We start from the raw sequence: 110281 nt of genomic DNA, 5'->3' as shown, positions 1-110281 counted from the left end.
GGGCCGACCGCCGGGCCCACCGCCGGGCCCACCGCCAGCAGGCGAGCTGCCCACGCACTGCGCGTCGGCGCCTCACGCACCGGCCGGGTCGTCGGCCGGGGCACCGTGGCGGGGGCCAGGCTGGCTGGTCGGGGCAGCAAGGCCGGTGCCCGCCGGGCGCGGGCCTACACGCACTCGGCCGGTGCTGGCGAAAGCGGCCTCGCACGACTCGTGGAGCTGCACTTCGTCAACCTCATGGGCGACGCCGCGCTCACCGTCTCTCTCGCCGGCACGATCTTCGCCATCCCGACTGACGAGGCACGCGGCCAGGTGGCCCAGTTCCTCGTCCTCACGATGGCTCCCTTCGCCCTGCTCGCGCCCTTCATCGGGCCGCTCCTCGACCGGTTCCGGCACGGCCGCCGATGGGCGATCGGCACCACCCTCGCCCTGCGGGCGTTCCTCTGCTGGGTGCTGGCGGGCGCCGTCGCCAACGACTCGCCGTGGCTGTTCCCTGCGGCCCTGGGATGCCTGGTCGCCTCGAAGGCCTACGGCGTGACGCGGGCCTCGGCGGTGCCGCGACTGCTGCCGCCCGGGTTCAGCCTGGTCAATGCCAACTCCCGCAACGCCCTGGCCGGGGTGGCCGGGATGGCTGTCGGTGGAGCGCTGGCCGGTGCGGCAGCGCGCGTGGGACCCGAGTGGTCCCTGCGGCTGGCCTTCCTCATCTACGTCGCGGGCACCGTGCTGGCCATCCGGCTGCCGTCGCGGGTGGACTCCAGCAGTGGCGAGCAGGACATCGAGGACTCCGGCCCGGTGCCAGTGGGCCGGCGCGACGGCCGCAGGCTCGGGCTGTTCGAGCGGCTGCGGGCACGGGTGGCGGCCCTGCCGGTCCCGGTGCTGACCGCGCTGTGCAGCGCGGTGGGCGCCCGACTCCTCACCGGGTTCCTCACGCTGTTCATGGCCTTCCTCATGCGCGAGCACCCGCTGCCAGGACACAGCGGCACGTTCGTGCTGGCCCTCGTCGTGGGGGCAGCCGGCGCCGGCAACGCCCTGGGCACGGTCATCGGCAACGCCCTGCGCCGGCTGCGACCGGACCTGATCATCGCGGTGGCCCTGATCGCCGACGTGGCAGTCGCCCTGGCCGCGGCACTGTTCTACTCCCTGACCACCCTGCTCGTCCTCGGCCTGGTGGCGGGACTCGGTGCCCAGCTCATCAAGCTGAGCAGCGACGCCGTGGTGCAACGTGACATCGAGGAGTCGGTGCGCACCAGGGTGTTCGCCTGGTCCGAGACCGTGCTGCAGATCGCGTGGGTCATCGGTGGCGGGATCGGCATCGCGCTGCCGCTGATCCCCCGCCTCGGGTTCGGGGTGATCTCCGGTCTCCTGCTGCTCGTCCTCGCCGCCTCGGTGCGGATCAGGATGAGCCGCCACCACCGAGCCCACCCGGCCCCCCTGCCTGATTCGAGGTGAGCGCGCCGCGTCACTCGAGGTAGATGCAGCTGGGCGTCCCCGGCGCGGTTACATCGAGTCCGCGACTGCGGTCCGGCGGAAGAGGTAGGCACCCACCGTCACGCCGGTCACCGCGGTGTTCTCCCCCGAGCCGAAGACGCGCTCGGCGCTGCTCTGACCCGTGACCGCGAAGTAGTAGCTCGCGTGCTCGAGGTGCCACCCGACGGCCTCGACCTCGGCCAGGGTCGAGGCCGAGCTCGTCATGGAGCCCGACGTCTTCACTGCACCGAACGACACTTGACCCTGCTGGTTCCGCACGTGGAGCTGAAGCTCGAAGAACTGCTCGCCGGCATCTCGGGCCGCAGTGGCTGCCCCGACGGGTGAGGCGAGGTAGGCCTGCCGCTGGCGCTCGGCCTCCTCCTCGTGGCGCTGCTGGTCCTGAGCGGCAGCCAGCCGCGCCTGCTCCGCCTCGCGCTGCTGGCGCTCGGCTTCCCTCTCCTCAGCACTCTTGAACACGGTGTCCCCCCTGGGTCGCTGGTCCGTGCGGACACCTTAGGCCAGCAGGGAGGCCCCCCGCCCCGGATCGATGCAAACGCGCAGAGAGCTCAGAGGGTGCGGAGCATCCTGGTGTTGCCCAACGTGTTGGGCTTGACCCGCTCGAGGTCCAGGAACTCCGCGACGCCCTCGTCGTAGGACCGGACCAGCTCCGCATAGACCTCGGGATCGACGGCCTGGCCCTCGATCACCTCGAAGCCGTGCCGGGTGAAGAAGTCGACCTCGAAGGTGAGGCAGAAGAGCCGCTGCACCCCGAGCTCGCGGGCATCGGCCATCAGCGCGTCCAGCAGCATCGAACCCACCCCGCGGCCCTTGGCCTCGGGCCGGACCGCCAGGGTCCGGATCTCGGCGAGGTCCTCCCACATCACGTGCAGGGCGCCACACCCGACGACCACGCCATCGAGCTCGGCGACCCGGAACTGCTGGAGCGCCTCGTAGTAGGTCACCGCGTCCTTCGACACGAGCACCCGCGAGTCGGAGTGCGGTCGCACGATCTCCCGGATCGTCCGGATGTCGCTGGTGCGCGCCGCCCGGACGGTGACCGACGCGGCGTCCCGAACGGGGGGCGCCGGCTCAGGGTCGGCCGACCCAACGGGCCCCGGCTCAGCCGACTCGGGCTCAGCCACCGAGACGGCCGTTCTTCATGTCGGCGAAGATCTTCCTGGCAGGGGAACCCAGCAGGACGACCGACTGGCCTTCCCGGGTGCCGATCGCGCCGGGCACCACCGTGTTGGGGACCTTGGCCGCGTTGGACAGGTAGAGGCTGGCCGACAGGTTGAGCACCTCGGACACGCTCAGGTCGGTGCTCAGGTGGGGACCCATCTTGGACAGGAGCCCCGCCAACGCGCCGGGGCCGGCCTTCTGGGCCATCACCATGCCGGCCCGGATGATCGCGCCCTGGTTGGCGGAGCGGCCGAAGTCGCCGTTGGGCAGGTGCTTGCGCTCCCTGGCGAGGGCGAGTGCGTGCGTGGCGTCGAGCTTGTTGCTCCCGGGCTTGACGATCGCCAGGCCGTCAACGCTCTTCAGCGCCTTGGCCGCCACGAAGACGATTCCGCCCAGGCTCCTGACCATCCCGCGGAAGCCCTTGAACCCGGTGATGACGTAGCCGTCGATCTGCACCCCCGAGGCACGGGAGACCGTCCTGACCTGTCCGTTGACACCACCGAAGACGAGGGCAGCGTTGATCTTGCCGCTGCCACCTCCGGGCAGCGGGACCCAGGAGTCGCGGGGGATGCCGACGATGCCACCGACACCCTTCGTCGCGTTCACCCCGATGATGTGGAGGGCGTCGGCCCGACACTTGGTCACAGGCTGTGGGTTGCGGGCGTCCGACCCGATGGCGAGGACCCGCATGGTGGGGAACGCCGGCCGCGCGACCTTGAGCGAGGGCCACCAGCCACCCACGACGGTCCAGCCGGCCTTGGCCTTGACGAGCAGGGTGACGTCCTTGCCCTGCACGACCGTGGCGATGGGCGCACCGTGCCACGTGCCGGTGGTGCCGGTCACCGCGACCGGGGTGGAGCGCGGCGTCCGCTTCGCGAGGGCGGCCGCGATGGTCGACCCACCGGTGGCCGGCTTGCCGCCGAGATAGAGGGCGGTCATCGTCGCGAGCAGGTCAGCCGGCAGCTTGCCCGTGACCCGCGCTGGGGGCGGCGTCGACGCGGGGGTCGTCGTGGTGCTGGAGGGACCAGCGGCGGGCTTGTCCTTCGAGCAGGCGGCGAGGGTCAGGGGTGCGGCGAGGAGACCGACGAGGACCGAACGGCGAGGCAGGGGGGAATGAGACACGCGCTCCAGAGTAAGCGTTCTGCGCGCAGCTTCGTGAACTCGCCCATGACAAAGCCGAGGTATGCCGCGTGGTGACCACGCGGCATACCTCGGCTTGTGTCTGGGTCTGGCGCCCCTCAGCTGGCGTCGGCGGAGTCTGCCACCGTCTGCACGACCGGCAGCTCGATGCTGCCGGGGTGCGGCGTGCCGACGAAGGTGAAGGTGCCGCTCTTGCCCTCGCCCTCGGCGCCGACGAGCACGAGTTCGCCCGCCTTGAGCTCGCCGTAGAGGATCTTCTCGGACAGGACGTCCTCGATCTCGCGCTGGATCGTGCGACGCAGCGGTCGCGCACCGAGCACGGGGTCGTAGCCCTTCGCGGCCAACACGTTCTTGGCCTCGATGGTGAGCTCGATGCCCATGTCCTTGTCCTTGAGCCGCTTGTCCAGCTTGGCGATCTCGAGGTCGACGATGGCCACGATCTCGTCCCGCGTGAGCTGGGGGAACACGATGATGTCGTCCACGCGGTTCAGGAACTCGGGGCGGAAGTGCTGCTTGAGCTCGTCGGTGACCTTGTTCTTCATCCGGTCGTAGCCACTCTGGGTGTCCGCGCCGGCGGAGAAGCCGAGCGAGCCCTTGGTGATGTCGCGGGTGCCGAGGTTGGTCGTCATGATGATGACGGTGTTCTTGAAGTCGACCATCCGGCCCTGGGAGTCGGTGAGGCGGCCGTCCTCGAGCACCTGCAACAGGGTGTTGAAGATGTCGGGGTGAGCCTTCTCGACCTCGTCGAACAGCACCACGGAGAACGGCTTGCGGCGCACCTTCTCGGTGAGCTGGCCACCCTCTTCGTAGCCGACGTAGCCGGGAGGCGAACCGAAAAGCCTTGAGACAGTGTGCTTCTCGGAGAACTCCGACATGTCGAGCTGGATGAGGCTGTCCTCGTCACCGAACAGGAACTCGGCGAGCGTCTTGGCGAGCTCGGTCTTACCGACACCGGTGGGACCGGCGAAGATGAACGAGCCACCGGGACGACGCGGGTCCTTCAGACCGGCGCGGGTGCGACGGATCGCCTGGGACATCGCCTTGATGGCGTCGTCCATGCCGACGACGCGCTTGTGCAGCTCGTCCTCCATGTGGAGCAGCCGGCTCGACTCCTCCTCGGTGAGCTTGAAGACCGGGATGCCGGTGCTGGCAGCCAGGACCTCGGCGATGAGCTCCTCGTCGACCTCGGCCACGACGTCCATGTCGCCGGACTTCCACTGCGTCTCGCGCTCGGCCTTGGCCTGCAGCAGCTTCTTCTCGTCGTCACGCAGGTGGGCGGCCTTCTCGAAGTCCTGGCCGTCGATGGCCGACTCCTTCTCCAGCCGCACGGCCGCGATCTTCTCGTCGAACTCGCGCAGGTCCGGCGGAGCCGTCATCCGGCGGATGCGCAACCGCGCGCCCGCCTCGTCGATGAGGTCGATCGCCTTGTCCGGGAGGAACCGGTCGTTGATGTAGCGGTCGGCGAGGTTGGCGGCGGACACGAGGGCACCGTCGGTGATGGACACCCGGTGGTGGGCCTCGTAGCGGTCGCGCAGGCCCTTGAGGATCTCGATCGCGTGGCTGAGCGTCGGCTCGGCGACCTGGATCGGCTGGAACCGGCGCTCGAGCGCCGAGTCCTTCTCGATGTGCTTGCGGTACTCGTCGAGCGTGGTGGCCCCGATGGTCTGGAGCTCACCGCGGGCCAGCATCGGCTTGAGGATGCTGGCGGCGTCGATCGCGCCCTCGGCGGCACCCGCACCCACCAGGGTGTGGATCTCGTCGATGAACAGGATGATGTCGCCGCGGGTGCGGATCTCCTTGAGGACCTTCTTCAGCCGCTCCTCGAAGTCACCGCGGTAGCGGCTGCCGGCGACGAGCGCGCCGAGGTCGAGGGTGTAGAGCTGCTTGTCCTTGAGGGTCTCGGGCACCTCGCCCTTGACGATGTCCTGCGCCAGGCCCTCGACGACGGCGGTCTTGCCGACGCCGGGCTCGCCGATGAGGACGGGGTTGTTCTTGGTGCGGCGGGACAGCACCTGCATGACCCGCTCGATCTCCTTCTCACGCCCGATGACCGGGTCGAGCTTGCCCTCGCGGGCAGCCATCGTGAGGTTGCGGCCGAACTGGTCGAGCACGAGCGAACCGGCAGGAGTCCCCTCCTGCTGCACGCTGCCCGAGAGGCCGGCGCCGGAGCCACCTTCCTTGCCCTGGTAGCCGGAGATGAGCTGGATCACCTGCTGGCGCACGCGGTTCAGGTCGGCGCCCAGCTTGACGAGGACCTGGGCGGCGACGCCCTCGCCCTCGCGGATCAGGCCGAGCAGGATGTGCTCGGTGCCGATGTAGTTGTGGCCGAGCTGCAGCGCCTCGCGAAGGCTCAGCTCGAGGACCTTCTTCGCCCGGGGCGTGAAGGGAATGTGGCCGCTCGGGGCCTGCTGCCCCTGGCCGATGATCTCCTGCACCTGCTCGCGGACCGACTCCAGCGAAATGCCGAGGCTCTCCAGAGCCTTGGAGGCGACGCCTTCACCCTCGTGGATGAGACCGAGCAGGATGTGCTCCGTGCCGATGTAGTTGTGGTTGAGCATGCGCGCTTCCTCCTGCGCAAGCACGACCACCCGACGGGCCCGGTCGGTGAACCTTTCAAACATCTTCTGCTCCTGCCTATCGAGATCACCTCGATGCTATCCGTGCTGTGAGGTCCCGGCGTACGCCTTTCGTCCACCGATACCCGATCGGGACGAAACAGTTCCTCTGACACGACTCGTTGGGGGAACGCGGGGCGTTCCTCCGCTGTTCCCCGCCCTGAGCGCCCTCCGCTCATGTTCGCCGTGGGCGGACGCAAACCGCTCGGTATGCCGCGAAGCCTTCTCCCCGGCACACCTCACCTGGGAAGCGCGCTCAGGCGGTGGGGCCCTTCTTGCGCACCTCGTCGACGTGGGCCATCGCCTCGCGCAGCTCGCCGAGCCAGCTGTCGGACTTGTCGGCCACGAGCTTGACGCACCAGGCGAGCGCCTCGGAGCGGCTCTTGGCCACCCCTGCCTCGACGAGGGTGTCGAGCACCTGGCGCTCGGGCTGCCTCAACCGTGTCATGACGGGAGCCGCGAGATGGGTGAACAGCGCCTCGGTCTCGCCCACCCGCACACCCCACGAGACCTTGCGGCCGCTCAGGTGCTCGAGCTCGCGGGCGATCTCGATGCGTCGCTCCCGGGTGTCCTCGCGGAAGGACTTGATCCGGCCCCGCGCGGCGATGGTGCGGTCGGTGTCGTCGACGCCGTCGTCCATGGTGGGTTCTGCGAGGGTGCCGATGATGATGAGCTCGTCGCGGTCGCGGGTGACCTCGACCGGGCCGGTGAACCAGTCGGTCGGGAGGCGGCCGGCCAGCCACGCCTCCGCTGTTGTCTTCGTTGCCATGTAATGATGATTACACGATTACGGGAGGTCGGGAAGGACTGTTCGCCGTCGGCGAACGCCGCCCTCCGACCCTCAGTGCGGGCGCTGGTCGCTGATCCGCTTCGCCTTGCCGAGCGAGCGCTCGAGGGCATGCGGTGCGAGCACGTCGACCCGGATCGTCACGCCGACCCGGTCCTTGACCCGCTTCGTGAGGTCGCGGGCCATCCGGGCACGGTCCTCCCCCGTGGAGGCCTCGGACTCCGCCTCGACCTGCACCGTGAGCTCGTCCATCCGACCGGGCCGGGTCAGCACGCACAGGTAGTGCGGCGTCAGGCCCTCGACGGCGAGCAGGTGCTCCTCGATCTGCGAGGGGAACACGTTGACGCCGCGCACGATCATCATGTCGTCGCTGCGTCCGGTGATCTTGGCCATCCGCCGGAACTGGGGGTAGGCCGTCCCCGGCAGCAAGGTGGTCAGGTCCCTGGTCCGATAGCGCACGACCGGCATCGCCTGCTTCGTCAGCGACGTGAAGACGAGCTCCCCCTCCTGGCCGTCGGGCAGCACCTCGCCGGTCACCGGGTCGACGACCTCGGGATAGAAGTGGTCCTCCCAGATGTGCAGGCCGTCCTGGGTCAGCCCGGACTCCTGCGACACCCCCGGCCCGATGACCTCAGACAGGCCGTAGATGTCGACGGCCCGGATGTTGCTGCGCCGCTGGACCTCGTCGCGCATCTGCTCCGTCCAGGGCTCGGCGCCGAAGATCCCGATCTCGAGCGAGGTCTGCCTGGGGTCGATCCCCTGCGCCTCCATCTCGTCGAGGATGGCGAGGAAGTAGGACGGCGTGACCATGACGATCCGTGGCCTGAAGTCCTGGATGAGCTGAACCTGTCGCTGCGTCATGCCACCACTGACGGGCACCACGGTGCAGCCGAGCCGCTCGGCGCCGTAGTGCGCACCCAGCCCACCGGTGAACAGCCCGTATCCGTAGACGACGTGGAGCAGGTCGCCCGGGCGGCCACCGGCGGCTTCAATCGACCGCGCCATCACCTCGGCCCACATGTCGATGTCGTCGCGCGTGTAGCCCACCACGGTCGGCTTGCCCGTCGTGCCACTCGAGGCGTGGACGCGCACGACCTGCTCGCGCGGCACCGCGAACATCCCGAACGGGTAGTTGTCGCGCAGGTCCGCCTTGGCTGTGAACGGAAACCGCGCCAGGTCGGCCAGGTCGTGCAGGTCGTCGGGGCGCACCCCCGCCGCGTCGAAGGCGGCCCGGTAGTGCGGCACGTTGCCGTAGGCGTGGGCCAGGCTCCAGCGCATCCGGTCCAGCTGGAGCGCGCGCAGTTCCGCCACGGTGGAGACGACGTTGTCCATGTCCGGCAATCTACGGCCGCAACGGCATGCGAGGTATGCCGCCGTCACCAGCCTGCGCCGAGGAGCCCGTGCCGCCAACCTGAGAGTTGGCCGTGAATCCCCGGCTTCCGTATCGCCGAGCCGGGATCGGACGTACGCTGCGAAAGGTGGACCGGGTGGGCTCGCCTCTGGTCGTCGAGCCACCTCGGGAGGTGGTCGACGAAACCCCGTCGCGCGTTCGCAGGCGGCTCCCGCCGCGGCGGTGGCTGGTGGCAGCGATCGTGGTGCTGGCCCTGCTCTCGGTGGCCGTGCTCGCGGCGACGTGGGGCACCGACACCGCGCCGATCACGGGCAGAGACGTGGACAAGGCCGTCCAGGACGGCCTCGCCAAGGCCAAGGAGGATGCCGCCAAGGCGCCTCCTGACGCGGCCGCGGCATACCGGGTGGCGTTGCCGTCACTGGTCACGATCGCCACGCAGCGCAACGGCAGCAGCGGTGCGGAGCGGGGTACCGGCGCGGGGGTCGTCATCAGCGCCGCGGGGGCAGTGCTGACCGCGCTGCACGTGGTCAAGGGGGCGAAGAGCATCGAGGTGACGTTCTCCGACGGCACGGAGTCGAGCGCGAGCGTCAAGGAGCAGGACCCCGCGACCGACATCGCAGTCCTCACGCCGGAGGAGCTCCCCCAGGTCGTGGTCCCCGCCGTCCTGGGTGGCGGTGCGCAGGTCGGCGACCCCGTGTTCGCGCTCGGCCATCCCTTGGGCCTCAAGGGATCCCTGTCTGCCGGTGTGGTGTCTGCGCTCGACCGGACGATCGAGGTCGACTCCGACGAGACGCTCAAGGGGCTCATCCAGTTCGACGCCGCCGTGAACCCCGGCAACTCGGGCGGCCCACTGCTCAACAAGGCTGGTCAGGTCGTCGGCATCGTCACCGGACTGGCCAACCCGTCGCAACAGAACTTCTTCGTCGGCATCGGTTTCGCCGTCCCCATAGCCACCGCCGGGGGTGTCGCCGGCAGCCCGCCGCAGTAGCCCGCTTCACCCCGCCGCACCAGCGCAACGAAAGCAACAGATCGCACCCGAGGAGACCGCATGGATCCCCACCCCGAGCTCGGCCGGCAGCACCCGCTCGAGCAGGCGCTCTACGAGGTCAAGAAGACCATCGTCGGACAGGACGTCCTCCTCGAACGCATGCTCGTCGCGCTGCTTGCCCGCGGCCACCTGCTCGTCGAGGGCGTCCCGGGGCTGGCCAAGACGATGGCGATCAAGACGCTCGCCCAGGCCATCGGCGGCGAGTTCCAGCGGATCCAGTTCACGCCCGACCTCGTGCCCGCCGACGTCATCGGCACCCGCATCTACAACCAGAAGGACGGCGAGTTCCAGGTCTCGCTGGGCCCCGTCTTCGCCAACCTCGTGCTGGCCGACGAGATCAACCGCGCCCCGGCCAAGGTGCAGAGCGCGCTGCTCGAGGTCATGCAGGAGCGCCAGGTGACCATCGGCCGGGAGACGTTCAAGGCGCCCGACCCCTTCCTCGTCATGGCGACCCAGAACCCCATCGAGTCCGAAGGCACCTACGCGCTCCCCGAGGCGCAGGTCGACCGGTTCATGCTCAAGGCGCTCGTCGGATATCCCACTGCCTCAGAGGAGTTCGTCGTGGTCGAGAGGATGACGACGACCTTCGAGGCGGCTCAGCGAGTGCTCGAACCGGGACAGCTGGTGGAGTTCCAGAAGCGGACCGACGCGGTCTACGTCGACCCCGCCGTGATCGAGTATGCCGTGCGGCTGGTCGGCGCGACCCGCTCACCCGGGGTGGTGGGCCTGCCCGACCTGGCGCGCTACCTGTCGTTCGGTGCCAGCCCGCGTGCGTCGATCAACCTGGTGCTCGCGGGCAAGGCACTGGCCTTCCTCCGGGGTCGCGACTTCGCGCGGCCCCAGGACGTGCGCGACCTGGCGCGCGACGTGATGCGCCACCGGCTGGTGCTGTCCTACGAGGCGCTGGCCGAGGGCATTGCGGCTGACGACCTCCTCGGCCCGATCCTGGATGCGGTGACGATGCCCGACGTGCCCCTGCGCGAGCGCCGCCAGCAGACCCAGTCCACCTCCGAGGCGCCATGGGCCGCCGGACCCCGCTGAGCCAAGGGCCCCCGGTTCCCGGGCCGTCCGCCGCGGGGCCGTTGACCGCGGAGCGACTGCTCCGGCGGCTCGAGTGGCGCGTCGTGCGCCGGCTCGACGGGCGGCTCCAGGGTGACTACCGGACCCTCTTCCGGGGGACGGGCGTGGACTTCACCGACCTGCGCGAGTACGAGCCCGGTGACGACCTGCGGCACATCGACTGGAACGTCACCGCCCGGATGGACACCCCGTACGTGCGCGAGTACGTGGAGGACCGGGAGGTCACGGCCTGGCTCCTGCTGGACCGGTCGGCGTCGATGGGCTTCGGGCCGGTGGATCGCCAGAAGTCGCTGGTGCTGGCCGAGATCGCCACGACGCTCGCGCACATCCTGGCCCGCGGTGGCAACCGCATCGGGGCGGCGTTGTTCGACGGGAGCATCGAGACGATTCCTCCGGGGCACGGTCGCAACCAGGTGCTCCGCATCAGCCAGGCCCTGTTGCGCCCGCCGCCGGGCACCGGGTCGAAGGACACCACCGACCTGTCCCGCCTGCTGCGCGCGGCACTCGGGCTGGCTCGCCGGCGCTCGCTGCTGGTCATCGTCTCCGACTTCATCACCCAACCGGGCTGGGAACAGCCGCTGTCGCTGCTGGCGCGACGCCACGACGTGGTGGCCATCCAGGTGGTTGACCCGAGGGAGTCCGAGCTCCCGGCGGTCGGGATGGTCTACGTCGAGGACGCCGAGACGGGCGAACAGATCTTCGTCGACACCAACGACCCGGTGTTCCGCGGGCGGCKGGCCGCGGCGGCCAGGGAGAGGCAGGACGCCCTGGTTGCGGCAGCACGACGGTCCGGCACCGAGATCTACCCCGTCGCCACGGACGACGACCTGGTCAGGGCGCTGGCCCGCATCTCCGAGCTCCGCAGGCGGAGGCGGAGATGACCTTCGAGTGGCCGATGCTCCTGCTGTCCCTGCTCGCGGTCCCGGTCCTGGTGATCGCGTACAGGGCCCAGCTGCGCCGTCGCGACGAGCGTCGCGCAGAGCTGGCGGCCGAGGGGCTGGTAGCCGCCAGTCCCGGTGGCCCCGACCGGTGGCGTCACGTCGCGCCCCTGCTGCTGCTCGCCGCCCTGACGCTGCTGCTCGCCTCGCTGGCCCGTCCTTCGGCGACGGTGGCCGAGCCGCGACGCGAGGGCACCGTCATCCTGGCCTTCGACGTGTCGACGAGCATGGCAGCCAAGGATCTCGCACCGACCCGGCTGGACGCGGCCAAGGCCGCGGCCCGCACCTTCGTGGCCAAGCAGCCGTCGTCGATCAGGCTGGGCGTCGTCGCCTTCGGGGACTCGGCCGTCATCTCGCAACAGCCGACCAACGACCGCAAGGAGGTGCTGGCCGCCATCGACCGGCTGGCCCCTCAGGGTGGCACGGCACTCGGGCGCGGCATCGTCTCGGCCATCAGCGCGATAGCGGGCAAGCCGATCAGCGTCGACGAGACGGGCCAGGACGGCACGGCCGGGGGTGACGAGCTCGGCTACTACGGCTCGGCTGCCGTGGTGCTGCTGTCCGACGGCGAGAACACCACCGATCCCGACCCGCTCGTCCTGGCCGAGCTCGCCTCCACCGCAGGCGTGCGGATCTTCCCGATCGGGCTGGGCAGCCCGCAGGGCACGGTGCTCGAGGTCGACGGCTTCCAGATCTCGACGCGACTCGACGAGGCCACCCTCAAGCAGATCGCCGATACCACCGACGGCACCTACTACGCCGCGAGCGACACCGCCGCGCTGAGCAAGGTCTACAGCTCCATCAACCTCACCTGGACCGCCCGGACGGAACGCCGTGAGATCACGTCCTGGTTCGCCGCCGCGGCAGCCGTGCTCCTCCTGCTCGGGGCGGGCGCCTCGGTCGTCCGCTCGGGAAGGGTGGTGTGACCGTGTCCTTCGCGCTCCCCGTCGCCCTGCTCGGGCTCCTCGCCGTCCCACTGCTCGTCGCGGCATACGTGTGGCAGCTGCGGCGACGCCGCCGGGCGGCCGTCCGGTTCTCCAACGTCGCCCTGATCCGGGCGGTCCTGCCCCGCCAGCGGATGTGGCGACAGCACGTGCCGCTCGCCCTGGTGCTGGGCAGCCTCGCCCTCCTCGGCCTTGCCGCGGGACGACCCCAGGTGCGTGCGCAGGTGCCGATCTCGAGCTCTGCCGTCATCCTCGCCGTCGACGTGTCGGGATCGATGTGCGCGACCGATGTCAGCCCGAATCGCCTTGCGGCAGCTCAGGAAGCGGTCCGCGACTTCATCGGCAAGCAGGACAACCGCACCCGGATCGGCCTGGTCGTCTTCTCCGGGTTCGCCCAGGTGGCGGTCGCGCCGACCACCAACCACGACGACCTCCTGCACGCCGTCGACGGACTGACCACCGGACGCGGCACCACCATCGGCGCGGCCATCCTCAAGTCGATCGACGCGATCGCCGAGATCAACCCCGACGTGGCGCCGGTCGACACGGGGGACACCGGCGCCGACGGACCGGACGCCCTGACCCCGACGCCGGACCCCACCGGCCCTCCCGGCGCGACGCCACCCAAGGGGACCAAGACCGTGCCGGAGATAGTCGTCCTGCTGACCGACGGAGCCAACACGCGCGGGGTGACACCGCAGGACGCGGCAGTGCAGGCGGCGGCCCGTGGGGTGCGCGTCTACCCGATCGGCTTCGGCACCACCGAGCCGACCCAGATGGTCTGCACCCGCGACCAGCTCGGAGGAGGGCTGTTCGACGGGCCGCCCGGTGGCTTCGGCGGCGGCCTGGGGCCGGGAGGGCGCAACTTCCTCGTCGTCGACGAGGACGCACTCCAGGCGGTCGCCCGGACCACCGGTGGCGAGTACTTCAAGGCGAGCGACGCCGACCAGCTGCAGGGAGTCCTGAACGACCTGCCCAAGCACGTCGACCTGCAGGAGCGCAACGTCGAGATCAGTGTCGCCTTCGCCGGCCTGGCGGCGCTCCTGCTGCTGCTCGGGCTCTGGCTCGCAGGACGCTGGACCGCCCACCCCCAGTGACGGGTTCGGCGGCGCCGACGTCGGTCGTTCGGCAGTCAGCGACGGCGCTGGCAGCGACCGCACCAGAACAGGTTGCGGCCCGCCACCACCTGGGTGCGGATCCGTGAACCGCAGACCCGGCACGGCTCGCCCTGCCGGCGGTAGACGTAGGACGTCCGCTCGGTCAGCCGGTCGACCTCCCCTGCGGCGAGCTCAGCCCGGATCTGCTCGACCTGCTCGGCCACGGTCACGATCTTGCCGGTGACGACCCCCAGCGGCAGCAGGTCGACGAGGTCGAGCCAGATCGCGTCCCACGTCGTGCGCCGGATCTCCTTGCCCGGCCGAAAGGGGTCGACCCGCTGACGGAACAGCACCTCGCTGCGATAGACGTTGCCGATGCCCGCCAGGACGGACTGGTCCATCAGCAGCTCGCCGATCGCCTTGCCGCTGCGGGAGATCTTGCGCCAGGCGATCTCCGGATCCGGTTCTGGGTGAAGGGGATCCGGGCCGAGGCGGGCCATCACCGCCTCCACCTGGTCGGGGGTTGTCACGGCGCACAGGTTGGGCCCGCGGAGGTCGGCGACGTGCTCGTCGGTCGCCAACCGCAACCGGACCTGGCCCACGATCGGCACCTCCCCGGCATACGGGCGGTCGTCGATGGTGAAGGTGCCGATGAGGCCGAGGTGCACGTGCAGCCAGGCGTCCTCCTCGAACTCGGCGAAGAGGTGCTTGCCCCACGAGGTCGCGTGGACGAAGGTGCGGCCGGACAGCAGCGCGGCGCCGGCCGCGAACCTTCCCTGCGGGCTGCTCAACGTCGGCTGCGTCCCCCTGTATGCCGCGTCGAGGTCGCGTGCGAGCGCGAACAGGGTGTGGCCTTCGGGCATGGGCCCATCATGGCCTGCGCCATGACGTCCCGCTCCGTGATGACCTGACCGTGATGACCTGATCCACTGTGGCCCCGCCTCCTACACTGCACCGCATGGCGGCCACCGAGACCAGACTGCTGCTCCTCGGCGCCGTCATGCTGTTCGAGCCGGTCAACGGGTACCAGCTGCGCCGCGAGCTGCTGTCCTGGCAGGTCGAGGACTGGGCCCACGTCAACCCGGGCTCGATCTACTCGGGCCTGGCCACCTTGGCGCGACAGGGCAACCTCGAGCGTCACGACCTGGTCGACGGCAGTCGCGAGGTGGCCGTCTACACGAGCACTCCCCTGGGCCGACGTGAGTTCGAGAAGCTGTGGCGCGCAGCCGTGGAGCGCCCGGACCTCCTGTCCCCCCTGCCGTTCCACACAGGGATGGCCCTGATGCCGCTGATGAGCCGCACCGCGGTCCGCGAGGCCCTGCAGACCAGGCTGGCCAACCTCGACGCCAACGTCCGCGAACAGCTGGCCCAGGAGCGGCCGGCCGGGGCTGTCCCCCCGCACGTCCTCGCGTTGGCCGACCTCTGGATGGGCATGGGCCAGACCGAGCGTGAGTGGCTGGTCACCCTCATCGCCCGCATCGACCGCGGCGACTTCGCCCTGCGGGGTGAGCCGGTGGACTGGCAGGCCCCCGCGGACGACCCGGGCTGGCAGATGGCCAGCGACCGGCAGCGCTACGTGGAGCTCATCTCCCGCGAGCGATGAATTGCTGTCAGCAGCCGGGTCTACCTTGGTGGCGCGGGCGGTAGATATCGGCTTGACGCCAGAGTATTCAATGTTGAACACTAGCGATATTCAAGTTTGAACAAACGGCGACCCAGCCGCCAAGGGGACGGTCCGTCAGAGGGAGTTGGGGATGATCCACGCACGAGGTCTGGTGCAGACCTTCCAGACGCGCGAGGGCAGGAAGAAGGGCGAGGTACGTGCTGTCGACGGCGTCGACCTCGATGTGGCCGAGGGCGAGGTCGTCGGGTTCCTCGGGCCGAACGGCGCCGGCAAGACCACGACGCTGCGCATGCTGACCACCTTGCTGAGGCCCACGGCGGGCACGGCCACGGTGGCCGGCTTCGACGTCGTCAAGGAGTCCGAGAAGGTCCGACGGTCGATCGGTTACGTCTCGCAGAGCGGGGCCACGGGGCAGTTCGCCCGCGCCGGTGACGAGGTCGTCGACCACGGCATGCTCTACGGCATGTCGGGCGCCGACGCGCGCCGTCGGGGCCAGGAGCTGTTCGGCCAGCTCGACCTCGAGGGACTGTGGGGGCGCCAGCCGAAGACCATGTCGGGTGGCCAGCGCCGCCGCCTCGACATCGTCATGGGGCTGATCCACGAGCCGACGCTCGTCTTCCTCGACGAGCCGACGACAGGTCTCGACCCGCAGGCCCGGGCCAACCTCTGGACCCACATCGCCGACCTGCGCAAGCGACGCGGTGCGACGGTCTTCCTCACCACCCACTACCTCGACGAGGCCGACGCCCTGAGCGACCGGATCATCGTGATCGACCACGGCAAGATCATTGCCGCCGACACCAGCGACAACCTCAAGGCCCAGGTCTCCGGCGACCTCGTCGACCTGGAAGTTGCGGACCCCGACCTGGTGGCCGAGGCGGCCAAGCGACTCGATGCGATCGCCGAGTCCGGCAGCGACGGCCGCGACGCCGTCGAGATCGACGGCAACCACGTGCGCGGCCGCGTGCAGCGCGCCGGCAAGGCGGTACCCGGCCTGCTGGCCGACCTGCGCGGCGCCGACATCGACCTCGAGTCGATCGAGGTCCTTCGCCCCACCCTCGACGACGTGTTCCTCACCCTCACCGGCCGCTCGCTGCGCGACGCAGAGGCCACCACGCCGGCCGACCCGACCTCGAAGGAGAAGTGACATGCAGTTCCTGCGTGAGTCCTTCATCGTCTTCCGCCGCCAGCTCCGGATGAACCTGCGCAACCCTGCCTGGGTGCTCATCGGCCTGATGCAGCCGATCCTCTACCTGTTCCTGTTCGGACCGCTGCTCAAGCCGATGGCCGCTCAGATGGGCTACGCGAACAGCTGGACCTTCTTCGTGCCCGGCATGCTGATCCAGCTCGGCATGTTCGGCGCCTTCTTCGCGGGCTTCGGGCTGATCTCGGAGTGGCGTGACGGCGTCATCGAGGCCGAGCGGGTGACGCCGGCCAGCCGGACGGCCCTGCTCATGGGACGGCTGTGGCGTGACCTGCTCCAGCTGTTCGTCCAGGCACTCGTGCTGGTCGGGCTGGGCTACTGGGTCGGCATGGAGGCGCCCCTGCGAGGGGTCGTCCTCGGCGTCGCGCTCACCCTGCTCGTCGGCGGCGCGTGCGCGGCGGCCTCCAACGCCCTGGCACTGACCACCAAGAGCGAGGACGTCATGGCACCGGTCATCAACGTCGTGATGATGCCGGTCCTGCTCCTGTCGGGCATCCTCCTGCCGATGACGCTCGGACCGGACTGGCTGCAGCGCACCAGCGACTTCATGCCGTTCCGGTGGATCACCGATGCCGTGCGTGGTTCGTTCCTCGGCGACTTCGGGACGAACGCGATGCTCTGGGGTTCCCTCTGGGCGGTGGGCCTGTTCGCCATCGCGCTCTGGTGGGGCACCTCGACCTTCCGCAAGGAGAACGCCTAGCCGTCGGGGCCGGCCAAGGGCCTCAGCTGGCCTTCTTCGCGGCCTTCTTGGTCGCTGTCTTCTTCGCGGCGGTCTTGGTGGCCGGCTTCTTCGTCTCGGAGGTGGACTCCCCACGCGACGCCTTGGCCTTGTCGACGGACTTCTTGAGGGCGGCGAGCAGGTCGACGACCTCGCCCGACTCGTCCTTGGACTCGGGTGCGAACTGCACCTCGCCGCCTTCGACCTTGGCCTTGACGAGCGACTGCAGGGCCGCGGCGTAGTCGTCCTCGTAGTCATCGGGCTGGTAGTCCCCCGCGAGCTGCTCGATCAGCAGGTCGGCCATCGCCAGCTCCTGCTTGGTCGCCTTGGCGTCGTCGTCGAGGGAGGCGAAGTCGGGCTTGCGGATCTCGTCGGGCCACAACATGGTCTGCATCAGGATCACGCCCTCGTGGACGCGCAGCACCGCCATCGTCATCCGGGTGCGGATGGAGACCGTCACGACCGCGACCCGGTTCTCCTTCTCGAGGGCGTCCCGCAGCAGGATGTACGGCTTGGTGGAGGCCTTGTCGGGCTCGAGGTAGTACGACTTGTCGTAGAGCATCGGGTCGATCTGCTCGGCGGGGACGAACTTCTCGACCGAGATCTCCTTGCTGCTCGTGGCCGGCAGATCCTTGAAGTCCTCGTCGGTCAGGACCACCATCTCGCCGTCCTCGGTCTCGTACCCCTTGGCGATGTCGTCGTACGACACGATCTCGCCGTCGATGCTGCAGATGCGCTGGTACTTGATCCGGCCACCGTCCTCGCGGTGCACCTGCCGGAACTGCACGTCGTGGTTCTCGGTGGCGGAGTAGAGACGGATCGGCACGTTCACCAGGCCGAAGGACACCGCGCCCTTCCAGATCGCTCGCATGCTTGTCGTCCTTCCGTCTGCCTGCCCGCGGACAAGCACCCATCCCTGACGAGGCACCTCGGGCCTCGCGCGTGGAAACCAGCCTATGCGTCAGGATGGCCCCATGCGCCCCATGCTGGCCAGTCCCGCCACCAGCATCCCCGACGGGGACGACTGGATCCACGAGGTGAAGTGGGATGGCATGCGCGTGCTCGCGGACGTGCGCGACGGCGTGCTCACCCTGACCTCGCGCATCGGCAACGACGTGACGGCCAGCTACCCGGAGCTGGCCGACCTCGCGGCCTCCTACGACGACATGCTGCTGGACGGCGAGGTCGTCGCCCTCGAGGGGGGTCGCCCCTCGTTCGGGGCGTTGGCCGACCGGATGCACGTGCGCGACCGCCGCAAGGCCGAGCGCCTGGCCGCAGTCCGACCGGTGACGTTCATGATCTTCGACCTGCTGCGGCTCTACGGGTCCGACCTCACCGCCCAGCCGCTGTCGGCCCGGCGCGAGCTGCTGGAACGCCTCGACCTCTCGGGCCGGCACTGGCAGGTCCCACCGGTCTACGAGGACGGTCAGGAGCTCTACGCAGCGACCCTCGAACAGGGTCTGGAAGGCGTGGTGAGCAAGCGCCTCTCTGCACCCTACCTCCCGGGCCGCCGCTCGGCCGACTGGCTCAAGTCACCCCACCGGGCAACCCTGTCCGCCGTCGTGGGCGGCTGGCGAGCGGAGAAGACCAACGACTCCGGGCGGCTCGGGGCGGTCCTGCTCGGGGTCCCCGACGGCAACGGAGGATGGCGGTTCGCCGGGCGGATGGGCAGCGGCATCGCCGGACGCGCGGCCACCCAGCTCGCCGAGGCCCTCGCCCCTCACACCCGCCCGGACTCGCCCTTCAGCGACGAGGTACCCCGCATCGACAGCGTCGGGGCGACGTGGGTCGACCCTGCCGTGGTGGTGGAGGCTCGCACCCTCGAGGTGACGCGCGACGGCAGGCTGCGCCAGCCGGCATACCTCGGCATCCGCACCGACCTCACGCCCGACGACCTGCAGGAGATGGACGATGCCTGAGCGCTACGTCCCCCAGGCAACGCGCGTCGAGGTGGGCGGCCGCAGGCTCAAGCTGACCAGCCTCGACAAGCTGCTCTTTCCCTCGACCGAGACCACCAAGGGGGAGGTGCTCAACTACTACGCGCAGGTCGCCGACGTGATCCTGCCGCATCTGGCCGACCGGGCGCTGACGCGGGTGCGCTGGCCGCACGGGACCGGCGACCAGAGCTTCTTCGAGAAGAACCTGCCGTCGGGGGCCCCGCCATGGCTGCCCCGGGTCACGGTCGACACGGTGACCTACCCGATGGTCGAGGACCTGGCCCAGCTGACCTACCTGGTCAACCTCAACTCCATCGAGCTGCACATCCCCCAGTGGCGGGTCGTCGGCGGCGAGCGGGCGCACCCCGACCGGTTGGTCATCGACCTCGACCCGGGGTCGCCCGCGGGCCTGCGTGAGTGCGCGCGGGTCGCGATCATGGTGCGCGACCGGCTCGGCGCCCTGGGCCTGGACCTCTTTCCGGTCACCAGCGGCAGCAAGGGCATGCAGCTCTATGCCGGGCTGCCGGGCGACCTCACCTCCGACCAGACCCGCGACCTCGCCATGCAGCTGGCCCAGGAGCTCACCAAGAAGCATCCCGAACTGATCGTCTGGAAGATGACCAAGTCGCTGCGGCCCGGCAAGATCTTCCTCGACTGGAGCCAGAACGTCGCAGCCAAGACGACCATCTGCCCCTACTCCCTGCGCGGCAAGGAGACGCCGACGGTCGCGGCGCCCCGGTCGTGGGACGAGGTCGAAGCCGGAGCCGACGGCGCGAAGTTCGAGCAGCTGATGTTCGACGAGGTGCTCGACCGGCTCGAGTCCGACGGGGACCTGCTCGCCGATCTGCTCACCTAGCCGCGCAGCTGACCGCCGGTCTGTCCCCGGCCGGCCGCAGTCGCGAGCCGGGGGCAGCCGGAGCACTCGTGCACGCCGGGCAGCACGTAGATGAAGCAGCACGAGCCGCGCCGCGGAGGTCGCTGGCCGCTGGCTCGCGCCAGGGTCATCGCCCAGACGTCGTCGACCATCGCCCGCCTGGTGTGCTCACCCAGCTTGGCGTCGGACCGATAGCCCAGCGCCAGCTCGAGCCCCGCCACCCGGTAGGCCGCCCGGGCAGCTTCCAGCCGGTCGTCGAGGCCCGCCTCGGTGACCGTGGGGTCACGGAACTGGGCTGCGACGGGGTAGAGCTGCGTCGGTTGCAGGGCGAAACTGAGGCCGGAGTCCTCGGGGTGCAGGACCCCTGAATGGTGCCGGGCGGCATGCACCCCGACTTCCGCGGCCACCTCGAGAGTCCACTGAAGGACAAAAGCCGACGGCATGGAGGCCGGGACGACGGTGGCGTACTGGTGGTTCGTCGAGATCGTCAGCCGCTGACGCCATTCACGTAATGGATCCTCACCCCTGCGCTGACCAGCAAGAATTGCCCGCCAGTCCCAGAAAAGGTCCGGAGTGCCTTCTGGGACGCGGCGGATATCCAGCGTCAGTGCGCCTTGTCGTAGGCGGCCTGGACCTCGGCGGAAATGCGGCCGCGATCGCTGACCTTGTGCCCGTTGGACCGCGCCCACTCGCGCACGTCACCGAGGTCGCGCTTGCCGGTGCCTCGGCCGCCGGCAGCAGGTCGACCCGCGGTGCGGCGGCCCGCCGAGCGCCGTGCATGGCCGACATAGGGCGCCAGCGCATCACGCAGGGCAGCGGCGTTCTTGCCGTTGAGGTCGATCTCGTAGGTGACCCCGTCGAGGGCGAAGGTCACCGTCTCGTCTGCAACCGAACCGTCGATGTCGTCCTCGAGCACAATGCTCACGCGCTGGGCCATGGAGTTTCCTCTCGGCAAAAATGAATGGGGCGGGAGGCCAAAGATAGTGGCCACGCCAGTTCATTCTCAAATGCCCGTCAGAAAGGCCCCTCAGGAAATCTTCTCGCCATTCGCAGAATGCCCTGAATTGTCCTTCGCACTCTCGTCCCCGGCGTGCGCCGCCTCCCATTGGGAATGCGCCAAACGCTCCTTGCGGTCGCCCTCGATCATGTTCTTGATGACCAGCCAGAAGAGGAATCCCACACCGGCCGAGGGAATCAGCGCGGCGATGTAGGGCCAGATGCCGCTCATCGGGAAACCTCCGGCTTGAGGTGCGGGAACAGGATCGTCTCGCGGATGCTGGCGTCGGTGAACAGCATCACGAGGCGGTCCACGCCGAAGCCGAGTCCGCCCATCGGGGGTGCGCCGTACTCCAGGGCCCGAAGGAAGTCCTCGTCGAGCTGCATGGCCTCGGGGTCGCCCCCGGCAGCCTTGACCGACTGGGCCGTGAGCACCTCGCGCTGGACCACCGGATCGACGAGCTCCGAGAAGCCCGTCCCGCGTTCGACCCCAGCGATGATGAGGTCCCAGGCCTCGATCAGCCCCGGCTCGCTGCGGTGCGGGCGGGCCAACGGCTGTGCGATCGCGGGGTATTCGCACAGGAACGTCGGCTGGAGCAGCCCCGGCTCGACGAGCTCACCGAGCAGCTCGAGGAACACCTTGTCCTTGTCCCAGGCCGGGTCGATGGCCACGTCGTGCTTCGCGGCATACCCACGCAGGGTGTCGACGTCGGTGTCGATGGTGACCGTCTCACCCACCGCCTCGGAAACGCCCTCGTAGACAGGCAGCCAGCGCCACTCGCCGTCGAGGTCGACGGTGCCGGCCGCGGTCTCGACCTGGCGCGAGCCGAGCGCGTCGGCGACGCCGAGGAAGACGTCGCGCATGAGGGCGGCGATGCTCGTCTGGTCACCGTAGGCCTGGTAGGCCTCGAGCATCGTGAACTCTGGGCTGTGGGTGGCGTCGACGCCCTCGTTGCGGAAGATGCGGCCCATCTCGTAGACCCGGTCGACTCCCCCGACCACGGCCTTCTTGAGGTTGAGCTCCAGGGCGATGCGCAGGGTCATCTCCTGGTCGAACGCGTTCATGTGGGTGCGGAACGGACGAGCCGCCGCGCCGCCGTGGACGAGCTGGATGATCGGCGTCTCGACCTCGAGGTAGCCCTGGGTGTCGAGGACACCGCGGATCGCGGACAGCGCGCGAGCCTTGGTGCGCACCATGTCGCGGGCCTCCTGCCGGACGATCAGGTCGGCGTAGCGCTGGCGCACGCGCGACTCCTCCGACAGGTCCTTGTGCAGCACCGGCAGCGGACGCAGCGCCTTGGACGCCATCTCCCACCGGGTGGCCATCACCGACAGCTCGCCGCGGCGCGAGGAGATCACCCTGCCCTCGACGAACACGTGGTCGCCGAGGTCGACGGTCGACTTCCAGTCGGCCAGGGCGTCCTCGCCGACCTCCGCCAGGCTGAGCATGACCTGCAGGCGGGTGCCGACGCCCTCCTGGAGCGTCGCGAAGGCGAGCTTGCCGGTGTTGCGGATGAAGATGACGCGCCCGGCGACACCGACGACGTCCTGGGTCTCCTCGCCGGTCTCGAGGTGCCCCCACTGCTCACGGACCTCACCGAGGGTGTGCGTGCGCGGCACCTGCACCGGGAAGGCCTGCTTGCCCTCGGCCAGCAACCGGTCCCGCTTCTCGCGACGCACCTTCATCTGCTCGGGGAGGTCGGCGTCGGGCTGGGTCGCCACGTCAGTGGCGTCGGTCGCGCTGGGGGTCTGGCTCACCCGCAAAGGGTACCGACCGGCACACGGTGCCTCGCAGGGCGGACCGCGGCGGCCTCTGTTGGAAGCGGCGGGCGGGGCGAGGTCAGTCCGCGAGGTCGAGGGCGAGATCGAGGATCGGGGAGGAGTGGGTCAGCCCGCCGACACTGAGGTAGTCGACACCGGTCTCGGCGTACTCGCGCGCCACCTGGAGCGTGAGCCCTCCCGTGGCTTCGAGCTCGACGGCCTCACCGGTCGCACGCACGGCCTGCACCGTTTCGCGCAGCCGCTGTGGAGACATGTTGTCGCACAACAGGAAGCGTGCGCCGACCTCGACCGACTCGAGGGCCTCCTCCGTCGTGGTGACCTCCACCTGGATCGGCACGTCGGGGAACTTCGCCAGCACCGCGGCATACGCCTTGCTGAGCGAGCCGGCGGCGAGCTTGTGGTTGTCCTTGATCATGGCCACGTCGAACAGGCCCATGCGCTTGTTGGTGCCGCCACCCGCGCGGACCGCGTACTTCTCGAGGGCGCGCAGCCCTGGGGTGGTCTTGCGGGTGTCGAGGACCGTGGCACCGGTGCCTTCGAGCCGCTGCGCCCAGGCGTGGGTGTTCGTGGCGATGCCGGAGAGGCGGCACACGAGGTTGAGCATGGTTCGTTCGCCGACCAGGGTCACCTGGGTCGACCCGGCCAGCGTGGCGACCACGTCGCCCTTGCCGACGAGGTCGCCGTCGCGGTGCTTCGTGGTGATGCGCAGCGGCTCGGCGCCCATCCGCCTGGCCACCTCGTCGAAGACCATCGCAATGAGGGGTATGCCGGCCAGCGCGCCGTCCTCGCGCACCACGACGTGCGCCGTGCTCACCTGCTCGACCGGGATGGTGGCCGTCGTCGTGACGTCGACGCCGTCCGGCCCACCGAGGTCCTCGTCGAGGGCGGTGCGGATGACGGCCAGGGCGTCGGCCTCGGGGAACCGCAGGTCTGCGAGGTCGACAGGGTCGGCCGAGGGTGCGCCGGTCATGCGAGGTCCTGTTCGGGAACGGGTTCGAAAGTGGTGGAGAGCGTGCCGTCGGCGCCTCGGAGGACCAGGGTGTGGCCGCGCCAGCGGGGATCGACCTGGTCGGGATGGTCGCTGCGGACGTGACCACCGCGGGTCTCCTCGCGCAAGGAGGCCGCCAGCGTCAGGACCTGGCCGATGTGGAGCAGGTTGGTGGTCTCCCACGACTGCGGACCGGACTCGGTGGACGTGGCGGCCAGCGCGAGGTCGTGGAGGGCGAGCGCGGTGCTCGCGAGCGAGGCGGCCGACCGCACCGCGCCTGACCCGGCCGTCATCGCGGCCTGGACCTGCACCCTGGCCGAGCCGTCGAGCAGCGCGCCCTCACCACTGGGCGCGGCCGGGACGGCCTGGGGGAGCTCCCCCCGCGCCAGCCGTTCGCTGATGTCGTCAGCGATGCGGTGGGCGAAGACCAGACCCTCCAGGAGTGAGTTGGACGCGAGCCGGTTGGCACCGTGGACCCCCGTGCAGGACACCTCGCCGCAGGCGTAGAGGCCGTCGAGGGACGAGCGTCCGACGAGGTCGGTGCGCACGCCGCCGCTGGCGTAGTGCTGCGCCGGGGCGACCGGCAGCAGCTCGGTCGCGGGGTCGAAGCCGAGCTCGCGACAGCGCGCCACGATGGAGGGAAAGCGCTCCTCGAGGAACTCCTTGCCGAGGTGGCGGGCGTCGAGGTAGACGTGGTCCTCCCCCGTCTCCTGCATCCGGTCGACGATGGCCCGCGAGACCACGTCGCGTGGCGCGAGGTCGGCCAGCGGGTGACGTCCCTGCATGAACCGCTCTCCGTCGCGGTCGACGAGGAAGGCCCCCTCACCGCGCACAGCCTCGGAGATGAGCGGCTGCTGACCGCTGGAGCCCGGCCCCAGCCACAGCACCGTGGGGTGGAACTGCACGAACTCGACGTCGGCCATGACGGCACCGGCGCGCAGCGCCGCCGCCATGCCGTCGCCCGTGGCGACCGACGGGTTGGTCGTCGCGGAGTAGACCTGTCCCAGCCCGCCGGTGGCGAGCACCACCGCACGGGACCGGGCTGCTCCGACGCCGTCCATCTGCCCCTCGCCGATGACGTGCAGCGTCACGCCACAGACGCGGGACTCCGTGTCCTGCAACAGGTCCACGACCAGGGCGTGCTCGATGACCTCGATGCCTGGGTCGTCCTTGACGCGGTGCAGGGCGGCGATCAGGGCCCGGGAGATCTCCTTGCCCGTGGCGTCGCCGCCGGCATGGGCGATCCGGTCCTTGTGGTGGCCGCCCTCGCGGGTGAGCTTGAGCCCTCCCGCGTCGTCGAGGTCGAACTCGGCGCCGAGGGCGACCAGCTCGTGGACGCGCGCGGGACCCTCGTGGACCAGGGCCGTCACCGCGGGGACGTCGCAGACCCCGCACCCCGCCACCAGGGTGTCGTGCAGGTGCTCCTCGGGGGAGTCCCCCGGGTCGAGGGCCGCTGCGATGCCGCCCTGGGCCCACTGGGTGGACCCCTCGTTGAGCACCGTCTTGGTGACCAGCAGCACGCGGTCCACGCGCTGCCGCAGCCGCAGGGCGGTCGTGAGGCCGGCGATGCCCGAACCCACCACGATGACGTCCGCCGACGTCGTCCACCCGGGCAGGCCCGCGACCAGCCGGCGCGGGATGGTCGGTCCGGGCTGGTCGGTCGCGGCGCGGCCGGCGACGGGGGCGTCAGTCATGGTGGCGCCGCGTCACGGCCGAGGTCTTCAGTCCGAAGCCCTCGGGCACGTCCCCGCCGTCGTGGCCGATCTCGACGATCTTGTTGTCCTTGTCGACGAAGACGACCTCCGGCTCGAAGGTCCTCGCCTCCTGGTCGTCCATGGCGGCGTACGCGATGATGATGACCGTGTCGCCGGGTGAGATGAGCCGAGCCGCCGCACCGTTGATGCAGACGATGCCGGACCCCCGCTCCCCCTCGATCGCGTAGGTCGTCAGGCGGTTGCCGTTGTCGACGTCGACCACGTCGACCTGCTCCCCCGGCAGCAGGCCGGCGGCATCCATGAGGTCGCGGTCGATCGTGAGCGACCCGACGTAGTGCAGGTCCGCCTGGGTCACCGTGGCCCGGTGGATCTTGGCGTAGAGCATGAAGCGCTGCATGTGCTCGTTCCTCGGTTACTGCGTGGGGTGGTTGCCTTGGGTGTCAGCTGCCGGCGGAGTCGACGTCGGAGAAGACCTCGAGAGCCCCTCCGCCGGGTCCCACCGAGATGGGCAGGTTGTCGATCAGCCTCGTGGTGCCGACGCGGCCGGCGACCGCAAGGAGGGCCTCGCCCCGGTACCACTCCGGCACGTCCTCCAGCGTCGAAGGGTGCACGAGGACGAGGTAGTCGATCAGCGCCAACGGCTCGCGGACCAGCACGGTGCGGGCGGCCCGCCGGATAGCCGACGGTCCCTCGGCCGCCGCCGCCGCACCGGCACGCAGGGCCTGCGACAGGCACAGCGCGGTCTCGCGGTCGGAGTCGGTGAGGTAGGTGTTGCGGCTGCTCATCGCCAGCCCGTCGGACTCACGCACGGTGGGCACCGAGACGACCTTCACCGGGAAGTCGAGGTCGCGCACCATCCGCCGGATCAGCAGGAGCTGCTGGGCGTCCTTCTGCCCGAAGTAGGCGGAGTCCGCGCGGGTCAGGTGCAGCAGCTTGGCGACGACCGTCAGCATGCCGTCGAAGTGGCCGGGGCGGGCCTGCCCCTCGAGCACGTTGCCCAACGGCCCCGCCGAGATGCGCACGGCGGGGTCGCCGTCCTGGTAGATGACGTCCGGCGTCGGGGCGAAGACCAGGTCCACCCCTGCCCGACGGCAGATCTCCATGTCGTCGTCGAAGGTCCGGGGATAGCGCGACAGGTCCTCGCGCGGCCCGAACTGAAGGGGGTTCAGGAAGATCGTGACGACCACGTGGGCGGCAGCCTGCCGAGCCGTCTCGATGAGCGTCGCGTGCCCCTCGTGGAGGGCGCCCATGGTCATGACCACCGCGACGTCGCCGTTGGTGAGGGTGCGCCTGGCCGCGCGCAGCTCGTCGCGGGTCCGCGCCACCACGGGTTCGCCACCCCCGAGAGGCCTCGGGTCGGTGAGTGCCGTGGCCGCGGAGGCGGACGGCATACCGGAGTGTTCGCTCACTTATCGCTCCTGGTCGGTCGCGAGGATGTCCAACAGGGGTTCGGCCACGTGTGGCTTGAGCCGACCGCTGGCCAGGGCTCGTTCGGCGGTGGCCCGCGCGAGGGCCAGGTAGGTGGGTCTGATGTCAGGGCTGAGGCTCTGGAGTTGTCGCAGGTGCTCGGCAACGGTACCCGCATCGCCGCGCGCGACGGGCCCGGTGAGGGCAGCGTCACCCGCGCGCAACGCGTTGTCGAGTGCGGCGGACACCAAGGGGCCGAGCACCCGGGACGGCGTCTCGACGCCTGCTGCCCGCAGCGCCTGCAGTGACTGGGCGATGAGGGTGACGAGGTGGTTGGCCCCGTGCGCCAGGGCTGCGTGGTAGAGCGGCCGGGCCGACTCCTCGATCCAGACGGGTTCGGCGCCGATCTCGAGGACCAGCGCCTCGGCGACCGGGCGGAGCGGCTCGGGAGCGGTCACGCCGAAACAGCACTCCACGAGGCGTTCGAGGTCGAGTCCAGTGCCCGTGAACGTCATGGCCGGGTGCAGCGCCAGCCCGAGGACGTGCTGCTCGAGGGCCGGGGTGTAGACCTCGAGCCCGTGTCGACCCGACGTGTGCGCGACGAGCTGGCCCGCCTGCCACGTCCGGGTCGCGGCCAGCCCGGCGACGAGGTCGGCCAGCGCGTCGTCAGGGACCGCGAGGAGGACGAGCTCGGATCGCCGCACCACGTCCTCCGGGGAGACGACGGGTATGCCGGGCAGGAGCTGGGCGGCGCGGCTGCGGGACTCCTCGCTGACGCCCGAGACCGCGACCACGCGATGGCCGACCCGCTGGAGCGCCGCCCCCAGGACGGCACCGACGCGACCGGTCCCGACGACGCCGACGTCGAGTCGCGCTGGACGCTCGTCGGCCGAAGTCACCTGTCCAACCTATCTCGCGGGTTCTGCACCCGACGCAGCGCTCCTGCGTTGATTGCGCGAGTGCCGACCAACCTGGGTCGGCATAGGTTGGCTGGGTGACCCTCCTCGACTGGCAGGCGGCCTGGCAGGGCGCCCTCTACGGTCCCGATGGCTTCTACCGCGCCGCTCCGGGGCCGGCGGGTCACTTCACGACGGCCACGCACGGCGCCCTGGGGGAGGTCCTCGCCGGCGCCGTGGCACGCCTGGCGCGGGAGAACGGCCTCACCCACGTGGTCGACGTCGGCGCCGGCCGCGGCGAGCTCCTCACCCAGGTGCAGGCCGCGGACCCTGCACTGCGCCTCACCGGGGTCGACGTCGTGGCGAGACCCGAGGCTCTCCCCCCGTCCGTCGAGTGGCAGGTCTCGCCCGGGGGTCCAACACTGCCGGTGGAGCTGCGCGACCTCGACCGCGCGCTCGTCTTCGCCCACGAGTGGCTCGACGTCGTGCCGTGTCCCGTGGCCGAGGTGGACGATGACGGAGTGCTTCGGCTGGTTCAGGTGGACGTCCACAGCGGTGAGGAGACGCTCGGTGCGACGGTTGACGGCGACGACCTCGCATGGGCCGAAACACACTGGGAGGCAACGGAGAGCGGCGACCGGGTCGAAGTCGGGCTCCCCCGCGACCAGGCGTGGGCCGAGCTCGTCAGCCGGGTCGACCGCGGCGTCCTCGTGGCCGTGGACTACGGCCACCGCGGCGGTGACCGTCCCCGGGCGGGCACGCTCGCGGCATACCGGCGCGGTCAGCTGGTCCCGGCCGTCCCCGACGGGACGTGCGACCTGACCGCCCACGTGGCCATGGACACCCTCGACCACGACGAGCTGCTCGACCAGCGCACGGCGCTGCGCGGGCTGGGGGTGGACGGACGGCACCCACCCGTGGAGCTCGCGGGACGCGACCCGCAGGCCTACCTGCAGGGGCTGGCCGCCTCGTCAGCGGCGGCGGCCCTGACCGCGGCCGGTGGCTTCGGCGACTTCCTGTGGGCGGTCAAGCGCGTGGGCTGACGACCAGTCGCTCGAAACCGCGCAGCACGAACGTCGGGCGACGTCGCGCCTCGACGACCACGAGGTCCGGGAAGCGGGCGAGCATGGTGCGCACCGAGATCTCGAGCTCCAGCCGCGCCAGTGGCGCACCGATGCAGAAGTGGATCCCGGCCCCGAACGCCAGGTGCGGGTTGGGGTCACGCGTCGGGTCGAAGCGGTCGGGCTCGGCGAACACCGCGGGATCGCGGTTGGCCGCACCGAGCAGCGCCGCCACCTTGTCACCGGGCTCGAACGCCACCCCTGCCACCTCGGCTGGTTCCTTGGCGGTTCGCTCGAACAGGTGCAGGGGGGAGTCGTGGCGCAGGAACTCCTCGACGAGGCGTGACACGGCCGCATCGTCGGCGACGTCCACTGCAGCATGGTCGGCGGCGGTCAGCCACGAGTGCAGCCCGTTGCCGAACCCGTTGACACTCGCCTCGTGACCCGCGTTGAGCAGCAGCACCGCCGTGGCCACGAGCTCGTGCGCCGACAGCCGGTCCGACCCGTCACGAGCGGTGACGAGGTCGGTGAGCAGGTCGTCGCCCGGCGCCTCGGCGCGGTGCGCCGCAAGCTCCTCGACGTATGCCGCGAACGCACCGCAGGCCTCGCGCGCCGCCTTCTCGTCCGCCGGCGTCCGGCCCACCTCGTACATGCGGACGATGGCCTGGGACCACGGGCGCAGGTGGTGCCGGTCGGCCTCGGGGACGCCGAGGAGCTCGGCGATCACGAGGACGGGCAACGGCTCGGCGTAGTGCTCGATGACGTCGAACTCGCCGTCGGGCAGCTCCGCGAGCAGCCCTTCGGCCAGCTCCTGGATGCGGGGCGCCAGCCGTTGCACGTGCCCTCGCCCGAACGCGCCGGCAACCAGGCGGCGCAGGCGGGTGTGCTTCGGCGGTTCGCTGTCGAGGATCGAGTCGGCGTGCAGCCAGTTGAAGGTGTCCCAGTCGGCGTCCGGCGTGCGCGGCGCGAAGACCCGGCCCAGTCGTCGGTCGCGCAGGACGGCGCCGGCTTCGGCGTGCCCACTCGCGAGCCAGACACCCAGGCCGCTGTGCCAGGCCAGCGGTGCAACGGCACGCAGTGCGGCGAGGTGCGGGTAGGGGTCCGCGACGACTGCGGGGTCGCCCAGATCGAGGAAGTCGGCGGCGTCGACAGGGGGCTGGGCGGGCACAGGAGCAGCCTGCCGCAGGTTGCCCGGTTTTGTCAGGCGCTGCTTCGAGGGCAAACTTGACTGTTGCTGTCACTCGAAAGGACCCCTGTCCCCATGAAGCACCAGCACCACCTGCGCGCGACCACCGCCGCGATCCTGGCCGCCTCCGTGGCTGGTGCTCTGCTGTCCGCGTGTGGGTCCGACTCTCCTCGCACCGGCGGCGACGTCACGGTGACGGTGACGCCGACCGTGACCGCGACGCCTCCGGCTGACAAGACACCGGCCACGCCCAAGGCCCCCAAGTCGGACGTGAAGGGCCGCGCCTTCGACTTCGGCCTCGTGACCAAGGTGAGCTCCGTTGCCGGCACAGCCGTCATCGAGCTGGACCGCGTGACGTGGAACAAGCTGGACGATGCCAAGCTGGCGAAGAACGGCGTCCCCACGGGCCCGTTCAAGGGGGCGGTCCCCTACACGAACCAGAACACCAAGCTGACCTACACGATCCCGGTGGCTGCCGGGGCTCGGATCCTCTACAGCCACTGCATCGCCGCCGACCAGCCGCTGCAGATCAAGTCCGTGCCGCCGTCCGGCCTCACGGGGCTGGCGGACCGCGAGAACACCGTGCTCGTCCAGCTCGACGCCAAGGGCTACGCCACCTCGATGCAGAACATCCCCGGCTGCCCCGGCTGACCTGCGTCACCGCCTGACCTGACGCCCGTGCACCGCGGCGACCACGCGGCATACGGCAGACTGGCGCCGTGACCACGACGGAAGGCCGACGCGAGCTCACCGTCGGCATGGGTGCCGGCGGCCTGGCCACGGCGGACATGGTCCTCAACATCGGCCCGCAGCACCCGGCAACGCACGGCGTGCTGCGGCTGCGCATCGTCGTCGACGGCGAGCGCATCGTGTCGGCGGAACCGATCGTCGGGTACATGCACCGCGGCGCGGAGAAGCTCTTCGAGGTCCGCGACTACCGGCAGATCATCGTCCTGGCCAACCGCCACGACTGGCTGTCGGCCTTCTCCTCCGAGCTCGGCGTGGTGCTGGGCGTCGAGCGGATGCTCGGCATGGAGGTGCCCGAGCGGGCGGTGTGGGCCCGCACCCTGCTGGCCGAGCTCAACCGGGTGCTGAACCACCTGATGTTCCTCGGCTCCTACCCGCTCGAGCTCGGCGCCATCACGCCGATCTTCTACGCCTTCCGCGAGCGCGAGGAGCTCCAGGCGGTCATGGAGGAGGCGTCGGGCGGGCGGATGCACTACATGTTCAACCGGGTGGGTGGGCTCAAGGAGGACCTCCCAGCCGGCTGGCTCGACCGCGTCGCGTATGCCGTGTCAGCAGTTCGTGGGCGACTGCCAGACATCGAGTCGCTCATCGTGGGCAACGAGATCCTGGAGGCCCGCACCCGCGGAGTAGGCGTGGTGTCGCCGGAAGTGATTGCGGCGTATGGGGTCTCGGGTCCCATCGCGCGCGCTGCCGGGGTCGACATGGACCTGCGGCGCGACGAGCCCTACCTCGCCTACGCCGAGCTGTTCGCCGAAGGCGGCCCCGGTCGCGTGGTGACGCGCACGGCCGGCGACTGCCTGGCCCGGCTCGAGGTGCTCCTCGAGCAGGTGCACGTGAGCCTCGACCTCGCGGAGGTGTGTCTGGACCGCCTCAGGTCGCTGCCCCAGGGCCCGGTCAACGTCAAGCTGCCCAAGGTGCTCAAGGTCCCCGAGGGCGACCTGTACACCGCGACCGAGAACCCGCTCGGCTTCAACGGCTACTACCTCGTCTCGCGCGGGGAGAAGACACCGTGGCGGCTGAAGCTCCGTTCGGCGTCGTTCAACAACGTCGCCGTGCTGGCCGAGGTGCTGCCCGGCAACCTGATCGCCGACATGGTGGCGATCCTCGGCTCGATGTTCTTCGTCGTGGGCGACGTCGACAAGTAACCCCTCCCACCCTGCCCACCCTGCCCGCGGCGCCCGCGGCGCCCGCGTCCCCCACAGAACGGCGGTTGCGGGTGGTCAGGTGCGGGAGTCGCGGTCCGCGTCTCCGGGCGGGTCGACCCGGCACATCCGCTGGGTCAGCATCCCGGCGGTCGTGAGCACCAACGACGCCGCGCAGAGCGACAGCAGCCGCCAGAGCAGGTCACGGTAGCCGGGCAGGTCGACGTCCGCCACCGCGTGAGCCGCCTGCGCGGCATACCACCCCAACACGCCTGAACCGGTGAGCGCGGCGGCCTGGGCGAGCACCAGCGTGCGCGCCGCCCTGATCGGGCTGAGCGACTTGCGGGCCTCGCCGCGCAGGAAGCGGCGCACCGGCAGCCCGGCCCCGATGACCAGGACCGCCATGGCGACGAGCATGACGGCGGAGACCCAGGACGCCGGTCCGAGCAGGTGGCCGGCGTTGAGGTAGAGCCGCCAGCCCAGCCACGAGAGCAGCCCGACGACGAGGGCGATCGCGCCGAGCTGCGCCCAGCGCAGGCCGTGGCCCTGGTTCACCACGGCCCCTCCAGCAGGTCGATGTCGGGCCCCGGGCGCACGCCGGACACGTCCATCCCGCTGACGAGGTCGGCCACCCGCCGGACCTGGCCGCCCACGCGCAGCACCGCCTCCGAGTCGGCCTGGAGCCACGGCACGAGCACGAAGCCGCGCTCGTGCGCCCGCGGGTGCGGCAGGGTGAGGGTCGGGCTGTCCATCACGATGTCGGTGTCGAACACCGGGTCGCCGTACTGGACCAGGTCGAGGTCCAGGGTCCTCGGGCCCCAGTGGACCTCGCGGGTGCGGCCGTGCGCGCGCTCGATGTCGTGCAGCCCGGCCAGCAGTGAGGACGGCGCGAGGTGGGTCGTCCCCGTCACCACGGCGTTGAGGTATGCCGGCTGGTCGGGACCACCCACCGGATCGGTCTCGACGACCGGGGACACCTCGATGATGTCGATCAGCCCGTAGAGCGCGATGGCGGCGTCGTGCAGGGTCTCGAGGGAGTCGCCGACGTTGGAGCCCATCGCGATCACGACGTGCGACTGGCGCTCTCGGGTGACCCGCACCTGCACGTCGGTGAACGGGTGTCCCACGGGGGCTTCGGGCTTGTGGACGACGACCTCGACCGCCTCGACGAGGGGCCGTGCGAGGACGCGGTCGGCGATGCGGGACGCGAGGGCCTCGATCAGGTCGAGGGAGTCGCCCTCGATGAGCGCCACGACGTCGCCCGCGACCTCGGCGTAGTTGACCGTGTCGGCCAGGTCGTCGCTCGTGCCCGCGGGCCCGAGGTCGACGTGCAGGGTCACATCCACGACGAAGGTCTGTCCGTCACGCTTCTCGAAGTCGAGGACGCCGTGGTAGCCCTTGGCCGAAATCCCTTTGAGGACAATTTGATCCGTCACTGATGCACCCCTGTTGCTGTTGCCGGCGTCACTGGGCGTCCCGGATGGCGCGGGCGACCCGCATGGCGTCGAGGGTCGAGGGGACGTGGTGGACGCGCACGCCCCACGCCCCCAGCTGCGCGGCGTGCACGGACGTCGCGGCCGTGGCCACGTCGCGATCCAGTGGTGGCCGCGGCTCAGCCCCCGCGGGCACGCCGATCCGGCCCAGGAACGTCTTGCGGGAGGTGCCGACCAGGACCGGGTGGCCGAGCTCGACCAGCCGGTCGAGCCCGCGCAGGAGCGACCAGTTGTGCCCGGTCAGCTTGGCGAACCCGAAGCCGGGATCGAGCACGATCCGGTCGGCCCCGATCCCTGCAGCCGCGAGCTCCGCTGCCCGCTGGGACAGCTCGGCCACCACGTCTGCCACCACGTCGTCGTAGACCGCCCGGGACTGCATGTCGACGCTGTGCCCACGCCAGTGCATCGCGACGAACGGCACCCCTGCCGACGCGACGACGCCGGCCATCTCCGGGTCGGCCATCCCCCCGCTCACGTCGTTGACGATGGCCGCCCCGGCCGCGAGCGCCTCGGCCGCGACCTCCGCGCGCATGGTGTCGACCGACACGACGGCGCCCGCCGCGGCGAGGGCGGCGACGACCGGGAGCACCCGGCGCTTCTCCTCGGCCACCGACGGACGCTCGGCACCCGGTCGCGTCGACTCCCCGCCGACATCGAGGATGTCGGCACCCTGGGAGACCAGCTCACGACCGTGCTCGACGGCCGCGGACGGCTCGAACCACTGGCCGCCGTCGCTGAACGAGTCGGGGGTCACGTTGACCACGCCCATCACGACCGGGAGCCCGTCGGCCCGTCGCAGCGGCCACGAGACGTTCCCAGCCGGAGTGCTCACGCCCCACCGCCGAGCCGGCCGAGCGTCGGCCAGGTGAGGAAGGCCTCGGCCTCCAGAGCAGCCAGACCGACCCGCGGCAGGTCCGATCCCGAGGGGTAGACGAGGAACCGTGGCTGCCACTGCGGCTGGAACTTGGCGTTGAACCGGTAGAGGCTCTCGATCTGCAGCCACCGCGACGCGAACAGCAGCACCCGCCGCCAGGACTTGAGGATCGGCCCGGCACCCAGCTTGCCACCGCGCTCCAGCACGGAGCGGAACGCCGCGAAGTTCAGCGAGACCCGTCGCACGCCCAGACCCGGCGCCGCCCCGAGCGCCTCGGTGATCATCAGCTCGTTGACCCCCGCGTCGGCGCTCGAGTCACGCCGCATGACGTCGAGGGACATCCCGTCGGGACCCCAGGGGACGAACTGCAGGAAGGCTCGCACGACCCCATCCTGCCGTGCGGCCACGAACACGCACTCGGGGTCGCCCTCGTCGAGCAACCTGCCGAGCGCCATCGAGAACCCGCGCTCGGTGGCGCTGGACCGCCATGCGGAGGCGTCCGCCATGGCGCGGTCACGCACGTCGGTGGTGACGTCACGGACGCGGCAGACGTCCACGGCATACCCGGCCCGCGCGACCCGGCCCACCATCTGTCGCACGTTGCGCATCGGGCGGCCCTCGAGGGTGAAGGTCGAGGCGTCGACGACGGCTTCGTCGCCGAGCTCCAGCGCCGTGTAGCCGGTCTCGCGCACCCAGATCGTGCCGGCGTGCTCGGAGCAGCCCAGCACGGCGGGCGTCCACGCATGCGCAGCTGCCTCCGCGAGGAAGGCGTGCATCGCACCGGGCCAGGCCTCGGGGTCGCCCACGGGGTCACCGCTGGCCAGCATCACGCCGGACACCACGCGGTAGGCGATCGCCGCCTTGCCGGACGACGACCAGATCACCGACTTGTCGCGCCGGGTGTTGAAGTAGGCCAGGGAGTCGCCGTGCCGGTCGACGAGGGCACGGAGGCGGGCTTCGTCGTCATCGGTCAGGGACGGCACGGGCTCGGCGGGACGCAGCGCGAGGTAGACCGGCGTCAGCAGCGTCATCAGCCCCAGCCCGAGCAGCAGCGACCCGAAGATGTCGGCGGACCTGTCCTGCGTGAACGTCAGGGGCCCGTTGGCCCCGACCATGCCCAGGCCCAGCTCCTGCACGAGCTCCCCCGGCCCCGGGAAGCCGCCCACGATGTCGCGCCGGTTGAGCCAGATGACCAGGCCGCCGGCCAGCACGGACACGACGAGCAGCACCACGAAGGCGCGAACTGCGCGCCACCGCGTCGTCGGGTCACCGAGGGCGCGGAACTCGGTGCGGTACCGCACGAGCAGCCCGAGACCGACGAGGGAGATGACTGCAGAGGCGGGTTCGGTCTTGATGGCGTGCAGGACCACCGACAGGGCGAGTAGTCCGACCGCCGCCCGCCAGGCGCGCCGCTTGCGACGCTTGAGCGAGTGCCCCAGCACGATGAGGAAGATCCCGGACACCACCGTCGCCGCCGCTGCCGCATCGGAGAGGGCACCGGGCAGCACCTCGGTGAGCCCCTGGAGGTGGACCCGCCAGGAGTGCAGCAGGCCGGTCAGCAGGTCCAGCGTGCCGACGAGGTAGGTGAGGTTGCCGAGCAGTCGGGGCGCCTTGGACGCCGCGAGCATGCGGGGGAGCCGGCTGTTGGGCTTGGCAGGGGTGGTGGGGCGCGCGAGTTCGCGTCCGGTCACCGCTTGCCCCCCAGAAGTAGCGCCATGGCTTCGGCACGGGTGGCCGCGTCGCGCAGCTGGCCCCGCACGGCCGAGGTGATCGTCCGCGACCCCGGCTTGCGGATGCCGCGCATCGACATGCAGAGGTGCTCGCACTCGACGATGACGATGACGCCCTGGGCGCCGAGGTGGGTGACGAGCGAGTCGGCGACCTGAGTCGTCAACCGCTCCTGCACCTGCGGTCGCCGGGCGTACATCTCGACGAGCCGGGCCAGCTTGGACAGTCCGGTCACGCGGCCGTCTTTGGCCGGGATGTAGCCGACGTGGGCCACGCCGTGGAAGGGCACGAGGTGGTGCTCGCACATCGAGTAGACCTCGATGTCGCGCACCAGGATCATCTCGTCGTGCTCGATCTGGAACGTCTTGGCGAGGACCTCCGCGGGGTCGAGAGCCAGCCCGGCGAAGAACTCGCCGTACGCCCGCGCAACCCTCGCCGGGGTCTCGACCAGTCCCTCGCGGTCGGGATCCTCGCCGATGGCGATCAACAGCTCACGCACGGCAGCCTCCGCACGCGGCTGGTCGACCACGTGAGGCTTGGCCTCAGTGGCCATTCGGATCGACCTGGCCACCCTCGGGGACCTCGATCACCTGGGTGGGCGGGTGCTCCTCGTGGGCCTTCACCGCGCCGGCCTCGGCCGCCTTGTCGATCGCCTCGGCGGTCTGGCGGTTGGTGCCCGCGGACTCCAGGGCGGGGGCCGAGCCGTTCTGGGCGGCCTTCTCGGCCGGGGTCAGGACGGGCGGCTGGTCGGAGAGGAACCGGGTCTCGCTGGAGAGCCAGGTCGGGCGCACGGGGCGCTTGCGGATCGGCTCGAAGATGGCCGCGAGCTCCTTGGCGTTCAGCGTCTCGTGCTCGAGCAGGTCCAGGACCAGCCGGTCGAGGATGTCGCGGTTGTCGTTGATGACGTGCCAGGCCTCGTCGTGGGCGGCGTCGATGAGCTTGCGCACCTCTTCGTCGACGATGCTGGCGACCTCTTCGGAGTAGTCCCGCTGGTGACCCATGTCGCGGCCGAGGAAGACCTCGCCCTGCGACTGGCCGAGCTTGATGGCGCCGACGCGCTCGCTCATGCCGTACTCGGTGACCATCTTGCGGGCCATGCCGGTGGCCTTCTCGATGTCGTTCGAGGCACCGGTCGTGGGGTCGTGGAAGACGACCTCCTCGGCCACCCGGCCACCCATCGCATAGGACAGCTGGTCGAGGATCTCGTTGCGCGTCGTGGAGTACTTGTCGTCGGTCGGCATCACCATCGTGTAGCCGAGCGCCCGGCCGCGGGGCAGGATCGTCACCTTGGTCACCGGGTCGAGGTGGTTCATGGCTGCTGCCACGATCGCGTGCCCGCCCTCGTGGTAGGCCGTGATCTTGCGCTCCTTGGCGGACATGATCCGGGTGCGCTTCTGGGGGCCGGCGATGACCCGGTCGATGGCCTCGTCCAGCGCGGCGTCGTCGATGAGCTTGCCGTCGCTGCGAGCCGTCAGCAGGGCCGCCTCGTTGAGCACGTTGGCGAGGTCGGCACCTGTGAAGCCGGGCGTCCGGCGGGCGACCGCGAGCAGGTCGACGCCGGTGGCCATCGGCTTGCCCTGCGAGTGCACCTCGAGGATGCGGTGCCGCCCGATCATGTCGGGAGCCTCGACCGCGATCTGGCGGTCGAAGCGGCCGGGGCGCAGCAGGGCCGGGTCGAGGATGTCGGGGCGGTTGGTCGCCGCGATGAGGATGACGTTGGTCTTGACGTCGAAGCCGTCCATCTCCACCAGCAGCTGGTTGAGGGTCTGCTCACGCTCGTCGTGGCCACCGCCGAGGCCCGCACCACGGTGCCGGCCTACGGCGTCGATCTCGTCGACGAAGACGATCGCCGGGGCGTTGGCCTTGGCCTGCTCGAACAGGTCGCGGACCCGGCTCGCACCGACACCGACGAACATCTCGACGAAGTCCGAACCCGAGATCGAGTAGAACGGCACCCCGGCCTCACCGGCAACGGCCCGGGCGAGCAGGGTCTTGCCCGTGCCGGGAGGGCCGTAGAGCAGGACGCCCTTGGGGATCTTGGCACCCACCGCCAGGAACTTCGCCGGCTCGGCCAGGAACTCCTTGATCTCGTGGAGCTCCTCGACCGCCTCGTCGGCCCCCGCAACGTCCGCGAAGGTGACCTTGGGCGTGTCCTTGCTGGCGAGCTTGGCCTTGGACTTGCCGAACTGCATGACGCGCGAACCGCCACCCTGCATCTGGTTCATGAGGAACCAGAAGAGGCCGAGCAGGATGATGATCGGCAACAGCGAGCCCAGCAGCGACAGCAGCGGGTTGGTGTCCTTGATGACCTGGTTGATCCGCCCGGGAGGGGTGTTGTCCTCGAGGAGCTTGATGAACGACGGACCGGCGGCCTCGACGTACTGCGTGCGGACCTTCGTGGCGTTCTTGACGTTCTTGCCGTCGGAGTAGGTCACACCCTTCTTGAGGTCGAGGTCGACCACCTCGTTGTTCGTGACGACGGCGCGCTCCACCTTCTTCTCGGTGATGAGCTGCTGTGCGGCGGAGGTGTCGATCCGCGTGTAGCCACCGGCGTCGCTGAGGCTGAAGACCATCAACGTGATCGCGATGACGGCAACGACCCAGAACAACGGGGCCCGAAGGATGCGCTTGAAATCCATGTGTGTAGCGGGGCTGGCCGCCCCGTTCCTCCTGCTCGCTGACGCTGGGTGCCGTTGCCCGGCCTGGGCTCGGCTCTACCACGACGGTACTACGCAGTGCTCCGGTGGCTCGTGCTGGACAACGACCCGGATCGGCCCAGTGTTCCGAGTACGCCTCAGGCGTAGACGTGGGGGGCGAGCGTGCCCACCTCGCGCAGGTTGCGGTAGTTCTCGGCGTAGTCGAGGCCGTACCCCACGACGAACTCGTTGGGGATGTCGAAGCCCACCCACTTCACGTCGATCTCGACCTTCGCGGCCTCGGGCTTGCGGAGCAGCGTGCAGATCTCCACCGAGGCCGGCGAGCGGGACTCCAGGTTGGCCTTGATCCACGAGAGCGTCAGCCCGGAGTCGACGATGTCCTCGACGATGAGGACGTGCTTGCCGGTGATGTCGGTGTCGAGGTCCTTGAGGATCCGGACCACACCCGAGGACTTCGTGCCCGAGCCGTAGGACGACACGGCCATCCAGTCGACCGGGGCCGTGCCGGGCAGCGCGCGGGACAGGTCTGCCATCACCATGACGGCGCCCTTGAGGACGCCGACGAGGAGCAGGTCCTTGCCTTCGTACTCGGCCCAGATCTCGGTGGCGAGCTCGTCGAGCCTGGCGTGGATCTCCTCCTCGGTGATGAGGACCTTCTCGAGATCGGCTCCCATATGGGCAGCGTCCACGGCTCAAACTCCCTCAGTTGTCGGCGGGTGCGGGGCTATTCAACCCGAGCAGGTGGGGCGATGGATACCCGACCGCCAGATCGGGTCGCCTGCAGCGGGCCGGGCAGGCTCACCGGACCCTGTCCGTGCCACTGCGTGAGGAGGGCGTCACACGCCTCGGTATGCCGGGTGCTCACCTGCCCGGCCGGCGCACCGGCCGCGACCGCGAGGCGGCGCCAGACCCGCGTGCGCACGGCCCGCGGCAGGGCGGCCAGGTCCCCGGTCGTCCAGGGCCCGGCCCCCAGCGCCACGACCGCCGCGTCGGCGAGGTCGTCGAGGTGGTCGGCGTCCTGCCGCAGGAGGTCCGCAGTGCGTGCGAGGGCGGCTGCGACACCGGGGCCGAGGTCGCGCTCGAGGTCCAGGAGGGCCCGGCGGGCGCGGACCCGGGTGAAGGCCGGGTCGTCGTTCATCGGGTCGTCCCACCGGGTGAGGCCCTCGGCGGCGCACGAGGATCGGGTCTGTGCCCTGGTGACCCCCAGGAGGGGACGCCGGAAGCGGTCGCGAGCCCGCGGCATACCGGCGAGGGACCTGGCGCCCGCACCCCGCGTGAGGCCGAGCAGGACCTGCTCCGCCTGGTCGTCGAGGGTGTGGCCCAGGAGAACGAGGCGCGCGCCGTGCCGCTCGGCGGCTGTGTCGAAGGCGGCGTAGCGGGCGTCGCGAGCGGCGGACTCGAGGCCGTCGGGGCCCTGGACGACCTCGACCACGGCCCTGCTCACCGGCGCCAGCCCGAGGGCCTCGCACTGCTCGGCCGCCCGGCGGGCAACGTCCGCGGACTCGGCCGAGAGCCCGTGGTCGACGACGACCGCGCCGCCCCGGACAGCCAGCTTCGGCGCCTCGAAGGCGACCGCCGCCGCGAGCGCGAGCGAGTCCGCTCCCCCGCTGCACGCGACGAGGACCAGGTCGCCGGGCCGGCACTCGGCCAGGGTCACGCGCACAGCGACGCGGATGGCCGCGCTGGCCGGGTGGGGGCCGGTCACGTCAGACCTCCGGGAGCACAGTGCGAGGGTGTGCGGCCACCGGTCAGCCGTGGACCCGGGACACCCAGGCCGAGGGCGTGGCGATCTCGGCCGGCAGCGGGAGCGTCTCGGGGGACTCCCAGATGCGGTTGAAGCCGTCGGTGCCGACGGCCGCGGTGACCTCGCGGACGAAGATCGCGCCGTCGCGGTACTGCCGCATCTTGGCCTCGAGCCCCAGCAGCCGGCGCAGCACCCGGTCGAAGGCGCCGACGCCCTTGCGGCGCTCGTTGAACTTGCTGCGGATGTGGGCCACGGAGGGGATGATCTGGGGGCCGACCTCGTCCATGACGACGTCGGCGTGCCCCTCGAGCAGCGACATGACCGCCGTGACGCCGGCGAGCTCGGCGCGCTGCTCCGGCGTGGCGATCAGGTCCGTGAGGCCGGCGCCGCCACTCTTGAGTGCGTCGGGCAGCTGCTTGGTGAGGCGCGAGAGCGTCTCCTGCAGCGACTCGGGGTCGGGGACCAGGTCGGACGCCAGGGTGCGGACGCGCTCGACCATGTGGTCGCGCAGCCAGGGCACCGCCGTGAACTGCACGCGGTGGGTCTCCTCGTGCATGCAGACCCAGAGCCGGAAGTCGGCCGGGTCGAGGCCGAGCTCGCGCTCGACCTGGACGAGGTTGGGGGCCACGAGCATCAGCTGTGGCGTGCCACCCGGTGCCAGGTCGTACTGACCGAGGACCTTGCTCGACATGAAGGCAAGCAGCGCCCCGGCCTCGCCGCCGGTGACCTTGCCGCCGATGGCCTGCATGGTCTGGTTCGGGGCCGTCTTCTGGCTGTCGACGAGCTTGCCGAAGACGGGGTCCATGAGCGCCGACATCGAGTCCGCGTTGAGCGAGATCCAGGTGCGGCGGTCGACGACGACGGGCCCGGGGGCGTCCCCGGGGGCGTGCAGCCGAGCAGTCTCGGCGACGGGTTGCTGAGCGCGGTGAGCCGCCGCCCGCACCGACGCGACGACCTCGGCAGCCTCGGCCACCGTCACCTTGGGTCCGGCGGGCACCAGCCGCGTCCCGGTGGTCTTGGCGAACTGCCAGTCGACGTAGCGGGTGGTCTTCGGAGCTGCTGCCTCGGACACGGTCATCCCCTCACGGTAGGTCAGGGACACCCGCAGGTCGCGAGCACCGCCACGAAGCGGTCCAACGCGGCCCGGGCGTTCAGCGTTCCGGGGCCCCCGGGGAGCCCGTCGGCCTGGACGACGAAGGACAGCACCCGCCCGTCGGCGTCGATCACGGTGCCGGCCATGGCGCTCACGCCGGTGAGCGTGCCGGTCTTGGCGCGGGCGAGGCCGGCGACGGCGCGCGTGTTCCTCGCGTGGAACCGGGTCGCCAGGGTGCCCGACAGGCCCGCCACGGGCAGTCGCGCGATGGTGTCCTGCATGGCGGGGACCGAACCGTCGGCTCCGAGCTGAAGCACGTCGGACAGCACCTGCGGAGGGATCGCCTGACCCGAGGTGAGCCCGCTGGTGTCCTTGAGGACCACCCCCGTCAGGTCGACACCCCGGGCCTGCACCGTGGTCGTCACGAACGAGACGGCGGCCGCGAAGGTCGCAGGGTACCCGGCCTTCACGGCTGCCATTCGCGCGAGCCCCTCGGTGAGCGCGTTGTCGCTGTCGTCGAGGGCGAGGGCGAGGAGGTCGCCGATCGGGGCCGACTCCACCCGCCCCAGCTCGGTGGCGCCCTCGGGCACCTTGGTGGACCAGGTGGCCTCCGGGGCGAGGGTCGCCGTGATGCCGACCTTGGCCAGGGCGGCCACGAAGGCGGCGCCCGTGGCGGCCTCGGGGTTGCGTGGTGCCGGCTTGAACGGCACGGCCCGCTGGCCTGCCAGGCCCAGCATCGAGACCCCTCCGGTGTAGCCGGCGTTCACGTCCGCCTGGTTCCAGCCCGGCGCCCAGCGCGGACCCTTGGCGTAGGTCGTGTCCAGCCGGAGGCTGACCTGGGTCTTCCCTGCGGCCTGCAGCGCCGAGGCGACCTGATCCGCCAGGTCCGCCAGCCCGGCGCGACCCTCGACGGCGGTGGGCGTTCCCTTGCCCCTGGCCAGCATCGTGTCGCCGCCCGCGACCAGGACGATCTCGTCGGGCGTGGTGCCCTGCACCACGGTCGTGGGGAGGGTGGACAGGGGGTCGAGCGTCGTGTCGACCGCCAGCGCCGTCAGCAGCTTGGCCGTGGACGCGGGCACCCGGGCCCTCGTCGCGTCCTTGGTCAGCAGGGTCTGGCCCGTGAACGCGTCACGGACCACGATGCCCGGCCCGGGACGCAGAGCCGGGTCGGAGACGACGGTCGAAAGCGCCTTGGCCAGCGCGGTGGGGTCCGGGATCGGAGCACTGGCGGACGCTGGCTGGAGCGGTTGGGCGGCGGCGTCGATGGTCGGGACCGCGGCGGTCGTCGGCGTCGCCGTGCCGGTCGGGGTGGTGGTCGTCGGGGCGACCCGGGGCTGGTCACGCGTCAGGATCCCGGGCACGATGTCGAACACGTCGAGCGCTGCGTAGGCCACCCCCAGCACCACCACGGCCAGCAGGGCGGCGAGGATGCGACGCACTCGACCCCCTCAGGCGCTGGACTTGCGTCATACGGAACACTTAGCCGCGAGCCTAGGTCATAGGCGCGCGCACCAAGTCTCAGGCATGCGCACAACGGAAGGGACATCGTCGTGGAGTTCGACGTCACCATCGAGATCCCGCAGGGGCACCGCAACAAGTACGAGGTCGACCACGAGACGGGCCGGATCCGGCTCGACCGCCTGCTGTTCACCTCCACCCGCTACCCGGCCGACTACGGCTACGTCGAGGACAGCCTCGGCGAGGACAGCGACCCCCTCGACGCCCTCGTGCTCCTCGAGGAGCCGACCTTCCCCGGTTGCCTCGTGCGCGTGCGCCCGATCGGCATGTTCCACATGCGCGACGAGGCGGGCGGCGACGACAAGATCCTCTGTGTGCCCGCGGGCGACCCGCGCCAGGCGCACATCACCGAGCTCGAGCAGGTCAGCAGCTTCGACCGCCTCGAGATCCAGCACTTCTTCGAGACCTACAAGGACCTCGAGCCCGGCAAGTCCGTCGAAGGCGCCCACTGGGCCGGCCGTGAGGAAGCCGAGAAGGTGGTGCGCGAGGCGATCCAGCGCGCCAAGGACGCCGGCATGACGACCGCTCGGTGGCGCATGCCCGACGTGTCCGCCGAGCCGATGTCCGAGGCCAAGCCCCCCACCGGCTGAACCCGCGCGCGGTGGCGCGCACCCGGCATACAGGAGCTAGGGACGGCCGCCGTAGGACACGAGGTCCGACCGGTAGATGGAGGCGTAGCGGACGTCGGCGCCGGTGTAGGGGGCCTCGATCATCTGGCCGTCGCCGACGTAGAGACCCACGTGGTGGCTGGTCGGGCCGGAGCTGCCGAAGAAGACGAGGTCACCGGCGCGCAGGTCGCTGATGGCGACCCGTGAGGTCTCGTCCCACTGCGCACCGGTGTAGTGCGAGAGGCCGACCCCGGCTCGCTGCCAGGCGCGCATCGTGAGACCGGAGCAGTCGAACGTGTTCGGGCCGTCGCCACCCCACTCGTAGGGCTTGCCGATCTGGGCGCGCGCGTACGCGATGACCGCGGAGACCCCGCCGTTGGTGGACGGCGGCGGCGGGGGCGGGTTGTCGGGCTGCTGCCTGGGCTTCGGCTGGCTGTGCTGGGCGGCGTCGCGGGCAGCCTGCTCGGCGGCTTCGGCAGCGGCCTTCTGGCGAGCCGCTTCGGCCGCGGCACGGGCCGCTGCCTGCTGGGCCGCCTTCCGTGCGGCAGCCGTGCGGGCGGCCTTGGCCCGCTCGGCGGCAAGGCGAGCCTGCCTGGCCGCCTCGGCCGCGGCGGCGCGGGCGACGGCTGCCGCGGCCAGACCGTCCTGGCGCTGCTTCTCGAGGGTCACCGAGGTCTTGCGGAGGCTGGCCAGCTGCACGGTGAGCGCCTGCTGCTGGTGCTGGATCTGGGCTGCTGCGGCCTGGGCCTGGTCGGCCTGGGCCTGCGCGGCGTTGCGAGCCGCCTGGGCGGCCGCTGCCGCCTTGGCCTGCGCCGCTTCGGCGCTGGCGGCCTGCTGGCGCATGGTGTCGGCGACGATCGAGGAGGCGGCTGCCCGCTGCAGGGTGCGCGTCCGGGCGTCGCTGACGGCCTCGAGGGCGGTGGCGCGGTCCAGCAGGTCCTGCGGTCCGGTGCTCGACAGGTAGGCGTCGAGCTCACCGAGGTTGCCGCCCTGCTGGTAGACACTGGCCGCGTAGCGACGCACCTGCAGTCCCGCGGCGTCGGCGATCTCCTGGGCCTGGGCTGCGCGCTTCTTGGCTGCCGCTGTCTCGGCCGTGCGCTTGTCGAGCTGGTAGCGGGCTCCGTTGTAGGCCTCGGCCGCTGCCGCCGCGCTCTCCTGCACCTGGCTCAGCCGGGCGCTGGCCGTCGCGTACTGCGCGTCAAGGCTCGAGACCTTGCCGGAGGTGCTGGCGACAGCCGACTTCGCCTTGTCGACCTGGGACTTGGACGGGTAGACCGGGCCCGGGTTGGCGGAGGCGGACAGCCCCGTGCTGACGGCCAGGATCCCCACGATCGACAGGGTCGCGCCGGAGCGCAGCGCGCGACGTGCGGGGCGGGCGTTCGGCACGGGGGATGCCTCTCGAGTCGGGGGACCGGTCTGGTTGTGGCAGCCGCACGAGACTAGAGCCGGGTTTTCACTCGGAACACTCCAGTCACACAAATCCCACGCCTTACGGGCCGGTACGGCGAATGACACCCCTGTAGTTCGGGGAGTTACACGGATGTCTTTCAGCAGGCAGCGACGCTCCTTCGATCACCTGTCCGACAACGGTCACGAATCGGTAACGAAATCCGCATTTTCGCAGGTGAGAGGCCCTGAGCGGCCGATCTCGCCCCGCTCCAGAAGGCGGCGAGATCAGGGCGTGATGGCCTCGCCGGCTCGCAGGGCGGCGTAGGCCTCGGGATCGCCTTCCTTCAGGGCCCGGCGGGTCTTGCGGCGGTAACGGAGGATCTGCACGACACCGGCACCCCAGACGAGGTACTGCACCGACATCGCGGCGCGGAAGGTGTCGACGTCGTAGGTGCTCGGCCCACCGGGCGCCACCCTGTCGAGGATGATGCCGATCAGTGTCACGGTCGACAGCGAGGCGAGGAAGCCGCCGACGTTCACGATCCCCGTGGCACTCCCGAGCCGCGTGGGCGGGTTGAACGTCCTGGCCAGGTCGAAGCCGACCAGCGACCCGGGCCCACCGACCGCCGTGATGACGACGAGCAGCACCAGCAGGGGCAGCGGCGCCCGCCCGGGCCACAGCAGCACGACCGCCCAGACCGTCATGATCGAGAAGACGATCCCGAGGATCAGGGTCGAGCGAGAGAACGGGTACTTCGTGACGAACCCGCCAATGAGTGGACTGGTGACCACTGTCGTCACGGTCATCAGCATGAGCAGGATGCCGGCCGCCTTCGGCGAGAGCCCCTGCCCGGCCACGAGGAACGGATAGCCCCACAGGAGGGCGAACACCGTCGCGCCGAACTGGGCGGAGAAGTGCGACCACAGGCCGAGCCGGGTGCCGGGGGTGCGCCAGGCGGCGCGCACGCTGCGGGCCAGCGCCCGGACCTTGATCTGGTCGAGCTCGTGGTCGGGGTTTGGCGAGTCCCGCACGACCACCAGGACGATCGCCGCCAGGACGACGCCGAAGAGCGCGGCACCCGCGTAGGACGGCGTCCAGCCCCAGGTGTGGAGGGCGTAGACGAGGGGAGTCGCCGCCACGAGGGCCCCCAGCTGGCCGAGGAGCCCGGTGAGCTGGGAGACCATCGGGATGCGCAGCGGCGGGAACCACAGGGCCACCAGGCGCAGCAGGGGGATGAAGATCATCGCGTCGCCGATCCCGACGAACACCCTGGCCGCGATGCCCACCACGAAGGAGTCGGCGAAGGCGAACCCCAGCTGCGCGACGGTCATCATCGTCACGCCCGTGAGCAGCAGCCTCTTGGGCCCGAACCGGTCGAGCAGCGCGCCGACGGGGATCTGCATGGCCGCATAGACGAGCAGCTGCACCATGGTGAACACGGACAGCTGCGTGGCCGCGATGTCGAAGCGCTCACTGGCCAGCAGCCCCGCCACCCCGAGCGAGCTGCGGTGGAAGACGGCCAGCACGTAGACCGACACGGACGCGGCATACACGATCCACGCCCGCCGCCCGCCGAGTGCGAACTGGGTGGCGGGTCTGGTCACGGCCCCAGTGTCCCCCAAGCCCGACTTCACGGGCACCGCGGGTCAAGCCAGGTAGTCCGCCAGCCCGGCTCGCCCCGACCTCATCATCCAGCCGTGGTTGGCGCGCAGCAACGGCCCGGTCACGCGCGCGGTCCGCGCCAGCAGCACGGGGGTGACGACGGCCTCCTGGTCGAAGTCGGCGATCGTGGCGCCGTCGTCACCAGCCCGGACCCGCCACTCGCACCAGCCCTCGAGGTCACCGCTGACCTCGACCCGCAAGTGACCGGTCGACGGGTCCTCGACCTCCCGTCGCAGCACCAGGTGCAGCGTGTAGGGCAGGAAGCTGCGGATGTCGGTGCGCCCGGAGTGGTCGTCGATGCGTTCGGCGGAGCGGACCTGCGGCCACCACAGCGCGTACCGCTCCACGTCCGCGAGTGCGTCGAAGACGCGCCCGGGAGCGGCGGGCAGGCGCCACCGGTGGTGGAAGTGGAAGGTCGGCACACCACTCATCATGCTCGCCCCCGCCGGGCCGCTGCCCACCACGTCCGCCCTCGCCAGGCACCCCGGTAGGTTCGCCCCATGGAGCGTTTCACCCGGGACGGCCTGGTGTTCGACGTCGCGGACAGCGGCGCCGGCGACGAGGTCGTGGTCCTGCTGCACGGCTGGCCCCAGGACCGGCACACGTGGTCGCAGGTGGCCCCGCTGCTCGCCGCCGACGGCCTGCGCGTGGTGACGTTCGACCAGCGGGGCTACTCGCCGGGCGCGCTCCCCCGGGGTCGCGATGCCTATCGCATGAGCGAGCTCGTGTCCGACGTGCTGGCCCTCGTCGACGCGCTCGGCGAGACCCGGGTGCACCTCGTGGGCCACGACTGGGGTGGCTCGGTCGCCTGGGCCTTCGCCGAGCGTCACCCCGAACGGCTGCTGAGCCTCACCGCGGTCTCCACGCCGCACCACCGGGCCATCGCCTGGGCGCTGCGCCACGCGGACCAGGCCCGGCGCAGCTGGTACATGGCCGCCTTCCAGCTCCCCGCCCTGCCCGAGCTGGTCCTGCGTCGTCGCCTGCCTGCCGCCCTGCGCCGTTCCGGCCTGCCCGAGCAGCACGTGCAGAGGTATGCCGCGCGGTTCCGTCGGCCGGGCATGGCCAGTGGCGGGTTGGCGTGGTATCGCGCAATTCCGTTGCGCCGCAGCGCCCCTCACGATGCGACCACCTCACACCGGATCTCGACGCCCACGGCCTACGTCTGGGGCCGGCACGACCCGGCGCTGGGCCGGGCGGCCGCCGAGCGCACCCGGAGCCACGTGGCCGCCGACTATACCTTCACCGAGCTCGACGCCGGGCACTGGCTGCCAGAGACCCATCCGCAGGAGGTCGCCGCGGTCATCCTCGAGCGGCGACGCACGCTCCAGCAGTAGATTCACGCCCAGGAGGTGGGTGCGATGACAGGTGGCACCGGACTGGCACAGGTGGCCCAGCACGCTGAGGACCTCGACCGAGCGGCCGCCTTCTACGAACGGCTGCTCGGGTCGCCACCACTGGCCAGGTTCGACCCGCCCGGACTGCTGTTCTTCGGGCTCGGCGACACCCGGCTCCTCCTCGAGGAGGGTGCGAGCTCGGCCCTGCTGTACCTCGCCGTCGACGACGTCCCCACCCGCATCGAGGAGCTGCGCGCCGACGGGGTCGTGGTCGAGGCCGAGCCGCACGTCATCTTCAGCCACACCGACGACACCCTCGGGCCCGCCGGCAGCGACGAGTGGATGGCCTTCATCCGCGACAGCGAGGGCAACCTCGTCGGGCTGGTCAGCCACGCGCCGAGGGCAGACGGCTGACCACAGCGCCCCCGCTGCCCGACCCTGCGCTGGTCGTGCTCGTCGGCCCGAGCGGTGCGGGCAAGTCGACCTGGGCTGCGCAGCACTACCGGCAGCAGGAGGTCGTGTCGTCGGACGCCCTGCGCGCGGTGGTCGGCAGTGGTGAGCACGACCTCGACGCATCGGCCGACGCGTTCGCGGTCCTGCACCAGGTCGTGGCGGCGCGGGCTCGCCGCGGACTGACCGTCGTCGTCGACACCCTCGGGCTGGACCCGGACCTCCGCGACCGCCTGCGCGAGCAAGGCCGGGCGGCTGGACTTCCTTGCGTCGCAGTGCTTTTCGAGACAACCCCCGCCGTATGCCGCGCGCGCAACTCCCAGCGCGACCGACCCGTTCCCGCGGCCGTACTGGGCCGACAGCTCGCGACGTTCGGGCGCGTCCGCGAGGCCCTCGCCGACGAGGGGTGGGACGTGGTCCGGACCGTCAGCGAGACGTCGTCGGCGGCCGACCGGATGTCGGGGACCACCACAACGCCGGAGGACGCGGCGGCCGCTCGGCCGGCGTCCGCCGGACAGGTGACCGCGGCGTCGACGACCGGGGCGGGTGACCTCGGGCTCGACGTCGTGATCCAGGTGTCACGTTTTCCCTGGGGTGCGGACCCGGCCGGCTGGCTGCGTTCGGTAGCCCTGGCGGCGGACCACTTCGGCTTCAGCGGGATCGCCCTCATGGACCACCTGATCCAGATCCCCCAGGTGGACCGGGCCTGGGAGCCGATCCCCGAGCCGTGTGTGACGCTGGGCATGCTCGCCGGCCTGGACACGAACCTGCGACTCGGCACCCTCGTCTCGCCGGTGACCTTCCGCGCTCCCGGCATCATCGCGAAAACCGTTGCCACGCTTGATGTGCTCTCCGGTGGTCGCGCCTTCGTCGGACTCGGGGCCGGCTGGTGGGAGCGCGAGCACCTCGCGTTCGGGCTGCCCTTTCCCCCGCCGGCAGAACGGCTCGACCAGCTCGAGGCCTCGATCGAGACGATCCGCGCCCTGTGGGGCAAGGGCACCAAGGCACACCAGGGCAGACGGGTCACGTTGCCCGAGACCACGGCATACCCGCGGCCTGTGGGGCAACCACAGATCATCGTGGGCGGCGGCGGCGAGCAGCGGACGCTGCGCATCGCGGCGGAGCTCGCGGACGCCTGCAACCTCCCCAGCAACCTGCCGACGCTGGAACGCAAGCTCGCCGTCCTGCGCAGGCACTGCGACAGGGTCGGGCGCGATGCCGACGAGGTGGCCGTGACCGTGCTGGACCTCCCTGTCGTCGGCCTCGACCGTGAGGACACCTGGCGCCGGGTCGAGCGGCTGCGAGGTCGCACGCCGGCCACGACCTACGCGTCACGTCACCACGCGGGCGAAGCGGCCCTGCACCACGAGCCCCCGGCGTCGCGGTCAGCAGGCCCGTGCGGTGACGGGCCGGGGTCAGGCCGAGGCGGAGACACCCGTGAGCTGGGTCAGCGCGAACTCGGTGATGCGAACGAGGGCCCGCTTGGCGGACTCGCGGTCGCGGGCATCGACCGCGATGACGGGGATGTGCGACGGGATGGCGAGAGCCTCGCGGATCTCGTCGGGACCGAACTCCTGCGAACCGTCGAACTGGTTGAGCGCGACGATGAACGGCAGGCCCTTGGCCTCGAAGTAGTCGACGGCGGCGAAGCTGTCGTCGAGGCGACGGACGTCGACCAGAACGACGGCACCGATGGCGCCCTTGACCAGGTCGTCCCACATGAACCAGAACCGGCGCTGGCCAGGAGTGCCGAACAGGTAGAGAACGAGGTTCTCGGCCAAGGTGATGCGACCGAAGTCCATCGCCACGGTGGTGGTGTGCTTCTGCTGCACCTTGGAGATGTCGTCCTGGCCTTCGGACTCGTTGGTGACAAGAGCCTCGGTGCGCAGGGGATCGATCTCGGAGACGGCACCAACGAAGGTGGTCTTGCCGACGCCGAACCCGCCGGCCACGACAATCTTCGTCGAGGCGCTGTTGCGGCTAGAGGGCGCGTAGTCCACTGAGTGTCCTTTCAATCAGTTCACGTCGTTCGTCGGATGTCGTGTTTTCGGAGATGGTCGTTCGCGTCTTGAGGTGCCCGGCGGTGACCAGGTCACCCAGGAGCACCCGGGCGACGCCGAGTGGGATGTGCAGCTTTGCCGAGACCTCGGCCACCGACTCCTTGGCTGCGCACAGGTCGATGATCCGCCCCGAGAGGTCGCCCTCGGGCCAGGTCGTGGTGCGTCCGGAGGGAAGCACCTCGAACGTGGCCTCGATGGGAAGGTCGACCACGGACTCGGTGCGTCCGGACGTCAGTGCGTACGGCCGGACCAGGCGAGGGCCTGCCGACACTTCGCGTCCGTCTGGCGCCATGGGTCTAGCCCGACATCGGGGTCCGGGCAGACGCGTCGATCATCTTGCCGACGCGGTCGACCAGGACCGCCATCTCGTAGCCGACCTGACCGATGTCAGAGTCGGTGCTGGTGAGTGCTGCCAGGTGCGAGCCGTCCCCGACGCTCATGAGGAGCAGGTAGCCCAGCTCCATCTCGATGACGGACTGCAGGACCGTGCCGCCCTGGAAGAGGCGGGCCGCGCCCGAGGCGAGGCTGGCCATGCCCGAGGCCACGGCTGCCATCTGCTCGGCGCGATCGACGGGCAGCTGCTCGCTGGCGGCCATGGGAAGCCCGTCGGCGGACACCAGGATGGCGTGTGAAACGCCAGGGGTCTCCGTCGTGAACTTGGCCACGAGCCAGTCGTACTCGCCCTTGGGCTGGGCCATGGCGTCAGTGGTGTACATCGGCTTCCTCTCGGTGTGTTCCATCTTGTGCCTCGGTGCGAGCGGAGCTCACGCCGTTCTTGTGGCGGTTGAGGTTGCGGCGGATCGATTCGGGATCGCGTCGCGATGCTGCGCGGGCAGCGGGCTTCTCGTCGGCCTCGTCGACGGCGCCGGGGATCAGGTAGCTGCCCGGGCGTCGCATGGGGAGGCCGGCTGCGGACTCTTCCAGGGGTTGGGTCTCCTCGATCCGTGCGGCGGCTGACCACGCCTGGTCAGCCTCGTTGGTCGACCACGATGCCGATGCGGGCACCGACGAGTCGTCGGTCAGCCAGCGCGACATCATCGCTCGGAAGATGGGGGTGTCGTTGAGGTTCCCGCTGCGAGGCGCGCTCGCCGGCTCCTCGACGTCCTCGGGCGCCACCGCAACCAGCTCGGTGGTCTCCTCGGCTGCCGTCTCGACGCCCTCGTCGACGCGCTGTTCGGGAGCGTCGGCGACTGCCTCGACCACCGGCTCCTGGAACGCGACGACCTCGGTCTCCTGCTCGACGTCGGCGACTGCCTCGACCACCGGCTCCTGGAACGCGACGACCTCGGTCTCCTGCTCGACAACGGCGACCGGCTCGGTCACGGCCTCGGGCACGGACTCGGTGGTCGCGGCCTCCGCGCTGACGACGGTCTCCTCGCGCTCCGGCACCACGGCCGCGTCGCGGGCCCGACGGGCGCCGAAGAAGGACGTGTTGTGCGCCCGCATCGCCGGCCGTGAGCTGGGTGCGCCAGCCGTGGGGTCCTGGGTGGCAAGCGCGGACGTCGCCCCCGGGACGCGGGTCGGCAGCGGCGTGGCACCTTCCGGCCCGGTGACAGGGGCCTGGACGACATCGAGGCTGTCGACCGGCGCCGACACCTCGGCGGAAGCCTCCGCCGGCGCGTCGGCAACGGCCTCGGGTGCGCCGTCAGCAACCAGCTCGCCTCCGGCCTCTCCGACGGGAGCGTCGTCAGAGTCCTGCTCGGAGTGCTGCTCCGGGACCTGGTCGGACCCGGCATCGGCGGCCTCGACAAGGGCGACCTCGGCCACCCACTCCTCGGGCACGTGCATCTCGGTGGTCGAGTCGTGCGAGTCCATCGAGTCGCTGCTGACCGACGAGCCGTTCGACTCAGGTGAGTGGATCGAGTCGATCGAGTCGATCGAGTTGTCCTGGGCGGCGATGTCGGTGTGCGCTGCGGTCTCGCCGTCGGTTGCCGGGTCCTCGGCCCCGAGCTCACGGGCCTTGCCGGCCTCGACGATCTTGGCGCGGTGCTCGAGCCAGGCGGACAGGTTGGAGGGCATCTGACGGGGCTCGTCGACCTCCGCCTCGATCCGGGCGGCTTCGGCGGCCGCCTTCGCGCGGCCGGGAAGCCAGCTGAGCCGGCCCGACTTGGCGGCGGGGGCACTCGACTTGGCACCGGGCTTGGTCGGTGCTTCCTCCTCGGGCGCGGACGGGGCGTCCTCGAACTCGCGGTACTCGGTGATCCCGGTGGCCCGTGGCTTGCGGACCGGAAGTCCGGACGCCGAGAGCTGGGGCCCGGTGGCTGCCTCTGCCGCCGGAGCGTCCTGGCTCTGGGTGGGGGCCTCGGTGACCTCGGGGTCGGAGACCTGGGGGTCGGCGACAGCGGCCGTCGCAGCCTCGGCAGGAACCTGCGTGGCCGGGGTGTCGTCCGTCGGCGCGACGGTCGCGCCGTTGACGGCGGGCTTGTCGGACGAGCCGTTGACACCCTTCTCCGGGGCGGCGTGGCCGTTGGTGGGCGCCTTCTCCTCCACCGCCGCGTCGGCACCGTCGATGACGGGCTTGGCGGGGGTCTGTATGCCGTTCGCGGCCGAGGGGCCGTGGGCCCCCGGCGTGCGGGTGGGCAGCACCTTCTTGGCTGCACCCGGCACCGGGCTCGGCGTGGCGCCGCTGGCGCCGCGCACGCGGGTGGGCAGGCCGGACTTGGTGGTGCCGCCGACAGCCGACGCGGGCGGGGCTCCGAGGGAGGAGGCTGCCGGCGCCTCAGGAACGGCTGGAGCAGCGGCCGGGCGCGCCGGGCGCTCGCCCCGGCTGCTGTCGGCGAGCAGGGCCGCGGGCAGGTGCACGGACACCGTGATGCCCTGCTTGTCGTCGCCGTTGCGGCGCAGCCGCACCGCGATGCCGTGCCGCTTCGCGAGGCTTCCGACCACGAACAGGCCCATGCGACGGGCGGTGTCGGCGGTGATGTCGCCACCGTGCGCGAGCTGGTCGTTGAGGGCAGCAAGCTCCTTGGGCGGCATACCGAGGCCACGGTCGGAGACCTCGATGAGGAGGCCGCCTTCGGGCGTGCGGGCACCACGGATCGCCACACGGGAGGTGGGCGGCGAGTAGGAGAGGGCGTTGTCCACGACCTCGGCGACCAGGTGGATGAGGTCGGAGCCGACCGCACCCAGGACGTGGTCGTTCGAGGTGTCACCGATGTCGATGCGCTCGTAGTTCTCCACCTCGGACACGGCCGCACGGACGGCGTCGGAGACCGAGACCGACCCGGACACGCCACGACGGGTGGACGTGCCGGCGAGCACCAGCAGCGAGTCGCTGTTGCGGCGCATACGGGCGGCGAGGTGGTCGAGGCGGAAGAGGCTCTGCAGCCGCTTGGGGTCTTCCTCGTCGCTCTCGAGGCGCTCGATGAGGCTGAGCTGCTGGTCGATGAGGGACGTGCTCCGGCGCGACAGCGTCTCGAACATGTGGCCGACCTGGACGCGCAGGCGGGCCTGCTCGCCGGCGAGGGTGCGGGCCTGGGTGTGGAGGTCGTCCACCGCGCGAGCGAGCTGACCCATCTCCTCGGTCGTGTGGACCGGGATCGGTTCGAAGGCGGGGAGCTCGGTGCCGTCACGCATGGCGGTGACCGCTTCCGGCAGCCGCTTGTTGGCAACCTCCAGGGCGCCCTGGCGCACGGCGCGGATCGGGAGGAGGAGCGATCGGATGAGGGCCACCACCAGGGCCAGGGCGGCCGTCAGCGCAGCGATCACGATGATGGCGTTGAGGATCGCTGCGGTGCGGTGCTCTGCCGCGCGCTGGCGGAGGTTGGTCTCGAGCGCGGTCAGCTGCCCGTCCATGAGCTTGGTGTAGCCGGCGTTGCTGGACTCGATGACCGTTCCGAGCCCCTGGATCTGGGCCTTGTCGGGCGACGCCTGCTGGAGGGTGTACCCACGGCGGCCGTTCTCGTTGAGGAGCTGGCGGACCTGTCCGACCTGCTCGCCCGTCGAGGCCGACATGAGTCGCGTCAGGGCTGCGGTCTCGGCGCCGACCTGACCGACGGCGCGCAGGTTGGCGGCTGCGTCGTCAGTGTTGGCGAGGTTGACCTGTTCGCCGGTCATGGCGCGCTGGGCGGCGATAGCGTCCTGGAGGGCCACGACGAGCTTGGCGGAGGCCGAGTCGTCGCTGAGGCCGAGGTCGGAGACCGCCGAGGACATCAGGGTGGCGGTGTTGCCCGACTTGTCGATGACGGTGTCGGAGAAGCCGTTCTGCGTCTTGGCCGTACGCACTGCCTGCCCGAGCGACAGCGCCGTCGTGGCGCTCTCCTTCACCGAGTCAGGGACGCCGGGGACCTTGATGGCGATGCGGAGGTTCGCCGCCGCGGACTCGTACTTCGTGATGGCGGCGATGACGCCGCCGCCGCCGACGCTCTCGGCAGCAGCCAGCCGCTGGACCGCGAGGTTGTACTCGACAACGGGGCGGATGACGAGGACGGTGTCCGCGGCCCGCGAGAGCTTGCGAGAGGAGTCGAAGTCGTTCTTGACGCGGAGGCCACCGAAGACGAAGGCCAGCAGCACGGGAAGAACGATGGCGGCTGCCAGTTTGCGACGGAGGGGCCACTGACCGAACGACCAGCGTTGGGGGACACGGCCAGCCGCCGACTGCAGTCTGGACACGGAGCCACCTTCCTCACGACGAAAACTTGGGCGAACGGCAACATACGTGCGCCCACAGGGGGCAGGGATAGGTATCCAACGGCGGTTGGCACGTTTGGCCTGCGTAGTTCTGACCGAACGGACTAGACCACCCCGGAGGGGCGAACCAGCGTGCCTGCCGTGACGCCGGTATACGCGGCCTGGGCATGGGCGAGACTGACGGGATGCCCCTCCCGCGGATCGACCTGGCCGACGGCGCGCCCGCGTGGTGGTCGCTGGCCGCAACCGTCGGTGGCGGCCTGGTGCTGCTCTGGGTCGTCCTGGTGGTGGCACTGTGGTGGGCCCGTCCGGACGACCTGCGGTTGCGGGAGGCGTTGCGGTTGCTGCCCGACCTCCTTCGCCTGCTGCGACGCCTGGCCGTGGACGCCACGGTGCCGCGTGCCGCGCGAGTGCGCCTGTGGCTGCTGCTCGCCTACCTCGCGAGCCCGGTCGACGTCGTGCCGGACTTCCTCCCCGTCATCGGCTATGCCGACGACGCCATCCTCGTGGCCCTGGTACTGCGCTCGGTCACCCGGCGCGCAGGGGCGGAGGCGCTCGAGCGGCACTGGCCGGGCAGCCCCGAAGGCCTCGCCGCGGTCCGCGCCCTGGCTGGGCTTCGGGACTGACGGAGCAGCGCGACTCCGGTGTCCCACCTGCCGGCTCAGCATCTGCGCAGGTCAGCGACCCGTGGCCGAGGCTTTGGGCGCTAGGCTCGTCAAGCTGTGCACCCCCACCGGAGTAGGACACCATGGCCTTCTTGACGCGCTACACCGACGATCGCTCGTCGCCTCCAGTCGGCTCCGCGGTCCGGGACGCGTTCGTCCGCGCCGTCGCCCCGGCAGTTGCCCTCTGGGCTGCCATCGTGGGCATCGGGCTGTTGATCAAGGGACCTCTCGGCGGCCTGCCCTCCGAGGAGGGCATCAGCAAGGACGCCCAGGGCGTGCGCACCCCGCGGTGGGACGACGTGACGCTGGTGTGGTCCCACATCGGCAACACCGAGATCGTCATCGGGGTGTGCGTGATCGCCGTCGGCCTCCTCTGGTGGGGCACGCGGCAGTGGTGGGTGGCCGTCATACCGGCCATCGCGATCTCCCTCCAGGCCACCGTCTTCGTGATCGCCACGGCCGTCGTGGGCCGGCCCCGGCCCCACGTGGCCCACCTCGACCCGGCTCCGCCGACCTCGAGCTACCCGAGCGGTCACGTCGGTGCGGCCACCGCGCTCTACGTCAGCTTCGCGCTCCTGGCCCAGCGGATCGAGTCACCCGTGCTGCGCCGGGCCGTGACGGCGGTGTGCCTCGTCATCCCTGTGCTGGTGGCGTGGGCCCGCCTCTACCGAGGCATGCACCACCTGACCGACATCCTGGTGGGAATGGCCAACGGCTTGGCCTGCGCGCTCCTGGCGTGGGCCTACCTGCGTCGCAAGAGCGCCTGACAGTCGCAGGGCGCCTGACAGTCGCAGGGCGCCTGGAAGTCGTCAGGGCGCGCGGTCGTCAGGGCGCGGGCTCGAGGTCCTCGGCGCCGGCGGCGGCGTTCTCGAGGGTTCGCGCCGTCGGCACCGCGGCGTGCCGACGCAGGGCGACCGCAGCCACGTCGTCGTCATGCGTCTCGTCCGCGACCGCGGCGATGGTGCCGCACAGGCCGCGGAACAGGTCCGGGTCCGTGAGGCCGGCGAGGGCAGCCGTGAGTCGTTCTCGACCGACGTCGATGTCCTCGGTGCGCCGCTCGATCAACCCGTCGGTGAAGAGCAGGACGGTGTCGCCGGGACCGAACCACATCCGATGGCGACGACGTCGTCCCTCTCCGATGGCCAAGGGCCCACCGTCGGCACTGGGAAACTGCTCGACGGAATTGTCTGCTCGCAGGAGGATCGGCGCCGGATGTCCGGCGTTCGCGACCAGCAGGTCGTTCCGTCCCGGATCGACCAGCAGGTAGGCCAGCGTGACGAACTGCTCGTCACCGTAGGCAGCGAGCATCAGGTCGAGCTTGGTCAGCACCACGTCCGGGAGCGGGTCCGCGGCGATGTAGGCGCGCACCGATGCCCGCATCTGCGCCATCGACGCGGCGGCCTCGACCCCACGCCCCATCACGTCTCCGACGAAGACCGCCACCCGCCCGTCCGTGAGGGCGACCACGTCGTAGAAGTCGCCCCCCACCTCGGTACGGCCAGACGGCAGGTAGCGCGCCGCGACATCGCAGCCCTCGATCACCGGCAGCCCGACCGGGAGGACGGCGTGCTGCAGCCGGGTGGCGACCGCCAGGGTCTCGCTGTGCAGCTCGGAGTTGTCGATCGAGACGGCCGCCCTGCGCGCGATGTCCTCGGCGAACACGAGGTCGCCCTCCGTGTAGCGGTGCTTGGACTCCGCGCTCACCCACGTGATGACGCCGAGGGTTCGTCCGCGCGCGACGAGGGGGACGGTCACCGCGCTGTACAACGCCAGCTCTCGCGCGATCCGGAGGTGCTCCTCGTCCCGGGCCCCGGCGACGAGCATCTCGTCGGTGATCTCCGCGATGAGCTCGCTGCGCCCTGTCCTCATCACCTGCCACGGACCGCTGGCGGAGTTCGGGTCGCTGGGGTACCGCTCCGCGAGCTCGTGCGCGTACGCCACCTTGGCCGGGTCGACATGGGCCACGGCGAGCCGGCGCAGCCGGTTGTCCTTGACCAGGTCGATCGCACACCAGTCGGCGAAGGTCGGCACTGCGAGCTGGGCCACCCGCGCCAGGGTGGACTCGTAGTCGAGGCTGCTCGCGAGCTCGGCCGAGGCCTCGGCGAGGAAGGTCAGCTTGGTCTGGCGGTCGGCTGCCTCCTGCTCGGCCTGCACGCGCTGCAACGCCTGGGCGCAGGTGTCGGCCAGGATGTCGAGGCAGTCGAGCTCCGTGGGCTCGAACCTGCGTCGTCCGGGGAAGGACAGCCCGATCGCCCCGAGGGTGTCGTTCGCGGTGTTCAACGGCAGGACCAGCACCGAGCGGTCGCCGCGATCTATCCGCGGGGTGTCCGGATAGGCATCGAGGATCGCCTCACGACCGGACAACAGGATGCGACGACCCGAGACGATGACGTCAGCCGCCGGGCTCGGCATCGACAAGGGGTAGGTCGCGAAGGCCTCGGCATCTCCCTCGTCCCCACCCCGCAGCCCCATGAGCCGGATCGTGTCGGGCCCGTCCTTCAGGCTGAGCGAGGCCATGGTCGCTCCCACGGCTTCGGAGCTGTGTTCGACCACGATCCTGGTGACGTCCTCTGCGCTGGCCGCCCGGATGAGCTCGGCCGTCACGCGGGCAAGTCCGGTCAGGCGGTAGTCGAGCCGCGCCTCGATGCCAGACCCCTGTGTCATGCCGACATGATGACAGCGAGCGCCTGCCGCGGCACGGGATCGCCAAGAACCCGGCCGGACGATCTTTGGGGGTCGGGAGATCGGCGCGGCCTCCTGACCAGCGCTTTCGCGGTGGCTGGCTCGGGCCAACGGTGGTAGTGAGGACACATGCAGATGTCCAAGACGGCCGACCTGTGGTGGAAGACCGCGGTGTTCTACTGCGCCGACGTCCAGACCTTCCTCGATGCCGACGGGGACGGGCAGGGCGACCTGGCGGGCATGGCGCGCCGGATCGACTACCTGGCCGACCTCGGCGTCACGTGCCTGTGGCTCATGCCGCTCTACCCGACGCGCGACGTGGACGACGGGTACGACATCACCGACTTCCTGGGCGTCGACCCCCGGCTGGGCGACCTGGGTGACTTCGTCGAGCTGGTCCGGACCGCGCGGTCGCGCGGCATCCGGGTCATCCTCGACTTCGTCATGAACCACACGTCGGACCACCATCCGTGGTTCGTGCAGGCCCGCAAGGGCACCGACAACCCGTACAGGGACTACTACGTGTGGCGCTCGACGGCCCCACCGGACACGTCGGCGATGGTCGTCTTCCCCGACAAGGAGGACAGCATCTGGGAGAAGGACCCCCGCACCGACGAGTGGTACCTGCACAACTTCTACAAGACCCAGCCTGACCTCAACACCGCCAATCCCAAGGTCCGCGACGAGATCGTCAAGGTCATGGGTCTGTGGCTCGAGCTGGGCGTCTCGGGTTTCCGCATCGACGCGGTGCCGTTCCTCTTCGCGCGGGACACCGTGCCCAAGAAGGACCAGAAGTTCGAGTGGGACCCCCACGAGACCCTGCGCCACGTCAAGGCGTTCTGCGGGCGGCGGGGTAGCGACGTCGTCCTCCTCGGAGAGGTCAACGTGCCGCGCGCAGAGCAGACGGCCTTCTTCGGCGGAGCGGACGGGGACGAGCTCACCATGCAGTTCGACTTCATCGGCATGCAGGCGACCTGGCTGTCCCTCGCGCGCGGCGACGCACGGCCGTTGGGCAAGGCGTTGCAGGGCAGGCCGGAGGCCGACGAGGAGAGCCAGTGGGTGAACTTCCTCCGCAACCATGACGAGCTCACCCTCGACAAGCTCACCGACGAGGAGCGCCAGGAGGTCTTCGACGCCTTCGGACCCGACCCCGCAATGCAGCTCTACGGGCGCGGCCTGCGCCGCCGGCTGCCGACGATGCTCGACGGCGACCCCCGCCGCATCCGGCTGGCCTACTCCCTCATGTTCTCGCTGCCCGGCAGCCCGGTTCTCTTCTACGGCGAAGAGATCGGCATGGGCGAGAACCTCGACGTGCCGGGCCGGTATGCCGTGCGGACGCCGATGCAGTGGAGCGCGGCCAAGAACGGCGGCTTCTCCCGTGCGGCGAAGGGCCGGCTGCCGCGGCCCGTCACGGAGGGCGCCTACGGACCCGACCACGTCAACGTGGCCTCCCAGCGCAACGACCCCGACTCGCTGTGGACCTTCGTGGCCCAGCTGATCCGCCGCTACCGCCAGTCGCCCGAGCTCGGATGGGGTCGGTTCCACCCGCTCGAGCAGCCGTTCGACGCCGTCCTGGCGCACGTCGCCCGCGTAGACCCCTGGGCCACCATCGCGGTCCACAACCTCGGCTCGGAGGCCTGTCGCGTGCCGCTCTCGCTGGCCACGATCGCCGGCGACGACCTGCCGCCGATCGTCCACCTGACCGACCTGCTCGCGGACTACCGCCTCGAGCCGGTCGGAGACGGCTCGGGCGCTCCGACGGTCGAGGTCGACCTCGACGGCTACGGGTGCAGGTGGCTGCAGGTTATTCGCGAAGGCGACGAGCGGATCGCCTGACCGCATCGGGAAGGACCAACGAAGGAGAGGAGCAGTCCGATGAAACGAGTGGTGGTCGTGACGGGTGCGAGTGGAGGCGTGGGACGCGCCTGCGTCCGTGAGTTCGCGCGGCGAGGCGACGACGTCGCTCTCATCGCGAGAGGCAGCTCGGGGCTCGAGGCTGCCGTCCGGGAGGCACAGCAGGCTGGGGTCAAGGCCCTCTCGGTGCCCGTGGATGTCGCCGACGCAGAGGCGGTCGAGAGCGCCGTGGCCCGGATCGAGGACGAGCTCGGTCCGATCGACGTGTGGGTCAACGCGGCGTTCACCTCCGTGTTCGCGCCGTTCAGCCAGGTCACCGCCGACGAGTTCCGCCGCGCCACCGAGGTGAGCTACCTCGGCTACGTGTACTGCACGATGTCGGCCCTTCCCCGGATGCGGGCGCGCAACCGCGGAACGATCGTCCACGTGGGGTCAGCGCTGGCCTATCGGGGAATCCCGCTCCAGACCGCGTACTGCGGTGCACGGCACGCCGTCCAGGGTTTCCACGAGTCGCTCCGCTGCGAGCTGCTGCACGATGGCAGCAACGTCCGCGTCACGATGGTCCAGATGCCGGCCCTCAACACACCTCAGTTCGGCTGGGTGTTGTCGAAGCTCCCTCGACGTGCCCAGCCCGTCCCGCCGATCTACCAGCCCGAGGTCGCTGCGCGTGCGGTCGTCTACGCAGCCGACCACCCCCGTCGGCGGGAGTACTGGGTCGGCGCCTCCACCGTCGGCACCCTGGTCGCCAACGCCGTCGCGCCCGGCCTGCTCGATCGCTACCTGGCTCGGACGGCATACAACGCCCAGCAGACCGACGAACCCCGGGACCCAGCCGACCCAGCCAACCTGTGGGACGCGGCGGACGGTCCCGGCGGCCGGGACTTCGGCGCCCACGGTTCCTTCGACGACCGGGCGAAGGGCCGCAGTTGGCAGCAGGAGCTCTCCCACCGCCCCAAGGAGGTCACGGCGGTCCTCGCCCTCGGCGCCGCGGGCGGGACGGTCCTCGCAGGGCGGGCGATGCGGGGAAGGAAGCATGTCTGACGTGCTCACCCGCGTCAGCGGGATCGTCTTCGACCTCGACGGCACCCTGGTCGACTCGACTTACGTCCACACGATCAGCTGGTGGGAGGCGATGCAGCAGTTCGGTCACGACCGGCCCATGGCGATGGTGCACCACGCGGTGGGGATGGGGGCCGACAACCTGCTCGACCACGTGCTCGGTGACCGGCGGAACCGGAGCCAGGACAGCGCCATCACGGCTGCCCACGATGCACTGTTCGGCACGTGGCACGACCGTCTGCACCCGCTTCCGGGCGCCGGTTCACTCCTGCAGTGGTGTCGGGACGCCGGGCTGACGGTGGCGCTCGCCACGTCCGGCGGGGAACGGGACCTGTGGGCGATGCTCGAGGTCCTGGACCAGCCCGACTTCGACCTGATCGTCACGGGCGACGACGTGGCGAGCTCGAAGCCCAGCAAGGACCTGCTCGAGTCCGTCATGACGCGAGCGGACCTCGAGCCCGAGGACCTGATGGTGGTCGGTGACTCCGTCTGGGACATGGAGGCCGCGACCCGCGTCGGGGCCTCCGGGGTGGGGGTCGCGACCGGGGGGACCAGTGCGCCCGAGCTGCACGACGCCGGAGCCGAGCTCACCTTCCCCGACCTCGCCGCACTGCACGACGCCCTCCGGAGTGCCCGACCGGAAGCCTCGCCCGGCGCGTAGCTGCCGCGGCTCCAGAGGGCAGGGCGCCTAGCCCTCGACTCCCGTGCTGCTGTGGGCGCTCCCGACCGGCTTGGACTCCGGCGACCCGCGCTCCCGCAGGTAGATGCTGAACACCACCATGCTGCCGACGGCGAGGAACTCCGACTGCCAGTTCTGGAAGGTGCGATTCCAGAAGTCCGGAGCGTGCAGGTAGCCATTCCACGTCAGCGGATCCTGGAGGTCCTGCAGCTGCTCGGCGTTGTAGGCACTGCGACCGGCGACCAGCTGCGCCGTCCACGACCCGAGGAAGACCGCCCCCATCGCCAGTCCGAGGGAGCGTGAGTACAGGCTGGTCCGCCAACCCCCGACCTTGGCCCACGTGGGCGACCCCACGTCCGCATAGCGTCCGACCTTCTGGTCCTTGTCCGACCCACGACCGGCGTGGTCGAGGGGCTTGGACTCCGGGGACCCCTTCTGCAGGAGCCACACCGTCAGGAGGATGTAGAGCAGGAACTGCAGGTACTCCGACTGCCAGTTCTCTGCAACGTCCACCGCGAACTGCGACGAGGTGACGTACTCCCGCAAGGTGAGTGTGGGTAGCCCGGCGTCCATCGCCGCCTCGTTGTACGAGGCCTCCCCGGTGAGTGATTGACCGACGAGGGCAACCAGGAGTAGCACCGAGAAGGCCAGGGTGAGGCTGTTCTCACGAAGCCACGTCCTCATCGGTGGGTCACCCCCATGGCGAAGCAGAAGGTGAGTCCCAGTCCGATGAACAGCAGGTACCCGGCGAACCATGCACGCACGTCAGGCTCCCTTGACCTTGCAGTCATACGGCCGGCCGTCTTGCTGCCGGCTGCAGCCCGCGGCGGTCACGCGCCATCCCTGCTTGAACCGGGCGAGGAAGATCGTGTCCGTCGACAGGTGCACCACAGCGTCCTTGCCGTAGACCTGCACGGACTCCACCGAGGTGGAGCCCTTCTCCTCCGCGGAGGACGGCAAGGCCTCCGCGCAAGGGCCGTCGGACTCCTCGAGGGCTCGAAGGGTCTCGGGGGCCAGCAGCCCGCAGGCCGTCGCGGGCGCGGTGCTCACGGACCGGACGAACGTGCTGGCCGCTGCCTTCACGGTGGCGGCCTCGACGTTCCCCTGGCCCGCGCAGCCCGACACTGTGGCCAGGGACGTGAGGGCCATGATGATTCGGTAGCGGGATGTCATCCGTTGCCCCTGCCCTGCACGGCTTTCGATGTCGCGGAGCTCAGGCTCCGGTGTGCCATGTCGAACGTCGAGAGCACCTCCAGCAGGAACTCGGAGGCGGCAGCCGTGACCCCGCGCACGTCATTTTCCGGGCTGTCTTCGAGGACCTCGGCGAGGACGAGGTGGTGGACGTGGACCAGGTCGAGAAGACTCACCCCCCGGACGATCGCCTGGCGCCCCAGCTGGTAGCCCAGCGTCAGCGCCGCCTCACTGCGCTGGGGCAGGTAGCGCTGGAACGCGGCACGGTAGTCGAGGGTCAGGTCCTCGACGTCACTCATGCCTGTTCCCCTGTCCACGGATCCTCGTGAGGTAGTCGAGGCCCTCCTCCAGATCCAGCGCCGTCGGGACCTCACCCATCCCCATACCCAGGCGCACCATGGCGTACGCGACCTCGGGCTGGATGCCGACGATGACGGTGGCCGCGCCGCGCAGGCGGGCGATGTCGGCGATCGACTGCAGCGTGCGCGACCCGAAGCTGTCGATCACGTCCAGTGCTGCCACGTCGATGATGACGCCACGCGCGCGGTGCTCACCGATCTGGCGGACGAGGTCGTCCTGGAACCGGACCATCTCCGAGTCGTCCAGGGCAGTGTGGACCGACGCGACGAGGGTGTCACCCTGACGCAGTATGGAGACGAGGGCCGGTCCGGAGTTCACGAGCCGTCAGTCACCGCCTTGCGCGTCACCGCGTAGCCGAGCAGCCGCTCGGCCTCCTCGAGGCCGCCCTGGAGGTCGCCGATGGTGTTCATCTTGCTCAGGTCCACGCCGATCGTGACGAGGGTTTGCGCAATCGTGGGCGACAGGCCGGTGATGATGACGCTGGCACCCATCAGCCGCGAGGCGTCTACCGTCTGCACCAGGTGGTTCGCGACGGTCTCGTCGACGTCCGGGGCCCCCGTGATGTCGATGACGACCACCTTGGCGCGATGGGTGCGTATGCCGCTCAGCAGCTGCTCGGTGAGCTGCCTGGCCCGTTCGCTGTCCAAAACGCCGATGATCGGCAGGATGAGGAGCCTCTCCCGAACGGGCAGCACCGGGGTCGACAGCTCCTTGATGGCGTCCTGCTGCTGGCGGATGACGCGCTCGCGCTCGTCGACGAAGCTGACGGCCACGGTGTTGGCGATACGGTTCGCCGCCGGTTCGTACGCGTCGAGGATCTGGTTGAGTAGGGCGAAGTCCCGCTGGTACTTCTCGAAGAGCGACCGCGCCAGGACATCCCTCAGCAGCAACACGATGCCGACCACCTCATGCGTCTCGACCCCCCGCGGGATGATCCGCTCCGACAGGTCGCGGGCATAGTGCTGCAACGCTTCCACACTGCCGGTCTCGAGCACCTCCACGTAGTTGTCATAGACCGACGTGGTCTCGGCGATCATCTCCTGCGGGGTCATGGCCTCGAGCAGGTGGGCATCGCGGATGCGGGACGCCCACTCGTTGCGGAGCTTCGCGCGATGTTCCCTCAGGTGGGCCACCAGCTGGGGAAGCAGCTGGTTGCCGGACAGGGACGGCTCGTGCTCCGTCGGGTCCTCCGTGTTCTGGGCGTTCATGCTCATCCCTTCTTGTCGAACCATTTGGTCATGCTCACAGTGGTGCCGTGCTCCGCCTCGGAGACGATGGTGAACTCGTCCATCAGCCGTCTGGCTCCGGGAAGCCCGAGGCCGAGTCCGCTGTAGGTGCTGTAGCCGTCTTCCATGGCCTTCTCGACGTCCGGTATGCCGGGTCCGGTGTCCCGGGCGACGACCCGGATGCCGGGACGTGGACGTTCGAGCAGCTCGATCGTCACCTCCCCGGGTGAGGCGAACCGGACGATGTTGCGGGCCACCTCCGACACGGCCGTGGCGAGCAGCGTCAGGTCTGTGCCCCTGAAGCCGGCGCGCACCGCCAGCTCGCGAGCGGCTTGACGCACCGTGACGATGTCCGGGTCCGCGCTGATTGGCACGTGCACCTCGTCGTCCCGCACCGGCCCCCTGCCGAGCAGTGGTTCGCTGAGCCGGGCGCAGAGCTCGCACTCGAGCAGGTGTCGAGCAGCATCGACCTCACGCTGTCGTCGTCGGTCCGCGCTGGAGAGGGCCAGCAGCACAGGCCTGCATCTGTCTGTGGGGGGCTCGGCCCGCTCCAGCGCGAGCAGGTACTCGACCCGCAACCGGGCTCGGGTCCGCTTCAGCTGGGCGGCCACAGCACCGGCCGTGCTTCCGGTCTCCTCCGCCAGCGACTGGGTGGCGCGACCACTCACCTCATGCGCCAGCAGGACCTCTCGTTCGCGGTCGGTCAGCCGGCGAAGCGCCTCGTTGATGGCGGACTGTTCCTCCGAGGCGACGACGACCTCTTCGGCCTCCTCCGGCTCGCTCGGGTCGAGCACCCGGTGCCTGTTGCGGACTTCTCGGTCGTCGTTGCGCCACATGGTGGCCATGACGTTGCGGACCGTGGCGATCGCGTATGGCTCGATCATGCCGGGCTCGATCCGGTTCTCGGCCGCCAGCACCCGGAGCAGCGTCTCCTGGACCAGGTCCTCCGCCGCGGGGTGCTGGCCGACCCGGGCTGCGACGATCCGGCGCAGCATGGGGATCAGGGCCGCGACATCTGCCGCCCCTGTTGGCTCCCTCGGCTCGTCGGCCGCCCCGGCCGTGCTCACGGGTGCGACACTACGCCGCACCGAGCATTTCCACCCCTCTGACCTGCACAGTTGGCGTCCAGCGGCGACAGGCAGGACGCCCCGTGCCGTGACCGAGAGCGGGTGGACACCGCGTGGCGCCGGGAGAGGAACCTCGCATCCCGGCGCCGCGCGGCTGGTCCCGTCACCATCAGCAGGTGGAGCGCCCTCGCTGGTCAGTGGTCCTTGGTTTCGAGGGCCGTTGGGTGCGGAAACGGTGCCGGGGGCGGTCTGCGGGAAACAGCTGGCGCGCTGTCCTCCACGGTCCACGACTCCAGCTTCTGGAGAACGTGCAGCAGCCCGAGCACCAGACCCGGCGCAGCCAGCGCGACGGCCTTCACAGCGGTTCCACGCGAGCCCGACTCGTGCGGGTGGTGCGTGCCCTCCCTCCGGTGCTGCTCTCCCCGCGAGGAAAGGCAAGCGAAGGTTCGATCGTGAAACGCTCGACGTGGACGGTGATCCCCATCAGGTCGAGCTGCAGTGGTCGGACCACGGGTCGTAGGCCGCTGTCGTCACGCACCAGGTCGACCGGGGCGGTGGCGCGACGGCTGTCCACTCCGACCAGGGTTCCGTCCGGCTCACGGAGCTGACCCGTGAAGACCCCGGTGATGAAGGCACCGCGCGGCACGATGACCAGTCGCTGGAGCCGCAGCGACCCGGTCATGGCCCCTGAACGTCCCCGCGGAGATCGGAACGTCCCACTGATGGGCGTGCCGTCGCCGTCCGGGGGACGCGCACCACGCCGGGGACGAGGTCTGAAGGCGATCACGGTCATCACGAGCTCCAATTGCGTCGGGCGCTGTCGCCGGGCTTTGGGGGGTGGCAGCGGCGCCCCTGCGGTGAGGGGCGGCGCAGGGACGCCACTGCCACGTCAGTCGCTCACGCGGCTCAGAGGCCGAGACCTGTCAGCAGACGGTTGAGCAGCGCTGCGATGCCACCGAGAGCGTTGCCCGGCCCGTCCAGCAGGCCGGCAACGGCGCACAGCAGGTTGCCCAGGAGGTTGCCCGCACCGGGGACCGCCGTGACGTCCAACGACACCGGGGCGAGGTCGATGACCAGACCCAGCAGGTCGAGGTGGAGCGGGCCGAGGTCAAGGGTCAGGATGCTGCAGCCCTGCGTCACCGCAACGTCCTGCAGCGGTGCCGTGAAGGTCGTCCCGCCCGCGGGCAGTCCGGTGCCGGTGATGGTCCCGGAGAGCTGGACGACACCATTGACGACCGAGGTCGTCAGGTTGCTCAGCTGACCCGTGAACGCCGTGCCGTTGGGCAAGGTGCCCGTCACGGGCAGGGTCGTGGCTGCGGCTTGTGCGGTGGGAGCCACGGCCTTCGCTGTGGGCGCCGCACTCGCAGAGGCGGCAGCCGGGACGAGTCCAACTGCCCCGGCCAAGAGAATGGCCGTGCCGGTTCCGACAAGTTTGGTCTTCAACATGACTTGCTCCTTCGGTGGAGCCCGGGTGGAGCTCCGTAGGGGCTTGTTCTTCCTTGGCTAGGCGTGGACCTGTAGGTCCATCTGGTTCCTGTCCACACAGATGAAGACTCCGGTCGGCAGCCACATGACGCGGGATCTGCGGTTCGCTGGGCGGCTGCGCGCCACCATCCCCGCGTGGGGAAGCCGGCCAGCCACTGACACTCGCGTCATGTCCGGCCCTCGAAGGCGTCAGTCGCCAGATACGGGCTCCGTGTCCACGTTCGCTGCTTGTCCCCCATCGGTATGACGCCACCAGCCATGGTTGCCCGAGGTCCCGCCACCGGGTGCAGGACGGGACAACAGGGACAATGCGACGTTTGCGCAGGTCAGACGCGGGTACACCCCTCGTGGGCACCGCCCCGTCTCCCACCCGTCTCGCAGCCGCCGACGGCGCTACCGTTGCCGTTGCAGCGTCCACCCGCCCGACTGGAGGAAGAGCTGACCATGGAACTCCCGACCACAGGCGTCATCACCGTCACCCGAGACATCGATGCTCCTGCGCAAGCCGTCTGGGACGTGCTCGCCGACGGCTGGTTCTACGCCACCTGGGTCGTCGGCGCGTCAAGAGTGAGGGGCGTCGACCCCGAATGGCCGGCCGAAGGCGCGCGCATCCACCACTCCTTCGGGGTGTGGCCCACGGTTCTGAGTGACACGACGCACGTCCTGAGTTCCAGCGAGCCCAGCGAGCTCGTCCTCAAGGCCCGCGGTTGGCCCGTGGGTGAGGCGAAGGTCGTACTCACGATCATCCCCGGCAGCGACGAGTCGTGCACTGTGGCCATGGCCGAGGACGCCGTGTCAGGGCCCGGCACCTTGCTGCCCCGCCCGTTGCGGCAGCTCGCCATCGGCCCGCGCAATGTCGAGGCCCTGCGCCGGCTGGCGTACATCGCCGAGGGCAAACGCCGCGAACGCGTCAGCGGGCAGTGAGCAGCGCCCGTCAGGGCTGGACATCGCGCTCCCAGTAACGCAGCGCGCCGCACTTCTTCACGAACGTGGTCGCAGTCGACTTGGTGACCTTCACACACCCGGCATCGAGCAGGTCGGCCACCCCGGCCGCCTCCAGGAGCGGGCGTGAGGCGGCGTTGTACCCGACGAACTTGTGGTGGGCGAAGGCGTCCGAGACGAAGTCCTTGGCGGTGCTGCGGACGGCCAACGCCGGGACGGCCTTGGCGCCCGGCAGCAGCACCACCGCGTCGTAGAGCACGGAGGGTCCACCGTCGATCATCTGGTCGGCCAGCAGCACCGAGCCGTCGCTGAGGGTCACCCCACCCACGACGGGGGCGATCGTCTCCAGGACGGCGCCAGCCTCGGCGAACGCGTCCGCCAGTGCCGTGAGCACCGCGGCATCGGTGCCGTCGGTGACGAGCACTCCCAGCTTGCGGCCGGCGAAGCTGCCCGGACCCCTCTTGAGGATGCTGAGCGCGTCCGAAGGCGGGAGGTCGGTCCGCGGCGGCATGGCCGCGATCGCAGGCTCGGGCAACGGCATACCAAGGCCGCCTGCCACGCCAGTCGCCAAGTCCTCGTGCACGTTGAGCAGGTGAGCCAGCATGCGCGTCCGCACCTGCGGGATCTCGCACTTGCTCAGCTCGAACGTGTAGGCCTTCACGATGTGGTCCTGCTCGACCGGCGTCTGGCTGATGAAGAACTGTCGGGCCTGGCTGTAGTGGTCGGAGAAGGTGGCCGAACGCACCCGCACCTTGGTGCCCTCGAGCGGCTCCTCATGGCTCTGGAAGCCCGCTGCCGCGTCCGCTCGAGGTCCGCGCTCGGCGGCGCCGAAACCGTTGGGCTCGTAGTTGACTCGGCCCGTCGGCACCTCGTACTGCATCTTGCCGTCGCGCTGGAAGTGTGCCACCGGGCACCGAGGTGCGTTGATCGGCAGCTGCGTGAAGTTGGGCGTGCCCAGGCGGGAGAGCTGGGTGTCGAGATAGGAGAAGTTGCGCCCTTGGAGCAGCGGGTCGTTGGAGAAGTCGATGCCCGGCGGGACGTTCCCCGTGTGGAAGGCGACCTGCTCGGTCTCGGCGAAGTCGTTGTCCACAACCCGGTCCAGCGTCAGCCGTCCGACGACCTGCAGCGGCACCAGCTCCTCCGGGATCAGCTTGGTCGCGTCCAGCACGTCAAAGTCGAACTCCTCGGCGAACGACTCGTCGAACACCTGCACGGCAAGGTCCCACTGCGGCAGGTCCCCGCTGGTGATCGCGTTCCAGAGGTCACGCCGGTGGAAGTCAGGGTCGGCACCGTTGATCTTGACCGCTTCGTTCCACACGACCGACTGCAGGCCCTGGAGCGGTCGCCAGTGGAACTTCACGAAGGTCGACACCCCGTCGGCGTTCACGAAGCGGAACGTGTGGACCCCGAACCCCTCCATGAAGCGGAACGACCGCGGGATCGCCCGGTCCGACATCTGCCACACGGTCATGTGGATCGCCTCGGGCGTGAAGGACACGAAGTCCCAGAAGCTGTCGTGAGCCGACTGCGCCTGGGGGAACGCCCGGTCAGGGGACTCCTTGACCGCATGCACGAGGTCGGGGAACTTGATGGCGTCCTGGATGAAGAACACCGGGATGTTGTTGCCGACGATGTCCCAGTTGCCCTCGGTCGTGTAGAGCTTCACCGCGAACCCACGTACGTCGCGCGCAAGGTCGAAGGATCCCTTGGCGCCGGCCACTGTCGAGAAGCGAACAAACGCCTCGGTCTTCCTGCCGACGGTCGAGAAGATGGCTGCCCTGGTGAGCTCTGACAGGTCGGCGGTGGTCTCGAAGGTGCCGTGAGCGCCGTAGCCGCGGGCGTGCACGACGCGCTCGGGGATGCGCTCGTGATCGAAGTGGAAGATCTTCTCCCGCATGGCGAAGTCTTCCAACAGGGTCGGTCCGCGTTGGCCGGCACGCAGGCTGTTCTGGTCGTCGGACAKCGGAGCGCCTTGGGCCGTGGTGAGTACCTGACCGCCCTGGACCGGCTGGTGCACCTCTCCCCCGGAACCGAGGATCGCGGCGGGCTGCGTGGCAGGCTGCCCCGCCGCAGAAGCCTTCGCCTTCCCCGCGCCGGCCCGGGTCGAACCAAGCTTCGTCGTGTTCTTCTTCGACATGACTCCCTCTCGCGATGCGGCGAACCAGCTCGCGACGGAGAGCTCGGCCACGACTGTCTGTTCAGCACCTACCCCCCCAGGGCCGCGGGCAAACACGGCTCGGCGGGCGACGCCTACGGAAGCCGGGCGGACGGCCGCTCGGCGGCCAGGCGCACTCGGTCGACGGCAGCCACGACGGCGGCGGGATGGGTCAGGGGAACCATGTGAGCGGCGCCGTGAATTGTGCTCAGACGTCCGTTGGACGCGCGCCGCAGAACCGATGACCACTCGTGCGAGGCGATTCGGTCCTTGTCCCCGCGCACGACCTCCACCGGCAGATCCAGCCCGCTCAGTGCATGGTCCGTGCGAAAGCGTCGCAGCGAATCCATCCCCCGGAGCATGCTGAGGATCCCGGTATGCCGGTACTGCGGGGCGAGCACACGGGCTTCACCTGGGCGTTCGTGAATGGCGGTGCGGCCCCATTGGGCCAGCATCCTCGGCCAGGTGTGGGCCGCGGGATCGGTCACCGCGCCTACGAGGACGAGTCCCACGACGTCGTCAGTGTGGCGGGCCGCTTCGACCACGACGGGGCAGCTGGCCGAGTGACCTACCAGTATGGTCGACGCACCTCTCGGCAGTCTGTGCAGAAGGCGCTCGGCCTGAAGCTCGACTGAAACCCCGGTGCCGCGCGGCACGGGTTGCCCCATGGAGGGCAGCAGGACGACGGTGCTCTGCCCGCGCAGCTCGTGGCGGACCCGCTGCCAGGATCTGCGGTCCAGACCCAGTCCGGGGACGAAGACCACGATGGGGCTCGACCCTTGGGTCGTGGCCTCGCTCACAGGACGGTCTGCAGGACCTTGGTCAGGATGTCCACCTGCACCGTCGCTCCCGCCGGCAGGTCGACGACCTCGCCGTCGATCTGCAGCGGTAGCGGGGTCACCGTCGTGAACGAGTAGCTGCGAACGCTGGGCTGCTTGCCCAGGCCGATGGTGCTCGCCTTGATGGCCATCGCGAGGATCCGCAGCTTCGACGTGTGCCGGAGGGTGATGACCTCGAACAGTCCGTCGTCGGGCTTGCCCTCGTCTTCGGCCAGCGTGGCAACCTTCGCCATCTGCGCGATGTTGGCGAAGACGAGGCTGTCGAACTGTTGGCGGGTGCCGTCCTCGATCTCGATCTCGAACGGGCGGAACTTCGCGAACGTCCGCACGACGGTGACCATCTCGCGCAACGAACCCTTGCCTCCCTTTTCGAGGTCGACCGCAACCACGGGTGTCAGGCCCAGGCCGATGTACGAGTGCGCGTAGCGCACCACCTCGTCGGCCGCGCCCCCCGCCGTGAAGCGGAGGAGGTCGATCCGGCTCACGGAGCCATCGGCGATGGCCTCGGCGATCGGACGCTCCTTGGTCGTGCGGCGGTGGTCGTTGGCGTTTCCTGCTGCCAGCACCGCCGCGAAGGCACGGTCGTTGTCGGCTTGCATGACGCCGTTGACGACCTCGTTGTAGCCGCCGTCACCGCTGACGGACACGACCAGTGGCGCCCCCACCTCTGCGGCCTCCCGCGACAGCTCGACGGCGTGGCCCGCGTGCTGGGTGGGAAGCAGCTCGACGGCAAGCGTCGGCACGCGCTCGGCGAGGTCCTCACGCAGTTCCTCGGCCAGCTCCTTGGCCTCTCCGGTGCTGTGTGGGTTGAAGATCAGGACGACGCGGTCGAAGGAGGGCACGTGGTCAGAGTAGGGGTGTCGACGACCTTCACGACGCCATGTGGGCTGGTGGCGTACCGCCAGCGTCCTCGTCGGCCCGCCGAACGGGAGGGGTCAGACCGAGGACAGCATCGATCTGGGTGTCCGTGAGCCGCCCGGGAAACTCACAGACGGCCGCCATCAGGTCAGCCAAGAGCTCGATCTCCGAGCGCAGCACTGCGTCCGTCATCTCCGAGTCGTCGGGGCGGTCGACCATCTCCCGACACTAGGGCGACCCGACGCCGGGGTCGTACGTCATTCACATGCGTGCGGAGTACGCCTTTCGAGCGTCATCACATCGAGCTATGGCTGCCCTAGACACCCCGCGAAGGTGTCGCTCGAGACTTCCGCCGAGATGGGCTTGACGCGCGAGCGGCCATTCGTATTATTTGGCCGAAGGTCAAGAAGTGGCCTCTCTGAACTCGTGGTTGCTGTCCCACGGCGGTCTCTGGCGATGGAGGGTCTGATGTCATTTCTCGCGTCCCTGACGGACGAACCTGCACTGTTCTTCGAGTACGACGCCACCGCAGACCGGTGGACCTGCTCAACCGATCTCCGGGAGCTGTACGGCATCCCGCTCGGGCAGGACCCGACAACGGACCTGATGCTCGAACGCGTCGTCGAGCAGGACCGAACCGTTGTCCTGGAACGGTTCCATGAGGTGCTGACCCGCGCGCGCCCGTTCTCCCTGGAGTACCGGCTCGTCGACCCGGCCGGCCGCACCCGACGCCTGGTCCTGGTGGGCCAGAGCGAGGATGCCGGCGGGGAGGTCAAACGACTGTCGGGGTTCATCGTCGACATCACCCAGTCCCTCCGTGAGGGAGCCGCGGAAGCAGTGCTGGCCTCGACCGAGCACCGCGCCGCGATCGAGCAGGCCAAGGGTGCCCTCATGCTCAGCTTCGGCATCGGGGAGGACGCGGCCTTCGAGATGCTGCGCACCTACTCCAACCAGCACAACACCAAGCTGGTGCGCGTGGCGGAGTACATCATCGCCGGGCTGGCCGATCCCGCCTTCGCCCGCGAGGAGCCGGTCCGCTGCCTGCTCGACATCCTGCTCAGCCTCGAGAGCGGCGCAGCCGAGGACGCCCAGGACTCGGCCTGACGGGCCCGGGCCGGCCGTCAGCCTCCCCCGCCGCCATCGCCCCCTCCTCCGGCTCCGCCTCCGCCGAAGCCCATGCCGGCACCATTGTCGGCGTTCAGGTGGTTCTGCCTCGCGAGGTTCCAGCGGCCGCTGTCGGGATTGAAGCCGGCCTCGGCCCAAGCCCCCTCCTCCTCGGGCTCCGGGTCGGCGCCGTCCCAGGCGGCATACCTCCCGAACAGCCCGAAGCAGGCCTCGGTGTGGATCACGGCCTGTGAGAGAGCCAGCAAGGTTGCCGGCTCGCAGGACGACAGGAAGGCGTTCGGCGAGCGCCGCTCCCCGAGCACGATGAGGTGCGCGATCTGGGCGGCGTCGCCCGGTTGGAGCCGCTGACCCGCGACCAGCCCACGCTGGACGGCCGTCAGGATGACCCGGCGGTTGTCCTCGCCGAGCCGGGAAAGCGCTTCGGTGTGCGCCACCTCCACCGCGTCAGGCGAGGCTTCCCGCAAGAGGAAGCGGTACTGGCGGACCACGGGGTCCTCGTCGTTGGCGTCTCGCGGTTCCTGCTGCCTGCGGCCGATTCGGACCATGGTCGATGGTAGGACGCGCGGAACCAAGCCACCACTGGGAAAGCACGCCCACGGCATACGCGCCAGTGCCACTAGGCGAGCTGGTCGCGGCGGCGGGTGAGGTAGGCGGTCTCGGCCGTGTTGCCGGCCAGCTCGAGCGCGGCGTCGTAGGCGGCGCGGGACTCTTGGCTGCGGCCCAGCCGACGCAGCAGGTCGGCCCGCGTCGCGTGGTAGGCGTGGTAGCCCGACAACGCTCCCTCCAGGCGGTCGACGAGGGCCAACGCCACGTCCGGCCCGTCGAGCTCGGCTACCGCGATGGCGCGGTTGAGGGCGACGACCGGTGAGGGGTCGAGGCGGACGAGCTGGTCGTAGAGTGCGACGACCTGGGACCAGTCGGTGTCGCGTGCGTCGCGGGCGGAGGTGTGCACGGCGTTGACCGCTGCGAGGAGCTGGTACCGCCCCGGAGCCACGCCCTCGGCCAGCCGCTCGCGCACCAGCCGATGACCCTCCGCGACCAGCGCCGCGTCCCAGCGCCCACGGTCCTGCTCGTCGAGGGTGACCAGCTCGCCGGTCGGGGACACGCGGGCGGTGCGGCGGGCCTCGATGAGGAGCATCAGCGCCAGCAGCCCGGCCACCTCACCGTCCTGCGGCAGCAGCCCCCGGATCAGGCGGGTGAGCCGGATCGCCTCGGCGGTCAGGTCGTGACGGAGGGGATCGGTGTCAGGACCGGTCGCCAGGTAGCCCTCGTTGAAGACGAGGAACAGGACGGCCAGGACGCCTGAGACCCGGGCCGGCAGGTCGTCCGCGGACGGCACCCGGTACGGATGTGGGCCGCCTTGATCTTGGCCTTGGCGCGGGTGATCCGCTGCCCCATGGTGGTCTCCTGCACCAGGAAGGCCCGCGCGATCTCGGGCACGGTCAGGCCGCCGACCATCCGCAGGGTCAGCGCGACGCGCGACTCCATCGCGAGCGCCGGGTGGCAGCACGTGAAGAGCAGTCGCAGCCGATCGTCGTCGATGGCTCCGAGAGGCTCCGGTGGGTCGTCGTCGTACACCAGCTGGGCCTCCTTCTGCTTGCCGTCCCGCTTGTTCTCGCGCCGGATCCGGTCGATGGCCTTGTGGTTCGCGGTGGTGGTCAGCCACGCGCCCGGATTGGGAGGTATGCCGTGTGCCGGCCACCGCTCGACCGCCGTGGCGAACGCCTCGGCCGCCGCCTCCTCGGCGATGTCGAGGTCGCCGAAGCGCCTCGTGAGCGAGGCGACGACCCGCGCCCACTCCTCGTGGTGGGCCCGGGTGATCGCCGGCGCTACGTCATCCACGCTCACCGGAACGGCACCTCCTCACCCCTACTACGAACGCGTGCGCCCCGATCCGACACTGCTCAGGGACGATTTCCCTGAGGGCACCCTTCAGCTCCGCAGGATCTTGTCCATCGCCTTGCCCTTGGCGAGCTCGTCCACGAGCTTGTCGAGGTAGCGGATCTTCTGCATCAACGGATCGTCGATCTGTTCGACGCGCACCCCACACACCACGCCCGTGATCGACGAGGCCCGCGGGTTCAGCCGTGCCTGGGCGAAGAACTCCTCGAACGTCGTCCCGTCGGCCAGCCGTCCCTTGAGCTCCGACTCGTCGAAGCCGGTCAGCCACTCGATCACCTGATCCAGCTCGGCGTTGGTCCGGCCCTTCTTCTCCACCTTGGTCACGTAGTGCGGGTACACCGAGGAGACACTGACGGAGAAGATCCGGCTCATCCCGTGAGCGTACTTGCTTGCCCCCAAACGCGTTCGGCGATGAAGGCGAACGGTCAGCGGTTGTAGACGTCGAGCCCGAACCGGTTGAGGCCGCTCTGTGCCGCATAGCCGAGGCGGGCCTGGCCGAACAGGTCCTCGATGCTCGCGAGCATCGAGTAGTGGTTGTACGGCGTGCTGCTGAGGCTGCCGGGGCGCACGAACGGTGACAGGGCGAGGGCGCCAACGCGACCGCCGCCCATCCCGGTGATGCCGGGCAGCGGGCTGTTCGGCCCGGGCCCCTCGCCACAGCACGCGGTGGCATCGCTCTGGGGACCGTCGGACTCGTCGAACGTGATAAGCAGGAGGCCATCCGTCTTGAACGCGGGGGCGTTGAGGATGCTCGGCACGGTCGCCTTTAGCCACGCGTCGGCTGAGGCCAAGCCGCCGGGCTGCCCGTCGACGCAGGGCGTGTCGTGCCCGTCGTGACACAGGTTGGGCGTGATGTAGGTCAGGTTCGGCGTGGTCGCCGTCGCGGCAAGGTCGGAGTCGAGCGCTCCGGCGTCGACGACGTGGGCGGCGCAGTAGGCCGGGTCGTCGATGACGGAGTGGAAGTACACGAACGGGTTGTGGCGCGCCGCGTACTGGTCGCCGACCTCCGCCTTCTGGGTGTCGTCGGGGGCGCCCACCGCGGGGTGTCGGCAAGGAGTGCCCATGTCCTCCATGTACCCGCGCCAGGTCAGACCGGCGGCGTCGAGCTGGCCCTGCAGGGTGGGCACGGTCCTGGGGTAGACGCACCCGTCCCCGATGTACTGACCGGGTGCCGCTGTGCCCGCGCCGGCGAAGTCGCTGAACACCTGGCAGTCGCCCTGCGTCTGCGGATTGGGCCCCTGCCCGCTGACCTGCGCGATGTAGTTCGGCAGGCTGTTGTGCGCGGTGCCGTAGTACTGGGTGAGCAGGTTCCCCTGCGCCCGCAACGTCTGCGACAGATAAGGCGCCGCCGACCCGGGACCCCAGGTCTCGTCATACCCCTTGTTCTCGAGGTTGATGACGAAGACGTGCTTGACCGCAGGCAGGTATGCCGCGGGCCTGGGTGCGCGCGCGGGCGCGGCTGACGCGCCCAGCGAGATCGCTGTCGTGGCAACGATGCCGACGAGTACGGCAGTCACGGCGGCGGCGAGGCGGGTGCCAGCAGCTCGGGGACGAATAGCCCGCGACGGGCGGTGGCCGAAGGTGCGGGGGCGGGTCATCACAGGCTCCATCCATGGGTGTTGGCAAGGTCCTTGAGCGCGTGCCAGTCCTCGTAGTCGGCCGTTCCTGCCGGCGGGCACGGCGTGCCGACGAACGGGGGGACGGCGTATCGCGGGACGTCGGTGTTCGGGGCGTTGGTGAAGTCGAGCACCTCGGCGAGGTTGCGGGCAGCAGCGTCACGCGGGGTCAGTGCAGGCAGTCCCCATCGCCACTCGATCATCTTCAGGACAGAGGTGTGGTCGTAGACGTCCTTGGCGACGTGGCCGCGGCGGGCACGTGGGGAGACGACCAGGCACGGCACCCGGAAGCCGCGCATGCCCCATTCGGGGTGCGCGTCGGGTGCGCTGGTGGGGGCGACATGGTCGTAGAAGCCGCCCCACTCGTCGTAGTTGACGACCAACACGGTCTTGTCCCAGCCGGGGCCGGAGGTGACCGCGTCGTAGACCTGGTCGAGGAAGTGCTGGCCCGCGCGGATGTCGGCGTGGGGGTGGTCGTCGGCGCTGGAACCCGTGCCCTCGTCGAGGAACTTCGGGTCGACGAAACTCACGGCCGGCAGGGTCCCGGCTGCCGCATCGGCCAGGAACTGCGGATAGGGCTTGGAGATGTCGAGGTACTTGCTGCCCCAGAGGGCGGTGAACGGGGTGTCGTAGAAGTAGTACGTGCCCTTCACTCCGGCCTCGGCGAGTCGGTCCCAGATGGTCGGCATCGTCGCGACGTCGGTCGAGTTGTGGATGCGATCGGTCTGGGCGGCGTGCTGGTAGAACCGGTTCGGGTAGGTCTCGGCGAGGATGGCGGAGAAGTAGTTGTCACACACGGTCCAGTCGCGTGCTGCCTGGCCGTAGAACGCGAGGTCGGCGTCGGTGTAGTAGCCGATGGCGAACGTGTCGTTGTCGCCCGCCTTGAGCCAGCCGTCGCAGCGGCCGTTGTTGTACTCGACGCGACCACCTTCGAAGGAGTGGTCGGGGTCGGGGTGCGCGCACCCCTGGTAGTCGGTCAGGTGGTGGGTGTTGTGCGGCACGCCGTAGCGGTCGGTGAAGGTCAGTCCGGCCTGCTTGCCACGCGCCCCCGGCAGCCACCCGAGGTAGTGGTCGAACGACCGGTTCTCCATCATGACGACGACCACGTGCTCGATGCCGCTGCGGTTCGGGTCGGGCAGGACCGTGGCGGCCGCAGCCGCGGATGCGTTGTCGGGCAGGCCGAGTGCGGCCCCGCCCAACGCGGCGCCCGCGCCCGCGAGGAGGTGTCTGCGTGTGATGCTCATGCCCCGACAACGCCATGCGGCGGAGGTGGTCACGGGCATGGTGGCCCTGTTCACCGGACGTTCACCGAACAGAAAAGACCCCCGGGACCGGAGTCACGGGGGCCTTCTTCTGGGTGGTGCCGCTGAGCCTCCTATCGGAATCGAACCGATGACCTATTCATTACGAGTGAATCGCTCTGGCCGACTGAGCTAAGGAGGCGGGTGCCCGAAGGCACGGACGATGAGTATACGGATGACCCAGCAGATTTCCGAACCGGCCGAACGACCGCCCGACAGCGCCTCCTGGGGTGATCGCCGACCGGCCTGCCGAACCCACCCGAGCCGCGCGCGGAACCCGGCCACGCGGCATACCGTCCCATCGCCATGAGCACCCAGCCGATGTCCCGTGGAGCGGTCGCCGTCGCGGCCGCGGTGTTGCTGGGAGGCGCCTTCTGGGTCGGCTCCCACTCCGGTCGCGAAGCCTCCGCCGCGACCCTCGTCACCTACCCCAGCCCGACCAGCCCCGGCACCACCGGCACCGCTGTCGGCAGTCCCGGCATCACCGTCACCGGCACGGCCCAGGTCGCCGGCAAGCCGGACACCCTGCGCCTCGACCTCAGTGTCCAGACCCGTGGGGCCACCGTCGGCAAGGCGCTTGACGCCGCCAACTCCCTCACCGCCCGCGTCCAGTCCTCGCTCACCCGCAACGGCGTTGCCGGCAAGGATATCCAGACGTCCAACCTGCAGGTCCAGCCCGAGTACTCCTACCCCGTGAACGGCACCCCGGTCATCAAGGGCTACGTCGTCAGCGAAGGCGTCACCGCCACCCTCCGGAACCTCGGCAAGGCCGGCAACGCCATCACCGCAGCGGTCACCGCCGGGGGAAATGCGGTGCAGGTCAACGGAATCAGCCTCGACCTCGAGGACAACGGCAAGCTCCTCACCGCCGCCCGCGACCAGGCGGTCGCGAACGCGAAGACCAAGGCCGAGCAGTACGCCAAGGCCTCCGGCCGCGGCCTCGGCGCCGTCGTGAGCATCACCGAGACCGTGGCAGACCCTCCCCCGGTCAACTACGACATGCGCTCCGCCGCGGTCGCCAAGGACTCGTCGTCGCCGGTCCCGATCCAGGTCGGCAGTGAGAAGGTCGGCGTGACCGTCACCGTGGTCTACGCCTTCCGCTGACAGTTGCCGTCGGTATGCCGGGTCAGCACCTGGTGTTGTCGGCCGGGACCTTGCCCTTCGTGTAGTAGTTGTTGACCGCGTTGTCGATGCACTTGTTGGACCGCGTGTAGGCGGTGTGCCCGTCACCGTCGAACGTCAGCAGCCGCGCGTTCGCGAGCTGGTCGCGCTCGCGCACAGCCCATTCGTACGGCGTCGCCGGGTCACGGGTCGTGCCGATCACGACGATGGGTCCGCTGCCCTCGGCGCTGATCTTGTGGGGCACCTGGCCCGTCTTGACCGGCCACTGGGTGCAGATCGCCGCGCCCCAGGCGAGGGCCGGGCCGAAGACGGGGGCCTTGACTCTCGCCTTCGCGACGATGCCCTCGTAGTACGCGGGGTCGGGGCTGCCGGGGTTGTCGAGGCAGCTGATGGAGTAGAAGGCCTCGAGCAGGTTCTCGACGTACCTGCCCTTGGCGGTGCGTCGCGCGTACTGGTCGGAGATCAGCATCAGCTTGGTGCCGTCGTCCTTGGCGACGACCTGGCGCAGCGCCTCGGTGAGCGCCTTCCACGACCGTGGGTCGTACATCGCCTGGGCGACGCCGAGGGTGGCCCACCCCTCGGTGAGCTGGGACTCACGTCCGTCCCGCATGGGGACCGGTGACGCGTCGAGCCGGGCGAGCAGGTCCCCCATACCTGTCATGACCGCGGACTCGCTGTCGCCCAGGGGGCAGGTGCCCTTGGCGACGCAGTACCTCGCCCAGGCGTGCGCCGCGCGCTCGAAGCCCTCCGCCTGACCGACGGCCGACTCCTCCCAGGTCAGGTCGGGAGGGAGGACACCATCCAGGACGAACCGGCCCACCAGCGACGGGAACAGCCCGGCGTACACAGCGCCCAGCTGCGTGCCGTAGGACTTGCCGAGGTAGTTGAGCTTCACGTCACCGAGGGCCGACCTCAGGATGTCCATGTCCTTGGCGGTGTCCACCGTGGAGATGTGACCGAGCGGCGGCCCGGTCCGGGCGAGGCAGCTGTCGCCGAGGTCCTTCATCGACGCGAGGTAGGTCTGCACCTCGGCGGGGTCGTCGGGTGTGGGGTCCTGTGCCAGGAAGTCGTCCATCTCCGCATCGCCCAGGCAGTCCACCGGGCTGGACCGCTGGACCCCGCGAGGGTCGAAGCCCACGATGTCGAACCGCTGGCGCACCGGCTTGCCCACGATGGTGTCCGCGGCGGCGGCGTAGTCGATACCGGACCCCCCGGGCCCGCCCGGGTTGACCACCAGGGACCCCAGCCGTTGCCCCTTCTTGGTGGCGCGCATCCGCAGCACCCGGATGGTGATCGTCTCGCCGTCCGGCTGGGCGTAGTCCAGGGGAACGGTCAGCCCGGCGCACTGCCCGGGACCGCACTTCTTCCAGGCCAGTGTCTGCCCGTAGAACTTCGCGAGCGCCTCCGACCCGGGCGGGGCGGTGCGCGCGGCCTTCGGCACTGGTGTGGACGCCTCGCTGGAACCGCCGCCCAGCACCGAGCAGCCGGACAGGCCGACGGCCAGCGCGGCAGCAGCAGCCACCAGGACCTGCGCCTTCACCTTCATGCAGTCGACCGTATCCCGAGCAGCTGGGGCCGACTCACCGCGGCACCCGGAGCGAGATGGCCATGGCCTCCAGCGCCAGCAGCGGGGCAACGTTGAGGCCGATCCGCTCGCGGGCCGTGCCGATGGCGTCCATCGCCTGGAGCAGCTGCTCGGCGCTCATCGAGCGGGCCACCCCCTGGACGATGGGCAGGCTGTCCTGGTTGACCAGCCCGAGGGCTGCTCCGCTGTGCAGGATGAGGGCGTCGCGATAGACCGACAACAGGTCGACGAGCGACCGGTCGAGGACGTCGCGCGAGTGCCGGGTGGCCCGCGCCTTCTGCTCCTTCTCGAGGCCGGAGAGCTGGCTGCGGATGTGGGGTGGCTGCGTGCGGGCCGACGGGTCGGCTCCCAGCACCTCCATGAGCCGCTGCCGCTCCGCCGAGTCGCGCTCCGCCGCAGCCGCGCTGGACTCCTCGTCGGCGATCGAGGCGAGGTCGGCGGCAGCACCGATCGCGTCTCCGACACCGTGGATCCGCCCCGCCAGGCTGATCACGTCGCGGCGCCTGATCCGCGCGCCCTCGTCGCGGGCCAGCCGCCGAGCGAGCCCCACGTGGCTCTGTGCCGCCCGCGCGGCATACATCGCCATCGGCATCTCGACGCCGTCGCGACGGTGCAGCAGCTCGGCGACCGCCTCGGCAGGCGGGGTGCGCAACCGGACGTGCCGCGACCGCGAGCGGATGGTGATGACGACGTCCTCCAGCGAGGGAGCGCACAGGATCCACACCGTGCGGGCCACCGGCTCCTCGATCGCCTTGAGCAGGGCGTCGGCGGCGCGCTCGGTCAGACGGTCGGCGTCCTCGACGATGATGACCCGCCACGGGCCGACCGACGGCCGCAGCGCCGACATCGCAGCGAGCTCGCGAGCCTGCTCCACCTTGATCGAAAGTCCTTCAGTGGCAATGACATCCACGTCGGCATGGGTGCCGTCGACAGCTGTGCGGCACTCGCGGCACTCGCCGCAGCCGTGCTGGGGGCACTCGAGCGCGGCGGCGAACGCCCGGGCCGCCACCGATCGCCCGGACCCGGGTGGCCCGGTGAGCAGCCAGGCGTGCGTCATGGCGCTGGGGTCGGTGACCGCCCGCTGCAGGGTCGCGACCGCCGTGGCCTGCCCGATGACGTCGCGCCACACGGTCACGGCAGTGCTCCCATCGTCTGGAGCCGCTGCACGACCTGGGCATGGATCGCGTCGGGGGCCAGCGTCCCGTCGACGACGAGGTAGCGCTCGGGGTTGCCCTGGGCCATGGCCAGGTAGTGCGCGCGGATCGCCTGGTGAAAGGCGTCCGCCTCGGCCTCGAGCCGGTCGTGGACGTCGCCACGGCGACGGCGACCCTCCTCGGCCGACACGTCGACGACGACGGTCAGGTCGGGCACCAGGTGGTCGACCGCCCACATGTTGAGGTCGTGGATCTCCTCCGCCCCGAGGTCTCGCCCCGCGCCCTGGTAGGCCACGGCCGAGTCGGTGTAGCGGTCGGTCAGCACCACCTCGCCACGGTCGAGTGCCGGCCGGATGAGCTGGTCGACGTGGTGGGCCTTGTCCGCCGCGAACAGGAGCGCCTCGGCCCGTGGCGCCACATGGGCGCCGTGCAGCACCAGGTCGCGGATCTCCCGGCCCAGGTCGGTGCCACCGGGCTGGCGGGTGACCGTCACCGTGCGCCCGGCGGTCTCGAGGGCCTCGCGGAGCAGGGCCACCTGGGTGGACTTGCCCGCGCCGTCGCCGCCCTCGAAGGCGATGAAGAGTCCGTCGGTCACGGGCCGAGCCTAGGCCAGCGGGGGGACACACCCCGCCCGCGGAGGTATGCCGCGCGGCCGGGTGACCACGCGGCATACCTCGTGCTCGGGATGGGTGGCCCCCCGTCAGCCCTCGTCGTCGAGGTGCTCGCGCGCCCAGAGGGCGGCGCTCGTGCGATCGAGCACGCCGATCTGGCGGAACACGCGTCCCAGGTGGGCCTTCACCGTGCGCTCGGTGATGCCCAGGGCTCGCGCGACCTGCTTGTTCGCGAGGCCGTCGGCGACCAGGCGGAGCACCTGCTGTTCGCGACGGCTCAGCCCGTCCGCCGGACGCGCCCCCGGCGCCGGTAGCAGGACCTTGGCAACCCGGGGGTCCAGGGGGGCGTGACCGGCCGCGGCGGCACGGACCGCCGCGAGGAGATCGGCTGGTTCGCAGTCCTTCAGCTGGTAGCCCACCGCCCCCGCGTCGAGCGCCTCACTCACCCGTCGCCGGTCGGAGAACGACGTCAGGACGACGACCTTCGCGTCGGGGACCGCCGCCAACACCTCCCGGGTCGCGGCAACACCGTCCATGACGGGCATCGACAGATCCATGAGCACGACGTCCGGGAGCGTCTCGACGGCGACTTCCCTGGCCGCGCGACCGTCGGCAGCCTGGCCCACCACCGTGAGGTCGTCACTGGCCTCGAGGAGAGCCGCGAGCCCAGTGCGCACCATCGCGTGGTCGTCGACCACCACGACCCGGATCACGGGGTCTGCTCCGGTTGCACCACGAGCCGCCAGTGCGTCCCGGCACCGGGGCGCGAAGCCACCTGGAGCACCGCACCGGCGTCGCTCGCGAGGTCGGCCAGCACGCGCAGCCCGAAGTGCCCCTGGTCAGGGGCCTCGAGCCTGGACGTCTCGAAGCCGGGCCCGTCGTCGAGCACATCGAGCACGACCGAGCCGTCCTCACGGCCGAGCCGGATCGTCGCGGTGCCCGGGGCTGCGTGCTTGGCGCTGTTGCGCAGGCACTCCTGGGCAACCCGGTGGACGAGTCGTTCCTGGTCCTGGGTCAGCCCGAGGTCGTCGGCCACTTCGACATCGACGTGCACCGTCAGGCCACGGGAGGCGCCGGACTGGGCCAAGTCGACCAGTGCCGTGGCCAGCCCGGCGCTGGCGAGGCTCGGCGGGTAGATGTCGACCAGCAGCGTCCGGAGCGTCCGGATGTTGCCACGCACCGAGGCGGCCAGCCCTCGGAGGTCGTCGGCCATCTGCGGCTGCCCGGACGACTCGGCCTTGGCAGCCGAACCCGCGGCGACGAACGCCGATCCCACGAGGTCCTGGACCGGGCCGTCGTGCAGGGTGCCGGCGATCCGGCGACGTTCGGCGTCGGACGCCTCCAGGGTGCGTTCGAGCAACCGCTCGCGGTGGCGCTGCGCCTCACTGAGGCGACGGAGCAGCCGCCAGAGGATCGGAGCCGTCAGGACCACGAGCAGCAGCAGGCTGCTGACGGTCACCCCGGCGAACCCGCGCCAGAGCTGGCTGCTGCGCTGCCTGACGGAGTCATACGGCGAGTAGGTCTCGAAGAGGAGCTCACGCCCACTGGGGGTCCACACGGGTCGGTAGACCTCCAGCGCGCGCCCACCGGTCTCGAACTCGTTCTCGGTCGAGTCCAGCTCCGACACCTCGGCCTTGGTCTGCGGCTGCGAGAGGGCCACCCGTTGGTCCTCGCTGAGCGCGAAGGTGCGACCCACCAGCTGGGGCTCGTCCGCATAGAGGACCTTGCCCTCGGGAGACCAGAGCTTCACCCGCATGATGCGAGGACCCAGCACCCGCTCACGGATGGCGGCGTCCATGGCGGCCACGGCGGCGGGGTCGCCGTCCGCCAGTGCGTCGGTCAGCGAGGGGGTGATGACGGCCTCGGCGAGGACGTCGGCGATGGTGGCGGCGTCGGTGACCGCCTCGCGCTCGGCGAGTCGCTGGGCGGCCCACGACCCCAGGAGCCCGACGACCAACAGCACCACCGCGAGGCCGCCCACGACCTGGGTGAGGACCCTGCGCGGGCTGACCGGCGACTGCGCGGCCGCGGTGTCGCGGCGGCGGGAGACCGTCACCCAGGGAGCAGCATCGGTCGCCTCGACGCGCAGGGGCTGCGTCGGGGCGACCGAAGAGGTGCGTTGGTCCACTCAGTCGTCGCTTCCGTGGCCGCCGTGGTCGTCGGACCCACCGTCGTCGGAACCGGAGCGGCCGGAGCCGGACTCTCCCGAACCGCCGGAACCGCTGGAGCCGGAGCCGGAACCGCTGCTGCCGGAGGAACCGGAGCCGGAGGAACCGGAACCGCTGGAGGTGGACACCGGACCAGAGTTGTCGACCGAGCTCGAGCCCGAACCCGACCCACCCGAACCGGAGTCGCGGTCGTCGCCTGGCTCGGTGCGCTGGTCGCGCGGGATGTCGCCACCGCGGTCGTCGCCGGCCTCGGTCGTCCGCGTCCCGCTCGAGGTGGCGGTCCCGGTAGAGGTGGCCGAGCGGTCGTCGCGGTCGTCGCCAGGCTCGGTGCGCTGGTCGCGCGGGGTGTCGCCACCGTGGTCGTCAGCCGTGGTGGCACCGGTCGTCGGCGTGACCACCTGTGCGCTCGCGGGGACGCGCACCGGCACGGCCTGCGAGAACGACGCGTTCCCCCAGAGCCCGACCGCGGCAGGGACGAGGGCGGCCAGCAGGGCGGCCAGGGTGATGGTCGTGCGCTTCATGGCGGATCCTTCCGTACTGGATTGTGACGGATCCACAGTGCGGCCGCGTCGTGGTCGCGCGGTATTGGGCGATGGTCGTAGTACCTCATCGGCGCGCTCGGTCCTCGTCCGCTGCCGGCCGCGACGACGAGCTGGACGCGGCCCACTCTGCCGCGGTCACGGCATACACGTAGTCGTCCATCCGGGGGCGTCCGTCGCCGTCACTGCCCGCGCGCCTTTCGGCCACGCGCCGCAGCCCGACCTTCTCCAGCACCCGTTGCGAGGCGCGGTGTGGGACGAACACGTCGGCCTGGACCATCGCCACCCCCAGGTGGGCGAAGCACAGGCGGACCAGCGCCTCGGCGACCTCTGTCGCCAGCCCCCGCCCTGCCCAGTCGGGGTGGACCGTGTAGCCGAGGACCGCCACCCACATGCCGTTGTCGTCGGGTTCGAGCCGGATCATCGCGTCGCCCACCACCGCGCCCTCCACCTCGATGACGAGGCCGAGGAGCGGCTCCGGGTGGCCCGGCTGGCTCCGCGCCATGTCGCCGGCGATGCGCTCGGCCACCTCGGCGCGGTCGAGCGGCCCACGGCTGAGGAACTCGGCCACCTCTGGAAGCGACCGGTGCCTGAGCACTCCGTCGACGTCATCAGCGCTGACCGGACGCAGGGAGGCCCGGCGGGTGCGTACCGGCCAGGGCACGGTGCTGAAGTCCACTGCCGAGCTGCTCATCGTCCGAGGGTAGCCAGCAGGGTCGCCCTTGCTGCACCTGAAGTCCCGCCCCAACAACCGGCTCAGGCGGTGGGCTGCTCCTGCCGGTCAGCGTTGGCGTAGATCGCGTCACGGACGTAATGCGCCATCCCCGGCCGGATCTCGTCGTACGTCGCCGTGAACCGTGGGTCGCTGGTGTACATGTCGGCCAGGTTGCGGTGGAACTGCGGCGGGCAGTCGTAGAAGCGCTCGTTGATGTTGAGCCGGTGGGCCTCGGCGGCGTCCATCGCCGCCACGCTCGTTGGCGGCTCCCCCGCGTCCATTGCGTCGGTGAATCCCCGGTGCAGGGCGTCGCTCTCGGCCTTGACAGCCTCCCAGTCGGCCTTGGTGTAGCTCTTCGTGCGCCGCTGCGACTGCTGCCACGCGTCGCTGTCGCCCCACCGTTGCTCCGCTTCGGCCTGGGCGTCCTCGAAGCCTTCGCCGAAGAGCTCCTTCAGGTCCTCTGCCGTGGCGTGTTCGTCGTTCATCTCTCTCTCCAGTGCTCGCTCGATGGCCGTGACGAGGTCGCTCATCTCGTCGAGCCGTTGCTGGACCGCCGCGCGTTGGCGACGCAGGTGCTGCTCGACGCTCTCGGGGTGGTCCAGGAGGAGCGCGATCTCCTCGAGGGCGAACCCGAGGCGGCGGTAGACCACCACGTGCTGCAGGCGCGTGAGGTCATGAGCCGTGTAGAGCCGGTAGCCCGCCGACGATCGCTCGCTCGGCCGTAGGAGCCCGATCTCGTCGTAGTGGTGCAACGTGCGCACCGTCACGTCGAGCTGCTCGGCCACCTGCCCCACCGTGAGTGGCTGCGCCTTGGTCGTGCGATCGGTCATGCGCACCACTGTGACGCCTCACGCCGCGTGAGGGTCAAGTCCCCCTGCGCGGGGCGGGGTCAGGAGTCCCTGGCGTGGCGGCGCTTGCGGAGCCAGGAGCTCAGGCCGTTGCGAGCGGTGCCCCAGATGCCGTGGCGGAACGCCAGCACGATGATGACGAAGATCGCGCCGGTGACGATCCCGATGCCGTTGAAGCCCGACGACGCCAGCTGGTCCTCGAGGGTGACGACCAGGGCGGCGCCGACGACCGCACCCCACAGCGTGCCGATCCCGCCGAGCACGGTGATGAGCACGACCTTGCCGGACGTGGTCCAGATCAGCTCCTGGAGCGAGGCGAACCCGTGGCTGATCGAGAACACCCCGCCCGCCAGACCCGCGAGCCCGGCCGACAGCACGAACGCCATGATCTTGTAGCGCTCCACGTCGTAGCCCAGCGCCCTGGCCCGCGCCGGGTTGTCCCGGATCGCGACGAGCACCCGACCGAACGGGCTGTTGACCGTGCGCCAGGCGATGAAGACGCCGAGCAGGATGATCGGCAGCGCCGCGTAGTAGAAGTAGAACGAGTCGGCGTTGATGGTGTCGGTCAGCGGGCCGAGGTTCTTGGGGATCCCCTGCAGGCCGTTCTCGCCACCGGTCACCGAGCGCCACTGGTTGGCGATGAAGTAGATCATCTGCGCGAACGCCAGGGTCACCATCGCGAAGTAGATGCCGGTCCGCTTGACCGACAGGTAGCCGATCGGCACGGCCAGCACCATCGCCACGACGGCGCCGCCCAGGATCGCGACGGGGAAGGGCAACCCGACGTGGCTGGCGATCAGGCCCGTCGTGTATGCCGACGTGCCCCAGAACGCGGCGTGGCCGAACGACAGCAGGCCGGTGTAGCCCAGCAACAGGTCGACCGAGATCGCGAACAACGCCCAGGCCGCGATGTCCATCGCCACGGGCGGATAGATGAACCACGGCAGGGCGAGCGTCACCAGCAGCCCGACGCCCAGCATCACCCAGCGCACGAGGGGGCGTTGAGCGGCCACCACCGGCCCGGCGGGCAGCTCGACGTCGACCTTGTTCTCGAGCTGGGCACTCATGACGCAGCCTCCTCGCGGCCGAACAGGCCCGAGGGCCGGACCAGCACCACCACCGCCATGAGCATGAAGATGAAGACCTGGCTGAACCGGCCGGCATATCCCTGGCCGTAGGCCTCGACGAGACCCACGAGGAAGCCGGCCACGACGGCGCCCAGGATCGAGCCGAGCCCGCCGATCACGACGACCGCGAACAGGATGATGATGAAGAAGCTGCCCATGTCGGCGTTCACCGAGCCCGTGGGTGCGCGCAGCACACCGGCGAGGCCCGCCAGGGCGATGCCGAACCCGAATACCGGTGTCACCCAACGACTTACGTTGATGCCGAGGGCACGCGAGCGCTCGGCGTCCTCGGTCGAGGCGCGCACGATCATGCCCACGCGGGTCTTGGTCAGGACCAGCCAGACGCCGAGGCAGACGACGATCGAGAAGACCGCCGCGAACACCTGGTAGGTCGACAGCGAGACCGCACCCATGGTGATCCGGCCCCCGAGGCCGGCCGGCAGCGGATAGGGCAGCCCCGAGACGCCGTACTTCTTCTTGACCAGGTCGACGAGCAGCAGGGTCAGGCCGAAGGTCAGCAGGAAGTTGTAAAGGGGGTCGAGCCGCAGCAGCCACTGGACCAGCAGGCGTTCCATGAGCACACCGAACAGGAACATCGCGATCGTCATGATCGGCAGTGCCCACCAGAAGCCGAGACCGGTCGAGTCGAGCAGGACGGCGGCCCCCACCGCGCCGAGCATGTAGCAGGCGCCGTGGCTGAAGTTGACCACCCCGAGGACACCGAAGATCACGGCCAGTCCGAGCGCGGCCAGCGCGTAGAAGCCGCCGAGGGCCAGGCCCTGGAGCGTGTACTGGATGAAGGCACTCATGCGCGTCTTCCCGTGGTTGTCGGGGTGGGGAGGAGGTATGCCGCCCGCTCGAGGCGAGCGGGCGGCATACCTCCCGCTGTGGTGACTCAGTCGTGGTGACCGAGGGTCACATCGTGCAGTCGGTGGAGGCGGGCCCGTAGGCGTCGGCCGCGGGGATGGTCTTGACGACCTCTTCGTAGTCCCAGTCCTCCTTGACCTGGTCCTTGCTCTTGACCTTCACGAGGTAGGAGTCGTGGATCACGTTGTGGTCCGCGGCCCGGACCTCGCCGTTGCGCAGGAACAGGTCGTCGATCTTCTTGCCCTCGAGCTGCTTCACGACGGCGTCGGAGCTGTCGGTCCCCGCCGCCTGGATCGCCTCGAGGTAGTTGAGGGCCGCGGAGTAGTTGCCCGCGTGCGCGAACGAGGGACGGGTGTTGGTCTTGGCCTTGAACTTGTCGGCCCAGGCCTTGTTCTTGGCGTCGAAGTTCCAGTACCAGGCGTCCGTGAACGTCGTGTTCTTGAACGCGTCGACACCGAGGGAGTGGATGTCGGTGATGAACATCAGGCCGACGGCCAGCTGCGCCTTCTCCTGCATGCCGGCTTGGTTGTACTGCTTGACGAAGTTCACCAGGTCTCCACCGGCGGCCATGATCCCGACGACATCGGGCTTGGACGATGCCGCCTTGGTGATGAAGGTGGCGAAGTTCTCGTTCGGGAATGGCGTCGCGATCGACTGCTGCACGGTCCCACCCGCCCCCTTGACGGAAGCAGTGAACGACTTGGTCATGTCCTGGCCGAAGGCGTAGTCGGGGTAGACGATCGACCAGTTCTTGCCGCCACCTTCGACGACCGCGCTGCCGGTGCCGCGGGCCAGCATGGCCGTGTCGTAGGCCCAGTGGAACGTGTACTTGTTGCAGGACTTGCCAGTCAGGGCAGTGCTGCCGGCGCCGATGTCGATGAACAGCTTCTTCTTCGCCTTGGCCTGGGTGGCGACGGCGAGCGCCGCCGACGAGGTCGGCACGTCGAGGATGATGTCGGCCTTGTCGCGGTCGTACATCTCCTGGGCCTTGGTGTTGGCGATGTCGGGCTTGTTCTGGTGGTCAGCCGCGACGATCTCGATGTTCTTGGCCACCGCCTTGTCGCCGTACTTGGCCTTGTAGTCGTCGACCGCCATCTGGATCGCGATCTTGGAGTTGGGGCCGGACAGGTCCTTGTAGACGCCGGACTGGTCGTTGAGCAGACCGATGACGACCTTGTCGTCACTGATCTTTCCGCCGGCGGAGCTGGGGCCGCCGGCCCCGCCACAGGCGGCGAGAACGAGGCTGCCGGTGACAGCGATGGCCATGAAGGCCATGGACTGTCTGGTCTTGGTGCGCTGCATGTTCCCCTCCTGGGGTCCTTGTACGGGTGTCTGTCTCTTGCTGGTGGGAGCGGGGGGTGGGAGCGGGTGGGGCGGTGCGGTTGGTGGGAGCGGAGCTCACATGCCGAGGTACTCGAGCAGCTCGGAGGTGCGGGACTGGAACGAGTCGTTGTCGAGCGACTCCACGACCCGTCCCTGGGCCAGCAGGTAGTGGCGGTCGGCGACCGTCGAGGCGAACGTGACGTTCTGCTCGACGAGGAGCACGGAGACGCCCTGGTCCTTGATCTGGCGGATGATGTCGCCGATCTGCTGGACGATCACGGGCGCCAGGCCCTCGGACGGCTCGTCCAGCAGGAGCAGGCGGGAGCCGGTGCGCAGCACGCGGGCGATGGCCAGCATCTGCTGCTCGCCACCGGACAGCTTGGTGCCGGGGAAGTCGCGCCGCTCCTGCAGCACGGGGAACTGCTCGTAGACCTGCTCGAGGCTCCAGGCGTCTACCTTGCTGGTGATCGGCGGCAGCAGCAGGTTCTCCTGCACCGACAACGTGGCATAGATGCCCCGGTCGTCGGGCACCCAGCCGATGCCGGCCTTGGCCCGCTTGTCGGCGCTGGACCTGCCGAGCGCCTGGCCGGCCCACGAGACGGTGCCCTCGACCTGCCGGTGCAGCCCCATCACGGAGCGCAGCAACGTGGTCTTCCCCGCGCCGTTGCGGCCCACGAGGGTCACGACCTCTCCCGGGGCCACGCGCAGGTCGACGTCGGAGAGCACGCGCGCCTCGCCGTACCACGCCGACAGCCCGTCGATCTGGAGGACCTCACCAGCCATCGGGGTCACCCTGCCTGTCCGAGGTAGGCCGTGATGACGCGCTCGTCGTGGCGCACCTGGTCGTAGCTGCCCTCGGCCAGCACCTGCCCGGCCTGCAGCACCGTCACCGTGTCGGCCAACGACCCCACCACGTGCATGTTGTGGTCGACCAGGACGACGGTCCGTCCCTCGGCGACCTGCTTGACGAGGGCGATGGTGCGATCGACGTCCTCGAGGCCCATCCCGGCGGTCGGCTCGTCGAGCAGCAGCAGCTGGGGATCCAGGGCCAGGGCCAGAGCGAGCTCGAGGGCCCGCTTCTGCCCGTACGCCAGTGACCCCGCGGCGGCACCGGAGCGGTCGGCCAGGCCGACCTGCCCGAGCAGGTCCATGGCGCGGTCACGGAACTGGCGCATCTGCGAGGACGACCGCCAGAACCGGTAGCCGAGCCCGGTGGGCGACGCGAGGGCGAGCTCGACGTGGTCGACGGCGCTCATCTGGTCGAACAGGCTGGTGATCTGGAACGAGCGCGCGATGCCGAGGTGGGCGATCTGCTCGGGCTGGCGGCCGGTGATGTCGTCGCCGCGGAAGAGGATCTGCCCCGAGGTCGGCGCGAGGAAGCCGGTGAGCAGGTTGAACAGCGTGGTCTTGCCCGCACCGTTGGGCCCGACGAGGGCGTGGACAGTGCCTTCGGTGACGCTGAGGCTCACGTCGGAGACGGCGCGGAAACCGCGGAACTCCTTGGTCAGGGCGCGGGTCTGGAGCAGGGCTCCAGCCGTGTCCGTGGTGGCGTCGCGGGGCACCGGCACCTCCTCGTGCGGCTCGGTGCGACGGTGCGGAGCCGTCGCGTTCTGCAGAACCCTAGGCGCGCGCCGTGACGCCTGATATGGCCGGGTTCGCCACACAACCCTGACAGAACATGTCCTCCGCACACATCAGGCGCGTGTCACGATTTCATCCGTTTTCGTCCGGTTGGGTGCGTCAGTGCCAGCGGTCGGGGTGGATGTCGCCGGGGATGTCGGCCGCCGGGTCGTAGGGCGTCCGGCTGAAGCGGAACGACCCCAGGTCGAGGTGGCTGGGCCGGCCGTCCGCGCCGCGGACTACCACGAGCGGCTCACCCTCGTGGTAGCCGTCGAGGCCCACCCACCCGGTCTCCGTGGGCCGGAACCGGGAGCCGCGGTTGGCGCCCGGCTCCCCCAGGACGAGGTGCCCGTCGGCCGACAGGCGCAGGTCGTATGCCGTGGTGCCCCAGTACCAGTCACCGACCAGTTCCAGCCCGGAGGCCTGGTCGGCGTCGGCGGACCAGGGCTTGACCGGCAGGGGCTCGTGGTCGACGAGCAGGTCCAACAGGTCGTTGCCGAGGGCCATCCCCGACGTGGCGTTCGCGAAGACCACGCAGCCGTCGCCGGTGTCGCGGCTGACGCGGAGGCCGGCCAGGAAGCCGGGCATCGAACCGCCGTGACCGGCATACCGGACGCCGTCGAGGTTCCAGACCTGCCAACCCAGGCCGTGCGCGCCCGTCCAGGTCTGACCCGGGTTGTCGTTGACGGCGATGGGCAGGCACATCTCGTCGAGGGTCTGCGGGCTCAGCAGCCCGGCGGTGTCACCGGCCAGGAACGTGGCCCAGCGACTGAGGTCCGTCACGGTCGACCAGAGCTGCCCGGCAGGGGCCATGGAGCCGGCGTCGTGCTCGGGCTCGACGTGCAGCAGGTCGGCGAGCGGGTGGACCGCCCAGCCGGGCGCCGCGGGTGCGACGGGACGCATGGAGGTGCGAGACATGCCAAGCGGGTCAAGGAGATTCGTGCGGACGACGTCGCCCCACGGCATGCCGCGGAGCCGCGCCACGAGCTCGCCGAGCACGGCATACCCGACGTTGGAGTAGTGGAACCGCGCACCGGGACGGAACCGCAGGGCCGGTCGGCTGGCCACCAGGTCGGACCAGCTGCCACCCGGCGTCCGCTCCCACCACGGTCCCGAGGTCTCGGCCTGCAGGCCCGACGTGTGCGAGAGCAGCTGGGCGATCGTGACGCCGCCGAAGGCGGCGTCGGCCGTCTCGGCGAGGTGGCCGCTGATCGCGTCGTTCAGCTCGAATCGTCCCTCGTCACGCAGGCGCAGCACCTCGACGCCGACGAACGTCTTGGTGATCGAGCCGATGCGGTACTGCGTGTCCGCGGTGGCGGGCTCACCGTCGGCGCGACCCGACAGCGTGCCCACGGCGCCCGACCACGCCAGCTCGCCACCGCGCACCAGGCCAGCACACACGGACGGCAGCCGCCTGTCGGACTGTTCGCGCGCCAGGCGCTGGTCCAGCTGTCGGGCGGTGGTCTGCTCGATCGGCATGGGCCCTAGGCCTTCTTGGCCGCTGACTTCGTGGCGGTCGACTTCTTGGCAGCCGTCTTCTTCGTGGCAGCCTTCTTGGTCGTCTTCTTCGCGGCCCGCTTGCGGGTGGTCGGCCCCTTGGCGCGCTTCTCGGCCAGCAGCTCCGCACCGCGCTCGGGGGTGATCGACTCGGGGTCGTCACCCTTGCGCAGCGTCGAGTTGGTCTCGCCGTCGGTGACGTAGGGCCCGAAGCGGCCATCCTTGACCACCATCGGCCTGCCCGACACCGGGTCGCTGCCGAGCTCCTTGAGGGGAGCCGTGGACGCGCGACCCCGCTGCTTGGGCTGGGCGTAGATCGCCAGCGCCTCCTCGAGGGTGATGTCGAAGAGCTGCTGCTCGGTGGCCAGCGAGCGGGAGTCGGTGTCCTTCTTGAGGTAGGGGCCGTAGCGGCCGTTCTGCGCCGTGATCTCGACCTCGGTGCCGTCCTCCTCCTTGGAGATCCCCACGACCCGGGGCAGGCTGAGCAGCTTGAGCGCGGTGTCGAGGTCGAGGGTCGCGAGGTCCATGTCCTTGAACAGGCTGGCGGTGCGCGGCTTGACCTTGGCCTTGCCCTTGAGCGCCGCGGTCTCCTCGTCCAGCACCTCGGTGACGTAGGGACCGTAGCGACCGGCCTTGGCGACGATGTCGCGGCCGTTGGTGGGGTCCTGACCCAGGACCTTGCCGTCGTCGGCGGACTGCTCGAGCAGCTCGCGTGCCTTGGCCGGGGTCATCTCGTCGGGAGCGATGTCGTCGTTGATGGTGGCGCGGCGCGGGGTGGTCGCCGCATCGTCGCTCATCTCACCGGTCGACAGGTCGACGCCCTGGGGCACGGTCTCCTCGACGTACGGACCGTAGCGTCCGACCCGCACGACGATGCCCTCGCCGATCTCGATGGTGGAGATAGCACGCGCGTCGATCTCGCCGAGGTCCTCGACCAGGTGCTTGAGGCCCTGCCCGGAACCACCGACGAGGCCGCCGCCACTGCCGCCGACCGCCGGGACACCGAGGCCGTCACCACCGAAGTAGAACCGGTGCAGCCACCGTGCCCGCTGCTCGTCGCCGCCGGCGATGCGGTCGAGGTCCTCCTCCATCGAGGCGGTGAAGTCGTAGTCCACCAGCTCGGTGAAGTGCTCCTCGAGCAGACGGGTCACCGCGAACGCAAGCCATGTGGGGATGAGGGCGTTGCCGCGGGTGTTGACGTAGCCGCGGTCCTGGATGGTTCCCACGGTGCTGGCATAGGTGGAGGGTCGACCGATGCCCTTCTCCTCCATGGCCTTCACCAGTGTTGCCTCGGTGTAGCGCGGGGGCGGGGACGTCTCGTGCCCGTCGGCCTCGGCACGCAGCGTGGTGATCGCCACGCCTTCGCTGAGCTTGGGTAGGCGACGCTCCTCGTCAGCCTCCTGGGCGCGGCTGATCTGCTCCTCGTCACGACCCTCCTCGTAGGCCGCGAGGAACCCGCGGAAGGTGATGACCGTGCCCGAGGCGCTGAACTCCACGACCTGGCCGTCCTCGAGGGTCCCCCCGAGCTTGACCGTCGCGGTGGACCCGCGGGCGTCGGCCATCTGGGAGGCGACGGTGCGCTTCCAGATCAGCTCGTAGAGGGCGAACTCGTCGCCGCGGAGCTCGCCGGCGACCTGGGCCGGCGTCCGGAACCGGTCCCCTGCGGGGCGGATCGCCTCGTGCGCCTCCTGGGCGTTCTTGACCTTCTTCTCGTAGCGGCGAGGGGCGTCGGGAACGTACTCGGCGCCATACAGGTCCCGCGCCTGTTGGCGGGCCGCGGTGAGGGCGGCCTCCGACAGCGTGGTGCTGTCGGTGCGCATGTAGGTGATGTAGCCGTTCTCGTAGAGCCGCTGGGCGACGCGCATGGCGTTCTTGGAGGAAAGCCGCAGCTTGCGCGAGGCCTCCTGCTGGAGGGTGCTGGTCGTGAAGGGTGCGGAGGGGCGCCGGGTGTACGGCTTCTCCTGAACGCTGGTGACCTTGACCTGGGCCGAGATCACCTGTCGCGCAATGGAGTTCGCGGTCTCCTCATCGAGGTGGACGACCCCCTTGGCCTTGAGGGACCCGTCGTCGGCGAAGTCGCGACCCGTGGCCACGCGCGCACCGTCGACCGCGCTGAGGCGGGCTCCGAACTGGTTGGACGTGCCGTCCGGGGTGAAGTCCCCCTCGACGTCCCAGTAGGACGCACGGACGAACGCCATCCGGTCGCGCTCGCGCTCGACCACCATGCGAGTGGCGACGGACTGGACCCGACCGGCGGACAGGCCGGCCTTGACCTTGCGCCACAGGACCGGGCTGACCTCGTAGCCGTAGAGGCGGTCGAGGATGCGCCGGGTCTCCTGGGCGTCGACCATGGCGACGTCGAGGTCGCGGGTGCTGTTGGCGGCGCGCTGGATGGCTTCCTTGGTGATCTCGTGGAAGACCATCCGCTTGACCGGGACCTTGGGCTGGAGCACCTCGAGCAGGTGCCAGGCGATCGCCTCGCCCTCGCGGTCCTCATCAGTGGCGAGGTAGAGCTCGTCGGCGCCCTTGAGCAGTCGCTTGAGCTCGGAGACCTTCTTCTTCTTGTCGGCGTCGACGACGTAGTAGGCCTCGAAGCCGTTGTCGACGTCCACGCCGAACCGGCCGAAGGGGCCCTTCTTCATGTCGGCGGGCATCTCCGACGGGGTCGGGATGTCGCGGATGTGGCCGACCGACGCCTCGACGTCCCAGTCCTTGCCCAGGTAGCCGCCGATCGTCTTCGCCTTGGCCGGCGACTCGACGATGACGAGCTTGCGCCCCTCACTCATGGTTCAACCTCAGTTCCTGACCCGTGTGCAGCGGATTCGTCGCTGCGTGGACACGGCATCGCGGATGACGGTATCCGAGAGGGTCAAATCCGCCACGCCGCGTCCGCATTCCGCGAGGCGTGGCTGGGCGTCGTCGCTCACGGTGGAGCGGGCTCACTCTCGGGGGAGGTAGTTAGTTGAATGTTCAACCTTACTCGTTGTATGCTGGAGCCATGAGCCAGTCCGCGACCGCCAGCCGCCAGCCCGTGCTGTACCTCAGCCACGGTGCGCCCCCGTTGGCCGACGACCCGGTGTGGACCGACCAGCTCGCGACCTGGTCGACGAGGTTCGGCAAGCCGACCAACATCCTCATGGTGTCGGCCCACTGGGAGGAAGCGCCGCTGTCGCTGTCCGCCACCTCCGGCGACGTCCCCCTCGTCTACGACTTCTACGGCTTCCCGCGCCACTACTACGAGGTCACGTATGCGGCGCCCGGCGCACCTCAGCTCGCGGCCGACGTCACCAAGCTCATGCACTCCGGCGACACCCCCGTCCACCGGGACGAGACCCGCGGCCTCGACCACGGCGCCTACGTCCCGCTCGTGGAGATGTATCCCGAGGCCGACATCCCGGTCCTGCAGATGTCGATGCCGACCCTGGACCCCCGGGCGTTGTTCGACCTCGGCCGCAAGCTCGCACCACTGCGTGACGAGGGCACGCTGATCGTCGGGTCCGGGTTCACCACCCACAACCTGCGCTGGTTCAACCCGGCTGCCGGCCCTGACGGAACCCCGCCGGCCGCCTCCGCGGAGTTCGACAACTGGGCCGCGGAGGCGCTCGAGCGCCAGGACGTCGACGCGATCCTCGACTTCATGCAGAAGGCTCCTGCCGCCCGTGAGGCCCACCCGCGCACCGAGCACTGGGCACCGCTCTACGTCAGTCTCGGCGCGGCATACGAGTCGGGCAGCCTCGAGAACGAGAGCGTCATCGACGGCTTCTGGTTCGGCCTGAGCAAGCGGTCCTGGCAGTTCGCCTGACCGCTCGGCCCGGGTCAGGGGATCACGAGGGACTTGCCGCGTGAGTGGAACTCGCCCTGGAGGCGCAGCGCCTCGGCGGCGTCCGCGAGCGCCCACCGCCGGTCCATCACGGGACTCACCTGCCCGCGGGCCACGAGGTCGACGAGGAGCTCGAGGTCGGCGCGGTTGCGGGAGGCGACCTTGAAGGCAGGGGCGCGCCGGCTGCCGAAGGCGAAGTAGACCGGCACGCTGAGCATCCGCGGCAGGGGGCGCAGCCACTTCGACTTGGGCGAGGTGACCATCACGTAGCTGCCACCCGGCGACACCAGGCGGCGGCTCTCGCGCAGGGTCAGGCTCCCCGCGTTGTCGAAGAACAGGTCGAACGTCTCCCCCAGCGAACGCACGTCCTCCTTCGTGTAGTCCACGACTCGGTCGGCCCCGCCGCGACGCGCCGCCTCGACATTGCCGGTGCTGCACACCGCGGTCACGTGCGAGGCGCCCAGGGCCTTGGCCAGCTGGACGGCGAAGCTGCCCACCCCACCGGACGCACCGTTGACCAGCACCCGCTGCCCGGGCCGGAGGCCGCCCCAGTCGCGCAGGCCCTGCAGGGCGGTCTCCGCGGCGACGCCGACGGTGGCGGCCTGATCGATCCCGACGCCGTCGGGAACCGGCACCAGCCAGTCCGCCGGCGCCACGACGAACTCCGCAAAGCCCCCACCGGACACCTCCCCGAAGACCCGGTCGCCCGGCTGGAAGCGCGTGACTGCCGCGCCCACCGCCTCGACCACCCCGGCGATGTCGGCGCCGGGAACCTGCCGCTTCGGGCGGCGCAGCCCGAGGCTGGGGCGGGCGAACATCGGCAGCCCGGTGACGTAGTGCCAGTCGAGCGCGTTGACCGAGGCCGCCCCCACCCGCACGAGCACGTCGTCGACGCCGACCGACGGAACCGGCACGGTGCGCACCGCGACCACGTCCTCCGGCCGTCCATACCGCTCGTGGACAGCCGCTCGCATCGTCGTGGGCGTCGGCCCGGAGCTCTCGCGGTATGCCGTCCCGGTCGCCTCCTGCTCGCGCGCCGAGGTGGTGGTGTGGTCGAGGTCGTTCATCGTGGCTCCCCAGCTCGTGATGGATACTTACGGTGTAAATATACGGTGTAAGTTAGCCCTACACCGTAAGTCTGTCAATGGCTGACGGCTAGCATTCATGACGAGAAGCACGCCGATCGGGAGGGACCCGTGACCGACACCGTCGAGAGCGACACGCGCGACGCTGCGAAGAACGCCCCTCGCACGCCGCTCAGCCGCGAGCGCGTGATGCGTGCCGCGGTGGACGTGGCGGACGCGGAGGGGATCGCGGCCGTCTCGATGCGCCGGATCGGCCAGGAGCTCGGCGTCGAGGCCATGTCGCTCTACAACCACGTCGCCGGCAAGGAGGCCCTGCTCGACGCGATGGTGGAGCAGGTGGCCACCGAGATCGTGGCGGCCGTGGCGTCCCTCGACTCCCCCGACCCGGCGACCGACTGGCGTGGCGCACTGCGGGCGCGAGCCCTCGCCGCCCGCGAGGTCATGCTGCGCCACCGCTGGGCGCCCGGCGTCCTGGAGACGCGCACGACGATGACCCTCGACATCGTCCGGTACTTCGACGGCGTCGTGGCGATCCTGCGGGCCGGCGGGTTCAGCAACGACCTGACGCACCACTCCCTGCACGCCCTCGGCAGCAGGGTCATCGGGTTCTCGCAGGAGCTGTTCGACCCCGGCGACGCTGCCGCGGACGGCGCGTCGGAGGAGCTGCTCGCGGCCATGGCGGTGCAGATCCCCCACCTCGTCGAGATGCTCGGCGAGGTCGCGCACGACGACCCGGGCTCGACCCTGGGCTGGTGCGACGACCAGAGCGAGTTCGAGTTCGGGCTCGACGTCCTCCTCGACGGGCTGGAGCGCCGCCGGGCTTCTACCGTGGGCTCATGATCACCGCACTGCACACCCTCGTCTACGCCGAGGACCCCGACGCAGCTCGCGCCTTCTTCCGTGACGTCCTGCAGTTCCCCGCAACCGACACAGGAGGCGGCTGGCTCATCTTCGCCTCCGGCCCGAGCGAGCTCGGGGTCCACCCGACGTCGTGGGAGCACGGCGGACAGTCCGGCGGCACGGAGCAGCGCTTCGACCTCTCCCTCATCTGCGACGACCTCGCCGCCACGGTGGCGGAGCTGCGTGGGCGGGGCGCCGAGTTCGAGGGCGAGGTCGCCGAGCAGCAGTGGGGCTCGACCATCCAGCTCAAGGTTCCCGGCGCCGGGACGATGACGCTCTACCAGCCGACCTACGACCCGCCCGCCCTCGGACACCCCGACCTCGAGGCCATGTGGTGAGGGTGGTCCCAGTGGGGACTCCGGCGTGAAGGAGCTCCCGGGCTGGGTCCAGTGGCTCCTCGTCGGCCGCTTCGTCAACGCACTGGGTTCGATGGCGTGGGTCTTCATCCCGCTCTACCTGGTGTCCGACCGCGGCCTGAGCGAGGGCGCCGCCGGGTCGATCGCGGCCGTCTGGGGTCTGGGGATGATCGCCGGCAACCTCGCCGGCGGCTCGGTCGGCGACCGGTTCGGGCTGCGACCGATCCTGGCCCTCGCATCGCTGGCCTCGGCCGTCGGCTGCCTGCTCGTCCCCCTGACTCCCACCGCTGCCCTGCCAGTGGTGCTGGCGCTCATGGGCGCGCTCGGCGGCGTGGGCCGACCCGTGTCGTTCGCCCTCGTGACGAGCGCCCTGCCCACCCAGCACCGCCGCCAGGCGACCGCGTGGATGCGAGCGGTCAACAACGCCGGCACCGTCCTCGGTCCACCGCTCGGCGGGCTGTTGGCCGTGCACCACTTCGGCGCGATCTTCGTCATCGACGCCGTGGCGAGCCTGCTGATGCTGGGCGTCGTGCTGTTCGTCGTGCCGACGGCCGCGCGCATCCCCCTGCCGGAGGGCACGCCGACCCGCCTGCTCTCCGCGCTGCGCCAGGACCCGCGCTTCGTCCTGCTCCTGCTGACCGTCGTGGCCGCCGACACCGCCTACCGGTTCGCCTACTCCGCCGTCCCCTGGCAGCTCGACGCGCTCGGTGCGGCCCCGTGGATCTACGGCACGACCATCTCGCTCAACTGCGCGCTCATCGTGGTGTTCGAGCCGTGGCTGGCGCACCGCCTGCGCGAGCGCGCGCCCGAGCGACTGATCGCGCTCGGGTTCCTGCTGGTCGGCATGGGGTGGGTCGTGGTGGCGCCCTCACCGGGCATCGCGGTGGTGCTCGTCGCCGTCGCCGTGGTGACCGCCGGCGAGATGCTCTACAAGCCGACGGCTACCGCTCACGCGTCGGACCGTGCGCCCGACGGCATGCACGGCCGCTACCAGAGCCTCTACGGCGCGGCCTCGATCGGCGGCACGGTCATCGCGCCACCGCTTGCCGGGGCGTTGTTCGAGCTCAGCCCCCGACTGATGTGGGTGAGCGGCGGCGCACTGGGCGTGGCCGCCGCGGCGGTCCTCGCCTTCACCGGCAGCCAGGCCCTGCGTCGCCAACCGGTTCACGAGACCCACTGATCCACGACACATGCAGCCGGGTATGCCGGGTGGTGAGCACCCGGCATACCCTCACCGTCGGGCGGTGGGGCTCAGTGGCCGCCGGGGCGGCGTCGCGGAGCTGGACGGGTCGGGTCGTCCTCGACCGGTTCGACGTGCTCCGGCACGATGATCGGCTTGAGGCGGGCCCAGACGAGGAACACCGCTGAGGCGACAGCGAGCGCGAGCCCGGTCCACAGGTTGGCGTTGACCCCTCCGGTCTTGGCCTCCGCCGTGTCCATGAAGAACCCGGCCAGGAGGAGCAGCACACCGTAGATGCCCAGCAGGGCACCGATGATGTTGCGGATGTCGAAGGCACCAGCCGCGTGGCCACCCGATGCCTTGGCCGTGGGGTCGGACTTCTTGTCGGTCATGACTACTCCTCTCAGAAGGCGAAGTTGAGGACGAGGACCATGACCAGGGCGATCCCGGCCAACGGCAGGGTCCGCTGGAACCAGGGCAGCGAAGCCTCCTCGGGGTCGACGAGGTCCTCCCGGGGTGTCTCCGAGTAGACCAGGCCCTTGAGCTCCGACGCAGGGGTCGACTTCGTCACCATCGTCACGAGCACGCTGACGATGATGTCGACGACGAAGGCAGCCGAGGCCGCGACGAAGCTGGCTCCCTGACCCGCCAGGTGGATCACGCCGAGGCTCGCCGACCCGAAGGCGTCCTCGGAGAGGAAGGCGACCACGACGGCCGACAGGGTGCCGCTGACGAGGCCGACCCAACCGGCGGTGGCCGTCATCCGTTTCCAGAACATGCCGAGGATGAACGTCGCGAACAGCGGGGCGTTGAAGAAGCCGAAGAGCGTCTGCAGATAGTCCATGACGTTGGAGAAGCTGCCGGCGATCGACGCTGTGAAGATCGCGACGACGGTCGCACCCACGGTGGCCAGCCGGCCGATCCGCAGGTAGTAGTCGTCGCTGTGGTCCTTGCGGATGTAGCGCTGCCACAGGTCGTAGCTGAAGACGGTGTTGAAGGCCGAGATGTTGGCTGCCATGCCGGCCATGAATGCCGCGAGCAGGCCCGCGATCGCCAGTCCCAGCAGGCCGTTCGGCAGCACGTCGCGCATCAGCAGCAGCAACGCGTCGTTGTACTTCACGCCCTCGCCACTGGCCCCACCGGCAGGGGTGCCGCCGTTCTTGAGGTCCATGATCTCCTTCACCAGCACGGCCGCGACCATGCCGGGGAGGATCACGATGAAGGGTACGAACATCTTGGGGAAGGCGCCGATGATGGGCGTCTTGCGAGCGGCCGAGATGGACTTCGAGGCCATCGCGCGCTGGACCTCGACGAAGTTCGTCGTCCAGTAGCCGAAGGACAGCACGAAGCCGAGGCCGAAGACGATTCCGATGACGGACAGGAACCCCGAGTCGAAGCCGGACAACGCCTGCCCCGGCCAGGACTCGAGCTGCTGGGCGGCAGGCGGGACCTTGGCCGACGCGGGCGCAGCCTCCGCAAAGGCGGTCAGCTTGTCCTTGAGCCCGCCGTACCCGCCGACGCGGTGCAACCCGATCAAGGTCAGCGGCAGCAGCGACGCCACGATGACGAAGAACTGCAGGACCTCGTTGTAGATCGCCGCCGACAGACCGCCGAGGGTGATGTAGGAGAGCACGATCAGCGCCGCGACGATCAACGCGACCCACAGCGGCCAGCCGAGCAGCGCGTGCACGATCGAGCCGAGCAGGAACAGGTTCACCCCGGCGATGAGCAGCTGGGCGACGGCGAAGCTGATGGCGTTGACCAGGTGGGCCCCGGTGCCGAACCGCCGGAACATGAACTCGGGGACCGACCGCACCTTGGAGCCGTAGTAGAAGGGCATCATCACGACGCCGAGGAACAGCATGGCCGGGATGGCGCCGACCCAGAAGTAGTGCACCGTCGGCAGACCGTACTTGGCGCCGTTGGCCGACATCCCCATGATCTCGACGGCGCCGAGGTTGGCGGAGATGAAAGCCAGACCGGTGACCCACGCTGGCAGGGAGCGACCCGACAGGAAGAAGTCGATGGAGTCCGACACCGAGCGCCGGGCGATGACGCCGATCCCCAGGACGAACGCGAAGTAGATCGCGACCAGCGAGTAGTCCAGCCAGTTGGCGTCGATGAGGGTGTCGGCAGCCGGGACGGCGAGAGGGGCGAGGAAGGACATCAGCGGCTCCTGGGCGGTGCGTCGACGGACGTCAGCCCAACCTAGGGCGTATGCCGCGAATCGGCACCCGGGCGCACGCCGCCACCAGCCAGGGCTGGCTCAGACCTTGGCGCCCGCCAGGTCCGGCGCGGGGGCCTCGCCCGTGTCGACGTCCACGGCCGCACCGCTGAACTGCGCGGCATACAGCTCCGCGTAGGCGCCACCCCGGGCGAGCAGCTCGTCGTGTGAACCCTGTTCGACGATCTGGCCGTCGCGCATCACGAGGATCACGTCGGCGTCGCGGATGGTGGAGAGCCGGTGCGCGATCACGAAGCTGGTGCGGTCGTGCCGCAGGGCCGACATCGCCTTCTGCACGAGCAGCTCGGTGCGCGTGTCGACCGAGCTGGTCGCCTCGTCGAGGATGAGCAGCGCCGGGTCGGACAGGAACGCCCGCGCGATGGTGATGAGCTGCTTCTCGCCCGCGCTGATGTTGCCGCCCTCGGCGTCCAGCACCGTGTCGTAGCCGTCGGGGAAGGAGTGCACGAACCGGTCGACGTAGGTCGCCGTGGCGGCGGCCAGCACCTCTTCCTCGCTGGCGCCGGGCCGGCCGTAGGCGATGTTCTCGCGGATGGTGCCGCCGAACAGCCAGGTGTCCTGCAGGACCATGCCGATCTCGTTGCGCAGGTTGTGCCGCGTCAGGTCGGTGATGTCCACCCCGTCGAGGGTGATCCGGCCGGAGTCCAGCTCGTAGAACCGCATGATGAGGTTGACCAAGGTGGTCTTGCCGGCCCCGGTCGGCCCGACGATGGCCACCGTCTGACCGGGCTCGACGGTGAGGTCGAGGTGCTCGATGAGGGGGTTGGCCGGGTCGTAGGAGAACGACACGTCCTCGAACTGCACCCGTCCGTGCGGGTCCTCCAGAGTCGTCGGCTCCGCTGCGTCGGGGCGCTGCTCGGGAGCGTCCAGGACGTCGAAAACCCTTTCGGCAGAAGCCACCCCGGACTGGAGCAGGTTCGCCATCGACGCCACCTGGGTCAGCGGCTGGGTGAACTGCCTCGAGTACTGGATGAACGCCTGCACGTCACCGAGGCTCATCGACCCGCTCGCCACGCGGAGCCCGCCGACCACCGCGATCACGACGTAGTTGAGGTTCCCGATGAACATCATCGTCGGCATGATGATGCCGCTGATGAACTGCGCGCCGAAGCCGGCGTCGAACAGGTCGTCGTTCTTGGTCCGGAAGGCGGCGCGCACCTCGTCCTGCCGGCCGAAGACCTTGACCAGCTGGTGCCCCGTGAACGTCTCCTCGACGATCGCATTCAGCTCACCGGTGCTCTTCCACTGCTGCACGAAGTGCTTCTGTGAGCGCTTGCCGATCGTGGCCGTGACGAACATCGAGACGGGAATGGTGACGAGCGCGATCAGGGCGAGCAGCGGCGAGATGTAGAGCATCATCCCGACCATCGCGACCACCGTGAGAAGCGACGTCAGCAGCTGGCTCATCGTCTGCTGCAGGCTCTGCGCCACGTTGTCGATGTCGTTGGTGACGCGGCTGAGCAGCTCACCGCGCGGCTGCGCGTCGAAGTACTGCAACGGCAGCCGGTTGAGCTTGTCCTCCACGTCGCGACGCAGGATGAAGATCGTGCGGTTGACGGCGCCGGTGAGGATCCAGCCACTCGCCCACGACAGCACGCTGGCCACGGCATAGAGCGCGAGCACGAACAGCAGGACCCGACCGACCGCACCGAAGTCGATCCCCGAACCGGGCACGAGGTGGGGCATCCTGGCGACCATGTCGGCAAAGGTGTCGTCGCCGCGCGCGCGCAACGCCTCGACGACCTGGTTGCGAGTAGCGGTGGGCGGCAACGACTTCCCGACCACCCCCGCGAAGATCAGGTCGGTCGCCTTGCCGAGGATCTTGGGCCCCACGGCGTTCAGGGCGACGCTGCACACGGCCAGCGCCAACACGGCATACAGGGCTGCCCGCTCGGGGCGGAGCAGGGACAGCAGTCGCTTGGCCGAGGGGCCGAAGTTGCGAGACTTCTCCGACGGCAGGCCGATCGACATCGGCCCCCGCCGCTGGGCGGCGTTCGCCACCGGACCGCGCCGCGCCTCCGCAGCCTTCTCCTCCTCGGTCTTCACACCCTCCGAGCTCATGCCGCCACCTCCTCTGCAGATCGCTGCGACTCGACGATCTCGACATACGTCGGGCACGTCTCGAGCAGTTCGTCGTGGCGGCCTGCGCCGACCACCAAGCCGTCGTCCAGGACGACGATGTGGTCGGCGTCGATGATGGTCGAGACCCGTTGTGCCACCACGATCACCGCCGTGTGCCGGGTAACCGGCTTGAGCGCCGACCGCAGCCTGGCGTCGGTGGACAGGTCGAGGGCGGAGAAGCTGTCGTCGAACAGGAACACCTCGGGCCGGGAGACCAGCGCCCGCGCGATCGCCAGCCGCTGGCGCTGCCCACCCGAGACGTTCGTGCCGCCCTGGGCGATCTGCGCGTTCAGGCCCTCGGGCATGGCCCGCACGAAGTCGTCCGCCTGGGCGATGCGCAACGCCTCCCACAGCTCGTCGTCCGTGGCGTCGGAGTCGCCGTAGCGCAGGTTGGAGGCGACCGTACCGGTGAAGAGATAGGGCTTCTGCGGCACCAGTCCGATCCGCGACCAGACGTCCTCGAGCGTCGCGTCCCGGACGTCGACCCCGCCGAGGCTGACGGACCCGCCGGTGACGTCGTAGAGCCTGGGGATCAGGGACAGGAGGGTCGACTTGCCGGAGCCGGTGCTGCCGATGATGGCGGTCGTCCGCCCTGGTTCGGCGGTCAACGAGACGCCTTGCAGGACAGGCACATCCGCGCCGGGGTAGCAGAACTCGACGTCGCGGAGCTCGACACTCGTCCCCGTGCGGGGGATCGCGATCGGCCTGGAGGGCTGGACGACGGTCGAGTCGGTGTGGAGCACCTCCGTGATGCGTCCCGCCGAGACCGCAGCGCGGGGGATCATCATCGACATGAACGTCGCCATCATGACCGACATGAGGATCTGCATCAGATAGCTCATGAAGGCGGTCAGCTCGCCGATCTGCATCTGGCCGTTCTCGACCCGGTGCGACCCGAACCACAGGACAGCCACGGTCGAGGCGTTGAAGATCAGCATCACGATCGGGAAGACCAGCGCCATCAGCCGACCGACCGCGAGCGCCGTCCCCGTGTACTGCGTGTTGGCCTCGGCGAACCGGGCCCGCTCGTGGTCCTCGCGGACGAACGCCCGGACCACCCGGATCCCGGTGATCTGTTCGCGCAGGACGCGGTTCACCCAGTCGACCGACTCCTGCATGAGGCGGAAGTTCGGGATCATCCTGCGGATCACCAGCGCCACGGACAGCGCCAGGGCCGGCACGGCGACGGCGACCAGCCACGACAGCCCGACGTCCTCGCGCAGCGCCATGATGATGCCGCCGACCATCATGATGGGAGCCGACACCATCATCGCCGCACCCATGAAGACGACCGTCTGCACCTGGGTGACATCGTTGGTGTTGCGCGAGATGAGCGTCGGGGCGCCGAACCGCGACACCTCCTGGGCGGAGAAGTCGCCCACCCTCGCGAAGATCCCGGCGCGCAGGTCGCGGCCGAGACCCGCGGCGGACCTCGCCCCCAGGTAGGTCGCGGCGACGGTGGCGACGATCTGCACCAACGAGACGGCGAGCATCCATCCGCCGGTCCTGACGATGTAGCCGGTGTCGCCCTTGGCGACGCCCTCGTCGATGATCCGGCCGTTGAGGCTGGGCAGGTAGAGCGAGGCCATGGTGCCGACCAGCTGGAGCCCCACGAGGAAGGCGACCAGGCCCTGGTAGGGCTTCAGGTAGTCACGAATGATCCGGATCAGCACTACTTCTTCCCCCTGGAGGTGGGCGACGTGGTCGCGGTGGTCGGGCGGGCGAGAGCGCCCTCGAGGACGACGTCGACGAGCTCGGCCGCCGTGGAGTCCTGGCCATCGAGCATCGGGTGGACGCTGGAGAGCGTCAGCATCCGCAGGTAGCCGATGAAGTTCTTGACCGGGATGCGCAGCAGGGCGACATCGTCACCGATGAGGGAGGTGAAGGCCTCGTCGAGCTCGGCGGTCCCCTCCTGGCGGCGCCGCAGCGCCTTCGCGTCCATCGGGCGGTGCAGCGGTTGGCCGGACGACTGCAGGACGCTCATCAGGGCGAAGATGCCCTGCAGGTGCTTCTGCATGACGGTGACCGCGGCGGCGAGGCGTTCGCGCAGGGGCAGGTCGCGGTCCACGGCGGCCAGCTCGGCCTTCACGGCGGCCGTGTCGAACGCCTCGTGGACGCACGCGTGGATGATCTCGTCCTTGCTCTCGAACACCCGGAAGATCGTGCCCTCGGCGATCCCCGCGGCCTTGGCGATCTCGCGGGTGCTGATCCCCCGGCCCTTGTCCCGCAACAGCGGGATCGTGGCGGAGATGATCGAGGCCCGGCGGTCCTCGGGGGCCATCGCGGGGGCGCGTGGTGACATGAGGATCAGTATGAGTGAGTGAGCACTCACTCACAACAGGGTTTCCCACCTGCACAAACGGCCCCGCCCATGACGAATGTCCCAGAGGTCACTCACTCGCGAGCCCCCGCCAGTCCCGGAAGCGGGCCGTCGTCAGACGAGCAGGCCGTCGGCGACGAGCTCGCGCAGCAGCGGGACCGCCGAGGCGCGCACCTCGCCCACGTCGGAGCCGAGCAGCTCGGCGATCGCCGCCACGGCAGCGTCGGCAGGCAGCGTCCCGTCGCACACGCTGACCAGCGCCGCCCCCACCGTGTCGAGCCGGACCGCCCGGCGCAGCCCGCCACCCTGGCGCAGCAGGATCACCGACGGGTCCTCGGCACCGGGCCGGCCGTGCCGCTCCTCGGTCACGTCGTCGGCGCAACGCCACGCGACGGCCAGGACCTCGTCGTCAGTGTGCTCGGCCAGCCAGGTGCGGGCCCGCAGTCCGGAGAGGACGTGCGGACCCATGGGTGCGGCCACCGGACCGGTCGCCTCGGTCAGCTCGACGAAGGGACTCCGCTCCTCCAGTGGCCGCTGCAGGGTGATCACCCCGAAACCGATCGCACTCACGCCGCGCGACGCGAAGTCGTCGAGCCACGCGGCATACATCGTCGCGAACTCGGTCGTGGCGCTGTGGTGACCCCCGTCGCGGGACCAGGTCTCGGCGTACTGCGCCGGGTCCTGCACGTCGCGCTGGACGATCCAGGCATCGAGTCCGGTGCCGGCAACCCAGCCGCGCACCCGGTCGCGCCAGTCGGCCTCACCGACGACCTCCCAGTTGCCGAGGAACTGCGCCACCCCACCGCGTTCGAGATGGGCCCCGATGGAGCGCACGAGGTCGGCGACGACCGCATCGCCGGCCTGGCCGCCGTCGCGGTACTCGAACAGCGGGACGTCTGGAGTCCGCGGCGTGATGACGAACGGCGGGTTGCTGACGATGAGCCCAAAGCGTTGTCCTGCAACGGGATCCAGCATCGAACCCTCGACGACTTCCCACTCGCACTCGTTGAGCAGTGCGTTGAACCGGGCGTAGTCCAGCGCCCGCGTGGAGATGTCGGTGACCGTGACCTGTTTGGCGTGTGCGCCGAGATGCAGGGCCTGGACCCCGCATCCCGTGCCGAGGTCGAGGGCTCGCTCGACAGCCGGCCGCGGCGTCCAGGACGCCAGCGTCGTCGATGCACCGCCGATCCCGAGGACGTGGTCCTCGCGCAGGGGCGCCCGGGTCTGCAGCTCGGTGAGGTCGGAGGCGATCCACCACGCGTGGTCGTCGTCGCCGTAGGGCCGCAGGTCGCACGTCGAGACGACGCCCGGCCCCTGCGGTGCCACCAGGCGCAGCGCCGTCGCACCGGACAACCCCAGGGTGGGGAGAGCGGCCGCCGCCTCCTCGCTGTCGACGGCGTCTCCCAGCGCGAAGAGGCGCACCAGGGTCGCGAGCGGGGTGCCGACGTCGACGGTGACCCGCTGCGCGGGCAGCACCTGCTCCCGGGCGAGGGCCGCTGCCGCGAGTGGTCCCAGCAGTTCACCGACCGCCTCGACCGTGTATGCCGCGGCGACCAGGTCGGCCCGCAGGCGGGCGACCAGCTCGGCGTCGGCGCGCGGTGTGGGGGTGGTCATCCGTCGAGCAGGCCGCCGAGGTTGAACCCGCCTCCGCCGCCACCGCCCTGGGCCGCGGGCGGCGTCCACTCGCTCGGTTGGACCACGACGAAGCCCGGCCCGGAGAAGGCGTACTGGAAGGCCTCGCCCGAACCACCGCGCAGCATCGAACGCACGTTCATGCTCGACACCACCTGAGGCACCAGGTTGGCCGACCAACCCACACAGGCCTGCACGTCGACGTAGGTGGGCTGCTGGCTGCAGTCGAGGATCACCGGTTGCCCGACCGTGTGGATCGCGACCGTCCCGGTGCCGTGGAGGGTGGTGTTGAACAGCCCGCCGCTGAGCATCCCGGCACCCTGCACCCGCTTGATGTCCCACTCGATGGTGGAGTCGAAGGCCAGCAGGTTGCGGGCGTTGACCGACAACGCGTCGCCGGTGAGGTCGATGAGGAAGACGAAGCCCGCCTCGGACGCGAAGAAGACGTCGCCCTCCCCCGAGACCCGCATCAGCGAGACGTCCTCGCCGGTCACGACCTTCTTGAAGAGCTTGCCGACGCTGCCTGCCTTCTCGTGGTCGAAGCGGATCTGCCCCTGGTAGGACACCATCGCTCCCTTGACGGCGAGGACGTCGCCACCGAGGTGGACCCGCAGCATCTGGGGGTTCTGCAGCGCGAACCGCTGCTGCGCCTGGACTTCGAGGTTGGCCTGGTCAAAGAGCGGACTCTGCATGGCCCCAGCCTAGGATGCGGGCCGGTCCGTCGGCAGGCGATAGGCGTACCAGGTGTCGCGCTGGGCCCCCAGCCCGTCGTAGAGCCGTTGGGCGGTCTCGTTGTCCGGCGCGGTCTCCCACGCCAGCCAGCCCGCCCCGCGGTCGGCTGCGAGCCGACGACACGCCTCGATGAGCCCCGCACCCACTCCCCGACCACGGGCGTGCTCCGTGACGAACAGGTCCTCCATCACCGCCAGCGGCTGGGCGAGGGTGGTGTCCCAGGTCCAGAGCATCGTGGCGTGGCCGAGCGCCTGACCCGAGCCCTCGCGAGCGATCAGCTGGGTGCCGCCCGCACCCTCGTCGAGGAAGGCGGCGGCCATCGCGCGCAGGTCCTCGTCGGCCGGGTTGCTCTCGTAGAACGTGCAGTACGCCCGCATCAGGGGCAGCAGGTCGACCAGGTCGTCGGTGGTGACCTGCGAGATGTGGAACGAGCGCTGCGGGTCCATGGCGCGACCCTACGCGCGGTCGTGAGCACGCGGCATACCCCGGCTGCTTCCGGGCGAGTGGCCGATTTTCCGGGGTGACGGAAAGGGCCGGCTCACCCAGGTGGG

Annotated in this window: 105 protein-coding genes, 1 tRNA gene and 2 pseudogenes; 30 read left to right on the top strand and 78 right to left on the bottom strand. The window is 70.2% G+C overall.

The window, feature by feature from the left end; genetic code table 11:
• A partial coding sequence (locus AC1DS4_RS16025) for an MFS transporter (protein WP_477646073.1) occupies positions 1–1446 on the top strand: 1446 nt, incomplete at its 5' end.
• Between the two features lie 48 nt (positions 1447–1494).
• On the opposite strand, the gene AC1DS4_RS16020 is transcribed toward AC1DS4_RS16025, so the two are convergent.
• The 6 genes from AC1DS4_RS16020 to paaK form a co-directional block, all read right to left on the bottom strand.
• A complete protein-coding gene (locus tag AC1DS4_RS16020) occupies positions 1495–1941 on the bottom strand; it encodes a hypothetical protein (RefSeq protein ID WP_477613783.1) in 447 nt (148 codons plus the stop codon).
• Positions 1942–2030: 89 nt separating this feature from the next.
• Positions 2031–2606, bottom strand: a complete 576-nt coding sequence (locus AC1DS4_RS16015; RefSeq protein WP_477613784.1) for an amino-acid N-acetyltransferase — start codon at positions 2604–2606, stop codon at positions 2031–2033.
• Entirely contained in the window at positions 2599–3765 is a 1167-nt protein-coding gene (locus tag AC1DS4_RS16010; protein WP_477613785.1) for an LCP family protein, read from the bottom strand. Before AC1DS4_RS16010 ends, AC1DS4_RS16015 begins: the two co-directional genes overlap by 8 nt.
• A gap of 116 nt (positions 3766–3881) precedes the next feature.
• Positions 3882–6404, bottom strand: coding sequence for an ATP-dependent Clp protease ATP-binding subunit (locus tag AC1DS4_RS16005; RefSeq protein WP_477613786.1), 2523 nt, complete (start codon positions 6402–6404; stop codon positions 3882–3884).
• Positions 6405–6654: 250 nt separating this feature from the next.
• Positions 6655–7167: a hypothetical protein gene (locus tag AC1DS4_RS16000; RefSeq protein ID WP_477613787.1), complete on the bottom strand. Its 513-nt coding sequence runs from the start codon at positions 7165–7167 to the stop codon at positions 6655–6657.
• 72 nt (positions 7168–7239) lie between these two features.
• A complete protein-coding gene (paaK, locus tag AC1DS4_RS15995; RefSeq protein WP_477633275.1) occupies positions 7240–8517 on the bottom strand; it encodes a phenylacetate--CoA ligase PaaK in 1278 nt (425 codons plus the stop codon).
• Between the two features lie 155 nt (positions 8518–8672).
• Here paaK and AC1DS4_RS15990 point away from each other — a divergent pair, with 155 nt between their 5' ends.
• Genes AC1DS4_RS15990 through AC1DS4_RS15970 form a run of 5 tightly spaced genes read left to right on the top strand, consistent with a single transcriptional unit; the run spans position 8673 to position 13643 of the window.
• Complete coding sequence (locus tag AC1DS4_RS15990; protein WP_477633276.1) at positions 8673–9524, top strand: S1C family serine protease; 852 nt, start codon at positions 8673–8675, stop codon at positions 9522–9524.
• A 60-nt stretch (positions 9525–9584) separates the two neighbouring features.
• Positions 9585–10625, top strand: a complete 1041-nt coding sequence (locus AC1DS4_RS15985) for an AAA family ATPase (protein ID WP_477613790.1) — start codon at positions 9585–9587, stop codon at positions 10623–10625.
• Positions 10604–11545 carry a DUF58 domain-containing protein gene (locus AC1DS4_RS15980; RefSeq protein WP_477646072.1) on the top strand — a complete coding sequence of 314 codons (942 nt, stop codon included), beginning with the start codon at positions 10604–10606 and terminating at the stop codon, positions 11543–11545. The genes AC1DS4_RS15985 and AC1DS4_RS15980 overlap by 22 nt, the downstream gene beginning before the upstream one ends.
• Positions 11542–12528 carry a VWA domain-containing protein gene (locus AC1DS4_RS15975; RefSeq protein ID WP_477633278.1) on the top strand — a complete coding sequence of 329 codons (987 nt, stop codon included), beginning with the start codon at positions 11542–11544 and terminating at the stop codon, positions 12526–12528. Before AC1DS4_RS15980 ends, AC1DS4_RS15975 begins: the two co-directional genes overlap by 4 nt.
• Entirely contained in the window at positions 12525–13643 is a 1119-nt protein-coding gene (locus AC1DS4_RS15970) for a vWA domain-containing protein (RefSeq protein WP_477633279.1), read from the top strand. Before AC1DS4_RS15975 ends, AC1DS4_RS15970 begins: the two co-directional genes overlap by 4 nt.
• A 35-nt stretch (positions 13644–13678) precedes the next feature.
• Here the strand turns inward: AC1DS4_RS15970 and AC1DS4_RS15965 are convergent, their stop codons facing one another.
• Positions 13679–14506, bottom strand: coding sequence for an Fpg/Nei family DNA glycosylase (locus tag AC1DS4_RS15965; protein ID WP_477633280.1), 828 nt, complete (start codon positions 14504–14506; stop codon positions 13679–13681).
• 95 nt (positions 14507–14601) lie between these two features.
• Between AC1DS4_RS15965 and AC1DS4_RS15960 the strand changes: the two genes are divergently transcribed.
• From AC1DS4_RS15960 to AC1DS4_RS15950, 3 genes are all read left to right on the top strand, one after another.
• The gene (locus AC1DS4_RS15960) at positions 14602–15246 is read left to right on the top strand and encodes a PadR family transcriptional regulator (protein WP_477613795.1); all 645 of its coding nucleotides are present in this window, start codon (positions 14602–14604) and stop codon (positions 15244–15246) included.
• A 151-nt stretch (positions 15247–15397) separates the two neighbouring features.
• On the top strand, positions 15398–16414 hold the full coding sequence (locus AC1DS4_RS15955) for an ATP-binding cassette domain-containing protein (protein ID WP_477613796.1): 1017 nt from the start codon (positions 15398–15400) through the stop codon (positions 16412–16414).
• 1 nt (position 16415) lies between these two features.
• Complete coding sequence (locus AC1DS4_RS15950) at positions 16416–17171, top strand: ABC transporter permease (RefSeq protein WP_477633281.1); 756 nt, start codon at positions 16416–16418, stop codon at positions 17169–17171.
• Positions 17172–17193: 22 nt separating this feature from the next.
• Here the strand turns inward: AC1DS4_RS15950 and ku are convergent, their stop codons facing one another.
• On the bottom strand, positions 17194–18060 hold the full coding sequence (gene ku, locus AC1DS4_RS15945; RefSeq protein ID WP_477613798.1) for a non-homologous end joining protein Ku: 867 nt from the start codon (positions 18058–18060) through the stop codon (positions 17194–17196).
• Between the two features lie 103 nt (positions 18061–18163).
• Between ku and ligD (AC1DS4_RS15940) the strand changes: the two genes are divergently transcribed.
• Both ligD (AC1DS4_RS15940) and ligD (AC1DS4_RS15935) read left to right on the top strand, forming a co-directional pair.
• On the top strand, positions 18164–19108 hold the full coding sequence (ligD, locus tag AC1DS4_RS15940) for a non-homologous end-joining DNA ligase (RefSeq protein WP_477633282.1): 945 nt from the start codon (positions 18164–18166) through the stop codon (positions 19106–19108).
• A complete protein-coding gene (gene ligD, locus AC1DS4_RS15935) occupies positions 19101–19982 on the top strand; it encodes a non-homologous end-joining DNA ligase (RefSeq protein ID WP_477633283.1) in 882 nt (293 codons plus the stop codon). The genes ligD (AC1DS4_RS15940) and ligD (AC1DS4_RS15935) overlap by 8 nt, the downstream gene beginning before the upstream one ends.
• On the opposite strand, the gene AC1DS4_RS15930 is transcribed toward ligD (AC1DS4_RS15935), so the two are convergent.
• The 9 genes from AC1DS4_RS15930 to AC1DS4_RS15890 all read right to left on the bottom strand — a co-directional run bounded on the left by AC1DS4_RS15930 (position 19979) and on the right by AC1DS4_RS15890 (position 27787).
• On the bottom strand, positions 19979–20407 hold the full coding sequence (locus tag AC1DS4_RS15930; RefSeq protein WP_477633284.1) for a (2Fe-2S)-binding protein: 429 nt from the start codon (positions 20405–20407) through the stop codon (positions 19979–19981). The genes ligD (AC1DS4_RS15935) and AC1DS4_RS15930 overlap by 4 nt on opposite strands.
• Before the next feature lie 197 nt (positions 20408–20604).
• Positions 20605–20937, bottom strand: coding sequence for a histone-like nucleoid-structuring protein Lsr2 (locus tag AC1DS4_RS15925; protein ID WP_477613802.1), 333 nt, complete (start codon positions 20935–20937; stop codon positions 20605–20607).
• Between the two features lie 90 nt (positions 20938–21027).
• Positions 21028–21228, bottom strand: a complete 201-nt coding sequence (locus tag AC1DS4_RS15920; protein ID WP_477613803.1) for a hypothetical protein — start codon at positions 21226–21228, stop codon at positions 21028–21030.
• The gene (lysS, locus tag AC1DS4_RS15915) at positions 21225–22682 is read right to left on the bottom strand and encodes a lysine--tRNA ligase (protein ID WP_477633291.1); all 1458 of its coding nucleotides are present in this window, start codon (positions 22680–22682) and stop codon (positions 21225–21227) included. Before lysS ends, AC1DS4_RS15920 begins: the two co-directional genes overlap by 4 nt.
• A gap of 154 nt (positions 22683–22836) precedes the next feature.
• A complete protein-coding gene (nadC, locus tag AC1DS4_RS15910) occupies positions 22837–23748 on the bottom strand; it encodes a carboxylating nicotinate-nucleotide diphosphorylase (protein WP_477613804.1) in 912 nt (303 codons plus the stop codon).
• Positions 23745–25460, bottom strand: a complete 1716-nt coding sequence (locus AC1DS4_RS15905) for an L-aspartate oxidase (protein ID WP_477613805.1) — start codon at positions 25458–25460, stop codon at positions 23745–23747. The genes nadC and AC1DS4_RS15905 overlap by 4 nt, the downstream gene beginning before the upstream one ends.
• A complete protein-coding gene (panD, locus tag AC1DS4_RS15900; protein WP_477613806.1) occupies positions 25453–25878 on the bottom strand; it encodes an aspartate 1-decarboxylase in 426 nt (141 codons plus the stop codon). The genes AC1DS4_RS15905 and panD overlap by 8 nt, the downstream gene beginning before the upstream one ends.
• A 43-nt stretch (positions 25879–25921) precedes the next feature.
• Positions 25922–26872: a pantoate--beta-alanine ligase gene (panC, locus tag AC1DS4_RS15895; RefSeq protein WP_477613914.1), complete on the bottom strand. Its 951-nt coding sequence runs from the start codon at positions 26870–26872 to the stop codon at positions 25922–25924.
• A gap of 18 nt (positions 26873–26890) precedes the next feature.
• Positions 26891–27787, bottom strand: coding sequence for a Rossmann-like and DUF2520 domain-containing protein (locus AC1DS4_RS15890; protein WP_477613807.1), 897 nt, complete (start codon positions 27785–27787; stop codon positions 26891–26893).
• Positions 27788–27882: 95 nt separating this feature from the next.
• Here AC1DS4_RS15890 and AC1DS4_RS15885 point away from each other — a divergent pair, with 95 nt between their 5' ends.
• On the top strand, positions 27883–28827 hold the full coding sequence (locus AC1DS4_RS15885) for an SAM-dependent methyltransferase (RefSeq protein WP_477613808.1): 945 nt from the start codon (positions 27883–27885) through the stop codon (positions 28825–28827).
• Here AC1DS4_RS15885 and AC1DS4_RS15880 read toward each other — a convergent pair.
• Positions 28811–30013 carry a cytochrome P450 gene (locus AC1DS4_RS15880; protein ID WP_477624876.1) on the bottom strand — a complete coding sequence of 401 codons (1203 nt, stop codon included), beginning with the start codon at positions 30011–30013 and terminating at the stop codon, positions 28811–28813. The two genes, AC1DS4_RS15885 and AC1DS4_RS15880, sit on opposite strands and share 17 nt — an antisense overlap.
• A gap of 93 nt (positions 30014–30106) precedes the next feature.
• Between AC1DS4_RS15880 and AC1DS4_RS15875 the strand changes: the two genes are divergently transcribed.
• Entirely contained in the window at positions 30107–30682 is a 576-nt protein-coding gene (locus AC1DS4_RS15875; protein WP_477613810.1) for a hypothetical protein, read from the top strand.
• 107 nt (positions 30683–30789) lie between these two features.
• A complete protein-coding gene (locus AC1DS4_RS15870; protein ID WP_477633292.1) occupies positions 30790–31923 on the top strand; it encodes an NADH-quinone oxidoreductase subunit D in 1134 nt (377 codons plus the stop codon).
• Positions 31924–31998: 75 nt separating this feature from the next.
• On the opposite strand, the gene AC1DS4_RS15865 is transcribed toward AC1DS4_RS15870, so the two are convergent.
• The 10 genes from AC1DS4_RS15865 to dacB all read right to left on the bottom strand — a co-directional run bounded on the left by AC1DS4_RS15865 (position 31999) and on the right by dacB (position 42948).
• A complete protein-coding gene (locus AC1DS4_RS15865; protein ID WP_477613811.1) occupies positions 31999–32475 on the bottom strand; it encodes a DUF3180 domain-containing protein in 477 nt (158 codons plus the stop codon).
• Entirely contained in the window at positions 32472–33356 is an 885-nt protein-coding gene (folK, locus tag AC1DS4_RS15860) for a 2-amino-4-hydroxy-6-hydroxymethyldihydropteridine diphosphokinase (RefSeq protein ID WP_477613812.1), read from the bottom strand. Before folK ends, AC1DS4_RS15865 begins: the two co-directional genes overlap by 4 nt.
• Before the next feature lie 28 nt (positions 33357–33384).
• A complete protein-coding gene (gene folP / locus AC1DS4_RS15855; RefSeq protein WP_477633293.1) occupies positions 33385–34182 on the bottom strand; it encodes a dihydropteroate synthase in 798 nt (265 codons plus the stop codon).
• A 59-nt stretch (positions 34183–34241) separates the two neighbouring features.
• Positions 34242–35978: a phosphatidylglycerol lysyltransferase domain-containing protein gene (locus AC1DS4_RS15850; protein ID WP_477633285.1), complete on the bottom strand. Its 1737-nt coding sequence runs from the start codon at positions 35976–35978 to the stop codon at positions 34242–34244.
• A complete protein-coding gene (gene folE, locus AC1DS4_RS15845; protein WP_477613814.1) occupies positions 35975–36568 on the bottom strand; it encodes a GTP cyclohydrolase I FolE in 594 nt (197 codons plus the stop codon). Before folE ends, AC1DS4_RS15850 begins: the two co-directional genes overlap by 4 nt.
• Positions 36558–38654 carry an ATP-dependent zinc metalloprotease FtsH gene (gene ftsH / locus AC1DS4_RS15840; RefSeq protein ID WP_477613815.1) on the bottom strand — a complete coding sequence of 699 codons (2097 nt, stop codon included), beginning with the start codon at positions 38652–38654 and terminating at the stop codon, positions 36558–36560. The genes folE and ftsH overlap by 11 nt, the downstream gene beginning before the upstream one ends.
• A 155-nt stretch (positions 38655–38809) precedes the next feature.
• Positions 38810–39361, bottom strand: a complete 552-nt coding sequence (gene hpt / locus AC1DS4_RS15835; protein WP_477613816.1) for a hypoxanthine phosphoribosyltransferase — start codon at positions 39359–39361, stop codon at positions 38810–38812.
• A gap of 35 nt (positions 39362–39396) precedes the next feature.
• Positions 39397–40377, bottom strand: coding sequence for a tRNA lysidine(34) synthetase TilS (tilS, locus tag AC1DS4_RS15830; protein WP_477633286.1), 981 nt, complete (start codon positions 40375–40377; stop codon positions 39397–39399).
• 43 nt (positions 40378–40420) lie between these two features.
• Positions 40421–41494 (bottom strand): zinc-dependent metalloprotease, encoded by a 1074-nt coding sequence (locus AC1DS4_RS15825; RefSeq protein ID WP_477624875.1) that lies wholly within the window; start codon positions 41492–41494, stop codon positions 40421–40423.
• 14 nt (positions 41495–41508) lie between these two features.
• Positions 41509–42948, bottom strand: coding sequence for a D-alanyl-D-alanine carboxypeptidase/D-alanyl-D-alanine endopeptidase (dacB, locus tag AC1DS4_RS15820; RefSeq protein ID WP_477633287.1), 1440 nt, complete (start codon positions 42946–42948; stop codon positions 41509–41511).
• 111 nt (positions 42949–43059) lie between these two features.
• Between dacB and AC1DS4_RS15815 the strand changes: the two genes are divergently transcribed.
• Entirely contained in the window at positions 43060–43617 is a 558-nt protein-coding gene (locus AC1DS4_RS15815; RefSeq protein ID WP_477633288.1) for an inorganic diphosphatase, read from the top strand.
• A 36-nt stretch (positions 43618–43653) separates the two neighbouring features.
• Here the strand turns inward: AC1DS4_RS15815 and AC1DS4_RS15810 are convergent, their stop codons facing one another.
• From AC1DS4_RS15810 to AC1DS4_RS15800, 3 genes are all read right to left on the bottom strand, one after another.
• Entirely contained in the window at positions 43654–45021 is a 1368-nt protein-coding gene (locus AC1DS4_RS15810; RefSeq protein WP_477646071.1) for a C40 family peptidase, read from the bottom strand.
• Between the two features lie 288 nt (positions 45022–45309).
• Positions 45310–46629: an MFS transporter gene (locus AC1DS4_RS15805; RefSeq protein ID WP_477613822.1), complete on the bottom strand. Its 1320-nt coding sequence runs from the start codon at positions 46627–46629 to the stop codon at positions 45310–45312.
• Between the two features lie 42 nt (positions 46630–46671).
• Positions 46672–47109, bottom strand: a complete 438-nt coding sequence (locus AC1DS4_RS15800) for an SRPBCC family protein (protein ID WP_477613823.1) — start codon at positions 47107–47109, stop codon at positions 46672–46674.
• Positions 47110–47187: 78 nt separating this feature from the next.
• Here AC1DS4_RS15800 and AC1DS4_RS15795 point away from each other — a divergent pair, with 78 nt between their 5' ends.
• The 3 genes and pseudogenes from AC1DS4_RS15795 to AC1DS4_RS15785 all read left to right on the top strand — a co-directional run.
• Entirely contained in the window at positions 47188–48021 is an 834-nt protein-coding gene (locus tag AC1DS4_RS15795; protein ID WP_477624874.1) for an alpha/beta fold hydrolase, read from the top strand.
• A 24-nt stretch (positions 48022–48045) separates the two neighbouring features.
• Positions 48046–48435 (top strand): VOC family protein, encoded by a 390-nt coding sequence (locus AC1DS4_RS15790; protein ID WP_477613825.1) that lies wholly within the window; start codon positions 48046–48048, stop codon positions 48433–48435.
• Positions 48360–49814 (top strand): annotated as a pseudogene (locus AC1DS4_RS15785) (LLM class flavin-dependent oxidoreductase); the annotation flags it as partial. The gene AC1DS4_RS15790 and the pseudogene AC1DS4_RS15785, both read left to right, overlap by 76 nt.
• Before the next feature lie 72 nt (positions 49815–49886).
• Here AC1DS4_RS15785 and AC1DS4_RS15780 read toward each other — a convergent pair.
• From AC1DS4_RS15780 to AC1DS4_RS15765, 4 genes are read right to left on the bottom strand one after another with little or no spacing between them, the layout of a single operon-like run.
• On the bottom strand, positions 49887–50423 hold the full coding sequence (locus tag AC1DS4_RS15780; protein WP_477613827.1) for a GTP-binding protein: 537 nt from the start codon (positions 50421–50423) through the stop codon (positions 49887–49889).
• 28 nt (positions 50424–50451) lie between these two features.
• On the bottom strand, positions 50452–50823 hold the full coding sequence (locus AC1DS4_RS15775; RefSeq protein WP_477633192.1) for a DUF742 domain-containing protein: 372 nt from the start codon (positions 50821–50823) through the stop codon (positions 50452–50454).
• 4 nt (positions 50824–50827) lie between these two features.
• Entirely contained in the window at positions 50828–51247 is a 420-nt protein-coding gene (locus tag AC1DS4_RS15770) for a roadblock/LC7 domain-containing protein (RefSeq protein ID WP_477613829.1), read from the bottom strand.
• The gene (locus tag AC1DS4_RS15765; protein ID WP_477646070.1) at positions 51234–55043 is read right to left on the bottom strand and encodes an ATP-binding protein; all 3810 of its coding nucleotides are present in this window, start codon (positions 55041–55043) and stop codon (positions 51234–51236) included. Before AC1DS4_RS15765 ends, AC1DS4_RS15770 begins: the two co-directional genes overlap by 14 nt.
• Before the next feature lie 284 nt (positions 55044–55327).
• On the opposite strand from AC1DS4_RS15765, the gene AC1DS4_RS15760 reads away from it, so the two are divergent.
• Positions 55328–55786 (top strand): YkvA family protein, encoded by a 459-nt coding sequence (locus AC1DS4_RS15760; RefSeq protein ID WP_477613831.1) that lies wholly within the window; start codon positions 55328–55330, stop codon positions 55784–55786.
• A 122-nt stretch (positions 55787–55908) separates the two neighbouring features.
• A complete protein-coding gene (locus AC1DS4_RS15755; RefSeq protein WP_477613832.1) occupies positions 55909–56592 on the top strand; it encodes a phosphatase PAP2 family protein in 684 nt (227 codons plus the stop codon).
• A 58-nt stretch (positions 56593–56650) separates the two neighbouring features.
• Here AC1DS4_RS15755 and AC1DS4_RS15750 read toward each other — a convergent pair whose 3' ends face one another.
• Positions 56651–58489, bottom strand: a complete 1839-nt coding sequence (locus AC1DS4_RS15750; RefSeq protein WP_477613833.1) for a GAF domain-containing SpoIIE family protein phosphatase — start codon at positions 58487–58489, stop codon at positions 56651–56653.
• Positions 58490–58636: 147 nt separating this feature from the next.
• Between AC1DS4_RS15750 and AC1DS4_RS15745 the strand changes: the two genes are divergently transcribed.
• The 3 genes from AC1DS4_RS15745 to AC1DS4_RS15735 are packed head-to-tail and all read left to right on the top strand — an operon-like array spanning position 58637 to position 62081.
• Positions 58637–60343, top strand: coding sequence for an alpha-amylase family protein (locus AC1DS4_RS15745; protein WP_477613834.1), 1707 nt, complete (start codon positions 58637–58639; stop codon positions 60341–60343).
• Between the two features lie 39 nt (positions 60344–60382).
• The gene (locus AC1DS4_RS15740; protein ID WP_477613835.1) at positions 60383–61402 is read left to right on the top strand and encodes an SDR family oxidoreductase; all 1020 of its coding nucleotides are present in this window, start codon (positions 60383–60385) and stop codon (positions 61400–61402) included.
• On the top strand, positions 61395–62081 hold the full coding sequence (locus tag AC1DS4_RS15735) for an HAD family hydrolase (RefSeq protein ID WP_477613836.1): 687 nt from the start codon (positions 61395–61397) through the stop codon (positions 62079–62081). Before AC1DS4_RS15740 ends, AC1DS4_RS15735 begins: the two co-directional genes overlap by 8 nt.
• Before the next feature lie 27 nt (positions 62082–62108).
• On the opposite strand, the gene AC1DS4_RS15730 is transcribed toward AC1DS4_RS15735, so the two are convergent.
• The 8 genes from AC1DS4_RS15730 to AC1DS4_RS15695 form a co-directional block, all read right to left on the bottom strand.
• Positions 62109–62783: a DUF6766 family protein gene (locus AC1DS4_RS15730; protein ID WP_477613837.1), complete on the bottom strand. Its 675-nt coding sequence runs from the start codon at positions 62781–62783 to the stop codon at positions 62109–62111.
• An 81-nt stretch (positions 62784–62864) separates the two neighbouring features.
• Positions 62865–63248 (bottom strand): hypothetical protein, encoded by a 384-nt coding sequence (locus AC1DS4_RS15725; protein WP_477633189.1) that lies wholly within the window; start codon positions 63246–63248, stop codon positions 62865–62867.
• A gap of 20 nt (positions 63249–63268) precedes the next feature.
• Positions 63269–63589 (bottom strand): phosphatase RsbU N-terminal domain-containing protein, encoded by a 321-nt coding sequence (locus AC1DS4_RS15720; RefSeq protein ID WP_477613839.1) that lies wholly within the window; start codon positions 63587–63589, stop codon positions 63269–63271.
• Positions 63582–63968 (bottom strand): STAS domain-containing protein, encoded by a 387-nt coding sequence (locus AC1DS4_RS15715; RefSeq protein ID WP_477613840.1) that lies wholly within the window; start codon positions 63966–63968, stop codon positions 63582–63584. The genes AC1DS4_RS15720 and AC1DS4_RS15715 overlap by 8 nt, the downstream gene beginning before the upstream one ends.
• On the bottom strand, positions 63965–64858 hold the full coding sequence (locus tag AC1DS4_RS15710; RefSeq protein WP_477613841.1) for an STAS domain-containing protein: 894 nt from the start codon (positions 64856–64858) through the stop codon (positions 63965–63967). Before AC1DS4_RS15710 ends, AC1DS4_RS15715 begins: the two co-directional genes overlap by 4 nt.
• Before the next feature lie 2 nt (positions 64859–64860).
• Complete coding sequence (locus AC1DS4_RS15705) at positions 64861–65943, bottom strand: sigma-70 family RNA polymerase sigma factor (protein WP_477613842.1); 1083 nt, start codon at positions 65941–65943, stop codon at positions 64861–64863.
• Positions 65944–66298: 355 nt separating this feature from the next.
• A complete protein-coding gene (locus tag AC1DS4_RS15700; RefSeq protein ID WP_477613843.1) occupies positions 66299–66625 on the bottom strand; it encodes a hypothetical protein in 327 nt (108 codons plus the stop codon).
• Positions 66626–66849: 224 nt separating this feature from the next.
• The gene (locus tag AC1DS4_RS15695) at positions 66850–67389 is read right to left on the bottom strand and encodes an ABC transporter substrate-binding protein (protein WP_477613844.1); all 540 of its coding nucleotides are present in this window, start codon (positions 67387–67389) and stop codon (positions 66850–66852) included.
• A 483-nt stretch (positions 67390–67872) separates the two neighbouring features.
• On the opposite strand from AC1DS4_RS15695, the gene AC1DS4_RS15690 reads away from it, so the two are divergent.
• On the top strand, positions 67873–68352 hold the full coding sequence (locus tag AC1DS4_RS15690; RefSeq protein ID WP_477624869.1) for an SRPBCC family protein: 480 nt from the start codon (positions 67873–67875) through the stop codon (positions 68350–68352).
• A 10-nt stretch (positions 68353–68362) separates the two neighbouring features.
• Here AC1DS4_RS15690 and AC1DS4_RS15685 read toward each other — a convergent pair whose 3' ends face one another.
• The 4 genes from AC1DS4_RS15685 to AC1DS4_RS15670 form a co-directional block, all read right to left on the bottom strand.
• Positions 68363–70558: a catalase gene (locus AC1DS4_RS15685; RefSeq protein ID WP_477646069.1), complete on the bottom strand. Its 2196-nt coding sequence runs from the start codon at positions 70556–70558 to the stop codon at positions 68363–68365.
• A 62-nt stretch (positions 70559–70620) separates the two neighbouring features.
• Positions 70621–71289 (bottom strand): alpha/beta fold hydrolase, encoded by a 669-nt coding sequence (locus AC1DS4_RS15680; protein ID WP_477633187.1) that lies wholly within the window; start codon positions 71287–71289, stop codon positions 70621–70623.
• 32 nt (positions 71290–71321) lie between these two features.
• Positions 71322–72206 carry a diacylglycerol/lipid kinase family protein gene (locus AC1DS4_RS15675; protein WP_477613848.1) on the bottom strand — a complete coding sequence of 295 codons (885 nt, stop codon included), beginning with the start codon at positions 72204–72206 and terminating at the stop codon, positions 71322–71324.
• 28 nt (positions 72207–72234) lie between these two features.
• Entirely contained in the window at positions 72235–72441 is a 207-nt protein-coding gene (locus AC1DS4_RS15670) for a hypothetical protein (RefSeq protein ID WP_477613849.1), read from the bottom strand.
• Positions 72442–72690: 249 nt separating this feature from the next.
• Here AC1DS4_RS15670 and AC1DS4_RS15665 point away from each other — a divergent pair, with 249 nt between their 5' ends.
• Positions 72691–73326 carry an ANTAR domain-containing protein gene (locus tag AC1DS4_RS15665; RefSeq protein ID WP_477624868.1) on the top strand — a complete coding sequence of 212 codons (636 nt, stop codon included), beginning with the start codon at positions 72691–72693 and terminating at the stop codon, positions 73324–73326.
• Positions 73327–73343: 17 nt separating this feature from the next.
• Here AC1DS4_RS15665 and AC1DS4_RS15660 read toward each other — a convergent pair whose 3' ends face one another.
• From AC1DS4_RS15660 to AC1DS4_RS15635, 6 genes and pseudogenes are all read right to left on the bottom strand, one after another.
• Positions 73344–73892 carry a hypothetical protein gene (locus AC1DS4_RS15660; protein ID WP_477613851.1) on the bottom strand — a complete coding sequence of 183 codons (549 nt, stop codon included), beginning with the start codon at positions 73890–73892 and terminating at the stop codon, positions 73344–73346.
• A 71-nt stretch (positions 73893–73963) separates the two neighbouring features.
• A pseudogene (locus tag AC1DS4_RS15655) lies at positions 73964–75195 on the bottom strand (RNA polymerase sigma factor).
• Positions 75196–75279: 84 nt separating this feature from the next.
• Entirely contained in the window at positions 75280–75621 is a 342-nt protein-coding gene (locus tag AC1DS4_RS15650) for a DUF2200 domain-containing protein (protein WP_477613853.1), read from the bottom strand.
• A 53-nt stretch (positions 75622–75674) separates the two neighbouring features.
• A complete protein-coding gene (locus AC1DS4_RS15645) occupies positions 75675–76847 on the bottom strand; it encodes an alkaline phosphatase family protein (protein WP_477613854.1) in 1173 nt (390 codons plus the stop codon).
• Positions 76847–78109 carry an alkaline phosphatase family protein gene (locus tag AC1DS4_RS15640; protein ID WP_477613855.1) on the bottom strand — a complete coding sequence of 421 codons (1263 nt, stop codon included), beginning with the start codon at positions 78107–78109 and terminating at the stop codon, positions 76847–76849. Before AC1DS4_RS15640 ends, AC1DS4_RS15645 begins: the two co-directional genes overlap by 1 nt.
• Before the next feature lie 125 nt (positions 78110–78234).
• Positions 78235–78308, bottom strand: a tRNA-Thr gene (locus tag AC1DS4_RS15635).
• Positions 78309–78472: 164 nt separating this feature from the next.
• Between AC1DS4_RS15635 and AC1DS4_RS15630 the strand changes: the two genes are divergently transcribed.
• Entirely contained in the window at positions 78473–79270 is a 798-nt protein-coding gene (locus AC1DS4_RS15630; protein ID WP_477613856.1) for an SIMPL domain-containing protein, read from the top strand.
• Positions 79271–79292: 22 nt separating this feature from the next.
• Here AC1DS4_RS15630 and AC1DS4_RS15625 read toward each other — a convergent pair whose 3' ends face one another.
• The 15 genes from AC1DS4_RS15625 to topA all read right to left on the bottom strand — a co-directional run bounded on the left by AC1DS4_RS15625 (position 79293) and on the right by topA (position 96128).
• Positions 79293–80834 carry an alpha/beta hydrolase gene (locus AC1DS4_RS15625; RefSeq protein WP_477633186.1) on the bottom strand — a complete coding sequence of 514 codons (1542 nt, stop codon included), beginning with the start codon at positions 80832–80834 and terminating at the stop codon, positions 79293–79295.
• 34 nt (positions 80835–80868) lie between these two features.
• A complete protein-coding gene (locus AC1DS4_RS15620) occupies positions 80869–82008 on the bottom strand; it encodes a DNA polymerase III subunit delta' (RefSeq protein WP_477613858.1) in 1140 nt (379 codons plus the stop codon).
• On the bottom strand, positions 82005–82622 hold the full coding sequence (gene tmk / locus AC1DS4_RS15615) for a dTMP kinase (protein ID WP_477633185.1): 618 nt from the start codon (positions 82620–82622) through the stop codon (positions 82005–82007). Before tmk ends, AC1DS4_RS15620 begins: the two co-directional genes overlap by 4 nt.
• Positions 82623–82727: 105 nt before the next feature.
• On the bottom strand, positions 82728–83351 hold the full coding sequence (locus AC1DS4_RS15610; RefSeq protein WP_477613860.1) for a response regulator: 624 nt from the start codon (positions 83349–83351) through the stop codon (positions 82728–82730).
• Positions 83348–84766 carry a sensor histidine kinase gene (locus AC1DS4_RS15605; protein ID WP_477633184.1) on the bottom strand — a complete coding sequence of 473 codons (1419 nt, stop codon included), beginning with the start codon at positions 84764–84766 and terminating at the stop codon, positions 83348–83350. The genes AC1DS4_RS15610 and AC1DS4_RS15605 overlap by 4 nt, the downstream gene beginning before the upstream one ends.
• Entirely contained in the window at positions 84767–85327 is a 561-nt protein-coding gene (locus AC1DS4_RS15600) for a hypothetical protein (RefSeq protein ID WP_477633183.1), read from the bottom strand.
• An 85-nt stretch (positions 85328–85412) separates the two neighbouring features.
• Entirely contained in the window at positions 85413–86039 is a 627-nt protein-coding gene (locus AC1DS4_RS15595; protein WP_477633182.1) for a GNAT family N-acetyltransferase, read from the bottom strand.
• A 62-nt stretch (positions 86040–86101) separates the two neighbouring features.
• On the bottom strand, positions 86102–86890 hold the full coding sequence (locus tag AC1DS4_RS15590; protein ID WP_477633181.1) for a MerR family transcriptional regulator: 789 nt from the start codon (positions 86888–86890) through the stop codon (positions 86102–86104).
• 59 nt (positions 86891–86949) lie between these two features.
• Entirely contained in the window at positions 86950–87975 is a 1026-nt protein-coding gene (locus AC1DS4_RS15585; RefSeq protein ID WP_477613865.1) for a branched-chain amino acid ABC transporter permease, read from the bottom strand.
• The gene (locus tag AC1DS4_RS15580; RefSeq protein WP_477633180.1) at positions 87972–88844 is read right to left on the bottom strand and encodes a branched-chain amino acid ABC transporter permease; all 873 of its coding nucleotides are present in this window, start codon (positions 88842–88844) and stop codon (positions 87972–87974) included. Before AC1DS4_RS15580 ends, AC1DS4_RS15585 begins: the two co-directional genes overlap by 4 nt.
• Before the next feature lie 106 nt (positions 88845–88950).
• Positions 88951–90204, bottom strand: coding sequence for an ABC transporter substrate-binding protein (locus AC1DS4_RS15575; RefSeq protein ID WP_477633179.1), 1254 nt, complete (start codon positions 90202–90204; stop codon positions 88951–88953).
• A 96-nt stretch (positions 90205–90300) separates the two neighbouring features.
• Positions 90301–91008, bottom strand: coding sequence for an ABC transporter ATP-binding protein (locus AC1DS4_RS15570; RefSeq protein WP_477633178.1), 708 nt, complete (start codon positions 91006–91008; stop codon positions 90301–90303).
• Between the two features lie 5 nt (positions 91009–91013).
• Positions 91014–91787 carry an ABC transporter ATP-binding protein gene (locus tag AC1DS4_RS15565; protein WP_477633177.1) on the bottom strand — a complete coding sequence of 258 codons (774 nt, stop codon included), beginning with the start codon at positions 91785–91787 and terminating at the stop codon, positions 91014–91016.
• A 178-nt stretch (positions 91788–91965) separates the two neighbouring features.
• Entirely contained in the window at positions 91966–93324 is a 1359-nt protein-coding gene (locus AC1DS4_RS15560) for a serine hydrolase domain-containing protein (RefSeq protein ID WP_477633176.1), read from the bottom strand.
• Positions 93325–93329: 5 nt separating this feature from the next.
• Positions 93330–96128: a type I DNA topoisomerase gene (gene topA / locus AC1DS4_RS15555; protein WP_477633175.1), complete on the bottom strand. Its 2799-nt coding sequence runs from the start codon at positions 96126–96128 to the stop codon at positions 93330–93332.
• A gap of 212 nt (positions 96129–96340) precedes the next feature.
• Between topA and AC1DS4_RS15550 the strand changes: the two genes are divergently transcribed.
• The gene (locus tag AC1DS4_RS15550; protein WP_477633174.1) at positions 96341–97144 is read left to right on the top strand and encodes a dioxygenase family protein; all 804 of its coding nucleotides are present in this window, start codon (positions 96341–96343) and stop codon (positions 97142–97144) included.
• Between the two features lie 14 nt (positions 97145–97158).
• Here AC1DS4_RS15550 and AC1DS4_RS15545 read toward each other — a convergent pair whose 3' ends face one another.
• The gene (locus AC1DS4_RS15545; protein ID WP_477633173.1) at positions 97159–98229 is read right to left on the bottom strand and encodes an NAD(P)-dependent alcohol dehydrogenase; all 1071 of its coding nucleotides are present in this window, start codon (positions 98227–98229) and stop codon (positions 97159–97161) included.
• Between the two features lie 129 nt (positions 98230–98358).
• Between AC1DS4_RS15545 and AC1DS4_RS15540 the strand changes: the two genes are divergently transcribed.
• Genes AC1DS4_RS15540 through AC1DS4_RS15530 form a run of 3 tightly spaced genes read left to right on the top strand, consistent with a single transcriptional unit; the run spans position 98359 to position 100683 of the window.
• On the top strand, positions 98359–99087 hold the full coding sequence (locus AC1DS4_RS15540) for a TetR/AcrR family transcriptional regulator (protein ID WP_477633172.1): 729 nt from the start codon (positions 98359–98361) through the stop codon (positions 99085–99087).
• Positions 99084–99485: a VOC family protein gene (locus AC1DS4_RS15535; protein ID WP_477633171.1), complete on the top strand. Its 402-nt coding sequence runs from the start codon at positions 99084–99086 to the stop codon at positions 99483–99485. The genes AC1DS4_RS15540 and AC1DS4_RS15535 overlap by 4 nt, the downstream gene beginning before the upstream one ends.
• Positions 99486–99510: 25 nt before the next feature.
• Complete coding sequence (locus AC1DS4_RS15530) at positions 99511–100683, top strand: MFS transporter (RefSeq protein ID WP_477633170.1); 1173 nt, start codon at positions 99511–99513, stop codon at positions 100681–100683.
• A 71-nt stretch (positions 100684–100754) separates the two neighbouring features.
• On the opposite strand, the gene AC1DS4_RS15525 is transcribed toward AC1DS4_RS15530, so the two are convergent.
• The 8 genes from AC1DS4_RS15525 to AC1DS4_RS15490 all read right to left on the bottom strand — a co-directional run bounded on the left by AC1DS4_RS15525 (position 100755) and on the right by AC1DS4_RS15490 (position 110176).
• Complete coding sequence (locus tag AC1DS4_RS15525) at positions 100755–101075, bottom strand: hypothetical protein (RefSeq protein WP_477613877.1); 321 nt, start codon at positions 101073–101075, stop codon at positions 100755–100757.
• Between the two features lie 11 nt (positions 101076–101086).
• Positions 101087–102850 (bottom strand): sodium:solute symporter family protein, encoded by a 1764-nt coding sequence (locus tag AC1DS4_RS15520; protein ID WP_477613878.1) that lies wholly within the window; start codon positions 102848–102850, stop codon positions 101087–101089.
• A gap of 99 nt (positions 102851–102949) precedes the next feature.
• Positions 102950–104986 carry an ABC transporter ATP-binding protein gene (locus AC1DS4_RS15515; protein ID WP_477613879.1) on the bottom strand — a complete coding sequence of 679 codons (2037 nt, stop codon included), beginning with the start codon at positions 104984–104986 and terminating at the stop codon, positions 102950–102952.
• Positions 104983–106719 (bottom strand): ABC transporter ATP-binding protein, encoded by a 1737-nt coding sequence (locus AC1DS4_RS15510; RefSeq protein WP_477633169.1) that lies wholly within the window; start codon positions 106717–106719, stop codon positions 104983–104985. The genes AC1DS4_RS15515 and AC1DS4_RS15510 overlap by 4 nt, the downstream gene beginning before the upstream one ends.
• Positions 106719–107348, bottom strand: a complete 630-nt coding sequence (locus tag AC1DS4_RS15505) for a TetR/AcrR family transcriptional regulator (protein WP_477613881.1) — start codon at positions 107346–107348, stop codon at positions 106719–106721. Before AC1DS4_RS15505 ends, AC1DS4_RS15510 begins: the two co-directional genes overlap by 1 nt.
• Before the next feature lie 132 nt (positions 107349–107480).
• Entirely contained in the window at positions 107481–108980 is a 1500-nt protein-coding gene (locus tag AC1DS4_RS15500; RefSeq protein WP_477613882.1) for a DUF7059 domain-containing protein, read from the bottom strand.
• A complete protein-coding gene (locus tag AC1DS4_RS15495; protein WP_477613883.1) occupies positions 108977–109690 on the bottom strand; it encodes an AIM24 family protein in 714 nt (237 codons plus the stop codon). The genes AC1DS4_RS15500 and AC1DS4_RS15495 overlap by 4 nt, the downstream gene beginning before the upstream one ends.
• Before the next feature lie 9 nt (positions 109691–109699).
• Complete coding sequence (locus AC1DS4_RS15490; protein ID WP_477613884.1) at positions 109700–110176, bottom strand: GNAT family N-acetyltransferase; 477 nt, start codon at positions 110174–110176, stop codon at positions 109700–109702.
• Positions 110177–110281 lie beyond the last annotated feature (105 nt).

Source organism: Pedococcus sp. P3_C7 (assembly GCF_056402615.1).
The sequence above is the reverse complement of the archived record's forward strand: the minus strand, read 5'-3'. Positions and strand labels throughout refer to the sequence as shown.

What these genes read in the sequence shown, in the direction of transcription:
- AC1DS4_RS15730 (WP_477613837.1), bottom strand. Translation starts at nt 62,783, where the DNA reads ATGAGGACGTGGCTTCGTGAGAACAGCCTCACCCTGGCCTTCTCGGTG.
- AC1DS4_RS15720 (WP_477613839.1), bottom strand. Translation starts at nt 63,589, where the DNA reads ATGAGTGACGTCGAGGACCTGACCCTCGACTACCGTGCCGCGTTCCAG.
- AC1DS4_RS15695 (WP_477613844.1), bottom strand. Translation starts at nt 67,389, where the DNA reads ATGTTGAAGACCAAACTTGTCGGAACCGGCACGGCCATTCTCTTGGCC.
- nadC (WP_477613804.1), bottom strand. Translation starts at nt 23,748, where the DNA reads ATGACCGGCGCACCCTCGGCCGACCCTGTCGACCTCGCAGACCTGCGG.
- AC1DS4_RS15525 (WP_477613877.1), bottom strand. Translation starts at nt 101,075, where the DNA reads ATGACCGACAAGAAGTCCGACCCCACGGCCAAGGCATCGGGTGGCCAC.
- lysS (WP_477633291.1), bottom strand. Translation starts at nt 22,682, where the DNA reads ATGAAGGTGCGTCGCGAGAAGCGGGACCGGTTGCTGGCCGAGGGCAAG.
- AC1DS4_RS15520 (WP_477613878.1), bottom strand. Translation starts at nt 102,850, where the DNA reads ATGTCCTTCCTCGCCCCTCTCGCCGTCCCGGCTGCCGACACCCTCATC.
- AC1DS4_RS15630 (WP_477613856.1), top strand. Translation starts at nt 78,473, where the DNA reads ATGAGCACCCAGCCGATGTCCCGTGGAGCGGTCGCCGTCGCGGCCGCG.
- AC1DS4_RS15490 (WP_477613884.1), bottom strand. Translation starts at nt 110,176, where the DNA reads ATGGACCCGCAGCGCTCGTTCCACATCTCGCAGGTCACCACCGACGAC.
- AC1DS4_RS15905 (WP_477613805.1), bottom strand. Translation starts at nt 25,460, where the DNA reads ATGACTGACGCCCCCGTCGCCGGCCGCGCCGCGACCGACCAGCCCGGA.
- AC1DS4_RS15740 (WP_477613835.1), top strand. Translation starts at nt 60,383, where the DNA reads ATGAAACGAGTGGTGGTCGTGACGGGTGCGAGTGGAGGCGTGGGACGC.
- AC1DS4_RS15640 (WP_477613855.1), bottom strand. Translation starts at nt 78,109, where the DNA reads ATGAGCATCACACGCAGACACCTCCTCGCGGGCGCGGGCGCCGCGTTG.
- ligD (WP_477633283.1), top strand. Translation starts at nt 19,101, where the DNA reads ATGCCTGAGCGCTACGTCCCCCAGGCAACGCGCGTCGAGGTGGGCGGC.
- AC1DS4_RS15550 (WP_477633174.1), top strand. Translation starts at nt 96,341, where the DNA reads ATGAGCCAGTCCGCGACCGCCAGCCGCCAGCCCGTGCTGTACCTCAGC.
- folE (WP_477613814.1), bottom strand. Translation starts at nt 36,568, where the DNA reads ATGGCCACTGAGGCCAAGCCTCACGTGGTCGACCAGCCGCGTGCGGAG.
- AC1DS4_RS15795 (WP_477624874.1), top strand. Translation starts at nt 47,188, where the DNA reads ATGGAGCGTTTCACCCGGGACGGCCTGGTGTTCGACGTCGCGGACAGC.
- AC1DS4_RS15745 (WP_477613834.1), top strand. Translation starts at nt 58,637, where the DNA reads ATGCAGATGTCCAAGACGGCCGACCTGTGGTGGAAGACCGCGGTGTTC.
- AC1DS4_RS15545 (WP_477633173.1), bottom strand. Translation starts at nt 98,229, where the DNA reads ATGAACGACCTCGACCACACCACCACCTCGGCGCGCGAGCAGGAGGCG.
- AC1DS4_RS15770 (WP_477613829.1), bottom strand. Translation starts at nt 51,247, where the DNA reads ATGTACACCACTGACGCCATGGCCCAGCCCAAGGGCGAGTACGACTGG.
- AC1DS4_RS15575 (WP_477633179.1), bottom strand. Translation starts at nt 90,204, where the DNA reads ATGCAGCGCACCAAGACCAGACAGTCCATGGCCTTCATGGCCATCGCT.
- AC1DS4_RS15650 (WP_477613853.1), bottom strand. Translation starts at nt 75,621, where the DNA reads ATGAGCCGGATCTTCTCCGTCAGTGTCTCCTCGGTGTACCCGCACTAC.
- AC1DS4_RS16000 (WP_477613787.1), bottom strand. Translation starts at nt 7,167, where the DNA reads ATGGCAACGAAGACAACAGCGGAGGCGTGGCTGGCCGGCCGCCTCCCG.
- panD (WP_477613806.1), bottom strand. Translation starts at nt 25,878, where the DNA reads ATGCAGCGCTTCATGCTCTACGCCAAGATCCACCGGGCCACGGTGACC.
- topA (WP_477633175.1), bottom strand. Translation starts at nt 96,128, where the DNA reads ATGAGTGAGGGGCGCAAGCTCGTCATCGTCGAGTCGCCGGCCAAGGCG.
- AC1DS4_RS15750 (WP_477613833.1), bottom strand. Translation starts at nt 58,489, where the DNA reads ATGACACAGGGGTCTGGCATCGAGGCGCGGCTCGACTACCGCCTGACC.
- paaK (WP_477633275.1), bottom strand. Translation starts at nt 8,517, where the DNA reads ATGGACAACGTCGTCTCCACCGTGGCGGAACTGCGCGCGCTCCAGCTG.
- ku (WP_477613798.1), bottom strand. Translation starts at nt 18,060, where the DNA reads ATGCGAGCGATCTGGAAGGGCGCGGTGTCCTTCGGCCTGGTGAACGTG.
- panC (WP_477613914.1), bottom strand. Translation starts at nt 26,872, where the DNA reads ATGCCGTCCGCCTCCGCGGCCACGGCACTCACCGACCCGAGGCCTCTC.
- AC1DS4_RS15960 (WP_477613795.1), top strand. Translation starts at nt 14,602, where the DNA reads ATGGCGGCCACCGAGACCAGACTGCTGCTCCTCGGCGCCGTCATGCTG.
- AC1DS4_RS15625 (WP_477633186.1), bottom strand. Translation starts at nt 80,834, where the DNA reads ATGAAGGTGAAGGCGCAGGTCCTGGTGGCTGCTGCTGCCGCGCTGGCC.
- AC1DS4_RS15950 (WP_477633281.1), top strand. Translation starts at nt 16,416, where the DNA reads ATGCAGTTCCTGCGTGAGTCCTTCATCGTCTTCCGCCGCCAGCTCCGG.
- AC1DS4_RS15585 (WP_477613865.1), bottom strand. Translation starts at nt 87,975, where the DNA reads ATGAGTGCCCAGCTCGAGAACAAGGTCGACGTCGAGCTGCCCGCCGGG.
- AC1DS4_RS15710 (WP_477613841.1), bottom strand. Translation starts at nt 64,858, where the DNA reads ATGAACGCCCAGAACACGGAGGACCCGACGGAGCACGAGCCGTCCCTG.
- AC1DS4_RS15600 (WP_477633183.1), bottom strand. Translation starts at nt 85,327, where the DNA reads ATGAAGCGCACGACCATCACCCTGGCCGCCCTGCTGGCCGCCCTCGTC.
- AC1DS4_RS15500 (WP_477613882.1), bottom strand. Translation starts at nt 108,980, where the DNA reads ATGACCACCCCCACACCGCGCGCCGACGCCGAGCTGGTCGCCCGCCTG.
- AC1DS4_RS15570 (WP_477633178.1), bottom strand. Translation starts at nt 91,008, where the DNA reads ATGGCTGGTGAGGTCCTCCAGATCGACGGGCTGTCGGCGTGGTACGGC.
- AC1DS4_RS15690 (WP_477624869.1), top strand. Translation starts at nt 67,873, where the DNA reads ATGGAACTCCCGACCACAGGCGTCATCACCGTCACCCGAGACATCGAT.
- AC1DS4_RS15955 (WP_477613796.1), top strand. Translation starts at nt 15,398, where the DNA reads ATGATCCACGCACGAGGTCTGGTGCAGACCTTCCAGACGCGCGAGGGC.
- AC1DS4_RS15700 (WP_477613843.1), bottom strand. Translation starts at nt 66,625, where the DNA reads ATGACCGGGTCGCTGCGGCTCCAGCGACTGGTCATCGTGCCGCGCGGT.
- AC1DS4_RS15505 (WP_477613881.1), bottom strand. Translation starts at nt 107,348, where the DNA reads ATGTCACCACGCGCCCCCGCGATGGCCCCCGAGGACCGCCGGGCCTCG.
- ligD (WP_477633282.1), top strand. Translation starts at nt 18,164, where the DNA reads ATGCGCCCCATGCTGGCCAGTCCCGCCACCAGCATCCCCGACGGGGAC.
- AC1DS4_RS15580 (WP_477633180.1), bottom strand. Translation starts at nt 88,844, where the DNA reads ATGAGTGCCTTCATCCAGTACACGCTCCAGGGCCTGGCCCTCGGCGGC.
- AC1DS4_RS15590 (WP_477633181.1), bottom strand. Translation starts at nt 86,890, where the DNA reads ATGACCGATCGCACGACCAAGGCGCAGCCACTCACGGTGGGGCAGGTG.
- AC1DS4_RS15725 (WP_477633189.1), bottom strand. Translation starts at nt 63,248, where the DNA reads ATGGCCCTCACGTCCCTGGCCACAGTGTCGGGCTGCGCGGGCCAGGGG.
- AC1DS4_RS15665 (WP_477624868.1), top strand. Translation starts at nt 72,691, where the DNA reads ATGTCATTTCTCGCGTCCCTGACGGACGAACCTGCACTGTTCTTCGAG.
- AC1DS4_RS15560 (WP_477633176.1), bottom strand. Translation starts at nt 93,324, where the DNA reads ATGCCGATCGAGCAGACCACCGCCCGACAGCTGGACCAGCGCCTGGCG.
- AC1DS4_RS15735 (WP_477613836.1), top strand. Translation starts at nt 61,395, where the DNA reads ATGTCTGACGTGCTCACCCGCGTCAGCGGGATCGTCTTCGACCTCGAC.
- folP (WP_477633293.1), bottom strand. Translation starts at nt 34,182, where the DNA reads ATGGGCGTGGTCAACGTGACCCCCGACTCGTTCAGCGACGGCGGCCAG.
- AC1DS4_RS15985 (WP_477613790.1), top strand. Translation starts at nt 9,585, where the DNA reads ATGGATCCCCACCCCGAGCTCGGCCGGCAGCACCCGCTCGAGCAGGCG.
- AC1DS4_RS15790 (WP_477613825.1), top strand. Translation starts at nt 48,046, where the DNA reads ATGACAGGTGGCACCGGACTGGCACAGGTGGCCCAGCACGCTGAGGAC.
- AC1DS4_RS15645 (WP_477613854.1), bottom strand. Translation starts at nt 76,847, where the DNA reads ATGACCCGCCCCCGCACCTTCGGCCACCGCCCGTCGCGGGCTATTCGT.
- AC1DS4_RS15965 (WP_477633280.1), bottom strand. Translation starts at nt 14,506, where the DNA reads ATGCCCGAAGGCCACACCCTGTTCGCGCTCGCACGCGACCTCGACGCG.
- AC1DS4_RS15870 (WP_477633292.1), top strand. Translation starts at nt 30,790, where the DNA reads ATGGGTGCCGGCGGCCTGGCCACGGCGGACATGGTCCTCAACATCGGC.
- ftsH (WP_477613815.1), bottom strand. Translation starts at nt 38,654, where the DNA reads ATGGATTTCAAGCGCATCCTTCGGGCCCCGTTGTTCTGGGTCGTTGCC.
- AC1DS4_RS15670 (WP_477613849.1), bottom strand. Translation starts at nt 72,441, where the DNA reads ATGGTCGACCGCCCCGACGACTCGGAGATGACGGACGCAGTGCTGCGC.
- AC1DS4_RS15495 (WP_477613883.1), bottom strand. Translation starts at nt 109,690, where the DNA reads ATGCAGAGTCCGCTCTTTGACCAGGCCAACCTCGAAGTCCAGGCGCAG.
- AC1DS4_RS15825 (WP_477624875.1), bottom strand. Translation starts at nt 41,494, where the DNA reads ATGACCGTGTCCGAGGCAGCAGCTCCGAAGACCACCCGCTACGTCGAC.
- AC1DS4_RS15875 (WP_477613810.1), top strand. Translation starts at nt 30,107, where the DNA reads ATGAAGCACCAGCACCACCTGCGCGCGACCACCGCCGCGATCCTGGCC.
- AC1DS4_RS15595 (WP_477633182.1), bottom strand. Translation starts at nt 86,039, where the DNA reads ATGAGCAGCTCGGCAGTGGACTTCAGCACCGTGCCCTGGCCGGTACGC.
- AC1DS4_RS15925 (WP_477613802.1), bottom strand. Translation starts at nt 20,937, where the DNA reads ATGGCCCAGCGCGTGAGCATTGTGCTCGAGGACGACATCGACGGTTCG.
- AC1DS4_RS15975 (WP_477633278.1), top strand. Translation starts at nt 11,542, where the DNA reads ATGACCTTCGAGTGGCCGATGCTCCTGCTGTCCCTGCTCGCGGTCCCG.
- AC1DS4_RS15920 (WP_477613803.1), bottom strand. Translation starts at nt 21,228, where the DNA reads ATGAGCGGCATCTGGCCCTACATCGCCGCGCTGATTCCCTCGGCCGGT.
- AC1DS4_RS15760 (WP_477613831.1), top strand. Translation starts at nt 55,328, where the DNA reads ATGGGCGAGACTGACGGGATGCCCCTCCCGCGGATCGACCTGGCCGAC.
- AC1DS4_RS15535 (WP_477633171.1), top strand. Translation starts at nt 99,084, where the DNA reads ATGATCACCGCACTGCACACCCTCGTCTACGCCGAGGACCCCGACGCA.
- AC1DS4_RS15515 (WP_477613879.1), bottom strand. Translation starts at nt 104,986, where the DNA reads ATGAGCTCGGAGGGTGTGAAGACCGAGGAGGAGAAGGCTGCGGAGGCG.
- AC1DS4_RS15660 (WP_477613851.1), bottom strand. Translation starts at nt 73,892, where the DNA reads ATGGTCCGAATCGGCCGCAGGCAGCAGGAACCGCGAGACGCCAACGAC.
- AC1DS4_RS15775 (WP_477633192.1), bottom strand. Translation starts at nt 50,823, where the DNA reads ATGGCGCCAGACGGACGCGAAGTGTCGGCAGGCCCTCGCCTGGTCCGG.
- AC1DS4_RS16005 (WP_477613786.1), bottom strand. Translation starts at nt 6,404, where the DNA reads ATGTTTGAAAGGTTCACCGACCGGGCCCGTCGGGTGGTCGTGCTTGCG.
- AC1DS4_RS15755 (WP_477613832.1), top strand. Translation starts at nt 55,909, where the DNA reads ATGGCCTTCTTGACGCGCTACACCGACGATCGCTCGTCGCCTCCAGTC.